This window comes from Pseudomonas sp. BO3-4, assembly GCF_034044115.1.
GTDB classification, from domain to species: Bacteria; Pseudomonadota; Gammaproteobacteria; order Pseudomonadales; family Pseudomonadaceae; genus Aquipseudomonas; species Aquipseudomonas alloputida.
This window is the reverse complement of sequence record NZ_CP139018.1, coordinates 5,005,678-5,118,591: the sequence shown is the minus strand read 5'-3', so window position 1 is coordinate 5,118,591 and position 112,914 is coordinate 5,005,678. Positions and strand designations below refer to the sequence as shown.

Below are 112,914 nucleotides of genomic sequence, written 5' to 3'. Positions count from 1 at the left end.
GCGAAGGCGTGGCGATTGCCGAAGCCGCCCACGCCCTCGGGCGCGAGCAGGTCCAGGCCTTCGTCGTCGAGTACGACGCCGAGCGTGCCCGCCACGCACGGCAACTGGTCGATCGCTGCATCCACGGTGACCTGATGGACACGCTGATCTCGCGCCAGTCCTTCGGGCTGCTGTGGCTGAACCCGCCGTATGGCGACCTGAGCAAGGACGTGAACGGCAACATCGGCTATCAGGGCCAGGGCCGTGCGCGGCTGGAAAAGCTTTTCTATCAGCGTGCGCTGCCGCTGATGCAGTACGGCGGCGTGTTGATCTTCATCGTGCCGTCCTACGTGCTCGACGCCGAGCTGGTCGGATGGCTGACGCGCCACTTCGCCGACCTGCGTATCTACCGTGCGGTGGAGACGCAGTTCAAGCAGGTGGTGATCTTCGGTCGCAGGATTCGTCAACGCGACCAGGCATCGGAGTCGGTCAAGGCCGTGCGCGGTCTGCTGCTGCAGATCGGACAGGGTGACGCCGAAGCCGAGGAACTGCCGCTCGAATGGCCGTTCCTGCCGTACACCGTCCCTGCCAGCCCGGCCGAGCCGGAGCACTTCTATCGCGTGACGATGGAGCCCGAGCAGTTCGCCGATGAAGTCGGCCGGCTACAAGGACCCTGGCCGGCGCTCGATATGCACCTGGGCGCCGCGCAGCAATCGCTGCGTCCGCCCGCGCGGGCCTTGTCGCACTGGCATCTCGCCCTGGCTTTGGCCGCAGGCGCGATCTCCGGCGTAGTGAAGTCCAAGAGCGGGCGCGTGCTCGTCGTCAAAGGTGATACCCACAAGGAGAAGACCCTCCAGACGGAATACACCGAACGCGACGATGGCTCCGTGGCCGAGACGCGCATCCTCACCGACAAGTTCGTGCCGGTCATTCGTGCATGGGACTTGACGCTGGGCTCGCCCACGTGGGGCGAAGTGCTGACCATCCGCTGATCCCTGTTCCCTGACGGTTCGCCGTCGCTTTCATCCACCCACCGGGGTCACGTTGCCCCGATGGGGTGCCGTGGCCCCTTCTTCCAGAAGGAGAAACCACCATGGCACTCGCAATCCTCAACCTCGCGTCACAAGCACGCTTTTCGCCCGGGCAGGTGGTCATGACGCCGGCGTCGACGAGCTGGTCCGACAGGGCCGGCTCAACCCCACGCCGTACCTGCGCCGCCATCTTCATGGCGACTGGGGCGACCTGAGCGACGACGATCGGCGATTGAACGACGCTGCGCTGCAATCCGGTGAGGATCGTCTGTTTTCGTCCTACCAGGTCACGCGCGACCTGAAGCTTTGGATCATCACCGAATGGGATCGCAGCGTCACCACGCTGCTGTTGCCCAGCGAATACTGATCCGCATCCAGCGGCACCTACACGTTTCTTTGCCGCATCTTTCTTCCCCCCCAGGGGCATGTCACCGCCCCGTGGGGGAGGTGCATGCCCCATCTCCTTGGAGCATCACCATGTCCCTCGATCTCGAAACCGTTCCCGAAACCGCTGCGCAGGGCGACCTGCTCGAAGCGGCCGCTTCACCCCTCACGCTCAGCCTGCAGGACTTCGTATCGGAGTTCGGCGACGAACTGCTCGATTCGCTCAACCGCGCCAATCCTCCGGTCTACACCGGCCAGGTGCGGGTGCATCGGCAACTGATCCTCGCCGCGCTGAAGCGCAAGCTGTTCCCGGCGCAAGCCGATGTGGTCCACGCCGTCACCGAGCTGTTGGTCGATCGCGGCGAACGTGCCGCGATCGTCAATGGCGAGATGGGCTGCGGCAAGACGACAGTGGGTATTGCCACTGCCGCCGTGCTCAACGCCGAAGGCTACCGCCGTACCCTGGTGCTCTCGCCACCCCACCTGGTCTACAAGTGGCGGCGCGAGATCCAGGAGACGGTGGCCGGTGCCAAGGTCTGGGTGCTCAACGGCCCGGACACGCTGGTCAAGCTGCTGAAACTGCGCGAGCAATTGGACGTGCCGGCGCAGGGCCAGGAGTTCTTCGTCCTGGGCCGAGTGCGGATGCGGATGGGGTTCCACTGGAAACCTGTCTTCGTTCGACGGCGCACGCCTCACGGCGACGTGGGGGCCTGCCCGGATTGCGGGCATGTCATCACCGATCTCGACGGCGAGCCGATCAACCCGGTCGAACTCGAAGCCGAAGAGTCCCGCCGCAAGTGCAGCCACTGCCGTGCACCGCTGTGGTCCTTGATCCGTCCCAGAGGCCTGTCCGCCAGCGACCAGTCCTCGACCGTGCTCAAGGCACTGAAGCGTATTCCAACCATCGGGGAAGTCACCGCGCAGAAGCTGATGCAGAAGTTCGGTGACGCCTTCCTCGCGTCGATGCTCGGGGACAACGTCCACGAGTTCATCAACCTGATGGACGACCGCGGCGAGTTGGTCTTCTCGGATCGGCAAGCCCACCGGATGGAACGCGCGATGGCCAACATGGAGTTCGGCTTCGGCGAGGGCGGCTACCAGCCGTCCGAGTTCATCAAGAGGCAGCTTCCCCAAGGCACGTTCGACCTGCTCATCGCCGACGAGGCGCACGAGTACAAGAACGGCGGCTCCGCTCAGGGCCAGGCAATGGGGGTGTTGGCGGCCAAGGCGCGCAAGACGCTGCTGCTCACCGGCACACTGATGGGCGGCTACGGCGACGACCTGTTCCACCTGCTGTTCCGAGCCCTGCCAGGGCGGATGATCGAAGACGGCTACCGGCCGACGAAGAACGGCAGCATGACCTCGGCCGCGATGGCGTTCATGCGCGATCACGGCGTGCTCAAGGATATCTATTCCGAGAGCACGGGCACGGCGCACAAGACGGCCAAGGGCACCAAGGTATCGGTGCGCACGGTCAAGGCGCCGGGCTTCGGTCCCAAGGGTGTGCTGCGTTGCGTCCTGCCGTTCACGGTCTTCCTCAAGTTGAAGGACATCGGTGGCAACGTGTTGCCGCCCTACGACGAGGAGTTCCGCGAAGTCGCGATGGACACGGCGCAAGCCGCGGCCTACCGCGATCTGGCGGATCGGCTGACCCAGGAGCTGAAGCAGGCCCTGGCGAAGCGCGACACGACGCTGCTCGGTGTGGTCCTCAACGTGCTGCTGGCCTGGCCGGACTGCTGCTTCCGGTCGGAAACGGTGGTGCATCCGCGCACGCGCAACACCTTGGCGTTCGTGCCGGCTCAGTTCAACGAGCTGGAGGTGATGCCCAAGGAACGCGAGCTGATCGAGATCTGCAAGCAGGAGAAGGCAGAAGGTCGCAAGACCCTGGTCTATTCGGTCTACACCGGCACGCGCGACACCGCATCGCGCCTGAAGGTGCTGCTGGAGCAGGAGGGCTTCAAGGTGGCGGTACTGCGCGCGAGCGTGGATGCCTCCCGCCGGGAAGACTGGATCGCCGAGCAGTTGGACCGTGGCATCGACGTGCTCATCACCAATCCCGAGCTGGTGAAAACCGGCCTGGACCTGCTGGAGTTCCCGACCATCGTGTTCCTCCAGTCCGGCTACAACGTGTATTCGTTGCAGCAGGCCGCCCGGCGCTCCTGGCGCATCGGCCAGAAGCAGCCGGTGCGCGTGATCTACCTCGGCTACGCCAACTCCTCGCAGATGACCTGCCTGGGGTTGATGGCCCGGAAGATCATGGTGTCGCAAAGCACGTCGGGAGACGTACCCGAGTCGGGCCTGGATGTTCTGAACCAGGATGGTGATTCCGTCGAGGTCGCACTGGCCCGGCAGCTTGTCACGGTCTGATCCATGCGCCCATGCCGGTGGCCCCTCGGGGTCGCCGGCTTCTTTCCACGGCCCTTCGGGGCCGTTTTTCTTGGTTCTTCGCAGACTCTGGGGGAAGAGCGAGTTGACAGTCAGGGAAGCAGGTAAATTGGCAGTCGCCAAACACACCCTTCACCTGTCCCTGCTGTCGCCGTGCATCCTATTGATCTTGCCGCTTTCTGGCCAGGCTATGACGCCGTTGCCTGCCGCCCATCCGCCAACAACTTCCTTCTGGATTGAACTCGAGCCTCAAGCCGGTTCAGTGCCCAAATGCGGGCGTTGTGGTCAGCTCAGCCCGTTGATTCACGAGCGCCGGATTCGTCTGGTGAGTGATCGTGATCTGTTCGATCAGCGCGTCCTGCTTCAACTTCCAGTGCGCCGAGTCGATTGCCTGAACTGTGGTCGGGTGACCGAGCGGATCGACTGGCTGGAGCCTGCATCTCGCCTAACCCAGCGGTTACGGGTCTGGCTCGAAAGCTTGCTGCGGCTGCTGCCGATCAGCCACGTCAGCCAGCTCACCGGCCTGCACTGGCACACCCTCAAGACGCTCGATAAACGACGCCTGCAAGCCGAGGTAGGCACCTTCGATTCACATGGTGTCCGCCGCCTGGTGATGGACGAGTTCGCCCTGCACAAGGGGCATCGCTATGCCACGGTCATCATGGATGCCGAGCGAACACGGGTGCTGTGGGTCGGCCACGGCAACAGCCGTGAATCGATCCGCCCGTTCTTTGAATTGCTCGGCGAGCATTGCCAACAGATCGGGGCGGTGGCTATGGACATGAACACGGCTTTTGACCTGGAGGTGAAAAAGCATTGCCCGCAGGCCGAAGTGGTGTACGACTCGTTTCACGTCGTCGCGCGCTACGGGCGGGATGTGATCGACCGTATCCGGGTCGACCAGGCCAACCTTCTGCGCGAAGACAAGCTGGCACGAAAGGCGGTCAAGCAGAGTCGTTGGCTGCTGCTGCGCAATCGCGACAACCTGAAGGCCGGACAGGCCGTGCAGTTACAGGAACTGCTCGCTGCCAACCAGCCGCTGGCTACGGTCTATGTGCTCAAGGATGCGCTGAAGGATGTCTGGTACGCCCCCAGCGTACGAGAGGGTTGGCGGCGCTGGCGAACCTGGCTGCGGCATGCTCGCGAGAGCGGCCTCGCGCCACTGCAACGCTTTGCTCGCAACCTGCGCAAATACGCCCGAGGCATCCTTGCCAGTGCCCACTTCCACATGCATACCAGCATACTTGAGGGGGTTAACAACCGCATCAAGGTGATCAAGCGCATGGCCTATGGTTTCCGGGACTCGGAATACTTCTTTCTGAAAATCAAGGCTGCCTTCCCCGGGAAAGCGCGATGAACCTTTTTCTTGGGCGTATGACAGTCCATGGCGCTGCCCAGCCATGTATTCGGGCGGGCGTCAGTGCGTTTTGTTTGCTGCCCACAGGCCAAGCGGCGGCGATGGTGAGCGCTCCGTGTTCCAGGGAAGCGCCCTCCATGCAACCATCCATCCGCGCTGTTCACCGCCTGGCCCTCGCCGCTGGCTTGCTGGCCGGCAGCCTGTTGGCCGCCGGCTGCGCCACGACCGCCGCGTCGTCTGCGCCAGCGGTGCCGGCCGCATCGCCAACCGCCGTCGCGCCGGAGCCGGGTTTCGTTCCGGTGGCCCGCTACGGCCGCTACACCCTGGTCGAGCTGGTGCCGGAACCTGCGCAGCGTGATCTCTTGCAGCAGGCGGTAGAGGTCTCGATTCCGCCCATGCTCGATGCCAGCGTGGGCGATGCCATGCGCCATGTGCTCCTGCGCTCGGGCTACCGGCTCTGCGATGCGGTCGAAGCCGCCACGCTCTACGCGCTGCCGCTGCCTGCCGCACACCTGCGCCTGGGCCCGCTGATGCTGCGCGATGCCTTGCTGACCCTTGCCGGCCCCGCCTGGGAGCTGTCGGTCGATGACTTGACCCGCCAGGTCTGCTTCAGCCAGCACGGTGCTTCCACCTTCCTTTCCGCCAACCCGCCCGGCACCGCCACGCCCGTGCCGGACGCCGACCGGCCCGAGGAGCTGCAGCCATGACCTTTCCCCAAGCGCCATCCGAGCGCAATTCCCGCACGCGCTGGCTCAAGGTCGCCGCGGCCTTCTGGCTGCTGCTCATCAGTGCCGTGGCACTCATCAACAGCGTCGGTCTGTCGCGGCTCGCCGAACAGACCCAGAGCAGCGCACAGGATGCGCAGGTCAACGCGCTGGGCCTGCGCGTGGCCGATCTCGAACGACAGGCCGATGCGGACAAGCGCCGGCCGGTGCCGATCAGCCAGGCAGAATTCGCCACCGCGCGGCAGGCGCTGGACGAGCGGATGGCGCGCCTCGAAGAGGCCGATGAGAGGAGGGCCCTGGCCGTCGACCTGCAGACGCTGCAGGCGCGCGTGAACGGAATCGAGACCCGCCTGGAGAGGTCCCGGCAGGTGGCATCCGCCGCTCGCCCGCGCGCTCCGGTTGCGACGAAGCCCAAGGTGCCGGAGCCGCCGTTCCGGGTGCTCGGCGTGGAGCTGCGTGGAGGCGAGCGCTTTCTGTCGATCACCTCCACCGCCGCGGTCTCGCTCGCGGGCGCCCGGCTGCTGCGCGAGGGCGATGCCGAGGGCGGCTGGCAACTGCAGTCCATCGAGGCGCAGGCGGGCGTGTTCCAGGTGAACGGCCAGACGCAGCGCGTCGCGGTGCCGTAGGAGGTCGCCATGATCTTGCGGCCGTTGCTCGCCGCCGTCGTCCTGTTCGCCGCTTTCGGCGCATCCGCCCAGCCGGCCCCGGTGACGAACTCCCGCATGGTGCCCGCCCAGGTGCAGCCGGGTGCGGATGCCGCGCTCGACGAGCGCCTGGCGCGCGATTGGGGATTGCAGCCCGAGGAATGGGCGCGTTACCGCCAATTGATGCAGGGGCCGCTGGGTGTGTATTCGCCCAACCTCGATCCGCTCACGGCCCTGGGCATCGAAGCGCGCACGGACGCGGAACGACGCCGCTACGCCGAGCTGCAGGTGCAGGCCGAGGCCCGGCGCGTCGGCAAGACGCTGGCCTACCAGCGGGCCTACGACGCGGCGTGGCAGCGCCTGTTTCCCGGCCAGCCGCGCGTGAGCCTGCCCGGCGCCGAGGCGCAGGGTGCCGGCAACAGCGGCTCCGGGCGCCTGGCGGTCTTCGTCAAGGCCGACTGCGCACCGTGCGCGCAGCGCGTGCAGCAGTTGCAGGCGGCCGGCACGGCCTTCGACATCTACATGGTCGGCAGCCGCCAGGACGACGCGCGCATCCGCCAGTGGGCCAGCCGGGCGGGCATCGAGCCGGCCAGGGTGCGCGCCCGCACCATCACGCTCAACCACGACGCGGGGCGCTGGCTGTCGCTCGGCCTGCCCGGCGATCTGCCGGCCGTGGTGCGCGAGGTGAACGGCCAATGGCAGCGGCAATAGGTACTCCGGGCGGGGGGCGTCGGCCGTCCCGCGTCGCCATCCGCTGCGCCAGCGCCGTGCTGCTGCTCGCCACCGGCGGCTGGCCGTTGGTCGCCCTGGCGCGGGAAGTGCCGCCGCCGGCCTATCGACTGGCGGCGCATCGCGCAGACGTGCCGGCGGCGGTGCTGTACGCGGTGGCCTTGCAGGAGAGCGGCGCCACGCTGCGCGGGCGCCTGATCCCCTGGCCCTGGACGCTCAACGTCGCCGGCACGCCGCAGCGCTACGCCACCCGCGCCGCGGCCTGCGCGGGGCTGCGCCGAGCGCTCGCCCGCACGCCGGCCAATCGCATCGACGCCGGCCTCGGCCAGGTCAATCTCGGCTACCACGCGCATCGCTACACGCAGCCCTGCGAGCTGCTGGACCCGTACCGCAACCTCGCCATCGCCGCGGAAATCCTGCGCGAACGGCACACGCCGGGCGAGGACTGGCTGCTCGCCATCGGCCGCTACCACCGGCCCGCCGGCGGGGCACCCGCGGCGCGCTACCGGCGCAGCGTGCATCGGCACCTGACCCGCGTGCTCGGCCCCGGCGTTCCCGTTACAACCTTCCGGGCCGCCACGCCATGAACCCCATCGCCCTCATCGCCGCCATCGGGCTGCTGTCCACGACCAGCGTCCTCGCCCAGACCGCCGCCGCGCCGCTGATCGTGGTCGAAGACCGTGGCGGCGCGTCCGCGCTGCCGTACTACCAGTCGTTGAATCCTCAGCCGGACCAGGCCACGCCGCCGGCCCCGATGCCAGCCCCGCGCGTGGGCAACGCGGCCGACGCCGAGGCCGCGATGCTGCCGGTGCGCTCGACGCAACTGTCGCCGGGCGACGTGCAGCGCCGCGTCATCCGGGCGCCGGGCCTGACGCCGCTGTTCCTGATCGGCGACGACGAGCGGTCGCGTGCCTGGCTGCGGCAGCGGCAGGCGGCGCTGCGCGAGCTGCAGGCCGTGGGCCTGGTGGTCAACGTGGAGTCGATGGCCGCGCTGACGGCGCTGCGCAGGCTTGCTCCCGGCCTGACCCTCTCGCCGGCCTCCGGCGACGACCTGGCCCAGCGCCTGGGCCTGCGCCACTACCCGGTGCTCATCACGTCCACCGGCATCGAGCAGTAGGTGCGCAAATGGCCCAACCGCATGCGGTCGAGGTGCTGCTGCGGCCAGCGGTGGAGCTTTACACCGTGGCGGTTTGCGCCGGCGCCGCGATTCTGTGCTTGGTGGCACCGTGGTCGCTCGCGCTGAACCCGCTGCTCGGCCTGGGCTCGGCGCTGGCCTTCCTGACCTTCGGCGCGATTCGCCTGCGCGATGCCTGGGCGATCCTGCGCCATCGCCGCAACATCCGCCGCCTGCCGCGCTACGTGATGACCAGCCGCGACGTGCCGGTGAGTCAGCAACGGCTGTTCGTCGGCCGGGGCTTTCGCTGGGAGCAGCGGCACACGCACCGGCTGATGCAGACCTACCGGCCGGAGTTCCGCCGCTACGTCGAGCCGATGGCGATCTACCGGGCCGCCCGGCGGCTGGAGGAGCGGCTTGAGTTCGCGCCGTTTCCACTCTCGAAGCTTGCGCGGGTCCTGGCTTGGGACAGTCCTTTCAATCCGGCACGGCCGCTGCCGCCGGTCGGCGGACTGCCGCGCCTGCATGGCATCGAGCCGCACGAGGTCGACGTCACCCTGCCGCTGGGCGAGCGCGTCGGCCACAGCCTGGTGCTGGGCACCACGCGCGTGGGCAAGACGCGGCTGGCCGAGTTGTTCATCACCCAGGACATCCGCCGCAAGGTCCGCGGCGAGCACGAGGTGGTGATCGTCTTCGACCCCAAGGGCGATGCGGACCTGTTGAAGCGCATGTACGTCGAGGCCAAGCGCGCCGGGCGCGAAGGCGAGTTCTACGTCTTTCATCTGGGCTGGCCGGACATCTCGGCGCGCTACAACGCCGTGGGCCGGTTCGGGCGGATCTCCGAGGTGGCCACGCGCATCGCCGGACAGCTCTCGGGCGAAGGCAACAGCGCCGCGTTCCGCGAATTCGCCTGGCGCTTCGTCAACATCATCGCGCGCGCCCTGGTCGAGCTGGGGCAGCGGCCGGACTATCTGCTGATCCAGCGCCACGTCATCAACATCGACGCGCTGTTCATCGAGTACGCCCAGCACTACTTCGCCAGGAACGAGCCGAAGGCCTGGGAGGTCATCGTCCAGCTCGAAGCGAAGCTGAACGACAAGAACATCCCGCGCAACATGATCGGGCGCGAGAAGCGCGTGGTGGCCCTCGAACAGTACCTGTCCCAGGTGCGCGTCTATGACCCCGTGCTCGACGGCCTGCGCAGCGCCGTGCGCTACGACCGGACGTACTTCGACAAGATCGTCGCCTCGCTGCTGCCGCTGCTGGAGAAGCTCACCACCGGCAAGATCGCGCAACTGCTGGCGCCGAACTATTCCGACCTGTCCGACCCGCGGCCGATCTTCGACTGGATGCAGGTCATCCGCAAACGCGCGGTGGTCTACGTGGGGCTGGACGCGCTGTCCGACGCCGAAGTCGCGGCGGCGGTGGGCAACTCGATGTTCAGCGACCTGGTCTCGGTCGCCGGCCATATCTACAAGTTCGGCATCGACGACGGGCTGCCCGGCGCCGCCGCGGGCGCCAGGATTCCGATCAACGTCCACGCCGACGAATTCAATGAACTCATGGGCGACGAGTTCATCCCGATGGTCAACAAGGGCGGCGGTGCCGGCGTGCAGGTGACGGCCTACACGCAGACCCTGAGCGACATCGAGGCGCGCATCGGCAACCGTGCCAAGGCCGGCCAGGTGGTCGGCAACTTCAACAATCTGTTCATGCTGCGCGTGCGCGAGACCGCCACCGCCGAGCTGCTGACGCGACAACTGCCCAAGGTCGAGGTGTACGCCACGGCACTGATGAGCGGCGCCACCGACAGCTCCGACCCGCGCGGCAATACCGCGTTCACGTCCAACACCCAGGACCGCATCAGCAGCAACAGCGTGCCGCTGATCGAGCCGGCGCATGTGGTGGCGCTGCCCAAGGGGCAGTGCTTCGCGCTGAGCGAGGGCGGCAACCTCTGGAAAGTCCGCATGCCGCTGCCCGCTCCCGACCCCGACGAAGCCATGCCGAAGGACCTGCAGGAGCTGGCCGGCTACATGCGTCAGCACTACGTCGAGGCGGGAGATTGGTGGGAGAACCAGGGCATCCCCGGCCTGCAGGACGAGGCGCTGCCCGACGACCTGCTGGACGACTTCAGGCAGATGGCCGCCGCTGAAGAGGAAGGAGCATGAGCGATCCGGCCGTCGCGGCCCAGCGCCAGCAGCAAAGACAGCAAGGCCTGATCGCCGGCCTGGTCACGCTGCCGTTCCGCTTCTTCGGCGTGCTGTGCGGCGCGCTGCTGCTGTGCATCCTGATCGAATGCGTCGGCATGCACTTCTTCTGGCCCGAGCAGGGCTGGCGCCACGCGCAGGGTATGCTGCACTACGAGCTCGATCAGCTCTCCACGCATTTCACGCGCAGCGCGCTGGTGCAGGAGCCGGGGCGCACCGCGCACCGGCTGGTGGAGCAGGGCTACGACTGGCTGTTCGTGAAGAGCGGCCTGCTGGACTGGATACGCGACGCCTCGGCGCAGGCCCGCGCCGGCAGCCATCGCCCGAGCAAGGATCTCCGCTACTACATCGGCTTGGTCTACGTGAACGTGGAGAGCTACCTGATCGCGGCGGCCTACACGACGCTGGTCTTCCTCGTGCGGCTGCTGGTGCTGTGCCTGACCCTGCCACTGTTCCTGATGGCCGCCTTCGTCGGGCTGGTGGACGGCCTGGTGCGCCGGGATGTGCGCCGCTTCGGCGCGGGACGCGAGTCGGGGTTCATCTATCACCGCGCCCGGGCCAGCCTGACCCCGCTGGCCGTGCTGCCGTGGGTGACTTACCTGGCACTGCCGGTCAGCGTAAACCCGCTGCTGATCCTGCTGCCCAGCGCGGCACTGCTCGGCGTGGCGGTGTGCATTGCGGCGGCGACGTTCAAGAAGTATCTGTAGGTGCGACACGTTAATTTTGGTCAGCAGTTCCTTAACGGGCTGCAGTGTCCGGTTTGATAGGGATAAGTCCAGTCTTGCAAGAGGCGGATACAGGAGTGCAAAAAATGGATATCTCTAGAAAGGCCTACCCCTTAGGCTTTATGCAACAGAAACAATAATAATGGAGGCATGACCATGACAATGCACCTGGGGCTCGACTATATAAATAGTCTCGTTGAAGAAGATGAGGATGAGGGCATCTACCGCTGCAAGCGCGAGATGTTCACCGACCCTCGGCTGTTCGATTTAGAGATGAAACACATCTTTGAGGGTAACTGGATTTATCTCGCCCACGAGAGCCAGATTCCCGAGAAGAACGACTATTACACCACGCAGATGGGCCGGCAGCCGATATTCATCACACGCAACAAAGATGGTGAGCTCAATGCCTTCATCAATGCCTGCAGTCACCGCGGCGCCACGCTCTGTCGCTTTAGGAGTGGAAACAAGGCCACCCACACCTGCTCGTTCCACGGCTGGACCTTCAGCAATTCGGGCAAGCTGCTCAAGGTCAAAGACCCCAAGGGCGCCGGCTATCCGGACAGCTTCGACTGTGACGGCTCGCACGACCTGAAGAAAGTTGCGCGCTTTGCTTCCTACCGCGGATTTCTATTCGGCAGCCTGCGCGAGGACGTCGCCCCGTTGGAAGAGTTCCTCGGCGAGTCGAGGAAGGTCATCGACATGGTCGTCGACCAGTCGCCCGAAGGTCTGGAAGTGCTGCGCGGTTCCAGTACCTATGTTTACGAAGGCAACTGGAAAGTGCAGGTCGAGAACGGTGCCGACGGCTACCACGTCAGTACTGTTCACTGGAACTACGCCGCCACCCAGCAGCAGCGCAAGCTAAGAGAAGCGGGCGATGATATTCGCGCCATGAGCGCCAGTAGCTGGGGCGGGGATGGCGGCGGTTTCTACTCCTTTGAAAACGGCCACCAGATGGTCTGGGCACGCTGGGGTGACCCGAAAAACCGCCCGCTGTTCGCCGAGCGAGATCGCTTAGCCAGCGAGTTTGGTGAAGCCCGTGCCGACTGGATGATCGGCGTCTCCCGCAACCTCTGCCTCTACCCGAACCTCTACCTGATGGACCAGTTCGGCTCGCAGTTGCGTATCACCCGTCCGCTGTCGGTGGATAGAACCGAAATCACCATCTACTGCATCGCGCCCAAAGGCGAAAGCGCCGAGGCGCGTGCCCGCCGTGTCCGTCAGTACGAGGACTTCTTCAATGTTAGCGGCATGGCCACCCCGGACGACCTGGAGGAATTCCGCGCCTGCCAGGAGGGCTTCGCCGGCGGGGGGATGAACGACATGTCCCGTGGCGCCAAACACTGGATCGAGGGGCCGGACGAGGGCGCGAAGGAGATCGATCTGCATCCGAAGCTGAGCGGTGTCCGCTCGGAAGACGAAGGCCTGTTCGTCATGCAGCACAAGTACTGGCAACAGCAGATGATCAAGGCCGTCAAGGCAGAACAGGATCGGCTGATCCATGCGGAGGGCGTGTAAATGACTATCTCCTACGAAGCCGTGCGCGATTTCCTTTACCGCGAAGCACGCTATCTCGACGACAAGCAGTGGGAAAGCTGGCTGGAAATGTACGCGCCGGACGCCACTTTCTGGATGCCGGCCTGGGACGACCGCGACCAATTGACCGAAGACCCGCAGAGCCAGATCTCGCTGATTTGGTACGGCAATCGCGGTGGCCTAGAGGATCGGGTGTTCCGCATCAAGACCGAGCGCTCCAGTGCCACCATTCCGGACACCCGAACCAGCCACAACATCAGCAATCTGGAGCTGCTCGAGCAGTCCGGCGGCTTCTGTAAGCTGCGCTACAACTGGCACACCATGAGTTATCGGTACAAGACGGTGGACCACTTCTTTGGCACCAACTTCTGCACCCTCGACACATGTGGCGAGACCCCGCTGATTAAGGCCAAGAAGGTCGTGCTGAAGAACGACTACATCCGCCAAGTTATCGATGTATACCACGTCTGAGGTGCCGCCATGACACACAAGGTTGCACTGAACTTCGAAGACGGCGTCACTCGTTTCATCGATGCTAATGCTGGCGAGACTGTTGCTGATGCAGCCTACCGCCAAGGCATCAATTTACCCCTGGACTGCCGAGACGGTGCATGCGGCGCCTGCAAATGCTTCGCCGAGAGCGGCCGCTACAGCCTCGGCGAGGAGTATATCGAGGATGCACTTAGCGAAGCCGAAGCCGAGCAGGGCTACGTGCTGACCTGCCAGATGCGCGCCGAAAGCGACTGCGTGATTCGCGTTCCGGCCGCATCGGACGTCTGCAAGACCCAGCAGGCCAGCTATCAGGCAGCGATCAGCAACGTGCGTCAGCTGTCCGAGAGCACCATCGCGCTGTCTATCAAAAGCGCATCGCTGAACCAGTTGGCGTTCCTGCCAGGCCAGTACGTCAATCTGCAAGTGCCGGGCAGCGACCAGACCCGCGCCTATTCCTTCAGCTCGCTGCAAAAGGATGGCGAGGTCGGCTTCCTGATCCGCAACGTGCCGGGCGGGCTGATGAGCAGTTTCCTGACCAGCCTCGCCAAGGTCGGCGATAGCGTCAGTCTGGCTGGACCGCTGGGCGCGTTCTATCTGCGCGAGATCAAGCGGCCGCTGCTGTTGCTGGCGGGTGGTACCGGCCTAGCGCCGTTCACCGCGATGCTGGAGAAGATCGCCGAGCAGGGCAGCGAGCACCCGCTCCATCTGATCTACGGCGTCACCCATGACCACGACCTGGTCGAAATGGACAAGCTAGAGGCATTCGCCGCGCGCATTCCCAACTTCAGCTACACCGCCTGCGTCGCCAGCCCGGACAGCGCCTATCCGCAAAAGGGCTATGTGACCCAGTACATCGAGCCCAAACACCTCAACGGCGGTGAGGTAGATGTCTACCTTTGCGGTCCGCCACCGATGGTCGAGGCGGTCAGTCAGTACATCCGGGCACAGGGCATCCAGCCGGCCAATTTCTATTATGAGAAGTTCGCCGCCAGCGCCTAGAGGCTCCTTTGGTCCGCTTACTAGGTGAGCGGGCCTGTTTTATTCGGGCAGTAGGGCCCAGGTTCTCTACGAACTTTCCCAAATTGCATCCGGGCTACACAACCGAGGTGGTTCATGAACAAACGTTTCCAGGGCAAGGTTGCCGTTATCACCGGCGCCGCCCAGGGCATCGGTCGCCGCGTGGCCGAACGGATGGCGGCCGAAGGCGGTCGACTGCTGCTGGTCGACCGTTCCGAGCTAATACATGAGCTGGCCGACGAACTGGTCGGAGTTGCTGAGGTGCTGACCCTGACCGCCGACCTTGAGCAGTTCGCCGAGTGCCAACGGGTGATGGCGGCGGCGCTCGAGCGCTTCGGTCGTCTGGATATTCTGATCAACAACGTTGGCGGCACCATTTGGGCTAAGCCATTCGAGCATTACCAGGAACGCGAGATCGAGGCCGAAGTGCGGCGTTCACTGTTTCCTACCCTATGGTGCTGCCACGCCGCGCTGGCGCCAATGATCGAGCAGGGCAGTGGCGCCATCGTAAATGTTTCCTCCGTTGCCACGCGCGGGATCCATCGCGTGCCTTACGGCGCGGCGAAGGGTGGCGTTAACGCCCTGACCGCCTGTCTGGCCTTTGAAACCGCCGAGCGCGGCATCCGCGTCAACGCCACCGCACCGGGTGGCACCGAGGCGCCGCCACGGCGGATTCCGCGCAATAGCGCCGAGCCGAGTGAGCAGGAGAAGGTCTGGTACCAGCAGATCGTCGACCAGTCCCTCGACAGCAGCCTTATGAAACGCTACGGAAGCATTGACGAGCAGGTCGAGGCAATTCTGTTCCTTGCTTCTGACGCCGCCTCCTACATCACCGGTATAACTCTTCCGGTGGCAGGGGGAGACCTCGGTTGACCCTTATGTCTGGTTAAGAAGAGAAATCGACATGCGAAGAAGCAACGTACATGAGGTCCCTGACGCTCATTTTCGGGGTTTTGCCGGCATCACCCAGAGCTGTTGGGGGATACTTCCGTCATGTTTAGTGTATCTGGGATGAATATGAACAGTGCCGGCTACGAGGTGTTCGAAGTGCTAAGCGGCCAGTCATTCCGCTGCGCGGAGGGCCAGTCGGTGCTGCGCGCCATGGAAGCCCAGGGCAAGCGCTGCATACCGGTGGGCTGTCGCGGTGGCGGTTGCGGCCTTTGTAGAGTGCGGGTGCTCAGCGGAGCCTACCGGAGCGGACGCATGAGCCGCGGTCACGTGCCGGCCAAGGCCGCCGCCGAAGGCCTGGCCCTGGCCTGTCAAGTGTTTCCGCAAACCGACTTGACCATCGAGTACTTTCGCCACGTTGGCGGAAACAAACCTGACAACAAGAACTATGAAGAGGTGACGTCATGAACAAAGGTGTAATGCGACCGGGCCATGTGCAGCTGCGTGTACTGGACATGAGCAAGGCCCTGGAACACTACGTCGAGTTGCTGGGCCTGATCGAGATGGACCGTGACGACCAGGGCCGTGTCTATCTGAAGGCTTGGACCGAAGTGGATAAGTTTTCCCTGGTGCTACGCGAGGCTGACGAGCCGGGCATGGATTTTATGGGTTTCAAGGTTGTGGATGAGGATGCTCTCCGGCAACTGGAGCGGGATCTGATGGCATATGGCTGTGCCGTTGAGCAGCTACCCGCAGGTGAACTGAACAGTTGTGGCCGGCGCGTGCGCTTCCAGGCCCCCTCCGGGCATCACTTCGAGTTGTATGCAGACAAGGAATATACTGGAAAGTGGGGTTTGAATGACGTCAATCCCGAGGCATGGCCGCGCGATCTGAAAGGTATGGCGGCTGTGCGTTTCGACCACGCCCTCATGTATGGCGACGAATTGCCGGCGACCTATGACCTGTTCACCAAGGTGCTCGGCTTCTATCTGGCCGAACAGGTGCTGGACGAAAATGGCACGCGCGTCGCCCAGTTTCTCAGTCTGTCGACCAAGGCCCACGACGTGGCCTTCATTCACCATCCGGAAAAAGGCCGCCTCCATCATGTGTCCTTCCACCTCGAAACCTGGGAAGACTTGCTTCGCGCCGCCGACCTGATCTCCATGACCGACACATCTATCGATATCGGCCCAACCCGCCACGGCCTCACTCACGGCAAGACCATCTACTTCTTCGACCCGTCCGGTAACCGCAACGAAGTGTTCTGCGGGGGAGATTACAACTACCCGGACCACAAACCGGTGACCTGGACCACCGACCAGCTGGGCAAGGCGATCTTTTACCACGACCGCATTCTCAACGAACGATTCATGACCGTGCTGACCTGATGGTCCGGTACGACTTATTGCAGAGATTGCGCAGATGAAAGAAATCAAGCATTTCATTAGCGGTGCCTTCGTCGGTTCGGCCAGCGGCAAGCTGTTCGACAATGTCAGCCCGGCCAACGGCCAGGTGATCGGCCGCGTCCACGAGGCCGGCCGCGCCGAGGTCGACGCCGCGGTCAGGGCGGCACGCGCTGCGCTGAAGGGACCCTGGGGGAAGATGACGGTGGCCGAGCGCGCTGAGATTCTGCATCGCGTGGCCGATGGCATCACGGCGCGCTTCGGCGAGTTTCTCGAGGCCGAATGCCTGGACACCGGCAAGCCGAAGTCGCTGGCCAGCCACATCGACATTCCGCGCGGCGCGGCCAATTTCAAGGTGTTCGCCGACCTGCTCAAGAATGTTGCCAATGAAGCCTTCGAGATGGCCACCCCGGACGGCGCCGGTGCACTCAACTACGGCGTGCGCCGGCCTAAGGGGGTGATCGGGGTGATCAGCCCGTGGAACCTGCCGCTGCTGCTGATGACCTGGAAAGTCGGCCCGGCCCTGGCCTGCGGCAACTGCGTGGTGGTCAAACCATCCGAGGAAACCCCGCTGACCGCCACCCTGCTCGGCGAGGTGATGCAGGCCGCCGGTGTGCCGGCCGGCGTGTACAACGTGGTGCACGGTTTCGGCGGCGATTCGGCCGGGGCCTTCCTCACCGAGCACCCGGACGTCGACGCCTACACCTTCACCGGCGAGACCGGCACCGGCGAAACCATCATGCGCGCCGCGGCCAAGGGCGTGCGCCAGGTGTCGCTGGAGCTGGGCGGCAAGAACGCCGGCATCGTCTTCGCCGACTGCGATATGGACAAGGCCATCGAGGGCACCCTGCGCTCGGCCTTCGCCAACTGCGGCCAGGTCTGCCTGGGCACCGAGCGGGTGTATGTCGAGCGGCCGATCTTCGACGCGTTCGTCGCCCGCCTGAAGGCCGGCGCCGAAGCGTTGAAGATCGGCGAACCGAACGATCCAGAGGCCAATTTCGGCCCGCTGATCAGCCATAAGCACCGTGAAAAAGTCCTCAGTTACTACCAGCAGGCAGTCGACGACGGCGCCACCGTTGTCACCGGCGGCGGCGTGCCGGAGATGCCGGCGCACCTGGCCGGCGGCGCCTGGGTGCAGCCGACTATCTGGACCGGCCTGGCCGACGATTCGGCGGTGGTCACCGAGGAAATCTTCGGCCCCTGCTGCCATATCCGCCCGTTCGACAGCGAGGAGGAAGCCATTGAACTGGCCAACAGCCTGCCTTACGGCCTGGCCTCGGCGATCTGGACCGAGAACGCTTCGCGCGCCCACCGCGTCGCCGGGCAGATTGAGGCCGGCATCGTCTGGGTCAACAGCTGGTTCCTGCGCGACCTGCGCACCGCCTTCGGCGGCAGCAAGCAGTCGGGCATCGGGCGCGAAGGGGGTGTGCACTCGCTGGAGTTCTACACCGAGCTGAAAAACATCTGTGTGAAACTTTGAGGACCTGGTCATGAACGCACCGCAGCAAAGCCCTGAAATCGGTCGCGAAATCCTCGCCGCCGGCTACCGCACCAACCTGCATGATCAGGGCGAAGGCTTCCCGGCTCTGCTGATCCACGGCTCCGGCCCCGGCGTCACCGCCTGGGCCAACTGGCGCGGGATCATTCCGCAGCTGGCGCAGACGCGCCGGGTGATCGCCCCGGACATGCTCGGCTTCGGCTACAGCGAACGTCCGGCCGATGGCAAGTACAGCCAGGCGCGCTGGGTCGAGCATGCCATCGGCGTGCTCGACGCCCTCGGCATCCAGCAGGCCGACATCGTCGGCAACTCGTTCGGCGGCGGGCTGGCACTGGCACTGGCCATCCGTCACCCCGAGCGTGTGCGCCGGCTGGTGCTGATGGGCAGCGTCGGTGTGTCTTTCCCCATCACCGCAGGACTGGAAACAGCCTGGGGCTACACGCCGTCGCTGGCCAACATGCGCAGGCTGCTCGATCTGTTCGCCCACGACCGCACCCTGGTCAACGACGAGCTGGCCGAGCTGCGCTACCAGGCCAGCATCCGCCCCGGCTTTCAGGAGTCGTTCGCCGCGATGTTCCCGCCGCCACGGCAGAACGGAGTCGACGATCTGGCCAGCAACGAGACCGATATCCGCGCCCTGCCCAACGAAACCCTGGTCATCCACGGCCGCGAGGATCGGATCATCCCGCTGCAGGCTTCGCTGACCCTCGCGCAGTGGATTCCCAACGCCCAGCTACACGTGTTCGGCCAGTGCGGCCACTGGACCCAGATCGAACACGCCGAGCGTTTCGCCCGCTTGGTCGAGAATTTCCTCGCCGAGGCCGACGCCCTCCATTCCTGAGAGAGACCGATATGGACAAGACATTGATCAACGAACTCGGCGACGAGCTCTACCAGGCGATGGTCCAGCGCGAGACCGTCACGCCGCTGACCAGCCGCGGCTTCGACATCAGCGTCGAGGACGCCTACCACATTTCCCTGCGCATGCTGGAACGCCGCCTGGCCGCCGGCGAGCGGGTGATCGGCAAGAAGATCGGCGTCACCAGCAAGGCCGTGCAGAACATGCTCGGCGTGCACCAGCCGGACTTCGGCTACCTCACCGATGCCATGGTCTACAACAGCGGCGAAGCCATGCCGATCAGCGAGAAGCTGATCCAGCCGCGCGCCGAGGGCGAGATCGCCTTCATCCTCAAGAAGGACCTGATGGGGCCGGGCGTGACCAACGCCGACGTGCTGGCTGCCACCGAATGCGTGATCCCCTGCTTCGAAGTGGTCGATTCGCGCATCCAGGACTGGAAGATCAAGATCCAGGACACCGTGGCGGACAACGCCTCCTGCGGGCTGTTCGTGCTCGGCGACCAGGCCGTCTCACCGCGCCAGGTCGATCTGGTCACCTGCGGCATGCTGGTCGAGAAGAACGGCCAGCTGCTCTCCACCGGCGCTGGAGCGGCTGCGCTCGGCTCGCCGGTCAATTGCGTCGCCTGGTTGGCCAACACCCTCGGCCACTTCGGCATCGGCCTGAAGGCCGGCGAAGTGATCCTGTCCGGCTCGCTGGTTCCGCTGGAACCGGTCAAGGCCGGTGATTTCATGCGCGTCGAGATCGGCGGCATCGGCAGCGCCTCCGTGCGCTTCATCTGATCGAGGACAGCCTGATGAACAAGAAACTGAAAGCCGCCATTATCGGCCCGGGCAACATCGGCACAGATCTGGTGATGAAGATGCTGCGTTCCGAGTGGATCGAGCCGGTCTGGATGGTCGGCATCGACCCCGAGTCCGATGGCCTCAAGCGCGCCCGCGAGTTCGGCCTGAAGACCACCGCCGAGGGCGTCGACGGCCTGCTGCCGCACGTGCTCGAGGACGATATCCGCATCGCCTTCGATGCCACCTCCGCCTATGTACACGCCGAGAACAGCCGCAAGCTCAACGAGCTGGGCGTGCTGATGGTCGACCTGACCCCGGCCGCCATCGGCCCGTACTGCGTGCCGCCGGTGAACCTCAAGCAGCATGTCGGCACGCTGGAAATGAACGTCAACATGGTCACCTGTGGTGGCCAGGCCACCATCCCGATGGTCGCCGCGGTATCGCGCGTGCAGCCGGTGGCCTACGGCGAGATCGTCGCCACCGTGTCCTCGCGCTCCATCGGCCCGGGCACCCGCAAGAACATCGACGAGTTCACCCGCACCACCGCCGGCGCCATCGAGCAGGTCGGCGGGGCCAAGGAAGGCAAGGCGATCATCGTCGTCAACCCGGCCGAGCCGCCGCTGATGATGCGCGACACCATCCACTGCCTGACCGAAACCGAACCGGACCAGGATGCGATCACCGCATCGGTCCACGCGATGATCGCCGAGGTGCAGAAGTACGTGCCCGGCTACCGGCTGAAGAACGGCCCGGTATTCGACGGCAACCGCGTCTCGATCTTCATGGAAGTCGAGGGCCTGGGCGACTACCTGCCCAAGTACGCCGGCAACCTCGACATCATGACCGCCGCCGCCCTGCGCACCGGCGAGATGTTCGCCGAGGAAATCGCCGCCGGCACCATTCAACTGCCACGTCGTGAAGCGGCACTGGCCTAAAGGAGTCGCACCATGAATCTGCAAGGCAAGAACGTCACCCTGCACGACATGAGCCTGCGCGACGGCATGCACGCCAAGCGCCACCAGATCAGCCTCGAGCAGATGATCGCGGTCGCCACCGGCCTCGACGCTGCCGGCATGCCACTGATCGAGATCACCCACGGCGACGGCCTCGGCGGTCGCTCGATCAACTACGGTTTCCCCGCGCACAGCGACGAGGAATACCTGCGTGCGGTGATCCCGCGCCTCAAGCAGGCCAAGGTATCCGCCCTGCTGCTGCCAGGCATCGGCACGGTCGACCACCTGAAGATGGCGCTCGACTGTGGCGTCTCCACCATTCGAGTGGCCACGCATTGCACCGAGGCCGATGTCTCCGAGCAGCACATCGGCATGTCACGCAAGCTGGGCGCCGATACCGTAGGCTTCCTGATGATGGCGCACATGATCAGCGCGGAAAAAGTGCTGGAGCAGGCGCGGCTGATGGAAAGCTACGGCGCCAACTGCATCTATTGCACCGACTCCGCCGGCTACATGCTGCCCGATGAAGTCAGCGAGAAGATCGGCCTGCTGCGCGCCGAGCTGAACCCGGCCACCGAGATCGGCTTCCACGGCCACCACAACATGGGCATGGCCATCGCCAATTCGCTGGCCGCCATCGAAGCCGGTGCCTCACGCATCGACGGCTCGGTCGCCGGTCTCGGCGCCGGTGCCGGCAACACCCCGCTGGAAGTCTTCGTCGCGGTGTGCAAGCGCATGGGCGTGGAAACCGGCATCGACCTCTACAAGATCATGGACGTCGCCGAGGACCTGGTGGTGCCGATGATGGATCAGCCGATCCGCGTCGACCGCGATGCGCTGACCCTGGGCTATGCCGGGGTGTACAGCTCGTTCCTGCTGTTTGCCCAGCGCGCCGAGAAGAAGTACGGCATACCGGCCCGCGACATTCTGGTCGAGCTGGGGCGCCGCGGCACCGTCGGTGGCCAGGAAGACATGATCGAGGACCTCGCCCTGGATATGTCCCGGGCCCGCCAGAACCAGAAGGTGAGCGCATGAACCGTACCCTCAGCCCCGAGCAGGTGCTGGCCCTGGCCGAGCACATCGAGAACGCCGAACTGCAGGCCCATGACATCCACAAGGTCACCAACGACTATCCCGAGATGACCTTCGCCGATGCCTACGACATCCAGTGGGAAATCCGCCGGCGCAAGGAGGAGCGCGGCAACAAGATCGTCGGCCTGAAGATGGGCCTGACCTCATGGGCGAAGATGGCACAGATGGGCGTGGAGACGCCGATCTACGGCTTTCTCGCCGACTACTTCAGCGTGCCCGACGGCGGCACGGTGGAGTGTTCCAAGCTGATCCACCCCAAGATCGAGGCGGAAATCGCGGTGGTCACCAAGGCACCGCTGGTGGGGCCTGGTTGCCATATCGGCGACGTGATCGCCGCGGTCGACTACGTGATCCCCACCGTCGAGGTGATCGACTCACGCTACGAGAACTTCAAGTTCGACCTGATCAGCGTGGTGGCCGACAACGCCTCCTCGACCCGCTATATCACCGGCGGTCGCATGGCCAGCCTGGAGGATGTCGACCTGCGCACTCTTGGCGTGGTGATGGAGAAGAACGGCGAGGTGGTGGAACTCGGTGCCGGTGCCGCGGTGCTCGGCCATCCGCTGTCCAGCGTGGCGATGCTCGCCAACCTGCTGGCCGAGCGCGGCGAGCACATACCGGCCGGCACCTTCATCATGACCGGCGGCATCACCGCCGCCGTCGCAGTAGCGCCGGGCGACAACATCACCGTGCGCTACCAGGGGCTTGGCAGCGTCTCCGCGCGCTTCGTCTGAGCCATCCGGCCGCCCTGCCCGGGCGGCCTCTTCTTCAGGAGGCACACCATGCCTATTGCCCAGATCCACATCCTTGAAGGCCGCAGCGACGAGCAGAAGGAAACCCTCATTCGGGAAGTCAGCGAGGCCATCTCGCGCTCCCTGGATGCGCCGCTGACCAGCGTACGAGTGATCATAACCGAGATGCCCAAAGGCCACTTCGGCATCGGCGGCGAACTGGCCAGCAAGGTCAGACGCTGAAAGTGGAGATGCGCAAAGGCATTTCGGGTCGAAAAACCCGACCTGGATTGGCAGGCGGCCACAAAGAGCGCGGGCAAACGCCGGCACAGCAGCGCTATGCAGCTATCGCCAGTGGAGTTTGAGAAACGCTATTTCAGAGCTTGGAGAGTGGGCGGCGGCAAAAACTGAGTGCAACACCTGACCTTTCCGGTAAGGTGCTGCCCCATGTCCTATTCCGAACTCAGCGTTGCAGAGCGCGCCACGATCCAAATCGGTCATGTCCAAGGCTTCAGTCAGAGAAGGATTGCCTGCCTGGTCAACCGATCCCCCTCGACCATCAGCCGGGAGCTGCGTCGTAATCGCCAGGCTTGCGGCACCTACTCGGCCCACGGAGCGCAGCAGCAGATGCAGCGCCGGCGCCAAGCCTGCCGGCCCAGGCGCAAGCTGTTGCCAGGCAGTGAACGCTTGGGTTCTACCCCGTCAGCACGGACACTTTCGAGTAAGCTCACACCGAGCTGAAGGAGTGTTCATGAAACGCAAGAAATACAGTCCCGAGTTCAAGCGGGAAGCCATCGAGTTGGTTCGTCGTTCAGGGGCGAGCTGTCGACAGGTGGCCATGGAGATTGGTGTTGCTCCCAACCTGCTCACACGCTGGGTGCGGGAGGCACAACCAGGTACTGAGAAAGCCTTTCCTGGAACGGGAAGCCCGCGGGATGAGGAGCTTGCCCGCCTCAAGCGCGAGTTGGCCCGAGTAACCAAGGAACGTGATTTTTTAAGAGACGCGGCAGCGTACTTTGCCAAGGAGTCATCGAGCGGTACACGGTGATCCAGCGCTGCCGCAACGAGTACCCGGTACGATTGATGTGCCGTTGCCTGAAGGTTTCTGCCAGCGGCTATTACGCCTGGCAGGATCGTGAACCAAGCGCGCGAGCTCAGGAGAATGCGCGCTTGGTGAAGCGCATTCGGGAGATTCACGAGGACAGCCGGGGTGTGATCGGAGCGCCACGAATGCACGAGGATTTGCTCGACGAGGGCGAAGCCGTCAGCCTGAACCGAGTTGCTCGCCTGATGGCGGCTGAGCGAATTCAAGGCTGGCCACGCCGGAAGCGGCGTGGCTTTGGAAGAGTCGCCAGCAGCCGCCCAGCAGGCGTGAAAAACCTGCTGGAGCGCGACTTCACCGCGCAGGAACCAGAGCGCAAGTGGGTCACGGACATCACGGAAATCGCCACCCAGGAAGGCAAACTCTTTCTATGCGTGGTGCTCGACTTGTACAGCAAGCTGGTGATCGGTTGGTCGATGCATCACCGCCAGGATCGGCAGATGGTGATTCGAGCGGTGGAGATGGCGATCTGGCAGCGCCAGGGTGACTGGTCAGTGATCCTGCATTCGGATCGCGGCAGCCAATTCACCAGCGCCGACTACCAGCGCTTTCTGAATCGCAACACGCTGGTGTGCAGTATGAGTGCCGTCGGGCATTGCGGCGACAACGCTGCCTGTGAAGGCTTCTTCGGTCAGCTCAAACGGGAGCGCGTTGTCCATCAGTCGTATCGAACTCGTGATGAGGCTCGGGCGGATCTATTCGACTACATCGAGCGGTTTCATAACCCACGAATGCGTCGTAGAGTCGCCCGGCAAGATCTGAAGTTTTCAGCCCTTTTCAAACCGTCCGTGGAAATGGGGTAGAACCCCTATGGTTTAGTACGCGATTTAGATCAGCCTATCCTCCTGCACCACGCGTGGAATCATATGGGAACAATTGTGCGCCCGCTGGGTTGCGAAATTACTAACCATATCAATCATCATATTGACGGCTATACACGGTTCTATGAGTTGCGTCCGGAAAAAGAAGCCCCGCAGATGCCTTCGCTCTTTGTGTGTTTCCTTCTAGGGCTTATTCCGCCTCTTTGGTTCGCTCTCATTGCAAAACCAAAGTTGAGAGACTGGGACCAGCGGTACGCAACTCCAGGTGAGCGCGAACTGGCTATGGCTGCAAATAAAAAAGCGGGATGGCCACTGTGGTGTGAAAGTGAACTGGGTCGGGTGGCTAGCATTTGATAATACAGGCAGTCTAAACCGTTTCGACTGAGACCGTAGATAAGCGAAGAGCGAACGAACTCTACGGTCTCTTTTTGAAAAAAACGTTCCAAATGGGACAAAGTTTCCGTTTTTTCTAATTAACGGGCGTCTAACTGAGCGATGGGTTTATGAATGAGTTTTTTTAAGAAAATCTCTGGTTTATTTGTGCCGCCTCCGGAATCTACCGTTTCAGTCAGAGGGCAGGGGTTTCAGTTTAAGGTGCCACGCGGGCAAACCATTCTGGAAAGCGCTCTGCATCAAGGAATTGCCTTTCCGCATGATTGCAAAGTGGGATCTTGTGGGACATGTAAATATAAACTGATATCTGGCAGGGTGAATGAGTTGACCTCTTCTGCTATGGGTCTGAGTGGCGATCTGTATCAGTCCGGCTATCGTTTGGGTTGTCAATGCATACCAAAAGAAGATCTCGAGATAGAGCTAGACACAGTGCTCGGGCAGGCGTTAGTTCCAATAGAAACGAGTGCCTTGATTAGTAAGCAGAAACGGCTGGCGCACGATATAATCGAGATGGAAGTAGTGCCCGATAAGCAGATAGCCTTCTACCCCGGCCAGTATGCAGATGTAGAATGTGCAGAATGCTCTGCTGTAAGGAGTTATTCCTTTTCCGCTCCGCCCCAACCTGACGGCTCCCTGAGCTTCCATGTTCGCCTTGTCCCAGGTGGAGTTTTCAGTGGTTGGCTATTTGGTGGCGATCGTACGGGAGCGACACTAACCCTGCGAGCGCCTTATGGACAGTTCGGGCTCCATGAGAGCAATGCCACGATGGTCTGCGTAGCCGGCGGAACGGGGCTTGCTCCAATTAAATGTGTTTTGCAGAGCATGACCCAGGCCCAGCGAGAGCGTGATGTGTTGTTGTTCTTTGGAGCTCGTCAACAACGTGACCTATATTGCCTCGACGAAATAGAAGCGCTGCAACTCGATTGGGCTGGGCGCTTCGAGCTTATTCCAGTTTTGTCCGAAGAGTCTTCTACGTCGTCATGGAAAGGGAAACGTGGCATGGTAACCGAGTATTTTAAGGAGTACCTCACGGGGCAGCCTTATGAAGGATACCTTTGCGGGCCGCCCCCTATGGTGGACGCTGCCGAGACCGAGCTCGTTCGACTTGGTGTTGCGCGGGAATTAGTGTTTGCGGACCGTTTTTATAATAGACCTCCTTGCTAGCAGTAGCAGAAGTTTACAAGTTTAACTGTGGTTCGATGCATAGTCGAGCTTACGGGTATTCGAGCTAATCGGTAAATTTATGATTGGAATCGTCTTTCGGCAAAAAATTGATGGCGGTGAGATAAATAGGTTGTTGTCCAAAAGTTGGTAAATATCGGTTTATAGCTTTAGTCTGGAATAAAGAAGGAGATGGAAATGGAAATCAAAGCGGCAATAGTTCGCCAAAAAAATGGCCCGTTCTTACTTGAGCATGTAGCTCTTAATGAGCCAGCTGAAGATCAGGTTCTCGTTAGATTGGTTGCAACCGGGCTGTGTCATACGGATCTGGTTTGTCGCGATCAGCATTATCCGGTTCCACTACCGATGGTATTTGGGCATGAAGGGGCTGGTGTGGTTGAGCGTGTTGGGTCCGCGGTCAAAAAGGTTAAGCCGGGCGATCATGTTGTTTTGACATTTTATACCTGCGGGAGCTGTGATGCTTGTCTTTCCGGAGACCCTACTAGTTGTGCAAACTCATTTGGCCCTAACTTTATGGGGCGCTCGGTAACCGGGGAGTGCACCATCCACGATCACCAAGGGGCAGAGGTGGGAGCAAGCTTTTTTGGGCAGTCCTCCTTTGCGACATATGCGCTATCTTATGAACGCAACACTGTGAAGGTTACAAAAGACGTACCGCTTGAGTTGCTTGGGCCTCTTGGTTGTGGCATTCAAACTGGCGCAGGGTCTGTTCTGAATGCGCTTAATCCGCCAGCGGGTTCTGCTATCGCAATTTTTGGTGCTGGGGCAGTTGGTCTTTCGGCCGTGATGGCTGCCGTTGTAGCAGGTTGTACCACCATCATCGCTGTCGACGTTAAGGAAAACCGGCTGGAACTAGCCAGTGAACTTGGGGCGACGCACATTATTAACCCGGCCGCTAACGATCCCATTGTGGCGATCAAAGAGATATTCGCTGACGGTGTTCCGTATGTATTGGAGACTAGCGGTTTGCCCGCCGTGCTTACGCAGGCGATCCACAGCTCTGCTATAGGCGGTGAGATCGGTATTGTAGGTGCGCCACCTATGGGGGCCACAGTTCCCGTTGACATTAACTTCCTGCTATTCAATCGTAAGCTTCGTGGAATCGTTGAGGGTCAGTCGATCTCGGATATTTTCATTCCCAGGCTGGTGGAGCTTTATCGTCAGGGGAAGTTTCCGTTTGACAAGCTGATTAAGTTTTATCCTTTTGATGAAATCAATCGAGCCGCCGAAGATTCGGAAAAAGGCGTGACGCTTAAGCCGGTACTCCGGATTGGTTGACGCGTGCTGGTAGAAATGCGCGGCCCGTGCGGAACTTTTCCAACGTTGCGTAGAGAATGTGTTGTTCGATGTTGTTTTCCCCATATAAAAACGTTAATAAACGGTGAAGCATATGAAAATAAAAAATTTACCCAATAAGGTAATTAGTGGTGTGATCTTGGGTATCGCATCAAGCCATGCGATAGCGACGGAAGGTTTGTTCTTGGAGGGCTTTGGAGCAATTTCTAGGAGCATGGGTGGAACGGCTGTTGCGCATTATGTCGGGCCCGCGTCGATGATGGTCAACCCAGCGACCATGGATTTATCTGATTCTGCCGGCGAACTGTTGCTCGGATTCGATCTTATCACTACAGACATTGGCGCCACTAACCCGGAGACCGGGGAGCATGTGTCGTCGAGTGACCATTCGAACAACAGAGGACCCTATGTTGCCCCCCAGTTTGCTTATATCCACAAGGTTTCCAACTGGACCTTCGGTGCGGGCGTGTTTGCACAAGCCGGTGTAGGGGTGGAATATGGGGATGACAGTTTTTTGTCGCGCGGTGATGTTGGTGGAAAGGGTTATGCTGCCGGGGCGGATACCGGTCTTGAAAATGCGAGCCGTTTGGTTATCCTTGATATACCTTTTGCTGCGAGCTTTAAAGTTAACGATCGCCTGACCATTGGCGGTTCACTTGATGCCAAGTGGACTGTCTTGAATCTTGATTATTTACTTGGAATGAACCAGCTAGGTAGTCTAGCGGGGGATGGGCGAGCGTCCGGCTCCTTAATGGGGGTGATTGGAACCTTGCCCGACCCACGGGGTGTCCATTTGAGCGTTAGCAAAAACAAAGAGTTTTCGAGTGGCGTTGATGGGTGGGGGTATTCGGGCAGATTAGGGTTATTGTACAAGGTGGCCCCCACAACGAATGTGGGTGTCTCCTACATGTTCAAAAGTCACATGAACGACTTGAAAGGGAAGGGGACTGTTACAGCGGTGGACGGTATTGCCGGTAATGTGCCTATCGAAGGCGAGGTTCGGTTTTTGGACTTCAATACGCCAGCCAAGCTTGATGTGGGTATCAGCCATCAGGTCACGGATAAATGGTTGATCGCTTTTGATGTTTCTCGCGTTTTCTGGAAGGATGCTTTGAAGGACATTAAATTGGGGTTCGCCAGTGGGATGGGCGATGTTGACTTAAAGCTGCCGCAGGATGCCAAGGATTCAACGATCATGGCGATTGGCACGTCGTATGCGGCAACCCCGCGTTTAACCCTGCGAGCAGGATACCGTCATACCACGCAGCCATTCAATGACGAAGGGCTGCTGGCGCTGATTCCAGCAGTGCTACAGGATCATGCCTCTTTAGGATTTAGTTATCAGTTATCCAAATCAGGCAGATTCGATGCTGCCTACTCGCACGCCTTCAAGGAAAGTATGACCAACCGGTCGGCTTACAACACCTCATCGCCCGTGAAATCGTCCATGGCGCAAGATAATTTCGTCCTGGCCTATAATTATTCATTCTGATTAAAACGCTTATCGTAAGCCTCTGAAGTTCGAACTGATCAATTTGAGCCGCTATCTTTGTTGGCTCAATCTTCGGGTTCAATAGCTATCTGGTTAACTAGCCTGGTAGGCATGAGTGGCTACTGAGATGTGCATTGCAGGTCAGGTTGGTGGCGATAAGTCTTGATACTGGCTTAAGATCATAATATTAGCAAGGAGGCGGACTGAAAGTTGCACTTGCGTATTCGTTAGCGATACTTCTTGACCGTCTTTGAGCGAGCAAGTAAGTCAATGTGCTATCGATGGAATGAGCTTACTGGAAGACCGCTGGTTTTCGTCGTTGCTATATTCTAGCAATGCCACATTATTGGGGGCGGCGAGTGGCGGCCGTCATTCTATAAAGACACCAAATTGAGGAGCAACTGATGGAACTTGTGAAGTGGATATTCTGGTGGATGGTAGCGGCTGCTTCGGGCGGGTTACTTTTAGCCCTGCTGACGGCTATAAAGGTGCGTTACCCTTCGTGGTTGAGGTTGGCGCACGGTGGGCTCGCCTTCGCGGGACTCGTGACGCTGGTCTATGCGTTGTTTAGCGGCGGGCCCGATGCTTCGATTCCGCAGGCCGCTTTCTGGGCGCTGGGCCTGCTGGTAGCAGCCTTTCTGGGAGGGGCGTTGTTTTTTGGGGTGCTGTTCCGTAACGCCAAGCCTTGGTGGGCGATCATCGGGCACGGCGGCTTGGCGTTGGCGGGCGTTGTCGTGCTATTTATGGCCGCCTATTAAGGCGCGAGGGTGCCTTGCACCTGCACCGTCTGTTTGGTGGCGCGGATTATAGCTGCACGACAGTTCCGATAGTGTGGACGTGGGCGCATCAGTTTTTTTGGGGGTATAAAGAGCCGACTCAGGTGGGGGACCAGTAAGCGCACCTCATGAATTAACCCGGCTTATTCATGAGGCCGACCTGAAAACGAAGATAGCGGATGGTATTCTCTCGGAAATTCAGTGTGTTCCGCCAAGAACATGAACCAAGAGAGCCATCCGCTATGGGTGAAAGCCTTCCGCCTGGACGCACTCCTGAAACGGCGCTGTTCGTGTCGAGCTGAGCGGCCAGCGCACCACCAGCGACAGCGGTGCTCTGTTGTTGCGTGAAACCCTCGAACAGCGGCGTGATCGAGGCGCTGGAGGACAATCTGATCGACCTCCGCAACCCGCTGCGCATCCGTCATTCGCTGGCCAGCCAGCTTCGCACTCTGGTGCTGCAGCGCGCGATGGGCTGGATCGATCTCAGCGATACCGGCACGCTGCGCCGTGACCCGCTCTGGCAGTTGGCCTGCAGCGGTGCGCGTGGCATGAAGCCCCTAGCTCAGGGTCGGCTGTCTCAAGCCACGCTGTCGCGGCTGCTGACCTGCATGGGGCGAAATGACAACATCGATGCTGTGCATGAAGACCTGCTGCTGTTGGTGGTCTGGCGTCTGACCTCGCTGAAGCATGGCCAACGCCCCGAGCAGCTGACGCTGGACATCGACGGCGTGCCGATCGATGTCCACGGCCACTAGGGTGGCTCGGCGTTTCATGGGCTTTACAGCGCACGGATTTACTCACCGCTGGTGGCTTCGCTGGCCGAAACGGGCGACATGGTGGGTGGCCTGCTGCGCAGCCACATCGGCCTGCAGAAGCTGGCGGCACCGCACCTGAAGCGGCCACCGGGCCGTCAACCCGAGCAGCCTCGGGAGTGGTGCCACGACCTTGAGTACCAGGCTGGTTCCTGGCCGACGCCACGGCGCGTGGTGCTGGTGGTGCTGGTGCTGGTGCTGGTGGTGCAGGAACGCCCCGATGACCTGTTGGTGCATGCCTTCTTCCTGGTCACCAACCTCGGCAAGTTCGACTGGCCATCGGAGAAGATCCTGGCGCTCTCCGCAAGCGAGGCAGCGCCGAGGCGTACATGGGCAAGGTCAAGTCGGCGCTCGACGCACACCTCTCATCGACTGATCGCGGCGCCTCCACTGTCTAGGACGCGATGGCCCGCAACGAGGTGAGCCTGCTGCTCAGCCTCTACGCCGGAGCTGTGGCGCCCACCAAGAGCGCTGCAGAAAAGTTTAAGTTGTGTATGCCATCGAGACGGCAGGAGGGGTCTGGCGAATAACACGGCGCAACTGGTGACACTATTCGCGCTGTCGAATCGGTGGATGGCACGCCCGCATTTACTGACGAACGCAGGAGAGGTGCACCTGTAGTGAGGGGAATGGCTACCGCGAGTTGCTCGCGGCGGCTGATTGATTTGCCGCTTTTAAAATCAGCGGAGGCTGAAGTCAGCCAGAAATGCATGGCTACTTCAGAGGATCCTTAGCACCGCTGCCTAGTAGCCTGTCGGACTTGAGTTCACGAGAGGGGCATCAGGAGCGAAGGCGAAGCCATTCGTCCGCTGCCGGCAGCGACGTGCCTACGAGATCCAGCGGTCGAGCAGGCTAGCGGCGTCATCCGGTGCGGGGCGTGCTTGATAGCGTTGGCGCAATGCCTCTTTCAGGCGCAAGGCACGCGCTGTCTTCAGGCCGCTGCGCTGCAGCCAATGCATGCTGTCGATCTGTTTGCGATACCAGTGCGCCGCGCGCTTGAGCAACGCCCAACGACTGCCTTTTAGCTCCGGCGCGAGCTTCACTTCCGCACGCCGAACCTGGTCGAGCGCCCGACTGGCCAGCGCCACCACATGAAATGGATCGAAGGCGAGGCGCGCCTGCGGATGCTGCTTGGCCGCGCCCGCCTGGAAGGCCCTGGGCAGTCGATACCAATGTCGGTGATCGCGTCGGGCTCGCCACCATACGCACGCAGATCGGCTGCGAACGTCGCAAAGGTCTGGGCATCCCGGCCCGGCGTGGCGAACAGCAAGCGCCGCGCATCGGTATTATGGAACAACGTCACGTAGAGCGCTGGCCGCGACGGGCGTTAGTCTCGTCCACACCCGGCCGCCGCGCCGCGCTGAAGTTCACTGCGTGCACCCCACCCACGGCGGTGGGCATCGATGAGACGCGAAACTGGAAGAAGTGCAGGTGCTGCCAACGGCGCTCGCCCCGGTCGTGGATTGGCTGCTCCGGCGCAGGGCACGCCGGACACGGCAAGCGCTAGCTTGGCACTCTACGAAGTAGATTACGTGAATCCGGTGCGCCGCCCGTGCCGATTGTTTGCGGCATGTTCCAGCCGACCACCGCAGCATCCCACCATCCAGACGACTGCGGAACGGCGTGATGATACCCCTTGGCAACCCGGTGACCCCTTGCCGCCGTGTGCCGGCCCTGGCCTTGGCGCTGATCACCGCGCTGGCCGGCGCATCGCCCGCATCGGCCGGCGATGCCAGCGCTGAACACGAGCAGCTCGCCGCGCTCGCGCGCCAGCTCGACCTGATCGACCGACTGGCCGAGCACGCCACCACCACCGCGCCGCAGGCGCGCGCCCGCTACCACTTCGACTACGCCCGGCTGCGCGCCGACCTGAAGCGCGTGCGCACCGGCGTGCAGGACTTCCTCGTGCCCCAGCGCGCCCAGCCGCGCGATCCCGTGCCGCTGGCCGGCGACTACCTGCGCCGCGACCGCACCGACGACGAGGAGCCATCGCCATGACGCCCTCTGCCGATCAGGTCGCCGCCTTCCAGGCCAACGGTGGCTTTGCGCCATCGGCTGTGTCCGTCGTGGTGCTTGGCTTCGTGTTCGCCGTGCTGCTGTTGTGGGGCGTGTGGGCCATGCGCACGGCCTACGTCGGCTGGGCCGAGCACCGCATCACTGAACGTCAGTTCCTCGCCGTCGTCGTGCGCTTCGTGGCGATGTACCTGGTGCTGACGTTCTTCCTCCTCTCCTGACCGTCACGAAGGGCCATACGCCATGAACACTCCAACGACATCCCATCGCATCCCGTCCCGCATCGCCGCACCGCTGCTGCCGCTGGCGCTCGCGGGCCTACCGCTGTCGGCCTTCGCGCAGGGCCTGCCGACCATGGAAGACCCATCGCGCGGCCAAGGCAGCGGCATCCTGCAGACCTTGCAGAACTACGGCTACGACATCGTGCTGCTGATCGCGCTGCTCGTGGTCGCCTCGATGTTCATCGGTGTCTGCTATCACGCCTACACACGCTACTCGGAGATCCACACCGGCCGCGCCACCTGGGGCCAGTTCGGCCTGACGGTCGCCGTGGGCGCGATCCTGCTGGTGGTCGGCATCTGGCTGCTCACCAAAGCCACCGGCGTGCTGTAAGGGCGGCAAGCGATGGCCGATCCTTCGGAGACCCCGCGCGACACGCTGGTGACCTTCCTGCCGCACCGGCTGAACCGCCAGCCGGTGGTCGTGCGCGGGCTGACCGCCGATGAGTTGTGGATCTGCGCCGGCCTGTCTGCCGCAGCCGGGTTCGCGCTCGGCCTGCCGCTGGCCTGGCTCACGCACAGCATCGCCATGGTGCCCACGCTGATCGTCGCCGGCATCGCGCTGGGCGTTTTCGTCGGCGGCGGCTTCCTGCGCGCGCAGAAGCGCGGTCGGCCCGACACCTGGCTGTACCGGCAGCTCCAGTGGCGGCTGGCCTTGCGGAATCCGGCGCTGGCAGCGCTCCTGGGCGGCCAGCGCCTCGTCACCCGCTCGGGCTACTGGACGACCCGGCGCAATGCCGATCGAGGTGCGCCATGAGTCGTTTCAAGAACGAGGTTGCGCATCTGCAGGCGCACGTGAAGACGCTGCGCTTGGGCGCCGGCGCGCTGTTCGCGGTGGCGCTGCTGCTCGGCTTCGGTTGGTGGAGTGCGCCGAAGAGTCTGACCATCCATGTGCCGCCGGACCTGCGCTCGGGCAGCACGCGCAAGTGGTGGGACGTGCCGCCCGAGAGCGTGTATGCCTTCTCGTTCTACATCTGGCAGCAGGTGCAGCGCTGGCCCACGAACGGCGAAGAAGACTATCCACGCAACCTGCGCGCGCTGTCGGCCTACCTGACACCGAGCTGCCGGGCCTTCCTGCAGCAGGACTACGAATACCGGCGCGCCAGTGGCGAGCTGCGTCGGCGCGTGCGCGGCATCTACGAGATTCCCGGCCGCGGCTACGGCGATGATCCGGCCACGCGCGTCAAGGTGGTTTCCGGCCGCGATTGGATCGTCACGCTGGACGTGAGCGCGGACGAATACTACGGCTCCGAGCAGGTCAAGCGCGCCCTGGTGCGCTACCCCATCAAGGTCGTCCGGCTGGACATCGATCCCGAGCGCAACCCCTTTGGCCTGGCGCTGGACTGCTACGCCGGCGCACCCCAGCGCATCGAACCGCCGCCGACGCCGACCCAGACGGGCGCGCCCGCCAACGCCTCCGGCAGCCTGCAGAGAGGCTCCCCATGAAGTCCGTTGCCTTGTCGGCCCTGGCCGGCGTCCTGCTGATCCTCGGTTTCATGCCGGCCAGCCAGGCCGTGGAAATCCTGCGCTGGGAGCGCCTGCCCCTGCCGGTGCCGCTGGTGGTCGGCCAGGAGCGCGTGGTCTTCATCGACCGCAATGTGCGCGTCGGCGTGCCGGCCGGCGTCGGCGACCAGCTGCGCGTGCAGAGTGCGGGCGGCGCGATCTACCTGCGGGCGAGCGAGCCGATTCCGCCCATACGGCTGCAACTGCAGGACGTGGAATCCGGCGCGCTGATCCTGCTCGACATCGCCGCCGAGCCGGCGCAGGACGGCCAGGCGCCGCTGGAGCCGGTGCGCATCGTGGCAGCAGAGGCCCCCCCCAAGCGCTACGGCGGCGGTGCGGCAGGCGGCGCGGACGAGCAGGCCGATGCGCCCGTAGACGAATCCGTTCCCCGGCGCGAAACGCCGCTACCGGTCGTGCTGACGCGCCATGCCGCACAGAACCTGTACGCGCCGCTGCGCACCGTCGAGCCGGTGTCCGGCATCGGGCGCGTGAACCTGCGCCGCGACCTCGCGCTGGATACCTTGCTGCCGACGCTGCCGGTGCACGCGCGGGCACTGGCCGCGTGGCGCCTGGAAGACCAGTGGGTGACGGCCGTGCGGCTCACCAACACCGCCGCGCGCTGGCTCGACCTCGACCCGCGCGCGCTGCAGGGGCACTTCGTGGCGGCGACCTTCCAGCATCCGAACCTGGGGCCGGCCGGCACCCCGTCCGACACCACGGTGCTCTACCTGGTAACGCGCGGCCACGGCCTGGCCGAGTCGCTGCTGCCGGCGCTGAGCCCGATCGACGCCACCGTGAACCTGCCGCCGGCCGCCGCGGCCGGCTCGACCGGAGGAGCGCGCGATTGAAGAGTAATCCGCTGCTCAAGTGGCTGCTGATCCCGATGGCGCTGCTGCTGGTGGTCGTCGGCATCAAACTGTTCTCCGGCGCCCCCGGCGGCCAGCCCGCCCCCAAGGGCGCGGCCGGTACGCTCACGCCCGAGGAGATGAAGGCCCTGGGCATCGCCGGCGACACGCCACGCGATACCGTCGCCACCCTGGTCGCGCAGGTAAAGCAGCTGCGCACCGAGCTGCAGAGCGCGCTCGGCGACAACAGGCAGCACAAGGCCGAGAACGAGCGCCTGCGGGCGCGGGAAGGCGCGATCGACCAGCGCATCCAGAGCGCGCTGGAAGGCGAACGCCACCGCCTGGAGCAGGAGCGCGCCCAGGTGGCCAGCGACCGGCAGCAGACCCAGGGTCTGCTGCAGGATCTGCAGCGGCAACTGGACGGCCTTGCCGGCGGTGGCCCGTCCGACCTGCCCGTCGGACTAGGGCTCGAAGAGGGTGACGGCCAGCGCTTCAACCGCGGCGTCGGTGGCACGCAGTGGGTCGAGCCCGACGACACCAAGGTCGACGCCAGGAACGGCAGCAAGGAGCCGAGCTTTCCCCTGAGCTTCGGGCCGGCCCAGAAAAGCCTGTCGGCCGCAGCGGAATCCGTCGCCGACGTCGGCAGCCGCGCGGTGGGCGCATCCACGAAGGCTGTCTACACCGTGCCGTCGAACTCGACGCTCATGGGGTCGATTGCCATGACGGCGCTGATCGGGCGCGTGCCGATCGATGGAACCGTCAACGATCCCTATCCGTTCAAGGTGCTGATCGGCCCGGACAACCTCACGGCCAACGGCATCGACATCCCCGACGTGGCCGGCGCTGTGGTCAGCGGCACGGCCTCGGGCGACTGGACGCTCTCGTGCGTGCGCGGGCAAATCCGCTCGGTCACGTTCGTGTTCCACGACGGCACCATCCGCACGGTGCCGGAGGACAGCAGCAAGGGCGGCAGCAGCGGCGGCAACTCGGGTCACAACGGCGCCAGCATCCAAGGGGGCCTGGGCTGGATCAGCGACCCCTACGGCATCCCCTGCGTCAGCGGCGAGCGGCGCAGCAACGCCCAGCAGTACCTGGGCAGCCAGGCGCTCATCACCGCGGCGGGCGCCGGCGCGGCCTCGCTCATCAAGTCCGACAACGGCAGCGTGGCCGTGGTCGCCAACAACAACGGCTCGCTGGGCACCGTCGGCATCAGCGGCAACGAAGCGATGGGCCGCATCCTCGCGGGCGGCGTGCGCGACATGGCCGATTGGGTCAACAAGCTCTACGGCCAGGCCTTCGCGGCCGTTTACGTGCAGCCCGGCGCCAAGGTGGCCGTGCATCTGGAGCAGCCGCTCGACATCGACTACGACGCCAAGGGGCGTCGGGTCCACCACCGCACCGGAGAAACCCATGCCTCGGATCTGGATTGAGGCGGCCGCCGTGCTGCTGGCGGCCACCCTGCTCGGCGGCTGCGCCACCAGCAAGGAGAAGCTCCTGCCCCACGGCCACAACACCATGCTCGACATCTGGCATCAGGAGACCGGCGGCAGCGCGGGCGGCGGCCAGGCCGCGCGGCAACTGCTCGATGCGCGCCAGGGCCTGCGCCGGCCGCTGACCGAGGCCGCTGTGCAGGCGGCGCCCGGCGTGCAGGCGCGCTACACCCGTACCGCGCAGAACGAGATTCACCGCCAGTTCCACCGCCTGCCGAACCCCGACCTGGTGATGTACGTGTTCCCGCACCTGGCGGGCACCGACCCGGTGCCGGTGCCCGGCTACAGCACGGTGTTCCCGCTCTACCAGCGCGTGCAGTACGCGATGCCGGGCGAGCGCGTGGAGGACTACTGATGGCCTGGTCGCTGCCGTGGTCACGCAAGCCCGACGCTTCGCCTGCTGACGCCGTGGATGCGGCCGATGATGCCTGGGCACGGCACGTAACGGCGCTGGCGGCACAGGGTGTCGCCGAGCCGGGCAGCGCGCTCGGCCGGGGCCGGCGCAGGCCGGCCACCCAGGCCGACCACGATGCGCTCTATGGCGTCGCGCCGTCGTTCGCGGACTTGCTGCCCTGGGTCGAGTACCTGCCCGGCAGCAAGTGCATGTTGCTGGAAGACGGCCAGTCGGTGGCGGCCTTCTTCGAGCTGGCGCCGGTCGGCACCGAGGGCCGCGAGATGGCCTGGCTATGGCAGGCGCGCGATGCGCTGGAGAGCGCCCTGCAGGACTCCTTCGACGAGCTGGACGACAACCCCTGGGTGGTGCAGCTCTACGCCCAGGACGAGGCCGACTGGAACAACTATCTGCGCTCCCTGGCGAACTATCTGCAGCCGCGTGCGCAGGGAAGCGCGTTCAGCGACTTCTACCTGCGCTTCTTCGCCCATCACCTGCAGGCCATCGCCAAGCCGGGCGGCTTGTTCGAGGACACCACGGTGACGCGCCTGCCGTGGCGCGGCCAGGTCCGGCGCGTGCGCATGGTGGTCTATCGCCGCACGTCCGCGGCCCCGACCCCACAGCGCGGCCAGTCGCCCGAGCAGGCGCTGACCACGACCTGCGACCGCCTGGTCGGCGTGCTGGCGAATGCCGGCGTGAAAGCCCGGCGTCTCGGCGCGACGGACATCCACGCCTGGCTGCTGCGCTGGTTCAACCCGCATCCGACCCTGCTCGGCCCGAGCGCCGAAGACCGCGAGCGCTTCTATGCGCTGACCCGCTACCCGGAAGAGCGGGAAGAGGGCGAGATCGAACTCGCCAGCGGCACCGACTTCGCGCAGCGCCTGTTCTTCGGCAAGCCACGCTCGGACGTGCCCAACGGCCTTTGGTTCTTCGACAGCATGCCGCATCGGGTGATCGTGATGGATCGCCTGCGCACGCCACCCGTGACGGGCCATCTGACGGGCGAGACGCGCAAAGGCGGCGACGCCATGAACGCGCTGCTCGACCAGATGCCCGAGGACACGGTGATGTGCCTGACGCTGGTCGCCACGCCCCAGGACGTGCTGGAGGCGCACCTGAACCACCTCGCCAGGAAGGCCGTTGGCGAGACCCTGGCCTCGGAGCAGACCCGGCAGGACGTGCAGCAGGCGCGCGGCCTGATCGGTAGCGCGCACAAGCTCTACCGCGGCGCACTGGCGTTCTACCTGCGCGGCCGCGACCTGGCCCAGCTCGACGCGCGCGGCCTGCAACTCGTCAACGTGATGCTCAACGCGGGCCTGCAGCCGGTGCGCGAGGAAGACGAGGTGGCGCCGCTGAACAGCTATCTGCGCTGGCTGCCGTGCGTGTTCGATCCGGCTGCCGACAAGCGCCAGTGGTACACCCAGCTCATGTTCGCGCAACATGCGGCGAACCTGGCGCCGGTCTGGGGCCGCAGCCAGGGCACGGGGCATCCGGGCATCACGTTCTTCAACCGCGGCGGCGGCCCGATCACCTTCGATCCCTTGAACCGCCTCGACCGGCAGATGAACGCGCATCTGTTCCTGTTCGGCCCGACGGGTTCGGGCAAGAGCGCGACGCTCAACAACATCCTGAACCAGCTGACGGCGATCTACCGGCCGCGCCTGTTCATCGTCGAGGCGGGCAACAGCTTCGGCCTGTTCGGCGACTTCGCGGCACGGCTGGGCCTCACCGTGCACCGGGTGAAGCTCGCGCCCGGCGGGGGCGTCAGTCTGGCGCCGTTCGCCGACGCCTGGCGGCTGGTCGATACGCCGAGCCAGGTGCAGACGCTGGACGCCGATGCGCTCGACGAAGACCAGACCGATGCCGGCATGGCCGTGGAAGGCGACGAGCAGCGCGACGTGCTCGGCGAGCTGGAGATCACTGCACGGCTGATGATCACCGGCGGCGAGGACAAGGAAGAAGCGCGCATGACGCGCGCCGACCGCAGCCTGATCCGCCAGTGCATTCTCGATGCGGCCCGGCATTGTATGGCGGACGGACGCACGGTGCTCACGCGCGACGTGCGCGACGCGCTGCGCGAGCGCGCCGGCGATGCCACGCTGCCGGAGATGCGGCGCGCACGGCTGCTGGAGATGGCCGACGCCATGGACATGTTCTGCCAGGGCGTGGACGGCGAGATGTTCGACCGGTCCGGCACGCCGTGGCCGGAAGTCGACATCACCATCGTGGACCTGGCCACCTTCGCGCGCGAGGGCTACAACGCCCAACTCTCGATTGCCTACATCTCGCTCATCAACACCGTCAACAACATCGCCGAGCGCGACCAGTTCCTGGGCCGCCCGATCATCAACGTGACGGACGAAGGCCACATCATCACGAAGAACCCGCTGCTCGCGCCCTATGTGGTCAAGATCACCAAGATGTGGCGCAAGCTCGGCGCCTGGTTCTGGCTCGCCACGCAGAACCTGGACGACCTGCCGAAAGCGGCCGAGCCCATGCTCAACATGATCGAGTGGTGGATCTGCCTGTCGATGCCGCCCGATGAAGTCGAGAAGGTCGCGCGCTTCCGAGAACTCAACGCTTCGCAGAAGGCGCTGATGCTCTCGGCCCGCAAGGAAGCCGGCAAGTTCTCCGAAGGCGTGATCCTGTCCAAGTCGATGGAAGTTCTGTTCCGCGCCGTGCCGCCCAGCCTCTACCTGGCGATGGCGATGACCGAACCCGAGGAGAAGGCCGAACGCTTCCAGTTGATGCAGCAGCACGGCATCAGCGAGCTGGATGCCGCCTTCCGCGTGGCCGAGAAGGTCGACCGTGCGCGGGGCATCGAGCCGCTGGCGCTGGATGCATTGGCCTGAAGGAGGAACAGCATGCGCGTGCCTTCGTTCACTCGACGCCATACCCTGATCGCGCTGCTGGTCGCGGCGGTGGGCGCCGCCGGGTGGTTGCTCCTGCGCACGCCCGACGCGGCCCCGGAGTTCATGCATCCGATCACGACCGTGCCCGAGCCACCGAAGCCGGCTGGCCCGCCCTGGCTGTATGGCCGTGCCGATGCGCGCTTCACGGTGGTCGGGTACGCCGACCTGGAGTGCCCGTACTGTCGGGCCTACTTCCCCACGCTCAAGCGCTGGATAGACGCCCATCCCGAGGTGAACTGGCGGTGGCACACCACCTGCCGCTGTCCATGCACGAGCCGGCCGCGACTGCCGGGGCACGCCTGGCCGAGTGCGCGGGCGAGATCGGCGGACATGCCACGTTCTGGCAGGCGGTGGCCTGGCTCTACGCGAACACCCGCGGCGACGGCCAGGGCCTGCCGGAGGGCCTGCGCTATCCCGACCTCACGCCAGCCATGCAGGCTTGTCTCGACAGCGAGCGCCCCGATGCCGTAATCCATGCCCAGGCGGCGGAAGCCGCACAGCGGGGCATCGCGGCCACGCCGGCCCTGCAACTGCGCGACCGCGAGTCCGGCAAGACCCTCCTGCTGCACGGTCCCGTCGAAGGCGATGCCTTGCTGTCTGCCATCGACCTGCTCGCCGCCGGCAGCACGACCGCAGCCGAACCCGCCCATTCCCCAGACATGCCCACCGGCGTCGCCGGTGACATGCCCAGGTAGCCATCGATCTTCGAGGCTACGGCGCGGCTCGTGCGCGTTGATCGAAACCCGTTCGCATCGCATCCCTTGACGCGAACAGCCACTGCATCCGCGGTGGTGGATGCCCGCTCGTCACCTGTTCCATCCCCATCGCCCCCAGGAGGGTTTGCCCTCCAGGGGCAGGCGCCCTCCGATCTCATCCATTGGAGGTTCGCCATGTCTCTTGTCATCGCCGACTCCCGCCCGGAGTCGCTCACCCTGCTCGCCGCCCAGCACGAAGACTGGATCATCCGGCAGGCCATCACCCTGCTGGAGAACCGCGTGTTCAAGGCCGGTCCGGCGCTGGGCAGTCCCGCCGCCGTGCGCGACTACCTGCGCCTGAAAGTGGTCGCGGAGCCGAACGAAATCTTCGCCATCGTGTTTCTCGACAACCAGCACCAGGTGCTCGCCTTTGAGCCGCTGTTCAAGGGCACGGTCGACCAGACTTCGGTGTATCCGAGGGGGGTTGTCCAGCGTGCGCTGGCGCTCAACGCTTCGGCGCTGATCCTGGCGCATCAGCACCCCTCGGGGACCACCGAGCCCTCGGCCGCTGATCGTGCGATCACCGAGCGGCTGAAGAGCGCCCTGGCCACCGTCGATGTCCGAGTGCTGGACCACTTCATCGTCGGCAAGGGCAGCCCGTACTCGTTCGCCGAAGCCGGCTTGTTGTAGCACCACCACCCCACGCGCATTCCTTTCATCACCGCGGGAGCCCTTGGCTCCCGTTTCTTTTCGCCGGCCCGCAGAGAATCGGGACTGACCGGTTTCGGTTTCTTTGTCGTCCCCTGATCTGCGTTGCGCTCGACTACGAGTCTGCATCGACTCCGCGGAGGCGCGACATGCCGGCTCATTCCCTCAACCTTCCTGCCGCCTCGCGGCGCCCCCTGGCCGCCCGGCTGGCCGCTGGACTGTGCGCCGCGCTGCTCGGTCCCATCGCAGCGGCCGCCGATGTGCTCGTCGTCACCGACAGCCGTCATCCGGTGCAGGCCCCGGCCGGCGTGCGGATCATCGAGCTGGACCAGGCCACGCGCATCGAGGTCGAACTCGCCGCGCACCTGCAGGCCGACCCGCAACAGGCCGCAGCCGTGGTGCGCCAGCGACTGCGCGATGGCGGCGATGCGCTACAACGCCGCATCGGCCATGCCTACCAAGGTGTCGCAGATGCCTGGGGGCTGGTCATCGCCAAGATTCCCGCCGTGGTGGTCGATCGACGCTACGTGGTCTACGGCGAGCCCGACGTGCCCCGCGCCGTCGCGCGCATCAACGCCTACCGGAGCACGCAGCCATGAGCCTCCTGCTGGCATCCCGACGCCTGCGCACCACCGCCGCCTCGTTGCTGCTGAGCGCGGCCACGTCGACGTTCGCCCTGGACACCGCCACAATCGTCTCCTCGGCCCTGTCCCCCGACTGCCTCGAATACCGGGTGGTCGGAATCTGCTACTGGCTGTACTGCACGCCCTTCGGCTGCTCGGTGCGCACCTCCGTCAAGGTGCGCCACTATGTCCCCGATGCGGTGGTGTCGAGCTACTCGAACACCGGCGAAAACCCGTGGCTGGAAGTCAGGGCGATGAGCATGCGCAACCCGACCGCCAAGGCTGGCGGTGACGGCACGACCAATCACGACAACGAGAACAACCTCGCCAAGTTCAAGAACGCCGATGTCATCGGCCATCCGGCCGGGATGGTGTTCAGCCAGTTCGCCAGCGCCTCCGGCTACACCTGCGAAGGCGCTGGCACGGCCTTCATGCCGTATCTGCTGAGTACGCTCGACACGATCGCCTGGCGCTACAACATCCCGGAAGCGTTCTACCCCGAAGCGCTCATCCCCGGCCGGCGCGAAATCGGTACGCGCACCGGCCTGAACCTCTGGGGCAACGTGTATCCGCGCGGTGGCTTCCTGCACCAGACCGACGACTACAAGAGCGGCGCCGTGGTCGCGCAGCGCGCGGGCGACATCGTCACCCGCCGCAACCAGATTCATGTGTACCAGCCGCTGCTGGCCAACGCCCGCGACGGCTACTGGCCGGCCGGCGCGCTGATGGAGACCGACGCCTCGACGGGCAAGTGGCAGGAGCTGACGCCCACGCGCTCGAACAGTTGCGTGGTCTTCCCGCACAGCCGCACCCGCGTGCAGGCCCAGCAAGGCGACTACGCCTGGGCCTTGTGGCGGCCGTACTCCTGCTGCCAGCGCCGTGGCCAGGTCTTCCTCGGCAGCGTCGATTTCATGTGAGGAACCCACGATGAACGCCTCCCTCCCTGACTTCCTGCGCCGCGCGAAGCCGCATCTGCGGGCCACGCTGCTCGTGGCGGTCATCACGCTGGCCGTCGGCGTCGCCTGGGCGCAGACGCGCATCGATCCCAATGGCGTGAACGTCGGCGGCAGCGTGATCGGCGACGACGTGCTCTACAGCATCGGCGGCGGCCGGGCCGTGTCGATGGGGGGTGCCGGCAACATGCAGAGCATCGGCGTGGGGGTCGGCTGGAACAGCAACCTGATCTGCGGCGACATGAGCATCACCACGACCCTGCAGAACCAGCTCAACGGCATCAGCAACGGCTTCCAGACGATCATGAGCAACGTTATCCAGAACGCCACCAGCGCCGTGGCCTCGCTGCCGGCGCTGATCATCCAGCGCGCCGATCCCGGGCTCTACAACCTGCTCACCAACGGCATCCTGCAGGCGCGCCTGGATTTCGACCGCTCGAAGATGACCTGCCGGGCCATCGCCAATCGCATGGCGGACATGGCCGGCGGCCAGGCCGGCTGGGACCAGCTCGCCGAGGGGATGGCGCTGCGGGATGCGGTCAGCAGCACCGATGCCGTCTCCGCCATCGAGCAGGCCGAGTCCAACAAAGGGAACAACGGCGTGCCCTGGGTCGGTGGCAGCAACGCGGGCGGCTCCAGCCAGAGTTCGATCAAGGTGGTCGGCGACGTGACGCGAGCGGGCTACAACCTGCTCAACGGGCGCAGCGCCACCGATACCTCATTGATCGCGCGCAACGCCTGCGGCAACCGCCTGACCTGCCAGACCTGGTCGTCGCCCCAAGCGGCCGCGGCCTTTGCGAACCGCGTGCTGGGCGAGCGTGAGCAGCGCACCTGCGAGAGCTGCACGAAGACCCAGACCACGCCTGGCGTCGGGCTGACACCAATGATCCAGGAAGAGTACGAGACCAAGCTGCAAGTGCTGCAGGAGCTGGTGACGGGCGCCCGGCCGACGACACTGGCCAATCTCGACGCAGCCGGCAGCAGCTCGCTGCCGATCACCCGCGGCGTGATCGAGGCCCTGCGTGACGAACCCGACCATGACCTGCTGGGCAAGCGCCTGGCGTCGGAGGCGGCGCTGTCCAGCGTGCTGGAGAAGGCCCTGCTGCTGCAACGCACGTTGCTGACCGGCAAGAAGGAGCCGAACGTCGCCGCCAACGAGCTGGCCGTGCGGGCGGTCGACCAGGAGAACAGCGCGCTGGAGCAGGAGATCAACAACCTCAAGACTGAGCTGGAGCTGCGCCGCACGCTGGCCGGCAACTCGGCGATGGCGATCATCCAGCGCCACAGCATCCGCGCCGTCGGCTCACGCGGTGTCTTCGAGGGCGACACCACGCGCGATCGGCTGCGGGAAGTCCAGAAACCGCGGAGCGGCACGCCATGAGCCGGCCGACCTGGTTGCGGCTACCGTGGCTGTTCAAACGTCGTATCGGGATCGCGCTGCTGTGGACCTTGCTGGTGGTCGCCGCCGCGGCGGCAGTGAACATCGCTGGCATCCACGTGGTCGGCGGCATCGAGGGCTGGCAGCACTGGCTGCAGGCGCACGCCGGCCACTTCTTCGTGTGGCGGCTGTGCCTCTATGGGGCGACGGCCTATGGCTGGTGGTGGCTGCGTCGGCGCCTGCTGCGGCGGGAGCCGTCCCGCGAGACGCATCAGCGCCTGCTGCGCACGGAGATCGCGGCCGTGATCGCCGTGGTAGCTCTGGAAGCCAGCCAACCGTTGCGGCACGGCTGAGACCGGGAGGCGGGCATGACGCTCTACACCACGGACTACCTGGAGTATTACCTGACCCTGGTGGCCTGGGTGGTCAACAACGGCATCTGGAGCATTCTCGTGGCCAGCGGCGTGTTCGGGCTGCCGTTCGTGGCCATCGTGATCCAGGAATGGCTCAAGGCCCGCAGCGAAGGTGCGGACGAAGGCAACAAGGGCGTGCTGTCGTCGATTCGCATCGAGAGCCGGGTGTGGGTGGCGATCGTGGTCATCCTGTTCGCCGGCATCCCGTTCATCCCAGTGGATCTTGCCACGATCAAGTTCGACACCACGCGCTCCGCGCAATGCCAGGTCAACGTCCCGCTGCCCAACGACACGGGCTGGGCCAACGTCTACACGGCGCTCAACGACCAGAGCGCGCTGGTGCCGGTGTGGTGGTTCTTCATGCATGCCATCTCGAAGGCGGTCACCGGGGCCGCGGTGGCGGCGATTCCCTGCGGCACGGACCTGCGTCAGATCCGCATGGATGTGGATGCCACGCGCATCGACGATCCGGTGCTGGCACAGGAGGTCGCCGACTTCACGCACGACTGCTACGGGCCGTCGCGCGCCAAGCTGTTCATGAACCGGCCGACGCTCTCCGACGAGCAGATGAACGACGTCACCTGGATCGGGTCGAGTTATTTCCTCGACACGCCCGGCTTCTATGACACCTATCGCGCCAAGACCCCACGCACGGCCTGGCCCTACGACGCGACCCGCGATGCGGGTCTGGCACAGGTGGACAGCGGCGGCGGCTATCCATCCTGCCGGCAGTGGTGGGCCGATGGCGGCCAGGGACTGCGCAGCCGGCTGCTGGCACAGGTCGACCCGGACCTGCTGACTCGCATCGGGCGCTGGGTGGGCTTCCTGTCGCAGAGCGAGGTCAATGACTCGGTGATTCGCGCCGTGGTCTCACCGCGGCAGCAGAAGATGAACCAGGGCGCCGTCTACACCGATTACGGCGGTCAGATCGACAGGACGCTGCCGAACATCGTCACGCGCGGCGCGAGCGACCTGGGGCTGACCGTGGGCTCGCTGGGCTTCTTCCCCGCGATGGACGTGGTGCGCCAGGCGCTGCCGATGGTGCTGACCATGCTCAAGATGGCGCTCGTCATCTGCATCCCGCTGGTGCTGCTGATCGGCACCTACGACCTGAAGACGGTGGTGACGGTGAGCTGCGTCCAGTTCGCGCTGTTCTTCGTGGACTTCTGGTTCCAGCTCGCGCGCTGGATCGACAGCACGATCCTGGACGCGCTCTACGGCTGGCATTCGCCGCACAGCAACTTCAACCCGCTGATGGGGTTGAATAACACTTTCGGCGATATGCTGTTGAATTTCGTGATGGCGATGATGTTCATCGTGTTACCGACGTTCTGGGTGATGGCACTCGGATGGGCGGGAGTTCGCGCTGGAAATTTCCTGGGCGGTCTCATCACTGGCACGTCCGATGCAAAGTCGGCTGGAGGTAGCGGCTCTCGTCTTGCGATGACGGCCGTATCGAAAGGTGCAGCGAAGTAAGGAGCACTCTCTCGCTGATGCGGCGGCTACGGCTCGTCGGGATCGCCCATGTCGATCCGCCAGTCATCTTTGTCGTACAGGCCGACGCCCGAGTGTCCGTCTCTAAGTTCCGGCTGCTTCTCGTCATCCGCATCGGCATTTCGCGCGAACCATGTGGCGACCACCGCAAAGGCCAGCAGCAGGACGAGCCAGGATACGGTGTAGAGCAGCATGCCAAGCACGGCCAGCTTGACGATCCAGAGCACCACCGTCGTCGCGCCTGCGGGCACCCCGCGCGTCACCAGCCGGCCGGCGACACGCTGCTCGCGGCGCAGATATCCACGCCAGGCACGGCCAGCCCCCCGGCCCAGCCGGTGGCTCCAGCGCCCGTTGTGCGTGTTGGTGGTCATGTTCATGTGCCTCGGCTTCAGTGGTGCCTCACCTCATGGAGCGGCCGGTTGGGGCTTGCCCTCCAGCATAGACCGCGACCAGGAGGGCGGGTTGCGGCTGGCAGAGCCGGGTCGGCCTGAGTCGCAGGTCGATTAGATTCTGCAATATAAATCAAACCTCGTGCTACTTTCCATGCACGTTCTTGCGATAGATCTAGGAGCTGATTGGATTCCGTGCTATTTTTATAGCATGGATGGAAATTCTCGGCACCAGGTAATCAAGCGACTGCAGGCGGGACTCCCCCGCGGGGCGCCGTTCGACCTTGCCACCCTGAGCCAGTTCGGGGTGTCGTCCCAGCTCGCCGCCCACTATGCCGACGGCGGGTGGCTCGTGCGCTTGGCCCATGGCGTCTATGCCTTCCCGAACGATGAATTCGGGGTCTACGGTGCGCTGAAGTTCCTGCAACAGCGCGTGCCCGGCCTGCACGTCGGCGGCAAGAGCGCCCTGGCCCTGCAGGGTGTGCGGCACAACCTGGGCAGCCGGGAGGCGCTGGTGCTGTGGGGCGACGGTCGCTTTGCGTTGCCGGTCTGGTTCACTTCGCGCTTTCCGGCCCGCTACGTCCACGCCCGCCTGTTCGACTGGCCGGACACGGCGCTGGCCGGCAAGACCCTGACCACGCCGCCTGGCCTGCCCGAGGATCTGCGGGTGGCAGCCCCCGAACGTGCCGTGCTGGAGCTGCTGTACGAAGCCGGCGTCAAGCAGAGCCTCGAAGAGGCCCGCAACCTCTTCGATGGACTGCGTTCCCCCCGCAAGGACTTGCTCGGGCAACTGCTGTCCTGCTGCGCCAGCGTGAAGGCCGTGCGCCTGTTCCTGACCTGGGCGCGCGAGACCAGCCTCGTGGATGTCGATGCCCTGCTGGAGCAGTACCCGGTTCGCACCGGCAGCAACACGCGCTGGATGAGCCGGCTCGATGACGGCACCTTGCTGAGCCTGAGACCTCATGGATAAGACCTACGCGGACACCGTTCGCCTGCTGCTGGCCGTCGCGCCCGACGTGTTCGCCAACGACATCTTCGCCATGAAAGGCGGCACGGCCATCAACCTCTTCGTGCGGGACATGCCGCGCCTTTCGGTGGACATCGACGTGGTGTACCTTCCGTGGCAGACGCCGCGCGACGAAGCGCTGCAAGCCATCAACCAGGAGCTGGCCGCCATCGCCGCGCGCCTTGCACCGCTGGGCGTGCAAACACGCCTGGTTCGCGCCAAGGACCTGGGGGACACCAAGCTGATCGTCGAGAACGATGCCAGCCAGGTGAAGATCGAGGTCAACGTCGTGTTCCGAGGCAGCGTGCTGCCCGTCGAGCGGCGGCCGCTGAGCGCCAAGACCAGCGATCTGTTCGGCATCGAGTTGGACGTGCCGATCCTGGCACCGGACGAGCTGTACGCCGGCAAGCTGGTGGCCGCGCTGGACCGGCAGCATCCGCGCGACCTGTTCGACGTGTGGCAGCTCTTTGAGTCGGGCGACATCAGCGATGGCATGGTCGAGTGCTTCGTGATCTATCTGGCGGGCCACAACCGGCCGCCCCACGAAGTGTTGTTCGGCAACGACAAGGACATCGCCGGCGAGTACGAACGGGCCTTTGTCGGTATGGCCGAAGTGGACTGCCCCTTGGACACGCTGCTGGAGGCTCGCGCGCAGTTGCGACGCGAGTTGCAGCAACGGCTGACGAAGGCGCACAGGCGGTTCCTGAGCGGCCTGGTACGCGCAGAACCGGACTGGTCGCTGGTGCAATGCCAGCACGCCGCGCAACTGCCGGCACTGCGCTGGAAGCTCAACAACCTGGAGACCTTTCGCAAGAAGCGCCCCAAGGACTTCGCCGCGCAAGCCGCTGCGCTCGATGCCGGCCTGGGCCAGATCTGACGCGGCGACAGAAGTATTCCCCGCTTGTCGGGCCTGCCCCATGCCGCATTCATCGTGGCATCCGCGAAGCAGCGGCCCTATACCCAAAGGCTTCCGACAAAGGCCAAAGGGCTGGGAAGGGGCAAGGGAACGGGGCCAAGGGGAAAGGCCCTACCCGAAAAGGCCAAAGGCGCCCCAGATCAGCCCGTCATCCGGGGGGGGGCGTCATGCTCTCGCTGTTCCAGCGCAAACGGGTGCCACCCACCGCCGGCACACCGCCCACATCCGCCATCGAAACTCCGAAAGGGTCGATGCGGCCCGAGTCGGCCGCATCGCTGCTGGCGACGCCGCGTCGGCAGAAACTGCTGGAACACATCTGGCAGCGCACATCGCTCTCGCGCCGACAGTTCGCCACGCTCTACCTCGCCCCACTGGAGCGCTACGCCGAGCTGGTCCAGCAGTTTCCGGCCTCCGAGAGCCACCACCACGCCTATCCGGGCGGCATGCTGGACCACGGCCTGGAGATCGTCGCCTATGCGCTGAAATTGCGGCAGTCATACCTGCTGCCTGCGGGCGTCACGCCGGAGGCACAGGCGGCCCAGGCCGAAGCCTGGACCGCAGGCACGGCCTACGCGGCCCTGCTGCACGACATCGGCAAGATCGCGGTCGATCTGCACGTCGAGCATGCCGACGGCAGTGCCTGGCATCCCTGGCACGGCCCACTGCGAAAGCCCTATCGCTTCCGTTACCGAAAGGAGCGTGAGTACCGCCTGCACAGCGCCGCCACCGGGCTGCTCTACGCGCGCCTTCTCGATCGAGACATCTTCGACTGGCTCAGCGGCTATTCCGACCTCTGGGCCGCGCTGCTGTACGTACTGGCCGGCCAGTACGAGCACGCCGGCACGCTCGGCGAGCTGGTCGTGCAGGCCGACCAGGCATCGGTCGCCCAAGAACTCGGCGGCGATCCCAGCAAGGCGCTGGCGGCGCCCAAGCATGCGCTGCAACGCAAATTGCTCGACGGCTTGCGCTACCTGCTCAAGGAGGAGTTCAAGTTGAACCAGGCCGGCCCGGCGGACGGTTGGCTGACCCAAGACGCCTTGTGGCTGGTGAGCAAGACCGTCTCCGACAAGCTGCGCGCATATCTGCTGTCGCAGGGCATCGACGGCATCCCGGCGAGCAATACGGCGGTGTTCAACGTGCTGCAGGATCACGGCGTCGTGCAACCGACGCCGGATGGCAAGGCGATCTGGAAGGCTACCGTCACCAGCGACGCCGGCTGGTCGCACGCCTTCACCTTCCTGAAACTCTCGCCGGCGATGATCTGGGATGCCGCCGACCGGCCGGCGCCGTTCGCAGGCCGTGTGCAGGTCGAAGAGGAACAGGCGGAGCCGCAGGCGCCGGGGGTGGCCGATGGGCCGCGCGTGGAAGGCACCGAAGCTGCACCCGCGAGCGCGGCGCCGATCCCATCCGCAGCCATGGACACCGGCGTGGCCGCGCTGCTCGACCTGCTGGGCGACGCCGCTCCACCCACGGAACCGGAGATCCCGAGCTCCACTGTTGCCGAGCCCGAGCCGGCCCCTTCGACCGTGCCCCCGCCGCAGATGAGCCTCGCGCCTTCCAAGGATCGCACGGAGCCCTCCGGGGCGCACTTCATGGCTTGGCTGCGTCAGAGCATCCAGACGCGCAAGCTCATCATCAACGACGCCAGGGCCCTGGTGCATACCGTCGCCGGTACGAGCTACCTCGTCAGCCCCGGCGTGTTCCAGCGCTACGCGCAGGAGTACCTTCAAGTCGTCGCGCTGGCCAAGCAGGAGAAGCTGGAGGGGTGGCAGTGGGTACAGAAGCGCTTCGAGAAGCTGGGACAGCACCGCAAGCAGCCGAGCGGGCTGAACATCTGGACCTGCGAAGTCACGGGGCCGCGCAAGTCGCGCCGGCTGCACGGCTACCTGCTCGTCAGCCCGGATGCGCTGTTCCAGGAGACGCCGCCAGACAACCCATACCTGCGGCTCCTGCATGAGGACTTCTTACCAAGCGCGAACCCTCTGTAAAACCTGCCCCCTATCCAAGCCGGGAATTAGCAATCTAGGTTGAGCAGGTCGTGAGCTGCATTAAGCGCATGCTGAGCGGCATCGCCCCCATTCAGCAACCGGTCACGGTTAAGCCCGCCTCCACGAACCCATGCTGTGGGTAGGTGCCCGTTTTTGGCTTGTCTTATGAAAAAAGGTGAGCGTCCAGCCGTCCCATCGTTACTCAGGTTGAGACGCCGAGGAGCAACAGCTCCTCGATCCGGCTGGTGGGCAGATTGGCAGTTTTTCCCGGGGTGTCCTTGAGCCAGGCGCCGGACTCGAGCCCGTTCAGTCTGGTGGTGGCCAGCAAGGCTCTGGATGGCGGCGGCGCGGTAGCTGCAGCCGGTCGTGTAGGGCCTGCAGTTTGGGCAGGGATTTCTGTTCACGCAGTAGCTGCCGGACGGCCGCGTCGAGTGCGCGGGCGCGCCAATCGAGGGCATAGAGATCGGCGATGCGCCGCAAGGCCTCGGCTGTCACTGGGCTCCAGGTCGTTGCTGCGGTAGGCCCAGAGTAGGCCCAGAGATAGGGGCGTTTGGTTTTCCCCTCGCCGGGATCGAGTTGCTGCAGAGGGTGTTTCATCGGCATGCAGCACCTGGCGTTGGAGCAATAAGGCGCGCAGCCGATCCACCAGGGGCTGCAAGGCCACGCCACTGCCGGCGGAACCGGCGCGGCGCTGATGCTTTCGCACGGGCGGCAGGCTTATTGCGGGCGACTGTGCCGGTGGACGAAGGACCTGGCCAGGATCAGGTCGAGCTGCTCGCTGATGTCTTCGCCGATCTTGACCAGCGCGGCGCTGCATTCGGCGGCATGGAACTAGCGAAAACGGCCTTGATGCAGACGGCGCTGACCCAACCACACACCGGTGCCGTCCTACTGCAACAGCTTGAGCCGCGAGCCGTGCCGATTGCGAAAGGCATAGGTCGTGCCATCGCAGGGTGGTCGCCCGAGGGCCTGCTGAAGGTGCACCAAAGCCCGTCGATCCCCAAGCGCATGTTGATCGGTCGGCCACCAGCCAAACCTGGGCCGGCATTCGCGTCAGGCCATCCCCCGCAGCAATCCGGCCAACCAGCTTGCATCGACGTCCGCCGGCAACGCCAACCGCCAGCCACTGGCATGCCTGCAGCAGCCACACCCCTGCCGCTGCCACGGGCACCAGGGTAAGCGGCGTGGCCGCCCGCTTGCTGCGCCTGATCCAGTAGGCCAGTGCCTCGGGTTTGAGCGCATGCTACTGGCAATAAGCAACTGCGTCAGCCCGCTGTCCTGCCAGGCCTGAACATGCCGAGCCCAGGACTCGCGGCGCGCGTGCATCGTTTCCATATAAATCCCCTACTGGAAAAGCACAGGATGCAGGGCGGGGTGTTCGAGCAAAAGGGGGGGGGGGCGCTTACTGTCGATACGCGGCGGCAGCCGCAAGACCGTCGCCGCGAGCAGCCTGTCCAGCACGCTCGAATACATGGATGAAAAGCGCATGCAGGCTGATACCGGTAGTTTGCGAAACGGCGCGGAGGATCAGCGTGGAGCTGGGCAGCAGCCAGGGTAGTTGGCTGCATGCCGAGAAGATCGGTGGCTTTTGCTGCCTGGTGGGTTCCGCGCGTTCGAGATTCGGGTTAATGAGATGGTCATCCCCACCCTCCGAGGGCACACTTTCGCAGGGTGTTTTATTTCGGAGGCCATCATCACGAGCGCAGTTGCACTGGTAGGGATTGATCCGGGCAAGCAAAGCTTTCATCTACACGGAAAAGACGGTTCTGGCCGGAAGATCTTTCGCACGAAAGCGACACGCCAGCAAATGATGCGATTGCTTGGCATCCTGCCGGCTTGCACGGTGGTGATGGAAGCCTGCGCCGGAGCGCACTTTATGGCGCGCCAACTGACGGCGCTCGGGCATCAAGTGAAATTGATCTCGCCGCAGTTCGTGCGTCCTTTCGTCAAGGGCAACAAGGGGAGCCCGCAGAATTCGGAAAAAATCGTACGCTAAGGTTTTCCAGGCAACCGTAGCGGCCTGAACTTCCCGTCTTCCAGCCTGCGGCTCTGCCGCCAGCCGTAATCGCAGGTCAGGTTGATGTGCTCCCAGCCCAGCGGCGACAGGTATTGCAGCAGCTCGCCGTCCACCGGCTTGCCGGCTTCGACCAGTCCCTGGGTGGCGCGCTCCAGGTACACCGTGTTCCACAGCACGATGGCGGCCGTCACCAGGTTGAGGCCGCTGGCCCGGTAGCGCTGCTGCTCGAAGCTCCGATCCCTGATTTCCCCAAGGCGGTTGAAGAACACCGCCCTAGCCAGCAAGTTGCGAGCCTCACCTTTGTTCAGGCCGGCATGCACGCGGCGGCGCAGCTCAACACTTTGCAACCAGTCCAGGGTGAACAGCGTGCGTTCGATCCGGCCCAGTTCGCGCAGGGCGACGGCCAGGCCATTCTGGCGCGGATAGCTGCCGAGCTTGCGCAGCATCAGCGAGGCGGTGACGGTGCCCTGCTTGATCGAGCTGGCCAGGCGCAGGATGTCATCCCAATGGGCACGGACGTGCTTGATGTTCAGGGTGCCTCCTATCAGCGGGCGCCGCGCCGGGTAGGCATGCACGCCCTGCGGCACATACAGTTTGGTTTCGCCGAGGTCGCGGATGCGTGGTGCGAAGCGGAAGCCCAGCAGGTGCATTAGGGCGAAGACGTGATGGGTGAAGCCGGCCGTGTCGGTGTAGTGCTCCTCGATCCGCAAGTCGGACTCGTGGTACAGCAGGCCATCGAGCACGTAGGTGGAATCGCGCACGCCGACATTCACCACGCGGGTGCTGAATGGCGCGTACTGGTCGGAGATGTGGGTGTAGAACAGCCGGCCCGGCTCGCTGCCGTACTTCGGGTTGACGTGCCGGGTGCTTTCGCCCCGGCCGCCCGCCCGGAAGCGCTGGCCATCGGACGAAGAGGTCGTGCCGTCGCCCCAGTGAGCGGCGAAGGTATGACGGAACTGGTGGTTGACCAGCTCGGCCAGGGCCGCCCAGTAGGTTTCGTCTCGGATGTGCCAGGCTTGCAGCCAGGACAGCTTGGCGTAGGTCAGGCCGGGGCTCGACTCGGCCATCTTGGTCAGCCCGAGGTTGATTGCATCACCGAGGATCGCGGACAGCAGCAACGTCCGGTCTTTGGCCTCGGCCCCGTCCTTCAAGTGGGTAAAGTGGCGGCTGAAGCCCGTCCAGTCGTCAACGTCCATCAGCAGTTCGGTGATCTTGATGCGCGGCAGTAACTGGCTGGTCTGGTCGATCAGCGCCTGCGCACGATCTGGCACCGCTGAATCCAGCGGGGTGATCTTCAGCCCGGACTCGGTGAGGATGGCCTCGGGCATCTCGTTGTCCTTGGCCAGGCGGATGACGGTGGCCAACTGCTCGTCCAGCAGCTGCAATCGCTCTTCCAGATACTGGTCGCTGTTGGGATTGATCGTCAGGGGCAGGGCCTGTTCCCGCTTGAGCGTGGCGAACTTCTCTGCCGGCAGCAGGAAGTCGTCGAAGTCACGGAACTGCCGCGAGCCCTTGACCCAGATGTCGCCGGAGCGCAGGGCGTTCTTCAGCTCGGAAAGCGCGCAGATTTCATAGAAGCGCCGGTCGTTGCCTTCCAGGGTGATCACCAGCGGCTTCCAGCGGGGCTTGATGAAGGCCGTTGGTGCATCGGCCGCCACCTTGCGCAGGCTGTCGGCGTTCATCTCGCGCAGGGTCTGCACGGCTGCCAGCACGCCTTGCGCAGCCGGCGCAGCGCGCAGTTCCAGCACCTCCAGCAAGGCCGGCGTGTAACGGCGCAGAGTGGCGAAGTTCTCGCCGACCAGGTGCAGATGGTCAAAGCCTTCCGGCCGGGCAAGCAGCTCGGCCTCGCTGACGCTCTCGGTGAACTCGTCCCAAGGTATCACCGCTTCGATGGCTGCATAGGGGTCGCTGCCGCTTTCCTTGGCCTCCAGCAGCGCCTGGCCGATCTTCGAATACAGGCGCACCTTGTCGTTGATCGCCTTGCCCTGTTTCTGGAACTGCTGCTGATGCTTGTGCTTCGCGCTGCTGAACAGCTTGACCAGGATACGGTCGTGCAGATCGACCAACTCATCAATCACAGTCGCGGTGCTCTCCAGCACCACCGCGGCCAGGGTCGCGTAGCGTCGCTGAGGCTCGAACTTGCCGAGGTCCTTGGGTGTCATCTGCCCACCCTCGCGGGCCAGCTTGAGCAGGCGGTTCTGATGGATGTGCCGGCCCAGGCCTTCGGGCAAGTCCACCAGCTGAAATGTCTTCAGCCGCTCGATGTGTTCAAGCATGTGCCGGGAGTTGGGTTTCAGCGGTGCCTGTCGCAGCCAGGTCAACCAGGTGATGCTGCTGCCGGCCTTGAGCGTCAACAGCTCGTCCAGCTTGGCCCGATGCGAGTCCGTAAGTGGATCGACCAGGGCGCGGTAGACCCGCCGATTGGCCCGCGCAATGGCCTCCGAGCAAGCCCGGTCGATCACGCTCAACGCCGGCAGGATGCGTCGCCTCTGCCGCAGGCTCTCCAGCGCCTGACCGGCCAGCAGCAAGCCCTTGTCGGTCTGCTGGGCCAGTTCGGTCAGCTCGCGCACCAGGGCGCGGAAGTCGGACAGGCCGAACGGGGCCAGTTGCAGGTAGGTGCGCAGTTCCTGGGCGTGCTCGCGACGGGTCACGTCGCGCTCGCCGTACTTCTCCCAACTCGCCGGATCGGTCTGGACTTGCTTGGCCACCCACAGGATCACCGGCTCGGGCCGCTCGCTGTCGGTGCCCAACGCATAGCCGGGGAAGCGCAGCAGGCAGAGTTGCACCGCAAAGCCCAGACGGTTGGCGTCGCCGCGCCGCTGGCGGATCAGCGACAGGTCGGAATCGTAGAAGGTGTAGTAGCGGATCAGGTCATCCTGGCTTTCCGGCAGCGCGAGCAGGGTGTCCCGCTCCGTGGCCGAGAGGATCAAGCGACGCGGCATGTATCAGTCGTCCGTGCGGAGGTACTGGTAGAGGGTTTCCCGGCTGATGTTGAATTCACGGGCGAGCTGCGCCTTGGGCTCGCCGGCCGTCGCTCGCTGCCGCAGGGTAGCAGCCTGCTCATCGGACAGGGCTTTCTTGCGGCCTCGGTACGCGCCGCGCTGCTTGGCCAAGGCGATGCCCTCGCGCTGCCGCTCACGGATCAAGGCGCGCTCGAACTCAGCGAAGGCCCCCATCACAGATAGCATCAGGTTGGCCATCGGGGAGTCCTCGCCCGTGAACACCAAGCCCTCCTTCAGGAACTCGATGCGCACGCCGCGCTGGGTCAGCTTCTGCACCAGGCGGCGCAGGTCATCGAGGTTGCGCGCCAGACGATCCATGCTATGCACCACCACGGTGTCGCCCTCACGGACGAAGCTCAGCAACGCCTCCAGTTGCGGGCGCTGAGTATCCTTGCCCGAGGCCTTGTCGGTGAACAGCTTGCTCACCTGGGTCTGTTCCAGTTGGCGTTCCGGGTTCTGGTCGTAACTGCTGAATTTGTCAGGCTGAAATCTATGACTTTGGCAAGCAGAGGTCAAAAAATTAATGATGGACTCTATCTGACGGCGTAGCGCTGGGCTGCCTGACATCCGGTTAGGGTATAGCCCAACCTGACGGCCTTTAGGGATGGTCTGAAAAAGACTTCCCGAATCTGGTGAAATACGCCGATCCCGTTGCCCGAGTTTCCCGATGAAGCAAATGACCTTCGCCGACGCCGAGTACGCCGGCAAGCGCAAGCAGACCCGCAAAGAGTTGTTCCTGATCGAGATGGATCAGGTGGTGCCGTGGAAGGGTTTGATTGCCCTGATCGAGCCGCACTACCCCAAGGGTGAAGGTGGTCGTCCGGCGTATCAGCTGATGGCGATGCTGCGCGTACATTTGATGCAGAACTGGTTCGGCTACAGCGATCCGGCGATGGAGGAGGCGCTGTACGAGACCACAATCTTGCGCCAGTTTGCCGGGCTGAACCTAGAGCGTATTCCCGACGAAACCACCATCCTCAATTTCCGTCGCCTGCTGGAGAAGCACGAGTTGGCGGCCGGGATTCTGGCGGTGATCAATGGTTACCTGGGCGATCGGGGCCTGTCGCTGCGCCAGGGCACCATCGTCGATGCCACGCTGATCCATGCGCCGAGTTCGACCAAGAACAAGGACGGTAAGCGTGACCCGCAAATGCACCAGACCAAGAAGGGCAATCAGTATTACTTCGGGATGAAGGCCCACATCGGCGCGGATGCTGAGTCTGGCCTGGTGCACAGCGTGGTGGGGACGGCAGCCAACGTTGCTGACGTTACCCAGGTCGACAAACTGCTGCATGGAAAGGAAAACATGGTCGGCGCCGACGCGGGTTACACCGGCGTAGAGAAACGCCCGGAACATGAAGGCCGGGAGGTGATCTGGCAGATTGCGGCCCGCCGCAGTACGTACAAGAAGCTGAGTAAGCGCAGTGCGCTGTACAAAGCCAAGCGCAAGATCGAGAAATCCAAGGCCCAGGTGCGCGCCAAAGTCGAGCACCCGTTCCGGGTGATCAAGCGCCAATTCGGCTACGTGAAGACACGCTTCCGTGGCCTGGCGAAGAACACCGCGCAGTTGGTGACACTGTTCGCGCTGTCGAACCTGTGGATGGCGCGCCGACATTTGCTGACGAATGCAGGAGAGGTGCGTCTGTAATGCGGGAAATGGCCGGCGCGAGGTGCTCGCGCCGGCTATAAATCCGGAAAGAGGGGATGATTTGATCGTTTTTTAGCCGAATCACCGTTTTGAAATCGGCAAGGGCTGGAGTCAGCCAGAAATACCTGACTACTTCAGATCATCCTTAGGTCTTGTATTTGATTTGAGTACTAATATTTCCCCCGGCCATATGGCGAGAAGCCTTGAGGGGGAGCCTGACTCAAGATTTCAAATGAACCAGCCGATACAATGAAGGCACATTGAAATATCTAATAATGAGGTGACACGATGAGTGGTTGGCTAGCCCGTTTCTCAATAAAAACCCGTCTCATCGGCTTGCTCGTGCTTCTAGCATCTATGGCTGTCGGCTTGCCAATGGCTGGTCTTAATGGAATGCGCACCAGCAATGCAGTGATTGATCGGCTGTACAACAACATGTTGCTACCGATCGACAAGCTTGGCGACATCAATAACCACATGCACAACGCGCGTGCTCAGCTTTTGCTTGCCCTTCAGCATGAGCCCGGAAGTGCCTTCGAGAAGGCGCATGATCATCCATCGAGTATGCATTTCGATAGAGTGGATAAAAGCGTAAGCATCATCCGTGAGCGCCTTTCTGACTACCAGCGTATACCAATGAGCAAAGAACAGCAGCGCCTTAGCACTGAGCTGCAGAACAAATTGTCTGATTACTTGGATAATGGTGTTCTGCCGACGCTCAATGCGATGCGCCAAGGCGACTATGCGGGAGGGAACCAAATCCTGCTAACCCGCCTTGATCCTGCTTTTATGACTACCTATGCCAGCTTGCGCACTCTTATTGAGTCGGAGGCGTCGGCAGCTGAATTAAGCTTTCAAAACGCGGATAAGCAATTCGAGCGTCTTGTGGCGATGATAGGACTGGCGCTGGTAGTGGCTCTGTCTCTGGTCACAGTCACGGCTCTGGCCACTGTGCCAAGTATCACCAAAGGCGTTCGGGAGCTTCAAGTCGGCGGTCAGCAGCTCGCTGATGGCAATTTGGGCTATCGAGTTACCTATCAGGGGCGTGATGAGCTGGGCGAAATATCTAGCGCATTCAATGAAATGGCTTCGCGTTTTCACCACACCTTTCAAGAGTTGGCAGGTGCCGTGGAGCAACTGGCAGCTGCAGCTGAGCAGACGGCCCAGGCAAGTAGTCAAACCAGTGACGGTATCCGCCGCCAGCAACTGGAGACAGACCTGATAGCTACTGCGATGAACGAAATGTCCGCTACTGTTCAGGACGTAGCGGGGAACGCTGCCAGTGCGGCACGGGCGGCACAGGAGGCCGATCAGCAGTCTGAAAGCGGCATGCGCGTGGTTCATCAAACAATCGCTTCTATTGACAGCCTCGCCAGTGAAGTTGAACACGCTGCCACTGTGATTCATGAGCTTGAGGCAGACAGTGCTGGTATTAGCTCTGTAGTGGATGTCATTCGAAGCATTACCGAACAAACCAACCTGCTTGCCCTTAACGCGGCTATTGAAGCTGCACATGCTGGTGAGCACGGACGAGGCTTTGCTGTTGTCGCGGATGAGGTGCGCTCGCTTGCTTCGCGCACGCAACAGTCAGCCAACGAAATTCAGGCCATGATTGAAAAGCTGCAGAGCGGCGCAAATCGTGCTGTTGCTGTCATGGAAAGCAGTTGCAGCAAAGCACAAGCTGGTAAGCAGCAGGTTGCCAGTGCAGGCCATATGCTGGAGCAAATCAGTAATGCTGTGGCGACCATTAATGACATGAATGCCATGATTGCTTCTGCAGCTGAGGAGCAAAGCTCTGTCGCGGAGGAGATCAGCCGTAACGTTACCAACGTAAGCCAGATTGCCGAAAAAACTAGCGAAGCCTCACGTCAGAATGTTGCCACCAGTACGCAATTGGCTTCTCTGGCAAGCCAACTTCAGCGTCTGATGCACATGTTCCGTCTTTAGGGAAACTCTGAAAAGCCCCAGCTTCGCGGAATTGATGCGCTGTAACCCGCTCGGCTGCTGGGCTCTTTTTCCCGAGAAAGGACTTCCTCAGGCCATCCTGAGGAGGGTGTTTTTAACTTTGTGTAAACGGTCATTTGGCAGGAGACTGCCAGCCTCAAGGAGTACCCATGACCGTAGTAAAACGCACCAAGCGAGCGAAGCCCGACCCTGAACTCGTTAAGCTCGCCGACAGCCTGCTGGTCAATTACAAGAAACCGGAAGATTTGATTGGCGAAAACGGCCTGCTCAAGCCAGCTCACCAAGATGCTGGTCGAGCGTGCGCTGGAAGCCGAGATGACCGAGCACCTGGGCATGGCAAGAGTGGATCGATCTTCAACGCCGGCGGTAATGCCCGTAACGGTCACAGCGACAAAACCCTCAAGGGCGATTTCGGCGAACTGCCGCTGGCCATCCCTCGTGACCGCCAGGCGCTGTTCGAGCCGCAGCTGGTGGCCAAGCAGCAAACCCGCTGGACGGGCTTCGACGACAAGATCATCTCGCTGTACGCCCGCGGCCTGAGCGTACGAGAGATCCAGGGGCACCTGGAGGAGATGTACGGCACCGAGGTCTCCCCAACCCTCATCTCGACCGTCACGGACGCGGTAAGCGACGAGGTGAAGCTCTGGCAGGGCCGTCCACTCGATCCGCTGTACCCGATCCTTTATCTGGACTGCATCCACGTCAAAGTGCGCGATGCCGGCGCGGTGCGGACCAAGGCGGTGTACCTGGCTATCGGGGTCAATATGGACGGGCACAAGGAAGTGCTGGGGCTGTGGATCGCCCAAACCGAGGGTGCCAAGTTCTGGTTGCAGGTAGTCACCGAGCTGAAGAACCGTGGCGTGCAGGACATTTTTATCGCCTGCGTGGACGGCCTCAAGGGCTTCCCCGAGGCGATCGAAACGGTCTATCCGAAAGCCTGCGTGCAGTTGTGTATCGTGCACATGGTGCGCAACAGCCTGAACTTCGTGTCCTGGAAAGCGCGCAAGGAAGTGGCCGCCGATCTGAAGCTGGTCTACACCTCGGCGACGGTCGAACTGGCCGAGCAACGGCTGACGGAGTTTGAAGAAAAGTGGGGTGGTCAGTACCAGTCAATCGGCCTGTCCTGGCGGCGTAACTGGGCACGGGTTATCCCGTTCTTCGACCATCCGGCCGAGATCCGCAAGGTGATCTACACCACCAACGCCATCGAATCGATCAACATGAGTTTGCGCAAGGTGATCAAGACCCGGGCCTCGTTCCCAACTGACGAGGCCGTGAGCAAGCTGTTTTATCTGGCGCTGAACAACATCAGCAAGAAGTGGACGATGCCGATACGGGACTGGAAAGCGGCTCTGAATCGCTTCAGTATCCAGTTCGAAGATCGATTGATGCAGGATTAATAGAAATCCCGTTTACACATAATCCGGGACACCCTCATCCTTAGCGTACGTTATTTTCCGGATTCTGCGGGCTCCCCAACAAGAACGACTTCATTGATGCCGAAGCGATCTGCGAAGCCGCATCGCGGCCCAGCATGCGCTTCGTCTCGCCCAAGATCGAGGCCCGGCAAACGCTCTCGGTATTGCACCGGATGCGTGATTCGCTGGTGCGTGATCGTACCAAGACGGCCAACCAGGCCCACGGTTTCCTGCTGGAGTTCGGCATCAGCCTGCCCAAGGGACTATCGCTGGTCAGACGACTGCCGAGCACGTTGGATGAGCATGAGCTGCCGCCTCGGCTGGTCGTACTCCTAACGCGCCTGCATCAGCATTCACGCTGTCTGGACGGACAGATCAAGGCACCGGACAAGGAAATGACCACCCAGCTTGAGGAAGATGACCTGGGGAGCCGCTTGCTGACGATTCCCTGTGTCGGCCCGATCACAGCCAGCCTGTTATCGGCCGAAATGGGCGATGGCAAGCAGTATGGCGGCAGCCGTGATTTCGCGGCATCGGTGGGGCTGGTACCCCGCCAGCACAGCACCGGCGGTCGAGCCAATTTGCTGGGTATCAGCAAACGAGGGAGACAAGTATCTGCGGCGGCTTTTAGTGCAGTGCGCCCGGGTCTACCTGCAGCGCCTGGAGCATCAGCAGGGTGCCTTGGCCCACTGGGTCCGCTCGCTACGGCAGCGACGCCATGCGAACATGGTGGTGCGCGCCCTGGCCAACAAGTTCTCCCGAGTCGCCTGGGCGTTCGCCGCCAACCACTCGGAATTCGAAGCAGGGCCAGTCGTCTACGCCGCCTGACCCGGCCATTCAGCTGTACCACGGAACACCCTTCCAGGTTTTGCGATGCTGAACAACCGATGACGTGAACGGCCACCGACCTGGTGAACAACCTGACATAAAAATCGGCTTTCGAAGCCGCCGGCTTTTCAGGATCACCGGGCGCGACTCTCATCGTGGCGCGGGGCATGCCCCAACGAGACGCTGGATAGATTTAGGCAAGCCATACAATCATCGCTGGTCAGTATTGCAGAAACGGGATGACCATAAATTTTTTCTTCAAAAAATCTCTTGCAGCACCCATCAGGCGGCGACAGCCGCCACCACCCTCACTCAAGACGCCAGAATCTTCCCCGGATTCATGATCCCGTGCGGATCGATCGCGCGCTTCACCGTCGCGATCAAGGACAGCTCCGCCGGATTGCGGCTGTAGTGCAACCACGGCCGCTTGTGCAGCCCAATGCCGTGCTCGGCCGAGACCGATCCCGACAGGCTGCGCACGATAGCGTAGAATGCAGCCTCGATGCGCTGTTCGGTCTTGCGGTCGTCAGTCGGCAGCGAACCCACCATGATATGCACGTTGCCGTCGCCGACGTGGCCGAAGTAGATCGCCCGAACGCCGGGGAAATCGCGCGCCAGCGCCTCGCGCATCCGGGCCACGCATTCCTCGATGCCCGAGATGGGCGCGGACACGTCGAAGTTGATGGTGGGCGCGAAGGTGCGCAGCATCTCGGAGATGGCATCGCGCAGTTCCCAGAAGGCTTGGGTCTGCGTGTGAGATTGGGCCACGGCGGCGTCGGCGATCCAGCCTTCGGCCAGCGCGTGTTCCAACATCGCCTCGAAGCGCGCCGCATCCTCTTCGGGTGCGGCCGCCTGCAGGTCCAGCAGCACGTATAGCGGATACGTGGCCGGCAGCGGCGCGGCGATGCCGCCGGCGGTTGTGGCCGCGGCATAGTAGTCCTGCCACATCATCTCGAATGCGCTGACCCGGCCGCCCAGGAGGTGCTGCGCATGGCGCAGCAGCTTGATGGCCGAGCCGAAATCGGGCGCGGCTACCAACGCGGTATTGGCACCCGAGACGCCCGGATGCAGGCGGAGCACGGCCTGCGTGATGATGCCCAGCGTGCCCTCGGTGCCGATGAACAGATGCTTCAGATCGGGGCCGGCATTGTTCTTGACCATCTTGTTCATCATGGACAGCACGGTTCCGTCGGGCAGCACGGCTTCCAGTCCCAGCACCAGGTCGCGCGCCATGCCGTAGCGGATCACGCGGTTGCCGCCCGCATTGGTGGCGATGTTGCCGCCGATCTGGCAGGAGCCGCGCGCGCCCAGGTCCAGCGCGAACAGAAAGCCCGCCGCCTGCGCGGCTTCCTGAACGACCTGCAGCGGCGTGCCGGCCAGGACGGTCATGGTGGCTGAGGCAGGGTCCAGTTCGACCACGCCGGACATGCGCTCCAGTGAAACGAGCACGCAGCCTTCTATCGGCGTGGCACCGCCGGCCAGGCCGGTCAGCCCGCCCTGCGGCACCACCGGGCAGCGTCCTGCATGGCATAATGACAGCACGCGCGCAATTTCGGCGGTGTCGTGCGGGCGCACCAAGGCCAGCGGCCTGCCGCCTTCCTCGCCGCTCCAGTCGTTCAGGTACCGGGCCTCGATGTCGGCGCCCGCCAGCACTTCGCCGATGCTGGCGTCGGCGCGCAGCGCGGCCAGAATTCGTTTAGGGTTCCAGGGCCCGGACGCCGGTTCCGATGCAGTGATGTTCATGAAGAGACTCCTCTTCCAGTTTATGGAACGGCCAGCGTGTCCAGCCTTTATGATGGGCGGCCGCGGATTCTGGGGAAAGAGCGAGTTATTAACCCGAAATTTTGTATCCGGACAGTCAAAAAGTTTTCCGATAAATATCCGTGAAACCCATAACACGCTGATGCTTTTGTGTTTTTATGATGTCAGACAATACCCCGAAATATCATTGCGATGTTCGAATACTTTCAAAATCGGCAGGAGCTGAGGTCGGACCGGAAATACAGGGGTATCCAGACCATCCCTTACCGGCCCGTTGTTTGACTACACGACCCCGACCCGCAGCGGGGTCCATTCGCTTTCCTTCACCGCTGTGCTCACGGCCATGACGCGCTTGTCGAGATTGCTGGCAGTCACGCCCTCTAGTGCCGAATGTCCCTGCAGCACCGAGTGCGGTTGCAGCAGTGCATGGTAGATCTGCCAAGGGTCCGCACCCCTGGTCAGCTTCAGGACAGACTGGATCAGCTCGTGCTTGAGCGGGTCGAGGTGCCAGTCCGGCACGCGCTGGCCGCGGTTGCCCACGTTCAACGCCAGCAAGTTGCCCGCCTGGATCTCATAGCTGATCCACCTGCGGGATTTGCCCGCCATCTTGGCAAACGCCGCGACGGGAAGGTTGTGCGGCGCTTCGAAGACATCGAACAGCTCCATCCTCTCGCGCTGAATGTCCGAAGGCACCAGCGGCGCGGCCGATCGCTGGGGCGGCACTGCCGGCAGCCGATGTGCGGCGGCAGAAACCAACGGCATGGCGTCACCCGGCTTCGTCACGAGCAGGCTTGGCGAAGCGGCAACCGGCGTAGAGGGCGCGCTTGCGGTTTGCTCACTGGGGAATGCGGGCACGCCTTCCAGATGCACGGTGAGCGGCATGCTGGCCGCCTCGACCTGGTTCTGCTCGAACAGGTCGAGCCGATCGGCCCAGTCCTGCATCATGCGTCGACGCTGCTCCACGTACGCGGCATGGTTGTAGGTCGCGCTGACCTTGTTGGGATCGACATGCGAGAGCTGTGCATCCACCCAGACCTTCGGGTAGCCGATCTCGTTGAGCGCAGTGGACATCGTGCCACGGATACCGTGTCCGGTCAGGCGTTCCTGATAGCCCATGCGTTTGAGCGCACCATTGAGCGTGTTCTCGCTGATACGCTTCTTCAAGTCGCTGTCGTGCCGGAACAGGTAGCGCTGGGCCGGCTTGAACTCATCGAGCAGGTGCCGGACGATCTCCATGGCCTGAATCGACAGCGGCACGATGTAGGGCGGGATGTCCTTCGGCTGCTGCCGCTTCTTGCGCATATCCACCTGGAGTTGCTTCACGACGTCGGGCGGAATGATCCACAGCCCCCGGTCCAGATCGAATTGATCCGGCATCGCCTGTCGCAGCTCGCCGGTTCGCACGCCGGTCAGCAGCAATAGCCGCAGCCCGAGCTGGGTCTGCCGCCGGCCGCGATAGCTGCGTAGCCGCTGCAACAGCTTCGGCAGTTCGGCCATGCGCAGGAACGGGTTGTGGTTGACGGGGGGCAGCGGCAGCGCCACCACATCGAGATCGGAGGCGGGGTTCTGTTCCAGGCCCGGCACGATCACCAGCGCGTAGCGGAACAGTTGGTTGAACCACGTCCTGACTTTCTCGGCGACGGAGAGCGCCCTGCGCTTCTCGATCTTGGCGATCACCTCCAAGAGGTCGGGACGCTTGATCTCATAGATCGACCGCTTGCCCAAGGCGGGTAGCACATCCTTGTCGAAGATGCGCGGAAGTATCGAGAGGGTCGTCTGCCGGCCTTCCTTGAGGCTGAGCCCGCGATGCTTGAGCCACTTGCGATACACCGCATCGAAGGCGTTTTCGTCGGCGAGCCGGACAGCGGTGCGCTTCTGCTTGCGGTGAACGCGAGGATTGGTGCCTTTGGCCAGCAGGGCGCGCGCTTCGTCGCGCAGGCTGCGGGCCTCGCGAAGCGTCACCTCCGGGTAGGTGCCGAGCGACATCCGCTTCTGCTTGCCCGCCCAGTAGTAGCGGAAGTGCCAAGTCCTGCCACCGGCAGCGGTGACGGCCAGGGAGAGGCCATCCAGGTCAGGGAGGGTGTATGCCTTGCCAGTTGCCTTGGCCTGTCGAACGGCCAGGTCTGAGAGTGCCATGCTCTTGCTCCTGAACATGAGTCAGGAACCAGATGCTGGTCACGTCGACCTCGCCCCTCCATCAACAATCCGGAATCAGCCGCGCCCGCAAAAATGGACTTGTTTGTGGACTTAAAAGTCCCGGCTGTAGGCGGATCGCAGTGGACCACAGCAGAACGTCAAAGAGAGAAAAAGTCTTTGTGTGGCAACGACTTGCAGACTCTCTTGGACTTCTGCGGAAGTCCGCAGAATGATGCAGTGGAGCGGGTAGAGGGAATCGAACCCTCAACTAAAGCTTGGGAAGCTTTCGTTTTGCCACTAAACTATACCCGCATCTGAGCTCGACTTTTTACCAGAACCTTCAGCGAATTAGAAGCCCAAGTTATAAAAAAGCTTGTCGGCGCCCCGTGGCCTGCGGGTATTGGCTACAAGGCGCCGAGCCGCTCAGATGGCAAATGCATGCTGCCCCTGTTGCACGGGTTGGTAACGTTGGCGGGATTCACGCACGGTTGGCTTGAGGAACCCCAGCATGACACTGCGGGTGTTCTCGCAGGCGGTCTTGTTCTCCATGTCCAGGAAGTGGCCCGCATCGCGGATCACGCTGAACTGGCTTCTGCCCACATGCTTGCTGAACTGCCGCGCATCTTCCACTGTGGTGTACTCGTCGCGTTCGCCGTTGATGAACAGCACCGGGATGTTGATATTGCGCGCGCCTTGCAGCGCACGTTCCAGGTCGTGCTCCAGCACCTGGTTGATGTGGAAGTGCATCTGTGCGTACTCGTGGCTGTCCAGGCTGCTCACATGGCGGTAGTTGAAGCGTTTGAACAGCGACGGCAAGTGCTTGCCGATGGTGTCATTGACCAGGTTGCCGACCTGATAACGGTCGCAGGCGGCCAGGTACTGGCAGCCACGGTCCAGATAGTCGCGCATCGGCTCGTTGATCACTGGCGAGAACGAACTCACCACTGCCTTCTTCACGTACCGCGGCTGGTGCGCCAGCGCCAGCAGCGTGCTTGCGCCACCCCACGAAAAAGACATCACGTGGTCTGCCTGGAAGTGCTCGATCAGCTCAAGGAGGATATGCGCCTCGGTCTCCTTGCTGATCAGCCGTTCCTGACGGTTGTGGGGCTTGGACTTGCCTGAATACGGCTGGTCGAACAGAACCACGTTGAACTGTGGGTGCAGGTTACGTACCGTCTGGGCGAACGAGGCCGTGGTGGCCAGCGAGCCGTTGATCAGGATGATCGTGTTTTCGGCCGCATCCGCGCGATAGAACTCCGTGTAAACCCGATACTGACCTTGGATATCAAGTACAGCGATTTCTGGCCTCATGTCATCGACTCCTGGCGCAAAAAGGGTATTCGCGTCACCTAGGGTGCACGTTCTTTATGACAGGTAGGCATTTGCCTGAAGATAATCCGGGGGCCCTGTGTCGATCCTTGGCACTTGCGTCGACGGTATTGTTTTTGGCGGGCAATTTGCCGTGCCCCAAGGCATCTAGGCTTTGGGTGGCCGGCAAAAAGTGTCATTGGCTGCAGGTGTGACTTGGTAGTCACATGCAGACTGACGATTTGGATTCAAGCAGTGGGTTGGGGATCGCGCAAGTGCCGTTCGGTAAGTAATGTGACTTTTGTCGCTGAGCGGTCGTGTGACGACACGGGCTGTCTGTCACGCCTGGACAGTGGCTATCTCATTGGCCGTCAGTTCACGATACTCCCCCGGCGCCAACCCCGGATCCAGCCGGATCGCTCCCATGCTCTCCCGATGCAGCCCCACCACCTTGTTGTTGAAGTGCCCGAACATGCGTTTGACCTGGTGGTACCGCCCCTCGACGATCGCCAACCGGGCTCGGTGCGGGCCGAGGATCTCCAGCTGGGCTGGTTGGGTGGTGAGGTCTTCGAAGGCAAAATAGAAACCCTCGCGAAACTTGGCCACATAGTGCTCGCCAATCTCGTCCTCGGTGTCCACCAGATAATGCTTGGGCAGCTTTGTGGCAGGCTGGGTCAGGCGCCGTGACCACTGGCCATCGTTGGTCAGGATCATCAGGCCGGTGGTGTTGAAATCCAGGCGCCCGGCTATGTGCAGGTCATCTCGCAACGCCGTGGGCAGCAGGTCGAGAACGGTACGGTGTTGCGGATCGTGGGTGGCGCTTACGCAGCCAGTGGGCTTGTACAGCATCAGGTAGCGGGCGGGCCGGCCGGCCTGCAGCAGTTGCTCGTCCAGCTCTACGCGGCTGAATTCACGCACGTCGGTCAGCGGGTCACTGGCGACCTTGCCGTCCACCCGCACGCGGCGTTGCGCCAGCATCAGACGAACTTGCTGGCGGTTGTAGCTGGGCAGGTTGGCGAGGAAACGGTCAAGGCGCATGGCAACGATCAGTGGGCAGCGGATGGACGGAGCTGTTCTTCAACGGCGGCGCAGCGCGGGCACAGACAGGCCTTGTTACGCAGTTCATCGGGCAGGGCCTGGAGCACGGCCGGGTCGATGGTCACGCTGTAGCACCAACACGCCTGGGTGGCACGGCGTGGGTCGGCCAGGCTGCACTGGTTGAGGGCACCGCAAGCGGGGCAGTGTTGCTTGTCATTCATGGCGGGTTTCACTGCAGACGCGGTTGCGGCCAGCCTGCTTGGCACGATAAAGCGCGCGGTCGGCGCGGGTCAGCAGGGCGTGCAGGGTATCCCCCGGTTGCAGGCTGCTCAGGCCGATGCTGGTGGTCAGTCGCAGCGGCTGGTTGTCGTAACTGAAGGTCAGCTGTTCGGTGCGTCGCCGGATCTTTTCCGCCACCTCGACGGCCTGGCTGCCTTCAGCTTCGCGCAGCAGCACTATGAATTCCTCACCGCCCCAGCGGCACAGTATATCTGACTGACGCAGGCTGCCTTGCAGCACATTGGCGAATTGGCGTAGCACTTCGTCACCTGCCAGGTGGCCGTGGTTGTCGTTCAGTGCCTTGAAGTGGTCCAGATCAATCAGCAAGGCCACCAGAGGGCTATTGTCGCGCCGGGCTTCTCGCAGCGCCTGGGCGGCGAGCAGGTCGAAGCTGCGCCGGTTGTGCAAGCCGGTGAGGCTGTCGAGCGTGGCCAAGGCTTCGGTGCTGGCCTGGTGGCGGCGGACCATGGCATGCACCAGTGCCAGCACCACCAGGGTGATCATCGTACAGATCGCCAGGTTCAGGTACAGCGCCTGGCGAATGCGGTCGAGGACGCCGGTTTCGCGTTTGTCCACCAACAGGCACCAGTCCAGTTCGGGAAGGTGGCGAACGTTGAGAAAGTGGCTGTGGTTTTCGCTGTCATGGTACTCGTGGCTGCCTTCGCCCGGCACCCTCTGCTCGGCCAGCATGGCTTTCAGATCAGGGTTGTCGCTGAGTGACTGGCCAACTTGCAAACCATGCGGGCCACCCTCGGAGCCGGTCAACAGCACCTTGCCTTTGGCATCCGTGAATAGCACCGCGCGCTGGTAGCGGCGTTGGTACTGATCGATCAGCTTGACCACCGACGATACGCTCAGCCCTACGCCTGCCGCGCCGATGAAGCGCTGCTGGTAGTCGTGCACCTGGTAGTTGATGAACACGGTCAGGCTGTCCTGGTTGGCCATGTCCAGGTCGACGTTGATCTCATAAGGGGCCTTGAGTTCACGCAGACGGAAATACCAGGCATCACGCCAGGTGCCCGGTTCGACGTGCTTGAGCACGCCTTTGGCCTGGTAGTAGGTCCGCGTGCGATCGGACACGAAAAAGGACGTGAAGATGTCCTGCTTGCCCATGACCTCGCTCAGGTAGCGGGTCATGCGTTCGGTATCCTGCTCGCCGGACAGCACCCAGTCGCGCAGGAAGGTGTCCTGGGCCATCATCGAGGCGATCAGCACCGGGCGGATCAGGTCTTTCTGGATTTCCGAGTAGACAGTGTCGGAGGTCAGCGGCAATTCGGTATTGATGATGCCGTCGCGGATGGCGCTGCGAGAGGAGAAGTAGCTGAGCAGCGAGGTGGCCAGGAAGCCGCAGGCCAGTAACACGAGCAGGGTAACGATCAGCGAGCGTTGCGAGAACAGAGCGGAACGTAAGGGCATGATCTTCCCGTGATGTGTGCCGAGCCGCTTATTCTAGTGAGATGGCCAGCAAATGACTGCAAGTTTTTCAGGGTTATTTCAGCTGTATCAAGTTATTGCAGAAATGGCACTGCACCTGCGCGCAGCTGTCTTAGTCAATGTCGATTGACGCATCTCGTATCGACGCTCGCCAGCGCCGCTGTTCGGGCACTCCAGCGGTCCAGGAGGCCGCCATGTCCTATCGAATCCTGTTGATCGCCCTGCTGGGGCTGATGACTTCGGCCTGCGCCCCGTACTATGAACGCGGGGGCTACTACCGTTCGGACTACTACTCCACCGACCGCTATGTGGCGCCGGGGTATTACCGCTATGACCGGTACTATGTAGCGCCTGCGCCGCGCTACTACTATCAGCCTGCTCCCCGTTACTACAATCGGTCGGCCCCTGTGCCCCATTACCGGCCCTATCCGCAGCCGAGGATGAACCAGTGGCATGGCAACCCGCGCTATGACTACGGCAATCGCCAGCGGCAAGACTACCGGCAGGACCGGGATCGCCATGACTATCGCAATGACAGCCAGCGTTACCGGCAGGGCGACCGGCACTCCAATCGGCAGGTTGACGACCGCGGGCGCTGGGACGGGCGGGGCGGGCAGGGGCGAGGAGGAAACTGGCAGCGCTAGCTGAGCGGAGGCGGGGGCTGAAAAGCAGCCCCCGCATCAGCAGGCTAACCCACATCCGCCAATGGGTGCCGTCCTTCCCATGCCTTGGCAAAATGCGCCTCGACTACCGCCGCCGGCACTTGCGCCACATCAGGCCAGTGCCAGCGCGGCTGGTTGTCTTTGTCCAGCAGGCGAGCGCGCACGCCTTCACTGAATTCAGGGTGACGGCAACAGTTCAGGCTCATGCTGTATTCCATCTGGAACACTTGCGCCAACGAGAGGTACCGCGCCCGGCGGATTTGCTCCCAGACCAGATGCGCCGTCAGCGGGCAACCCTCATGCAGGCGTTGGCCGGCATCTGCCAGCAATGGGTCGTCATGCTGCTTGAGCCTTTCCAGCGCGCGCCAGGCTGAAGCGGCATCAGCCACGTCGAGTAACTGATCGATCACATGCCGTCGTGGCAGCCACTGGGCATCAGGCAGCTCGGCGCAAGCACGATGCTGCTCGGCCTTGAGCAAGCTGTTCAGTTGTACGGCGGTCTGCTCCTGCCAGTTGAGTTGCAGCAACTCCTCGATCAAGGCCTCTTGCTGGTGCTCGCCCAGAAAACGGTCAGCCAGGCCCAGGTCAAGGGCATCGCGGGCGTTGATCGGCGCGCCGGTCAGGCCGAAGAACAAACCCAGCTTGCCCGGCAGCCGGGCCAGGAACCAACTGGCGCCTACGTCAGGGTACAGGCCGATGCTGATTTCCGGCATGGCCAGCCGGCTGCTGGGTGTGACGATACGTACATTGGCGCCTTGCAGCAGCCCCATGCCGCCACCCAGCACATGCCCATGGCCCCAGCAGAGTAACGGTTTGGGGTAGGTGTGCAGGGCAAAGTCCAGGCGGTATTCGGCGGCGAAGAAAGAGGCCGCCAGCGGCGGGACACTGCCGGGGTGGTCGCGGCAGGCTTGCACCAGCGCACGGACATCGCCGCCTGCGCAAAAGGCTTTTGCCCCGTTGCCGCGCAGCAGCACGCAGACGATACCCGGGTCGCGGGCCCAGGCATGCAGTTGTTCGCCCAGCACTTCGATCATCGGCAGGGTCAGGGCATTGAGCGCCTTGGGCGCATCCAGGGTGGCGATGCCGATGCGGGCGCCATCGACGCCGGTGAGTACCTCGCAGTGAATGGTCATGGACTACCTCTCGCAAGTCATCGCTCAAGTATGGCTTGCCTGGCCAATCATGCCGGTCGTCGGTCGGATCGTTTGACAAGCGCGAAGGGCTTACCTAGTGTCGCGCCATTGTTTATGGAAGGCCCCATGACTGACGACGATCGCATCAAACTCGAACCCAGCTGGAAGGCCGCATTGCGCGGTGAATTCGACCAGCCTTACATGCACCAGCTGCGCGAGTTCCTGCGTGGCGAGTACGCTGCCGGCAAGGAGATCTACCCGCCAGGGCCGCTGATCTTCAATGCGCTCAATTCGACACCGCTGGACCAGGTGAAGGTGGTCATCCTCGGTCAGGACCCGTATCACGGGCCGGGGCAGGCCCATGGCTTGTGCTTCTCGGTGCAACCGGGCGTGGCCACGCCGCCGTCGCTGGTCAATATCTACAAGGAGCTGCAGCGCGACCTGAACATCCCGATCCCCAGCCACGGCTACCTCCAGAGCTGGGCAGAACAAGGCGTTCTGTTGCTCAACACGACCATGACCGTCGAGCGCGCCAATGCCGCGTCGCATGCCAAGAAAGGCTGGGAATTGTTTACCGACCGGATCATTCAAGTGGTCAGTGAGCAATGCCCGAACGTGGTATTCCTGCTATGGGGGGCGCATGCACAGAGCAAGCAGAAGCTGATCGACGGTACAAAGCACCTGGTACTGAAGTCGGTCCATCCTTCGCCGCTGTCGGCGTATCGCGGGTTCATCGGTTGCGGGCATTTCAGCCGTACCAACAGCTTCCTCGAGCAGCGGGGGCTCGGGCCCATCGACTGGGCACTGCCCCCGCTGTGAGAAACCGGGGTGGGGTACGCAATCGCTCAGGGCGTCATGCTGATGCGCGGCTCGCTGCGCTGGCCAATTGCAATACCCCGCTCATGGTTCTGGCGTACATACGCCACCAAGGCTTCCAGGTCGGAGATGCCGGTGTCCTGGCGTCGCCTTCCTTCTTTGAAAGTGGCCAAGCCACCGCCACCATCGGCCAGGAACAGGTTGCTGACGACGCGATAATGGGTCAACGGCTCAACGGGTTTGCCGTGAAGACGCACACTGCCCTCGACGACACGGCTGCCGACAGGCCGTGAACCATCCCACTCATAATGAAAACCCTTCGATACTTGCAGCGGATTGAAACTGCCCCTGTTCCATTGAAGGTTGAGCAGTTCGGTAATCTGCTTGCCTGTCAGTTCCTGAACCACCAGTGGGTTATTGAACGGTTGTACGGCAAATAATTGTTCGTAGGTCAGGTCGCTATCGGCAGGCTGTATCAGGTCACTTCGCAGCCCACCCAGATTGAGAAAGGCAATCTGGGTATTAAACGCTTGGGTCATGGCCAATTGGGCATCCGTGACCAGGTTCCCCAAGGTTGTTTCACCGGCGGCATTTTCTTTGCGGTCAAGTTCTGCCGTCGAGATGCGTCCTATGGGTTCGAGCAATTTTTCCCCGGACCGCTGACGCACTTCCTCCAGCAAACTCGTCAACTTGGCATTCGGCAGGTAGTTCTGTGGGTCAGCAGGAATATTGCGGGCGGTGATGTTCGTGACGTGATGGGTGCCTGGCGTTACCTGCAACTTCAACTGAGTCAGGAAGTGGCCGTATTTGCCAGCCTGAGTGATGCTCAGGTCACCCACCTTGCATTGATAGCTGGCATGCGAGTGACCGCTGATGACAGCATCTACCGCAGGATCCAGCCGCTTCGCCACGTCGACGACCGCGCCACTCAGCTGGCTGCAATCCTGCGTGTCGAACGGCTCGACGGTATCCCCTCCCTGGTGCATGACCGCGATGATTGCATTGACGCCTTTGGCCTTGAGCTCCGGAATCACGTCATTGATGGCTTGCGCTTCATCTGTGGCTTTGAGCCCTGCGAATGCGCTGGCCGAGACCACTTTTTCCATGTTGCGTGGCACGGCACCGACGAACGCTATCTTGACCCCTTTCACCTCTTGAATGTGATAGGCCGGTAGCAAGCGCTCGCCCGTGGTGGTATCGATCAGGTTGGACGCTATGTAAGGGAAGCCACTTCCTGGATAATCGCCGCGAAACGTGCAGGCCTTTTCAGGGCGCGTTGACTCGCATCCTCCGTGGATCTGACGAAGAAACTCGGCCTTGCCTGCATCCAGTTCGTGGTTCCCGGATGCGCTGACAATCATGCCCATCGCGTTCAAGGCCTCAAGCACAGGCTCGTCAGCCCACAGCGCAGAAATGGCAGGGCTGCCCCCTATCAAGTCGCCAGCCCCGATGAACAGCAGATCGGGGTCCTGCGTTCGCAGTTCATCGAGCATGGCGCCGAGTGTGGCGATACCGCCGTAGGTCAGGCGGGTAGCGCCTTGCGCGCCGGCGTAGTCCTGGGGGTTGGGTTCCAGGTAGCCGTGAAGATCATTGATAGCCACGACGTTGATCTGGACGGGGGCAGGTGGCTGTGCGGCAAGGCTGCCTGCGCTGATGGCAAGGCATGCCCAGGCAATAGCCGAGCGATAGTTGCAAGAAAGACGGACTTTCATCATTACCTCTTGAATGCCGGGAAGTGTGGGTTTGCTGGCGATCAGGGCAGCAATCCGACTCTATTCATCCGGGCATTGGGCAAGTGGTAACTATCTATCTTCAGGGGGCTTGCCGCTTGAAAACCTGTTGTCCCACCACCGGAAAAGCGGTTCTGCAAGAAACAACACCAGGATCAGGCGCATCACCTGCAGCGCGGTTACCAGCGGCACTGACAATTGCAACGTTTCGGCCGTGAGGCTCATTTCGGCGATCCCGCCAGGCATCATCCCCAGTGTCAGCGAACGCAAGTCCAGTGCAGTCATCATGCTCAGCACCCACGCGGCACTGGCGGCAATCGCCATGCACAACGCCGTGGCCATCAAGGTGCGCCCCAGGAACGACGGTGCGCGGCGGAAGAACGCGCGGTTGAAGTGGCAGGCCAGGCCGCTGCCGATGAGCCACTGGCCGATCTGGCTGGCGCCGTTGGGCAGGGCGATCTGCAGGTTGCCGGCCAGGCTGACCATAGCCGCGACCAGCAATGGCCCGAACAGCCAGGGGTTGGGCTGGCGCAAGCGCTGCCAGAGCAAGGCAACGGCAACGCCCAAGGGCGCAATCAACGCCAGCCAGCCCCAGCTCACGCTACCGGTGTGGTTCAGTGGTACCCCGTCACCCAGCAGAAACTTGAACAGCGCCGGCACGCACAGCACCACTGCCAGCACACGCAAGCTCTGCGCTGCGGCCACCTGGCTGAGCACTGCGCCATTGCGCGCCCCAAGGTTGACCATCTCGCCCGAACCGCCTGGCATGCTGGCAAAGAACGCGGTGGCGCGGTCTTCGCCGGTTCGCCGCAGCAGCCATACGCTGATCACGCTGGACAGGGTGGTGAACAACGCACCGAAGAAGATCAGCGCAAAATGACTGGCCACCTGCTCGATCACTGCAGGGGTGAAGTGCAGGCCAATACCGATGCCGATGATCCACTGCCCACACTTGCGGCCGTTGGGGATTTCCGACAGCTGCCAACGCGTCAGGCAGCGCACCAGGATGATCGCCAGCAATGAACCGACCATCCATGGCAAAGGCCAGCCGACCTTGCTGGCGGCAAAACCGCCAGCAAGGCCGACCAGCCCGGTCGCGACGAACAATGGCAACGACCGATCAGGCATCGGCCAGGGCCCGGCGCTGCAGGCTGCGTTTGCGCCAGATGCGCAGCAGCGGCAGGGCGAGCATCAGCACTACCAGCGCCCAGACGCCCATGCTGATCGGGCTGGACCAGAGGATGCCCAGTTCACCGTTGGAGATCGACAGCGCCCGACGCAGGTTTTGCTCCATCAGCCCGCCGAGGATGAAGCCCAGCAGAATCGGCGACAGAGGGAAGTCCAGCTTGCGCAGGATGTAGCCCATGATGCCGATACCGACCATGAGGAACAGGTCGAAGGTGGTGGCATGCACGGCGTACACACCGATCGCGGTGATGATGGCGATCACCGGCACCAGCGCCCAGTTTGGCACGGCGAGGATGCGGGTGAAGATGCGGATCATCGGGATGTTGAGGATCACCAGCATGATGTTGGCGACGAACAGCGAGGCGATCAGGCCCCAGACAATATCTGGCTGCTGTTCGAACAGCAGTGGGCCAGGGGTGATGTTGTACAGGGTCAGGGCGCCGATCATCACAGCTGTGGTGCCAGAGCCCGGTACGCCCAGGGTCAGCATCGGGACCAGGGCGCCACAGCAGGACGCACCAATGGCCGTTTCCGGCGCTGCCAGGCCACGGGCATCGCCTTTGCCGAACTTGCCGCTTTCCCCGGCCATGCGTTTCTCGGTCATGTAGGCCACGGCGCTGGCCAGCGTTGCGCCGGCGCCGGGTAGAACACCCATGATGAAACCGAGCAGGCCGCAACGGATGTTGACCAGGAACACCGAGGCCGCTTCCTTGAAGTTGAACAGCATACGGCCGGTAGCCTTGACCGCCTGGTGGCCATGGTGGGTCTTTTCCAGCAGCAGGAGGATTTCGCTGATGGAGAACAGGCCCAGCACGAGCACCACGAACTGAATACCGTCGGCCAGGTGCACGCTGTCACCGGTGAAGCGGTAAACGCCGCTGTTGGCGTCGATGCCGACCGCCGACAGGAACAGGCCGATGAGAGCGGCAATGAAGGTTTTCAGTGGTTTGTCACCGGCCATGCCACCCAGCGCGACGATGGCGAACACCATCAGCACAAAGTACTCCGCCGGGCCGAAGGCGATGGCCCATTTCGCCAGCAGCGGGGCGAACAGCACCATGCCGCAGGTGGCAATGAAGGCGCCGATGAACGAGCTCCAGGCCGACAGCGACAGCGCGACGCCTGCCAGTCCTTGGCGAGCCATCGGGTAGCCGTCCAGGGTTGTCATCACGGTCGAGGCTTCGCCCGGGATGTTCAGCAGGATCGAGCTGATACGCCCGCCATATTCGCAGCCCAGGTACACCGCCGCCAGCAGGATCAGCGCCGATTCCGGCGGCAGGCCGAGGGCAAAGGCGATGGGGATCAGCAGGGCCACGCCATTGATCGGGCCCAGGCCCGGCAGCAGGCCGACCACGGTGCCGATCAAGGTGCCGGAGAGGGCGGTGACCAGGTTGTAAGGGGACAGGGCAATGCCGAAGCCCTGGCCCAGGTAGCTCAAGGTATCCATGTCAGTTCTCCAGTACGCTCAGCAGGCCAAGGGGCAGTGGCACGTCCATCACACGGTCGAACAGCCAGTAGAGGAAAATGCTCATGCCGGCCACCACAATGGCGCTTTGCAGCCAGCGGCCACCGTACAGCCGAGCCATGGGCAGGCCGACCAGGATGGCGCTGAGGATGAAGCCGAGCGCTTCAAAAGTGGCGGCGAAGACGATCAGCAGGCCGACACAGGCGGTGATCTTGATCAGGGTCTCGCGGTCCAGTTCCGGTTCGTCATCCTTGCGCACGATGGGCGTTGGGCGGAACAACAGGTACAGCAGGCCCAGCCCCATCAGGCCTAGCACTAACAACGGGTAAGCGCGCGGGCCCACCGGTTCATAGGAAAATGCAGCCTGATAGGGCCAGGCCATCACGGCCAGGGCGGCACACACCACTAGCAGAGCCAGGGCGAAAATGCGTTGAAGGATCATTGGGGAATCCTCGTTGGGATTGCTCAAGTGAGATGCACATCCTGTGGGAGCGGCCTTGTGTCGCGATCGGGCGCGAAGCGGCCGCTAAACCTGCCGATGCGATCTGTCCGAAGCATCGTATCGGCTGTGCCAGGGGCCGCTTCGCGCCCGATCGCGACACAAGGCCGCTCCCACAGGGGTGGTGGTGAGTTCGACAGGCTTACTGGATCAGGCCGAATTCCTTGGCCAGTGCCTTGTAGTCAGCCACTTGCTTCTTCACATAGCCGTCCAGCTCTTCGCCGGTCATGGCGAACGGGAACAGCTCGCGCTGGTCTCGCAGCTTGGCGAAGTCCTCGGAGGCCAGCATCTTGTCGAACGAGGCCTTCCACCAGGCGTAGTCCTCGTCGCTCACTTTTGGCCCCAGGTAGAAACCGCGCACCACCGGCCAGACGATGTCGTAGCCCTGCTCCTTGGCAGTAGGGATGTCTTTCATTTCCGGCTCGTCCAGGCGGTTTTCAGAGAACACCGCGAGGATGCGCATGTTGCCGCTCTGGATGTGCGGCATGGAGTCGGAAATGTCGGTAGAACCGACCTGGATATGGCCGCCCAGCAATGCCGTGGCGATTTCGCCGCCGCCCTCCAGGGCCACGTAGCGCAGGTCGCGCGGGTTTATGCCTGCGGCCTTGGCGATCAACGCGGTCTGCATCCAGTCCTGGCTGCCGACGGTACCGCCGGAACCGATCACGACCTTGCTCGGGTCTTTCTTCAGCGCTGCGACCAGGTCATCAAGTGTCTTGTAGGGCGAGTCGCTCTTCACCGCGATGGCACCGTAGCTGGTGCCGACGGCAGCCAGCCATTTCACTGCGTTTTCGTCAAAACGGCCGAACTTGCCCTGGGCCAGGTTAAGCAGCGAGCCGCTGGACCAGGCCACCAGCGTGCCGGCGTCTGCCGGGCGCTGGGCGACCACGGCGTTGTACGCGACCGCGCCGACACCGCCGGGCATGTAGGTGACGCGCATCGGCTTGCTGAGGATTTTTTCTTGTACCAGTGCGCTTTGCACCAGCTTGCAGGTCAGGTCGAAGCCACCGCCAGGGGAGGCGGGTGCGATGCATTCGGGGCGTTTCGGTTCTGCAGCGAGGGCGTTGCCGGCCAACAGCAGGCAGCCGGTAGCGAGGACGAGGCGGCGCAGTGAAAAGGTCATCGTCGATCTCCGTGAGCGTTGTTGTTATTGGATTACCGCTATGGGGTTACCACAGCGCCACGCTGTAGCTGACCAACAGCCTCACTTCATCCGCGTCACGGGCGAAGTTGGAGCGGAAGGTGGCGTTGCGCAGGCGCACGGCGACGTTCTTCAACGGGCCGCTTTGTACCACGTACTTCAGTTCGGTGTTGCGTTCCCACTCTTTGCCTTCGCCGCCGGCAGCACGGCTGACGTTGTCACCGCTGATGTAACGGGTCATGAAGGTCAGGCCCGGTACGCCGAGCGCGGCGAAGTTGTAGTCGTAGCGCGCCTGCCAGGAGCGTTCGTCGGCACCGGCGAAGTCGTTGATCTGGACGAAGTTGACCAGGTACGGGTCGGCGCCATCCACATACGGGAAGGCACTTTCGCCAGACAGCTGCTGCCAGGCGGCGCTGACCTTGTGCCCGCCCAGGGCATAGCTGAGCATGCCGTTGACGGTGGTGTTGTCGATGTTGCCGGCCTTGGCTGCACCGGCGTCGTCGCTGATGGCAAGGCGCAGGTCGGCACCCAAGGTGCCCGGGCCCCATGGCTGGGTGGCGACCATGCCGATGAAGTGCTGGCGGTAAATATCGTCGAGCTGGGCGAAGTGGTAGCTGCCGGTGATGCGGTCGGTGAACTGGTAGTCGAGCCCGCCCAGGGCCAGGTTGTCAGCGCTGAAGCTGCCACCGAAGCGGCCGTTCTTGTTGTTCAGCGCCAGGTCTTCCCAGTTGGTGTCGTTGCGGTCCTTGGCCTTGTCCAGGCGGCCACCGGTGAAGGTCAGGCCCTTGATCTCTTTGGAGGTAAGCAGGCCGCCCTCGAAGGTTTGCGGCAGGATACGCCCGTCGTTGGGCTGCAGGGTCGGCAGTTCGGGGATCAGGGTGCCGATCTTGAGTTCAGTCTGGGAGATCTTCACCTTGCCGGTCAGGCCCAGCTTGGAGTATTCGTCGGCAGCCTTGCCGTCATCGTGGGTCGGCAGCAGGCCGCTGTCGGTACGGTCGGGGCTGGAGTCGAGCTTGATGCCGAGCATGCCCAATGCGTCCAGGCCAAAGCCCACGGTGCCATCGGTGTAGCCAGACTCGAAATTGAGGATGAAGCCCTGGGCCCATTCATCGCGCTTGGATTGCTGCGCGCTGGTGCCGTCGCGGAAGTCGCGGTTGAAGTACATGTTGCGGGTTTCGAAGGTGGCCGTGCTGTCTTCGAAGAAGGCGGCCTGGCTCATCGGGGCGACACCGGCAAGCGCGAGGGCGCTGGCGATGGCTGAGGGGCGTGCGGCAAAGGAACGGGTAGGCGCGAACGCCTGCGGCTGCAATGACAGCATCGTCGATGACTCCGTTTATTGTTCTTATTCGTTGCACCTTGCTGGTGCTTTTTTCGGCGCGAAGGGCGACCGTGGTGCGATGCTAGGCAACGAACCTTTCGCTAACCTTTCAGCGTGAAAGGTTTGTCACGAGGGGCTTCACAGGCGTGGTGACAGCGGTACACTCCGCGCCACCGCCCCACCCGAGCCGGGAGAATCCGATGCGTGTGCTACTGGTCGAAGACCACCTGCAACTGGCCGAAAGCGTGGCCCTGGCCTTGAAAAGCCATGGCCTGACCGTAGATGTGCTGCATGACGGCGTGGCTGCCGACTTGGCGCTGGCCAGTGAGGAATACGCCGTGGCCGTGCTGGATGTCGGCCTGCCGCGCATGGACGGCTTTGAGGTACTGGCGCGCTTGCGAGGCCGTGGCAAAACCTTGCCAGTGCTTATGCTGACTGCGCGCAGCGACGTCAAGGACCGGGTCCATGGCCTGAACCTGGGCGCCGACGATTATCTGGCCAAGCCGTTTGAGCTGACCGAGCTGGAAGCGCGGGTCAAGGCCTTGCTGCGCCGCAGTGTGCTCGGTGGCGAGCGACAGCAACGCTGTGGGCCGTTGGTGTATGACCTGGACACCCGGCGCTTCACCCTCGGTGATGACAACCTGACGCTGACCTCACGCGAGCAGAGTGTGCTGCAAGCGCTGATCGCTCGCCCGGGCCGGGTGATGAGCAAGGAGCAGCTGGCTGCCCAGGTGTTTGGCCTGGACGAAGAAGCCAGCCCTGACGCCATCGAAATCTACATTCACCGCCTGCGCAAGAAGCTCGACGGGCACCCCGTAGCCATCGTCACGTTCCGTGGTCTGGGTTATTTGCTTGAGCACCGCGATGCGTGACAACGGCAGCCTGCGCGGGCGCTTGCTGGGTAATTTGGCGCTGTTGCTGGTGGTGCTGATGCTGGCCAGCGGCCTTAGCGCCTACTGGAATGGCCGCGAGGCCGCCGACACCGCCTACGACCGCACCCTGCTGGCTTCGGCGAGAACCATCGCCGCGGGCCTGTCGCAGCGCGATGGTTCGTTGAGCGCGGATGTGCCTTACGTGGCGCTGGACACGTTCGCCTATGACAGTGCGGGGCGCATTTACTATCAGGTGCTGGATATCCAGCAAAGGCTGATTTCTGGCTACGAGAACCTGCCGCCACCGCCGCCTGGCACGCCGCGCACCGACGACTATCCGGCATTGGCACGGTTCTACAACGCCACTTACCTGGGCCAGGACGTTCGTGTGGTCAGCCTGCTGAAGCCGGTCAGCGAGCCGAACATGAACGGCATGGCAGAAATCCGCGTAGCCGAAACCGAGGAAGCGCGGGTGCGTATGGCCCGAGGGTTGATGGCCGATACCCTGCTGCGCCTGGGCATGCTGGCACTGGGGGCGTTGGTGATGGTGTGGTTTGCCGTGAGTGCCGCGTTGCGGCCGTTGGAGCGCCTGCGCACAGCGGTGGAGGAACGTCAGCCGGACGACTTGCGAGCGTTGCCGGTGGTACAGGTACAGCGCGAGCTGGGCCCGCTGGTGCGCGCCTTGAACCACTTTACCGAGCGCTTGCGCGGCCAGTTCGAGCGCCAGGCGCAGTTCATTGCCGACGCGGCCCACGAACTGCGAACGCCGCTGGCGGCGTTGAAGGCACGTGTCGAGCTGGGCTTGCGCTCGGCCGAGCCACAGGAGTGGCGGCAGACCTTGGAGTCTGCAGCCCAGGGCACCGACAGGCTGACCCACCTGGCCAACCAGCTACTGTCGTTGGCGCGGGTCGAGAATGGCGCACGGGCCATTGCCGAGGGCGGTGCGCAGCGTCTGGATTTGAGCCAGCTGGCCCGTGAACTGGGCATGGCCATGGCGCCATTGGCGCACAAGCGCGGGGTGTCGCTGGCGCTGGAGGCCGAGGCGCCGGTATGGCTGAAGGGGGAGCCGACGTTGCTCAATGAGTTGTTGAGCAACCTGGTGGACAATGCCTTGGCGCATACACCAGCGGGTGGCAATGTGATTTTGCGGGTAATGGCGCCGGCGGTGCTGGAAGTGGAAGACGATGGGCCAGGTATTCCCGAGGCCGAGCGCGAACGGGTGTTCGAGCGGTTCTACCGGCGAAGTGCGCAGGGCAGTGGATTAGGGCTGGCGATCGTTGGCGAGATCTGTCGGGCGCACCTGGCGCAGGTGAGCCTGCATGATGGCGAGAAGGGCGGGTTGCGGGTGCGGGTGAGTTTTATTGCGGATTGATGGTTTGCCTGTGTCGGCCCTTTCGCGGGCTCACCTGCGAAAGGGCCCTGGCAGGCTGTTACAGCTCAGCGCAACATGCTCCGGGCCTCTAGCAGTTCATCGACCTCCAGCTCGGTGCCAAACGGCAGCCCCAGATGGCGGTAAGCCGGCAGCGCAGCCAATGGCCGGTGGCGCCCGCGCTGACTGATGCAGCGGGCGATCTGCACAATGTCGATGTAATCAATCTTGTCAGTCTGGCGGTCCAGGTCATGAACCTGGCTCGGCAGGTTGACCAACTGCTCCGGAAACTCCCAGGCCTTGAGGATCTTGTCCCCCAGCACCGGCTGGAGTTGCTCGATCACGTAATGCAGGCAAACCGGGTCGGACAGCAGTTCGTTGTGCTCTTCGGCATAGATGAGTACCGGCAGCGCGCCAATCTGGTTGACCAGCCCACCCAAGGTGGCCTGGTCAGGCTTCAGAGGTGTAAAGCGACGGCAGATTTCGTAGCTGATGCCTGCCACTTCCAGGCTACTGGCCCAGATATCGCGCAGTTTCTGCTCGACTGCCGGCGAGCGGGCATGGAAAATCTGCTCGATCACCAGGCCGATGGCCAGGTTGCAGCTGTAGTTGATGCCTAGCCGCGTGATGGCGGTATGCAGGTCGGTCACCTCGATCGCAGCACGCAGCAGTGGGCTGTTGACGACCTTGATCAGGCGCGCTGACAGGGCCGCGTCGCGGCCGATCACCTTGCTCAGGGCCGCTACGCTGATCTCGCTGTCTTCCGCTGCTTCGCGGATGCTCAAGGCAACCTCGGGCAGGGTTGGCAAGACCAGGTCATCCTTTTCGATGGCGTCGAGCAATTGTGCTTGAACCAACTCGGCCAGCTTGTTCATGGGCATGTCTACCGCAGTGGTGGTGCGGCCCCGCCACAGGGGTGGGGCAGGCTGGTCAGCGCTGGATTTCCCGGTCGCGGTCCAGTTCGTAAGGCAGGGTCAGCACCTGCAGGCGCGGGCCTTCGAGGCTGCCCAGGTGCAGGTTGCCGTCTTCCACCGCCTCGGCGCTGAGCACCGCGAGCAGTTCGCAGCCCGTGCCGTTGCCGGCAGCAATGACCACTTCACCGACCGACGACCCATGAGTGGGCGAGAAAATCTCGGCGCCCGGGGCCGGAATGGCCTGCTGGTCCAGGGCCAGGCGGTACTGGCGGCGCTTGAGTTTGCCCAGGTACTGCATGCGGGCGACGATTTCCTGGCCGGTGTAGCAGCCTTTCTTGAAACTGACGCCGTCGACGGCCTGCAGGTTGATCATCTGCGGGATGAACAGTTCACGGGTCGGGCCCATGACCTGGCCGATACCTGCGCGAATCTGGCCCAGCAGCCAGTCGTTGAGCGTGCCTTCGGGCAGCGCTGCGGCGAGGGCCTGGCGTACAGGCTCGGCGTCAGCCGCCGGCACCCACAGCTCAACCCGGCCGGCGGACACGGCGATCGCGATCAGCCCGTCATGGCGCACGGTGCTACCGGCGGCTGCGGGCACGACAAGCCCCAGCGCCTGCAGCGCGGTGTCGCCATCTTGCAGGCCGAAGCGTGCCCATGCGGTGCTTTCGTCGGTCAGCGTGGCCTTGGAGAATACGGCGTACTTTTTCAGGTCGGCCAGTTGCGCGTCGAGCAGTTCGCTGGCCATGGCCAGCAAGTAGCCGTTGCCCTCGGGCACTATGCGGAAGCTCGACTGCATGCGCCCCTTGACCATGCAGCGGGCGCCGAGGCTGGCGTGTTCCTGGCTGAGGTAGTTGATGTTGCAGGTCAGCTGGCCTTGCAGGAACTTGCCTGCATCGGAGCCGCGGACGGCGAGGATGCCCTCGTGGGACAGGGGGCAGAAGAAAGCGGAATCGGCCATGGGTCATCGCGGTGGCTAAAGACTGGCGGCCATCATAGAACGCCGGTAACAAAATAGGTAGGTGACTAGACCAACGCCCGGTGTCGCTTCGCGCGCCGGGCTGTATACTGGCGGCCCATTCGAGGAGGGCCCCATGGTCGAACAAACTGAACTCAACCGGCTTTTCTGGCACAGCCGCCGCGGCATGCTGGAACTGGACGTACTGCTGGTGCCTTTCACCCAGGAAGTCTACCCCACCCTCAATGAGACCGACCGTGAACTGTACGTGCGTCTCTTGAGCTGCGAGGATCAGGACATGTTCGGCTGGTTCATGGAGCGCACCGAGTCCGAAGACCCGGAACTGCAGCGTATGGTCCGCATCATTCTGGACCGTGTCCAGCCCAAGTGAGTGTTTCGAGTGCCGTTGGCAAGGCTCGCGCCTGCTGCTGACGGCCTACCTGGCTTGTCAGGTACTGGCGTGGCTTGCCGTGTGGGCGAGCCCGCTGCCCGGGTGGCTGGCCTTTTCTGTTGTCGCCGCCTGTACGGCCCACGCTGGCTGGGCCATTCCCCGACGTATTCTGTTGACCCATGAGCATGCGGTTGTCGGCCTGCGCCGTGATGTGCGGGGCTGGCAGGTGTTCAGCCGTGCTTGTGGGTGGCAGTCAGTGCGCTTGTGTCGGGATAGTGTGGCTTTGCCTGGGCTGGTGGTGTTGCGCTTTGAGCGGGCGGGGCGGTGGTTGGGGCAGAGCCAGTGCGTACCGGGGGATGCGCTGGGGCCGGATGAGCATCGGCGATTGCGCGTGCGATTGAAGTTCAGCCGGCGGCGCTGGGCCGCGGTGAGCCGGGCATAGATCAGCACCGGGTCAGTTTCTTCGCAGGCTCGCCCGCTCTCACAGGTACTGCGCAAAACTGCAAGGCAGTTAAACCCCTGTGGGAGCGGTCGAGCCCGCGAAGGCCGCGACGCCGCTATCAGAGCGGGCTAAGGATGGTGTCCTTGGCCTCGTCCAGCATCCCTGGATAATCCAGTGTGTAATGCAACCCACGGCTTTCCTTGCGCTGCATGGCGGACAGGATCATCAGCTCGGCCACTTGCGCCAGGTTGCGCAGCTCGATCAGGTCTCGGCTGACCTTGTAGTTGCTGTAGAACTCGTCGATTTCATCCAGCAGCAGGCGAATGCGGTGCTGGGCCCGCTGCAGGCGCTTGCTGGTGCGCACGATGCCGACGTAGTCCCACATGAAGCGCCGCAGTTCGTCCCAGTTGTGCGCAATGATCACGTCCTCGTCCGAGTCGGTCACCTGGCTGGCGTCCCAGCCGGGCAGGGCCTTGGGCATGGCCACTTGCCCCAGGTGCGCCTGGATGTCGGCAGCGGCGGCGCGACCGTATACGAAACATTCCAGCAGCGAGTTGCTGGCCATGCGGTTGGCGCCGTGCAGGCCGGTGAAACTGGTTTCGCCGATGGCATACAAGCCAGGCACATCGGTGTGGCCGCAGTCGTCGACCATCACCCCGCCGCAGGTGTAATGCGCCGCAGGCACCACCGGGATCGGCTGACGGGTGATATCGATGCCAAAGGCCAGGCAGCGCTCGTACACGGTGGGGAAGTGGCTCTTGATGAAATCTGCTGGCTTGTGAGTGATGTCCAGGTATACGCAGTCCACGCCCAGGCGCTTCATCTCGTGGTCGATGGCGCGGGCCACGATGTCCCGTGGGGCCAGCTCTTCGCGTGGGTCGAAGCGTGGCATGAAACGTTCGCCGTTGGGCAGGCGCAGCAGGGCGCCCTCGCCGCGCAGGGCTTCGGTGATCAGGAAGCTCTTGGCCTGCGGGTGATACAGGCAGGTCGGGTGGAACTGGTTGAATTCCAGGTTCGCCACTCGGCAGCCGGCCCGCCAAGCCATGGCGATACCGTCGCCGCAGGCACCATCGGGGTTGCTGGTATAGAGGTAGACCTTGGCCGCACCGCCCGTGGCCAGCACGGTGAAGCGCGCGCCGAAAGTGTCCACCTCGCCGGTGTTGCGGTCGAGCACGTAGGCGCCCAGGCAGCGTTCGCCGGGCAGGCCCAGGCGGCGTTCAGTGATCAGGTCGACCGCCACTCGCTGCTCCAGCAGCTGGATGTTCGGGCGCTGGCGAGCCTGTTCCAGCAGCGTGGTGAAAATTGCCGCGCCGGTAGCGTCGGCGGCATGGATGATGCGCCGGTGGCTGTGGCCCCCCTCACGGGTGAGGTGGAACTCGAATCCGCCATCGTCGACGCTGTAGTGCTCATCGCGGGTGAAGGGCACGCCTTGTTCGATCAGCCACTGGATCGCTTCGCGGCTGTGCTCGACGGTAAAGCGCACGGCGTCTTCATGGCACAGCCCGCCGCCGGCATTGAGGGTGTCCTCGACATGCGACTGCACAGTATCGGTATTGTCCAGCACTGCAGCGACGCCGCCCTGGGCCCAGAAGGTCGAGCCGTTGGACAGGTCGCCCTTGCTCAATACGGCAACGCGAAGGTGGCTGGGGAGGTTAAGTGCCAGGCTGAGACCGGCGGCACCGCTGCCGATCACCAGGACATCATGTTGGAATTGTTGGCTCATGTCGGGACACTAGTAATCTTTGGGAGGGGCACGGCACAATGGTCACGCGCGGATGGCATTGTGAAACTATCGTTAAACGTGTCGGGATGCCTTTATAGCAGCCCCGGGTGGCCAATTTCCATGCTACCTGCCAGGTTGCGACGACCTTTGTGGGAACTTTCCGACATGGCCGGAAATCCTATGAAGGCTGCCCGTACGCCACAATTTGCCGCGGCGACGCAGGGCGGCAGGCCTTTCCGGGCTTTACCCCTGCGTATTTGAAACCTGATTATCGACGTAGCCGGCCGTGACCGCGCCGCGTCTTCCGTGCAAGCCGACCAAGGGCTGCAGGAAACTTGCTTGGAGGGGAGAACTTTTGCGCAAAGCCCGAGTCTATGTTTGCAAGCCTGAGCGATGGCTGATGCAACGCTCCTTCGAGTTCACTGAGGAGTGTTCATGCTAACCCAGGAAGAGGATCAGCAGCTTGTCGAGCGCGTTCAGCGCGGCGACAGGCGAGCTTTCGATCTGTTGGTGCTGAAGTATCAGCACAAGATTCTCGGGTTGATCGTGCGGTTTGTCCACGATACCCACGAGGCCCAGGATGTAGCACAGGAAGCCTTCATCAAGGCCTACCGTGCGCTTGGCAACTTCCGCGGCGACAGTGCGTTTTATACGTGGCTGTACCGCATCGCCATCAACACGGCGAAGAATTACCTGGTGTCCCGTGGAAGACGGCCGCCAGACAGTGATGTGAGCTCCGAGGATGCGGAGTTTTACGACGGCGATCATGGTCTCAAGGATCTCGAGTCCCCAGAGCGCTCGTTGTTGCGGGATGAAATCGAAGGCACTGTCCATCGCACCATCCAGCAACTGCCCGAAGACCTGCGTACGGCATTGACGCTACGCGAGTTCGACGGGCTGAGTTACGAAGACATTGCCAGTGTCATGCAATGTCCGGTGGGTACCGTGCGCTCTCGAATCTTCCGCGCTCGGGAGGCCATAGATAAAGCCCTGCAGCCGTTGTTGCAGGAAACCTGAGACAGCGGCGACAGCGCCAAGAGAGGAACCGCCATGAGTCGTGAAGCTTTGCAGGAATCGCTGTCCGCGGTGATGGATAACGAAGCGGATGAATTGGAACTGCGTCGGGTGTTGAACGCCGTCGACGACGCCGAAACCCGTGCCACCTGGTCGCGTTACCAGGTTGCCCGAGCAGCCATGCACAAGGAGCTGCTGCTGCCTAACCTGGATATCGCCTCGGCGGTGTCCGCTGCGCTGGCCGACGAAGCCGTGCCAGCCAAGGTCAAGAAAGGCCCTTGGCGCAGCATTGGCCGCCTGGCGGTTGCCGCCTCGGTTACCGTGGCAGTGCTGGCGGGTGTGCGTATGTACAACCAGGACGAGATCACGGGTGCAGAGCTTGCTGCCCAGCAGCCTGTCCAGCAGGGCCTGAGTGTGCCACAAGCGCAAGGCCCGGCCGTTTTGGCAGGCTATAGTGAGAGCAGTGAGCAACCGACCGGGCCGATGGCCAATGGCGTGCTGCAGAACCAGGCCGGCTGGGATCAGCGTCTGCCAGGCTACCTGCGCCAGCATGCCCAGGAATCTGCGCTCAAGGGCACTGAAACCGCATTGCCGTATGCCCGCGCCGCCAGCCTGGAAAACCGTTAAGTAAGGAGGATCATGCGCGCGCTACCTCTCCTGTCGCTGCTGATTGGCAGCTGCATGACGGTGCCAGCATTGGCGGCCAATTCTTCGCCTGAGGCGAGTGAATGGCTGAACAAGCTGGCACAGGCCGAGCAAAAACAGAGCTATCAAGGGTCGTTCGTCTACGAACGCAACGGCAGTTTCTCCTCCCACGACATCTGGCACAGGGTCGACGACGGCAAGGTCAGCGAGCGGCTGTTGCAGCTTGATGGCGCCGCCCAGGAGATCGTGCGCGTGGATGGCAAGGTGCAGTGCGTCAGCGGGGCCTTGGCCAGCGGTGTCACGGCGCCGCCGGATACCGCGCCGCGTGTGCTTGATCCGCTGAAACTGATGGGCTGGTACGATTTGAGTGTTGCAGGCAAGTCACGGGTCGCCGGGCGCGATGCCGTGATCATTGCGCTCTCGCCACGCGACCAGCATCGCTATGCATTCGAATTGCATCTGGACCGTCACTCGGGTTTGCCGCTGCGTTCGTTGATGCTCAACGACAAGGGGCAGTTGCTGGAACGCTTCCAGATGACCCGTCTCGATACCGATGATGTCCCCAGCGACGCTGACCTGCGCCCAGGTGCTGGCTGCAAGCCGGTGCAACATGTGGCCGCCGGCAGCAATGATACCGTCGCGGGTTGGCGTTCGGACTGGCTGCCACCCGGTTTCGAGCTGGTCAACAGCTCGGTACGCCGTGATCCCAAGCGCAACAGTTCGGTCAGCAGCTTGATGTATGACGACGGCCTGGCGCGTTTTTCGGTGTTCATCGAGCAAGTGAGCGATGATGGCGGCACCGACATGCGCACCCAGTTAGGCCCGACCTCAGCAGTCTCGCGTCGCCTGAATACACCCAAGGGCAAGGTGATGGTGACCGTGGTTGGCGAAATTCCGCTGGGTACGGCAGAGCGCGTTGCCCTGTCGATGCGCCCCCAGGATGCCCAGGCGCGCCAGTAATGGCGCGCTTTTGCGTGCCGAGCCAAGGTGGGCGGGTATACGGCTGAAATGAAATTAAAGCATTGTCATTTGCAATCCATCGGCAAATTTTCTATAGGTCAGGCTTTGAAGAGCCTGGCCTTTCTGCGTTGTGCAGGGGTCTTTCCAAACTACCGCTCGTTGTGACGGGAGTCGTATGTCAATACCACGCTTGAAATCCTACCTAATGATGTTCGCTGCTGTGCTGATGCTCGGCCAAGTCCTCACCGCCCAAGCCGAGGAAGCCCTGCCGGACTTCACCACCCTGGTGGAGCAGGCTTCGCCGGCGGTGGTCAACATCAGTACCAAGCAGAAGCTGCCTGACCGCCGAATCGCCGCAGGCCAGATGCCGGACCTGGAAGGCCTGCCGCCGATGTTCCGCGAGTTCTTCGAGCGCAACATGCCCCAGCAGCCGCGCTCGCCGCGCGGCGACCGCCAGCGCGAGGCGCAGTCGCTGGGCTCGGGTTTCATCATCTCCAGTGATGGCTACGTGCTCACCAATAACCATGTGGTGGCCGATGCCGACGAGATCATCGTCCGCCTGTCGGACCGTAGCGAGCTCCAGGCCAAGCTGGTGGGTACCGACCCGCGTACTGACGTGGCGCTGCTGAAGGTCGATGGCAAGAATTTGCCAACGGTGAAATTGGGTGACTCCGAGAAGCTCAAGGTGGGCGAGTGGGTACTGGCCATCGGTTCGCCGTTCGGCTTCGACCATTCGGTGACCAAAGGTATCGTCAGCGCCAAGGGCCGGACCCTGCCCAATGACACCTACGTACCGTTCATCCAGACCGACGTGGCCATCAACCCGGGTAACTCCGGCGGCCCCCTGTTCAACATGAAAGGCGAAGTGGTGGGGATCAACTCGCAGATCTTCACCCGTTCTGGCGGTTTCATGGGGCTGTCGTTCGCCATCCCGATTGACGTGGCGATTGATGTCTCCAACCAGCTGAAGAAAGACGGCAAGGTCAGCCGCGGCTGGCTGGGCGTAGTGATTCAGGAGGTCAACAAGGACCTGGCTGAATCGTTTGGCCTGGACAAGCCGGCGGGCGCGCTGGTGGCCCAGGTGCTGGAAAACGGCCCGGCAGCCAAAGGCGGCCTGCAGGTGGGCGACGTGATCCTCAGCATGAACGGCCAGCCAATCGTCATGTCGGCCGATCTGCCGCACCTGGTTGGCGGCCTCAAGGATGGCGAGAAGGCCAAGCTGGAAATCATCCGCAATGGCAAGCGCCAGAACCTGGACATCAGCGTCGGCGCGCTGCCGGATGACGACGTTGAGATTGGCGCTGGCACCGAAGGCGGCGCCGAGCGCAGCAGCAACCGCCTGGGTGTATCGGTCGCCGACCTGACCGCCGAGCAGAAAAAGTCCCTGGAGCTCAAAGGTGGCGTGGTCATCAAGGAAGTGCAGGATGGCCCGGCAGCCATGATCGGCTTGCGCCCGGGTGATGTCATCAGCCATCTGAACAACCAGGCTATCGGTTCGGCGAAGGAATTCACCGAAATCGCCAAGGAACTGCCGAAGAACCGATCTGTGTCGATGCGCGTGCTGCGTCAGGGCCGCGCCAGCTTCATCACCTTCAAGCTTGCTGAATAAGCGGTTTCGCAAGGCGAAAGGGCAGCTTCGGCTGCCCTTTTTCATGAATCTTCACAATTGCCGGAATGATTGCTGTGTACAGTCGGACAGAGGAATCTCCCATAACCCAGCAGCTTAAGGTACAATTCCCGGCTATTTTTCGGCGGGCGTCCGGCTCGCAGCCTTTTCGAGTGTTGACCCGTGAGTGATTTGAGTCATATCCGCAATTTCTCCATCATCGCCCACATCGACCATGGCAAGTCGACGCTGGCTGACCGTTTCATCCAGATGTGCGGTGGCCTGTCGGCGCGCGAGATGGAAGCCCAGGTGCTCGATTCCATGGACCTGGAGCGTGAGCGCGGTATCACCATCAAGGCCCACAGCGTCACCCTTCACTACAAGGCGCAGGACGGCAAGACCTACCAGCTGAACTTCATCGATACCCCCGGCCACGTCGACTTCACCTACGAAGTTTCGCGTTCGCTGGCGGCCTGTGAAGGGGCACTGCTGGTGGTTGACGCCGGTCAGGGCGTGGAAGCCCAGTCTGTAGCCAACTGCTACACCGCCATCGAGCAGGGCCTGGAGGTCATGCCGGTCCTGAACAAGATGGACCTGCCCCAGGCCGACCCGGACCGCGTCAAGGACGAGATCGAGAAGATCATCGGTATCGATGCCACCGACGCCGTGGCCTGCAGCGCCAAGAGCGGTATGGGCGTTGACGAGGTGCTCGAGCGCCTGGTGCACACCATCCCCGCGCCAGAAGGTGAGATCGATGCACCGCTGCAAGCGCTGATCATCGACTCCTGGTTCGACAATTACCTGGGTGTGGTCTCGCTGGTGCGTGTGCGCCAGGGCCGCGTCAAGAAAGGCGACAAGATCCTGGTCAAGTCCACCGGCAAGGTGCACCTGGTCGACAGCGTCGGTGTCTTCACCCCGAAGCACACCCAGACCGCTGATCTGAAAGCCGGCGAAGTAGGCTTCATCATCGCCAGCATCAAGGACATCCACGGTGCCCCGGTTGGCGACACCCTGACCCTGTCCTCGACCCCTGAGGTCGAGGTGTTGCCAGGCTTCAAGAAGATTCAGCCGCAGGTCTACGCTGGCCTGTTCCCGGTCAGCTCCGACGACTTCGAGGATTTCCGCGACGCTCTGCAGAAGCTGACCCTGAACGACTCCTCGCTGCAGTACATGCCGGAAAGCTCCGACGCGCTGGGCTTTGGCTTCCGTTGCGGTTTCCTGGGCATGTTGCACATGGAGATCATCCAGGAGCGCCTGGAGCGCGAATACGACCTGGACCTGATCACCACAGCACCCAGCGTGATCTATGAGCTGGAGTTGAAAACCGGCGAAACCATCGTCGTCGACAACCCGTCCAAGCTGCCGGACGTCTCGGCTGTAGCCGACTTCCGCGAGCCGATCGTCACCGCGACCATCCTGGTTCCGCAGGAGCACCTGGGCAACGTCATCACCCTGTGCATCGAGAAGCGTGGCGTACAGCGCGACATGCAGTTCCTCGGCAGCCAGGTGCAGGTGCGTTACGACATGCCGATGAACGAAGTGGTGCTCGATTTCTTCGACCGCCTCAAATCCACCAGCCGCGGCTATGCTTCGCTGGATTATCATTTCGATCGCTACCAGTCGGCCAACCTGGTCAAGCTGGACGTACTGATCAATGGCGACAAGGTCGATGCCCTGGCATTGATCGTGCACCGCGACAACGCGGCCTACAAAGGCCGTGCGTTGACCGAGAAGATGAAGGAACTGATCCCTCGGCAGATGTTCGACGTAGCGATCCAGGCAGCCATTGGCGGCCAGATCATTGCGCGGACAACCGTCAAGGCGCTCAGAAAGAACGTACTGGCCAAGTGCTACGGCGGTGACGTCAGCCGTAAGAAGAAGCTGCTGGAGAAGCAGAAGGCCGGTAAGAAACGCATGAAACAGGTGGGCAATGTGGAAATTCCACAAGAAGCCTTCCTCGCCGTGCTCAGGTTGGATAGCTAGGTCCTATGTCGCTAAATTTCCCGCTGTTGCTAGTCATCGCCGTCTTCATCTGCGGTCTGCTGGGCTTGATCGACCTGCTGTTCCTGGCCCCGCGCCGGCGTGCGGCAATCGCCAACTATCAGGGCAGCGTCAGCCAGCCTGAGATGGCGGTGGTCGAACGGCTGAACAAGGAGCCGTTGCTGGTCGAGTACGGCAAGTCGTTCTTCCCGGTGCTGTTTATCGTGCTGGTGCTGCGTTCGTTCCTGGTCGAGCCGTTCCAGATTCCTTCGGGATCGATGAAACCGACCCTGGAAGTGGGCGACTTCATCCTGGTGAACAAATTCTCGTACGGCATTCGCCTGCCGGTGATCGACAAGAAGGTCATCGAGGTCGGTGACCCGCAACGCGGGGATGTGATGGTGTTCCGCTACCCGAGCGACCCGAATGTCAACTACATTAAGCGTGTGGTTGGCCTGCCGGGCGACGTAGTCCGTTACACCAACGACAAGCGGCTGTTCGTCAACGGCCAGCCCGTTGCCGAACAACTGGTGGGCAGCGAGCCGGGTACCCTGGGCAGTGCTCAGCTGTACAAGGAAAAGCTCGGCGCGGCCGAACACCTGATCCGCAAGGAAATGAGCCGTTATCGCATGCCGCCGGACCAGCAGTGGACCGTGCCTGTGGGCCATTACTTCATGATGGGCGACAACCGCGACAACTCCAACGATAGCCGTTTCTGGGATGACCCGAACATTCCCAAGGAACTGCACGGCATGGTTCCGGACCGGAACATTGTCGGCAAGGCCTTCGCGGTGTGGATGAGCTGGCCAGAGCCCAAACTCAGCCACTTGCCCAACCTGTCGCGGGTTGGCCTGATCCATTGATACCCATCGGCGCTGTCCAGCAGACAGCGCCGAATGCATTTCTGACATAGGCTGTGTTCTCAGGGATCGGGAGATTCGCCACACATCAATCGGCGGACCACAGCCAAACAGTCTTTCAGGATGTTGATTTGAACAACGCGTTGAACAACGATCGGGTGGCCGCATGAGTGCTTCCCTTGCCGGTCTGGAGCGAAAGCTCGGTTACACCTTCAAGAACCAGGACCAGATGCTCCTGGCACTGACCCATCGCAGTTACGCCGGGCGCAACAATGAGCGCCTGGAGTTCCTCGGTGACGCCATTCTCAACTTCGTTGCCGGCGAAGCGCTGTTCGAGCGTTTTCCGCAGGCTCGCGAAGGCCAGTTGTCGCGGCTGCGTGCGCGGTTGGTCAAGGGGGAGACCCTGGCCCGTCTGGCCCGTGGTTTTGATCTGGGCGATTACCTGCGCCTGGGTTCCGGAGAACTCAAGAGCGGCGGCTTTCGCCGCGAGTCGATCCTGGCCGACGCCCTGGAGGCACTGATTGGTGCCATCTACCTGGACGCTGACATGGACACCGCCCGGGAGCGCATTCTGGCCTGGCTGGCCGATGAGTTTGAAGGCCTGACACTGGTCGACACCAATAAAGATCCGAAAACCCGCCTGCAAGAGTTCCTGCAGTCGCGCAGCTGTGAGCTGCCGCGTTACGAAGTCGTGGATATCCAGGGTGAACCACACTGCCGGACCTTCTTCGTCGAATGCGAAGTGGTACTGCTGAACAACAAGAGCCGTGGTCAAGGCGTTAGCCGGCGTATTGCCGAGCAAGTCGCCGCCGCGTCTGCACTGATCGCCCTGGGCGTGGAGAATGGCAATGACTGATAGCAACCCGACCCGCTGCGGCTACGTAGCCATTGTTGGCCGTCCCAACGTCGGCAAGTCGACCCTGCTCAACCACATCCTGGGCCAGAAGCTGGCGATTACTTCGCGAAAGCCGCAGACCACCCGCCACAACATGCTCGGCATCAAGACCGAAGGTGATGTGCAGGCCATCTACGTCGATACCCCCGGTATGCACAAGGCCAACGACAAGGCCCTGAACCGTTACATGAACCGCAATGCCTCGGCGGCCCTCAAGGACGTCGACGTGGTGATCTTCGTGGTCGACCGTACCAAGTGGACCGACGAGGACCAACTGGTGCTGGAGCGCGTGCAATATGTGACCGGCCCGCTGATCATCGCGGTCAACAAGACCGACCGTATGGAAGAGAAAGCCGAGCTGATCCCGCACCTGCAGTGGCTGCAAGAGCAGCTGCCGAACGCCGAGGTGATGCCGATTTCCGCACAGCAGGGGCACAATCTCGAGGCGCTGGAAGCACAGATCGCCAAGCACCTGCCCGAGAACGATCATTTCTTCCCCGAAGACCAGATCACCGACCGTAGCAGCCGCTTCCTGGCCGCCGAACTGGTGCGCGAGAAGATCATGCGCCAGTTGGGTGCGGAGTTGCCGTACCAGATCACCGTGGAGATCGAAGAGTTCAAGCAGCAGGGCCATGTGCTGCACATTCACGCGTTGATCCTGGTTGAACGCGATGGCCAGAAAAAAATCATCATTGGTGACAAGGGTGAGCGCATCAAGCGCATCGGTTCCGAGGCGCGCAAGGACATGGAAGTGCTGTTCGATTCCAAGGTCATGCTCAACCTGTGGGTCAAGGTAAAGGGCGGCTGGTCCGACGACGAGCGCGCCCTGCGTTCGCTGGGCTACGGCGACCTGTAAGCCGCGCGCTGGTCCCTGTAGGGGCGGCCTTGTGTCGCGATAGGGCCGTGCAGCAGCCCCGGCGATTTATGCTGCGAAGCTAAAAATCGGGGGCCGCTTTGCGGCCCTTTTCGCGACACAAGGCCGCTCCCACAAGGGCCAGTGCAACCCTCGGCGCGAGTGATTAATGGAACAACCTGTCGGCCAGCCAGCCTACGTGCTGCACAGCCGTGCCTATAAGGAAACCAGCGCGCTGGTGGACTTTTTCACCCCGCAGGGCCGTATGCGCGCCGTGCTGCGTCGTGCGCGGGGGAAGGGCGGTAGCCTGGTGCGGCCGTTCGTCCTCCTGGAGCTAGAGCTGCGGGGGCGCGGCGAGCTGAAGAATGTCGGCCGCATGGACAGCAACGGCATCGCCGCCTGGCTGCATGGCGATGCGCTGTTCAGCGGGTTGTACCTGAATGAGTTGCTGATGCGGCTGCTGCCCGCCGAAGCACCGTTTCCGGCCATTTTCGAGCACTACACCCTGACCTTGCAGGCCCTGGCTGAAGGCCGCCCGCTGGAACCTCTGCTGCGTTCGTTCGAATGGCGGCTGCTTGATGAGCTCGGGTATGCGTTTTCATTGAACCAAGACGTCAACGACCAGCCGATTGCCGCCGACGGCCTGTATCGCCTGCGCGTGGATGCCGGCCTGGAGCGGGTCGAGCTGTTGCAGCCCGGCCTGTTTCGTGGGATCGAGTTGCTGGCCCTGGCTGAAGCCGACTGGGACGCACCTGGCGCCTTGCTCGCTGCAAAGCGGCTGATGCGCCAGGCACTGGCAGTTCACCTGGGGGCAAAACCGCTGGTCAGCCGGGAACTGTTTCGCAAGCGCTGATCAGGACGTATGCTGTTGGGCTCAATCTTCAGGAGAGCCTTTCGTGACTCACAGCAACCGCATGCTTCTTGGCGTCAACATCGACCACGTGGCGACCCTGCGCCAGGCCCGTGGCACGCGCTACCCTGACCCGGTCAAGGCTGCCCTGGATGCCGAGGAAGCAGGCGCCGATGGCATCACCGTGCACCTGCGTGAAGACCGCCGGCACATCCAGGAGCGTGACGTTGTGCTGCTCAAGGATGTGCTGCAGACCCGCATGAACTTCGAGATGGGCGTCACCGAAGAGATGATGGCCTTTGCCGAGAAGATTCGCCCGGCGCACATCTGCCTGGTACCCGAAACCCGTCAGGAGCTGACCACCGAAGGTGGCCTGGATGTGGCAGGCCAGGAAGCGCGGATCAAGGCTGCAGTCGAACGGCTGGCGCGTACCGGTGCCGAGGTGTCGCTGTTCATCGACGCCGACGAACGGCAGATCGAGGCCTCGCGTCGGGTTGGCGCACCGGCCATCGAGCTTCACACCGGCCGTTATGCCGATGCCGAAACCCCCACCGAAGTGGCTGAAGAGCTCAAGCGGATCGTCGAGGGTGTGGCGTTTGGCGTGGGGCATGGGCTGATCGTCAATGCCGGTCACGGGCTGCACTACCACAACGTCGAGGCGGTGGCGGCGATCAAGGGTATCAATGAGCTGAACATTGGCCATGCGCTGGTGGCGCATGCCTTGTTTGTCGGCTTCAAGGCTGCTGTGGCCGAGATGAAGGCGCTGATCGTGGCGGCTTCGCGCTGATTGTTGGTCGCCTGTACCGGCCTTTTCGCGGGCAAGCCCGCGAAGAGGCCAGCACAGGCGGCCGATCACTCGGCAGGAAACACCAGGGTAAACCGGGTAGGCCCCAGGGGGCAGCTGCTGACCTCGACCCGCCCGCCATGCAACTGCATGATCGACTTCACGATCGCCAACCCCAACCCGGTCCCGCCCTCCAGCCGCGAACGCCCCGAACCTACCCGGTAAAACCGCTCGAACAAGCGCGACTGGTGCTCTGCAGGCACACCCGGACCCTGGTTCTCCACGGATAGCCTGACTTCGCTGCCCGAGCGTTCGATGCGCAGAGCCACGGGTTTACCCTCGGGACTGTGCCGTATGGCGTTGCTCAACAGGTTCGACAGTGCCCGCTGAAACATCAGCCGGTCTCCCAGCGCTGTCCCCCAGCCCTGAACACGTAGCTCAATTTCTTTCAGCTCGGCACTGTAGGCAAACAGCTCGACAACCCGCGCTGCCTCGTCGGACAGCGCCAAGGGTTTCAACGCAACCTGCGTATGCGGCTGGCTGACCTGGGCAAGAAACAGCATGTCGTTGATGATGCGGTTGAGCCGGGTCAGTTCTTCGATGCTGTCTTCAAGCACTTCCCGATAGTTGGCGTTGTCCCGCTCACGGGCCAGTGTCACCTGCGCCTTGCCCATCAGGTTGCTCAACGGTGTGCGCAGTTCATGGGCCAGGTCGTCAGAGAACTGCGACAGCTGCCTGACACCTTGGTCGAGTCGATCGAGCATCACGTTGATACTGCCGGCCAGGTCTGCCAGTTCCTGCGGCAGGGCGGTAGCGGGCAGGCGATGCTGCAGGTCCTGGGCCGACACCTGCCCGGCAATGCGCCGGAAGTGCCGCAATGGTTTCAGGCCGCGCTGCATCAGCCACCATGCCCCCGCACCAATCAAAACCAGTAGCAGTGGCAAGGCGAGCAACGTCGAGTGCAGGTAGGCTTGCAGCAGGGCGTTGTCGTCGGCGCGGTTGAGCGACATCATCACCTTGACAGGGGTGTTGTCGCGCAGGCGCATCAGCCGGGTAACGGTGAGGATCTGGTTACCGCCGCTGTCACGCCAGGCGTGAAAGGCCAGACGCGCATCGGTGTGCAGTTCACCGACCCGCGATTCCAGGGCCGGGCCGAGGCTGAGCAGGTGGGGGTGGCGGCCGTCGAGAGCCAGCACACTGAGGCTTAGGTTGTCATGCCCCATCACCAGGTCCAGCAGTGGATGGGCGCGGCTGCCCAGGTCCTCGCTGCGCAGGTCGACACGCAGGTTGTGCTCGACCTGAAGCATCTTGCGCGCCAAATCCTTGCGCGCGCGGCTGTCCAGTTCGTGATCCAGGGCAAACACGGCCAGGCAGGCCAGCAGCAGCACCAGTGCGGCGCCCATCAATGTCACGCTCAGGCCCAGGCGTAACGACAGGCTGGCATTTTTCAAAGGCGAGCCTCAAGTACGTAGCCCACACCACGCAGGGTATGGATCAGCTTGTTGTCGAACGGGTCGTCGATCTTCGCCCGCAGGCGCCGGATCGAGACCTCGACCACGTTGGTGTCGCAGTCGAAGTTCATGTCCCACACCAGCGAGATGATCTGCGTGCGCGACAACACTTCGCCAGTCTGGCGCATTAGCAGGTGCAGCAGGGCGAACTCCTTGGCGGTCAGGTCGATGCGCTGCCCGGCGCGGTAGGCGCGGTGGCGGCCGGGGTCCAGTTCCAGGTCAGCGACGCGCAGGGTGCTGGGCTGCAGTTGCTGGTCGTTGCGGCGTAGCAGGCTGCGGATGCGCGCCAGTAGCTCAGGGAACTCAAAGGGCTTGAGCAGGTAGTCATCCGCGCCCAGGTCCAGGCCTTTTACCCGGTCGGCCAAGCGACCGTGGGCGGTCAGCATCATGATGCGCGTGGCCGATTCGGCACGTAGCCGCTGCAGCACGGTCCAGCCATCGATTTCGGGCAGGTTGACGTCGAGGATGACCAGGTCATAGGCCTGTTGGCGTGCCAGGTGCAGGCCGTCGGTGCCTGTGTGGGCGCAGTCGACCACGTAACCGTTCTCGCGAAGGCCCTGTTGCAGGTAGTCGGCGGTACGCAGCTCGTCCTCGATGATCAGTAGGCGCATGGGGGGCTCGGTGTATTGAAAGGGGGGCGATTCTTGACCCTGTAGTGACATCAGGGTCAAGCGCTCCAATGTTACGGCATGAAAAAAGGCCTGCGGTGCAGATAACGGATTTGTAATTCTGCTGTTATCTGGCTGTCTGTTCGGGCCTCTTCGCGGGTAAACCCGCGCCTGTAGGAACGGGTTTAACCGCGAAGAGGTCCGAACAGTCCACACAAGGCCACATTGCAGGACTGTAATCCCCGCCTCACCTTGCCGTTAGCCAGCCCTCGCTAGGATGGCCGTGTCTGATCGGTTATTACGAGGCAAACACGATGAACCTGACCAAATACCTGCTGTTGGCCACCCTTGCCCTGGGCAGCGCCAGTGTTTATGCCGAGGGCGGTGCGGAGCGCTCGAAGCAGTTCTGGCAAGCCTTCCGCGAAGACCAGCAGCGTCTGCATGGCGACAAGCAACAGGCTGTTGCCGAGCGCGAGCGCAAGGCGCAAGAGAAGGCGCGTGAGGTGGCCAAGGATTGAGGTAACGACACCTGCGCCGCGACGGCTCCTCGCCGCAGGTGTATTCAGGCGCCCCTGCGGGCGCCTTTTTTATTTGCGCGCCAGCAGGGTGGCGCGGCGTGGGGCAGGCAGGCCTTCGACGGTCTTGCTATGGTCGTTCGGGTCGAGGAAGTCGCTCAGCGACTGGTAGCGCATCCAATCGGTGCTGCGCTGCTCCTCGACGCTGGTCACGCTCACGTCGACGCAGCGCACATCGCTGAAGCCGGCACGGCGCAACCAGCGGGCCAACGCCGGTACCGACGGCAGGTACCAGACGTTGCGCATCTGCGCGTAGCGGTCCTCAGGCACCAGCACCTGGTTTTCGTCGCCCTCGATAACCAGCGTTTCCAGCACCAGCTCGCCACCTTTGACCAGGCAGTCCTTGAGCGCCAACAGGTGCTCGATGGGCGAGCGGCGGTGATAGAACACGCCCATGGAAAACACGGTATCGAAACCTTCAAGGTTGGCGGGCAGGTCTTCCAGGGCGAACGGCAGGTGCCAGGCCGGTAACTCCGGCAGGTATTGCTGCACGGCCTGGAACTGGCAGAAGAACAGCCAGTTGGGGTCGACCCCAACCACCATGTCTGCGCCGGCGCCGAGCATGCGCCATTGGTAGTAGCCATTGCCACAGCCTACGTCGAGTACGCGTTTGCCTTTGAGGTCCAGGTGCGGGCCGACCCGCGACCACTTCCAGTCCGAACGCCATTCGGTGTCAACGTGCACGCCAAACAGGTCGAATGGCCCCTTGCGCCAGGGCGACAGGCCCATCAGTGCCTGGCGCATCTGCGCGCGGGTGGCGTCGTCGCAGTCGCAATCCAGACGCAACCCGTTGACCAAGTCGACTTCACTGGGTTGCAGGGCGGGCAGGGCTTCCAGCGCCCCGCGCCAGCGGTCGAGGTCACCGTGACCCTTTTCCAGCTTGGCGTCCAGTTGCGCTTGCAGGCCTTGCGACCAGGAAGCCAGGGGCGTGCCCGCCAGGCGGCGGACGAGGGGAGACAGATCGATCATGGCAGGGCTATCAACGAGGCGAAGTTAAGGCATTGGAACCAAGGCACCACTTTCGAGAAGCCGGCTGCGCGCAGGCGTTCCTGGTGGGTTTCGAGTGTATCGGGCTTCATCACGTTTTCGATGGCACTGCGCTTCTGGGCGATCTCCAGTTCGCTGTAGCCATTGGCCCGTTTGAAATCCAGGTGCAGTTCATTGAGCAGGTCCTGCGCTTGCTCATCGGCGAAGCGCAGCTTCTCCGACAGAATCAGCGCGCCGCCGGGCAGCAGCGCCTGGCGGATTCGCCCGAGCAGTTCAAGGCGCTGGTCAGGGGCAATGAACTGCAGGGTGAAGTTCATCGCCACTACCGAGGCCGGCTCGAAGGGCAGGGCAAGGATATCGGCCTCCAGCACGTGCACCGGCAGTAACTCCTGGAACATCGAATCTTGTGCAGTGAGGTACTGCCGGCAGCGCTCGACCATGGCAGCGGAGTTATCCACCGCGATTACCCTGCAGCCGTCGCTGCGCACATGGCGACGCAGCGACTGGGTAACGGCGCCCAGCGATGCGCCCAGATCGTACAGTGCGGTGCCTGGCTGGGCGAACCGGGCGGCCAGAACCCCGAGGTTCTCGACAATGGTTGGGTAACCGGGCACCGAGCGCTTGATCATGTCCGGGAACACACGTACGACGTCTTCGTTGAAGACGAAGTCGGGCACCTGCTCCAGGGGTTGGGAGAAAAGGCGGTCGGGTTGTTTGCTCACGGCGAATCCAGGCGGCTGGTGATAGGCAGGGGGCGCATTCTAGCCAAACCGCAGCCGGGATGCATGGTTGGCTGACCAGCGCTGTGCGTTCAATTGACCCGAATGGCGCAATCGAAGGTCTGCACCGGGCGCACTTCCGGGGCCCAGGGTTGCTGGTAGACCAATACCAGGTTCCCTTCGCCGGCAGCGCGGGCCTGGAAGCGCCAGGTCGACATGCCCGAGCTGCCGACGATACCGGTGTCTTCAGGCGCGCTGTAAACCTCGGGGCCAAGGCTTTGCAATACGTTGGGCGCCGGGTTCTGTAACAGCCAGCGGTAGCCGGTGGTGGGGTTGCTGGGCAGGGTAAGCGTGAGGACCTGACCGACCTGCAGGCGCTTTGGGCATTCGCTTTCGGCGTCCAGGTCAACAGGCTGCGAGGGTTGTTGAGCGCAGGCAGAAAGCAGGGCGAAGCTCAGGGGAACGAGCAGACGAGGAGAGGTCATGGTGGCTCCGAAGGCTGGCGATGGCCTGAGGATAACCGATGATCGAGGACATTTGTGTTGCCTGTGCCGGCCCTTTCGCGAGTAAGCCCGCGCCTGCAGGGATAGCGTACCCGTGCAGGCGCGGGCTTGCCCGCGAAGAGGCCGGTACAGGCTAGAACAGCACTTTCGCCACGTCGGCAAAGCGCTTGGCGAAGTGCACTGTCAGGCCTTCGCGCAGGTAGTCCGGCAGTTCTTCGAAGTCACCGCGGTTGGGCTCCGGCAGGATCAGTTCGAAAATCTTCTGCCGCCGCGCCGCAATCACCTTCTCGCGCACGCCGCCAATCGGCAGTACCTGGCCGGTGAGGGTCAGCTCGCCCGTCATGGCGACACCCTTTTTGGCAGGCTGGTCGCGGGCCAGTGAAAGCAACGCGCTGGCCATTGTGATGCCGGCACTGGGGCCGTCTTTGGGCGTGGCGCCTTCGGGTACGTGCAGGTGGATGAACGCTTCGTTGAAGAAACCTGGATCCCCGCCAAATTGCTTGAGGTTGGAGCTGATGTAGCTGTAGGCAATTTCGGCAGACTCCTTCATCACGTCACCCAGTTTGCCGGTCAGCTTGAAGCCGCGGTTGTGGGTGTGGATGCGGGTCGCCTCGATCGGCAGTGTGGCACCGCCCATGCTGGTCCAGGCCAGGCCGGTGATCACGCCTTTGCCAGCCAGTACCTGCTCGCTGCGGAACACCGGTATGCCGAGTGCGGTCTCCAGGTCCTTGGTGCCGATCTTAAGTTTGGCGTCGGGGTTTTCCAGCAGCTTGACCACGGCCTTGCGCACCAGTTTGCCCAGTTGCTTCTCCAGCTGGCGCACACCGGCCTCGCGGGCATAACCGTCGATCACCAGGCGCAGTGCGCTGTCGCTGATGCTGAGGCTGGTCTTGGAAACGCCGGCCTTTTCCAGCTGCTTGGGCCACAGGTGGCGCTTGGCGATGGTCAGTTTTTCTTCGGTGATATAGCCGGACAGGCGGATCACTTCCATGCGGTCGAGCAACGGCCCGGGTATCGAATCGAGGGTGTTGGCAGTGCACACGAACAGCACCTTGGACAAGTCCAGGCGCAGGTCGAGGTAGTGGTCGAGGAAGTCGACGTTCTGCTCGGGGTCGAGGGTTTCCAGCAACGCTGATGCCGGGTCACCCTGATAGCTCTGGCCCATCTTGTCGATTTCGTCGAGCATGATCACCGGGTTCATCACTTCGACGTCTTTCAGGGCCTGCACCAGCTTGCCGGGCTGGGCACCGATGTAGGTGCGGCGGTGGCCCTTGATCTCGGCTTCGTCACGCATGCCGCCGACGCTGAAGCGATAGAATGGCCGGCCGAGCGATTCGGCGATGGACTTGCCGATGCTGGTCTTGCCCACCCCGGGCGGGCCCACCAACAGCACGATCGAGCCGCTGATCTCGCCTTTCCAGGCGCCCACGGCGAGGAACTCGAGGATGCGCTCCTTGATGTCGTCGAGGCCAGCGTGGTACTGGTCGAGGACTTTGCGCGCATGTTTGAGGTCGAGCTTGTCTTTGCCGTACACGCCCCACGGCAGGGCGGTGGCCCATTCCAGATAGTTGCGGGTGACGGCGTATTCGGGCGAGCCGGTTTCCAGGATGGCCAGTTTGCCCATCTCTTCATCGATGCGCTTGCGTGCCTGGGGCGGCAGGGTCTTGCCTTCCAGGCGCTGTTCGAACTGTTCGAGGTCGGCGCTGCGGTCGTCCTTGGTCAGCCCCAGCTCCTGCTGGATGACCTTGAGTTGTTCCTTGAGGAAGAACTCGCGCTGGTGCTCGCCGATCTGCCGGTTGACCTCGGCCGAAATTTCGTTCTGCAAGCGTGCGACTTCCACCTCTTTGCGCAGCATTGGCAGTACCTTTTCCATGCGTTTGAGCATGGGCACGCAGTCGAGCACTTCCTGCAACTGGTTGCCGGTGGCCGAGGTGAGCGCGGCGGCGAAGTCGGTGAGCGGCGAGGGGTCGTTGGGGCTGAAGCGGTTGAGGTAGTTCTTCAGCTCTTCGCTGTACAGCGGGTTGAGCGGCAGCAGCTCCTTGATCGCGTTGATCAGTGCCATACCGTAGGCTTTGACCTCGTCGGTCGGCTCAGCGGGCTGGCGCGGGTATTCGACTTCGACCAGGTAGGGCGGGCGGTGGTGCTTGAGCCAGTTGCGGATGCGCACCCGGGACAGGCCCTGGGCGACAAACTGCAATTTGCCGTTTTCGCGGCTGGCATGGTGCACCTTGACCAGCGTGCCGTACTGCGGCAGTGCCGAGGTGTCGAAGTGGCGGTGGTCTTCTGGCGGGGTGTCCATGAAGAACAGCGCCAGGCAGTGGTCCGGTGACTTGGCCACCAGATCGAGCGTTTCGGCCCAGGGTTCTTCATTGACGATGACCGGAAGTACCTGTGCCGGGAAGAACGGGCGGTTGTGGATCGGGATGACGTAGACCTTGTCCGGCAGCTGCTGGCCGGGCAGGGCGAGGGCGTGGCCGGTTTCGGCCTGGAGGGTGTGTTCGACTTCGCTGTGTTCGTCCGGGTGTTCCGGGAAATCCTGCTGGTCGCTCATGGGGCACCTGCGTGAATGACTATGGTGCTTAGATGGGGCGGGAGGGGATGGGTTTCAATGGTATGGGAGTGGCCTTGTGTCGCGATTGGGCTGCGCAGCAGCCCCAGCATCCATCCAGCATTCTAGAGCGTTGGGGCCGCTGCGCGAGCCAATCGCGACACAAGGCTCCACAAGGACTGCGCCAGGCTTTAGATGTGTACGGCGACTTTCAGGGCTTCCAGCGCCGGCTCGACCTTGATGCCCAGCGCTGCACCCAGCTCCATTACCCAGGGTTGATGGGCGGGTTTGCGGTGATGATGTTTCTCGACACTGCGCTGGGCTGAGGCTGAACACCGGCCTGTGGGAGCGGCCTTGTGTCGCGAAAGGGCCGCGAAGCGGCCCCGGCATTATTTGCATCGACGCTGAAACCCCGGGGCTGCTGTGCAGCCCTTTCGCGACGCAAGGCCGCTCCCACACGGATCGCGCCAGCTTTCAGAAATTGAGCAAGACAGTTGCTCCCACAGGGTTGAGCCTGCGGGAGCGGTGTCGCTTACTCAGCTAATTTGTAAGCGATGATGTAATCGCCCATCTTGGTGCCCAGCGAGCCATGGCCGCCGGCAGTCACCAGCACGTACTGCTTGCCGTCCTTGCCGGTGTAGCTCATCGGCGTAGCCTGGCCACCCGCTGGCAGGCGTGCCTTCCACAATTCCTTGCCGTTGTTCACGTCATAGGCGCGCAGGTACTGGTCGAGCGTGCCGCTGAGGAAACCGACGCCACCGGCGGTGACGATCGAGCCACCCATGCTTGGCACGCCAACCGGCAGGCCGATCGGCACCGGAGTGCTGTCCCGGGTGGTGCCGTTCTTGTGTTTCCACACCACCTTGTTGGTGAACAGGTCGATGGCGGCGACGTAGCCCCAGGCGGGTGCCTGGCACGGTACGCCGAGCGGCGACATGAACGGGTGCATGGTCACTGCATACGGTGCACCGGTGTTCGGCTGCACGCCGCTGGTCTCACTTTCGCGCTTGCTGCCTTCGGCAACCTGCTCACGCGGGACCATCTTCGACACGAACGCCATGTAGTTGGGCGAAGTGAACAGCAACTGGCGCACCGGGTCGACCGACACGCTGCCCCAGTTGAATACACCTACGTTGCCGGGGTAGACCAACGAACCTTGTTCGGATGGCGGGGTGTACTGGCCTTCGTAGCGCAGTTCGCGGAACTGGATGCGGCACAGCATCTGGTCGAAAGGCGTGGCGCCCCACATGGCCTGTTCGGTCAGCTCTGGGCCGAGCAGGTTGAGGTCGGAACGAGCCTGGGTTGGCGAGGTGTGGTCGCCTTCCACTGCGCCTTGTGGGGTGGGGATCTCGCGGATCGGCACGATTGGCGTACCGTCGCGGCGGTCGAGCACGTACAGGCTGCCTTGCTTGGTCGGTACGATGATCGCCGGTTTCACGCCATCGTCGGTTTTCAGGTGTACCAGGGTCGGCTGGCTGCCGACGTCCATGTCCCACAGGTCGTGATGGGTGAACTGATAGTTCCAGCGTGCCTTGCCGGTGGCCAGGTCAAGGGCGACCACGCCGGCACTGTACTTCTCGGCGCCTGGGGTGCGGTCGGCGCCCCACTGGTCCGGGGTCTGGTTGCCCAGCGGCAGGTAGATCATGCCAAGGTCTTCGTCGACGCTGGCGATTGACCACATGTTGGCCGAGTTGCGGCTATACATTTTGCCGGCAGCCAATGGCTTGGTGTCGTCCGGGTTGTTGCTGTCCCAGTTCCACACCAGGTGGCCGTCGTGCACGTCGTAGGCGCGGATCACCCCGGACGGCTCATTGGTCGACTCGTTGTCGGTGACGTGGCCACCGATGATCACCAGGTTACGGGTAATGGCAGCAGGCGAGGTGGAGTAATAGCCGCCGGCGGTGAACGGGCCAATGCCGGTGGTGAGGTCGATCACGCCCTGGTTGGCGAAACCTTCGCAGACCTTGCCGTTGTCGGCGTTGATGGCGATCAGGCGGGCATCTGCAGTCGGCAGGTAGAGACGACGCGGGCAGGCTTGGGCCACCGCCTGGCCTGCGTCGGTAATTTTCGGCGCCGGGCTGCCGTCGCGGCTGACGTAGCGGTTTTCGTCATAGTACGAGACGCCACGGCACGTCATGTGGGCAAAGCCTTTGAAGGTGCCGGTCGGGCTCTTGACCTGCGGGTCGTAGCGCCAGATTTCCGCGCCAGTGTCCGGGTCCAGCGCCAGCAGGCGGCTGTGCGCGGTGCAGGCGTACAGCATGCCGTTGACCTTCAGCGGGGTGTTCTGGTTGGTCAGCTCCACCGGGTCGTTTTCGGTCGGCAGATCACCGGTGCGAATGCGCCAGGCTTCTTCCAGGCGGTAGGCGTTCTGCGGGGTGATCTGGTGCAGCGGCGAGTAGCGGTCGCCATGCTCGGTACGGCCGTAGGCCTGCCATTCGCCGTCGGGCATGGCCGGTGCGGCACTGGCCATTTCGCTGCTGTCGCGGCCCAGTTCGCCGAACACTTCACCGGGATGGGTGAACTGGCTGCCCAGCGCGCAAGCGCCCGAAGCGACCACTGCCAGGCCGAGCAGTGCAGTATTGGCTTTGCTGGCCGGGCCGATCAGCGGGCGACGTGCCCACGGAAGCAGCAGCACCACGCCGATGGCGAACCAGATGGCCAGACGGGGCACCAGTTGCCACCAGTCCAGGCCCACTTCGAGCAGGGCCCAAACGGTGCTGCCCAGCAGCACCAGGCCATACAGGCCCAGGGCGATCTGGCGTTGGGCCAGCAGCAGGATGCCCGAAAGGGCAAAGCCGATACCGGCGATCAGGTAGTACAGCGATCCGCCCAGCTGGCTCAGCTTGATACCGCCGGCCAGCAGGGCCAGGCCCATCAGCAACAGCAGCGCGCCAATCAGGCGCGGTAGCCAGCGGCTTCCTTGGTTCGCACCTTCAGTGCTCATCGTAGGTTCTCCGTCAGGTCAAAAAAGGGGTTAGAAACTGCTCTGGATCTTCAGGCCGCCGATCAGGGCGCCATCCACCTGCGACACCCCGCCCGGGTGGCGGATGTACTGCAGGTTGGGGCGTACCGTGAGCCAGTCGGCCAAATGGATGCCGTAGTACAGCTCGGCGCTGTACTCGGTGTCCTGCACGGGCAGGAAGCCTGGGTTGTCGTAGTCGTAGAGGCCGGCGGCCTGGTTGGCCAGGCGGGCGTTCTTGCGATAGGCAGGGTTGACGTGCACGCGGGCCAGGGCGAAACCGATGTCGTCCTTGGCGCGGGCATCGAAGGGCCCTTTGAATACCAGTCCTGCCTGCACATAGTTGTCGATGGCATTGGTCTTCTTGTCATGCACGGTGGCGTTGGCGAACACGCTCAAGCCGCGTGACTGGTCGGACGCCAGCGAGGTGACCTGCTGCTGGGCGCCAATCCACAAGCCGTGCTTGCTCGAGCTGCTGCGGTAGGCGGCGCCGCTGATGGCGGCCGGCTGACCGTTGCTGTCCTTGAGAACATCTTGTGCCTTGGCATTACTGTAGTAGTAGCCGGCACGATATTCCCCTTTCAAGCCTTGGATACGTGGGGTCCATACCAGTTCGAACGGCATTACCGCACCTTGGGTGCCGCTGCCGCTGAGCTTGAAACCATTGCCAGATTCAAGGTTGGAAGGGTTCTGCTCGAAGACGCCGACCTGGGCGTACAGCTCAGGGGTAAGGTTGTAGCGCACGCGCAGGGCCCACTGGCTGACTGGCCAGTTGTACCAGATGCCACCCACCCAGTTGCCCACCTGCGAGCCGCAGAAGGCCAGGTTCTGGAAGTCGCAAGGGAAGCTGTTGAAGTCCTCGCCTTCACCGAAGCGGCCGAATTTCACATCCAGCGCACCGTCGAAGTACTTCTGCTTGATCCACATTTGCGTCAGCCGCCAGGTTTCGCCGCGGCCCCAGACTTCCTGGGCGGAGGTGAAGCCGCCGACACGCGGGTCGTTGATGCGATCGTTGCTGATGTTGTCGCCGTGACGCTCGGTGACGGTCAGCTGGAGTTCGGTGTCGTGCCAGCCGAGGATCTTGTCCAGGTCCAGGTGGCTGCCAAAGGTGAACTGGTCGCTGTAGCGCGCGGTGCGGTCGTGGTCGTAGCCGCCGTGCAGGTTGCTGCCCATCTCGCCGGTGTAGCCAAGGGTAAAGTCGTAGCCCTTTTCCAGCAGTTCGCTGCGGGTTCCACCCCAGTCGCCGAGCATCCACGGGGAATCGCTGGCGAACATTTCGCTGGCGCTGGCGGGGGTTGCCAAGGCACTGAGGGCGAGGCCGATGTAACAGGTTTTAGGCAGTTGGAACATGAGATAGCGCTATCTTTTGATTATTGAAAAAACGGCAAGCGCATCGAAGGGCGAGCCCCTCAATGGATATGGCGACAAGGTTGTTCGATGAAGCGTTTCAGCTTGCGGCGGGGAGGATATAGGGGAAGTTGTAAGAAAAAAAGACAAATTGTCGCAGAGGATTGTTGTTGAACGGGCAACAGTCGTCATTAATCGAGGCCGGTGTAGGAGCGGGTTCACCCGCGAATGCGCCGGTTGACCTACCATCGTCTTCGCGGGTGAACCCGTTCCTACACCGATCTTCGTCGCTTGTGGTTCAGAAGGTGGTACGCAACCCGACTTCCACACTGCGCCCCGGCGCCGGTGCGATATCGCGCAGGATCGAACTGGCGTAGCGCACGGTCTGGTCGGTGAGGTTTTCGCCGCGTACAAACGCCAGCCACTGGCTCTGGCCAATGTCGAAGCGGTAGCCAACGCTCGCCCCCAAGGTGGTGTAGCCATCGGTGCCGGTTTCGTTGGCGGGTTTGCGGTGCTGCGACGCAGCGTGCTGCACGTCTACTCGCGCCTGCCAGCGGTCCAGTTCCCAGACCAGACCGCTGTTCAGGCGCAGCGGGGCGATGCGGGGCAGTGGCTCGCCGCTGTCCAGGTTTTTGGCCCGGGTGTAGTCACCGGACAACTCCAGCGCAAAGCTGCCGTAACGGTTCTCGGCCAACTGCCAGCGGTCCTGGGCCTCGATGCCGTAGAAGCGCGCCCGCACGCCTTGGTACTGGTATTCCGGGAAGCCGTCGTCATGATCGTGGTCGTGGTCATCCTCGTCATGGTCGTGATCATGCCCGCCCTCACGCAGGTTGCCGGTGCCAATCAGGCCGATGTAGTTGCGAAAGTGGCTGTAGAACACCCCAACACTGCCTTTGTGGGTGCCGTTGTCGAAGCGCAGCGCCAGGTCGGCGGAAATCGCCTTTTCCTTGTTCAGGCTGGCGTCACCAACTTCAAACGCGCCGGTGGCTACGTGCGCGCCATTGGCGTACAGCTCGTAAAAGGTAGGGGCGCGCTCGGTGTAGCCGAGGTTGGCGGCCAGCGACCAGATGGGGTCGAGTTGGTACACGGCCCCCGACGACAGGCTGAAGGCGTTGAAGCTGCTGGCGCTGTCGGCGTCGACGAAGTTCTCGTTGCCTTTGGCGTCTGGGTCTACGCGGGTGTGCTCCATGCGCGCGCCCAGGCTCAGGTTCAGGCGTTCGGTGGCTTGCCACTGCTCCAGCATGAACAGCGCCAGGCTGTCGGTATCGGTGTGCGGGACGAAGGCTTCCTCGCCCAGGGCGGAGAATTCGTTGCGGCTGACCTGGGCACCGATCATCCCTTCCACCGGTCCGAGCGGCTGGTGACGGGCTTCGATGCGGGCTTCGTAGCCCTTGTTCTTGAAGGTGGTATGGACCTCGCCTTCCTCGATTTCGCTGTGTTCGTAGTCGGTGTAGCCGGCATCTACCTTGACCGAGCTGAACGGGCCGTCGAGGTCGCGCAGTTCGGAGGCGAAGGCGTAGTGATCCTGTTTCATGTCCAGGCGCACGCCGGACTCGGCCACCGAGCCGTAGTTGCTGTCGTAGCGGCTGTACGACAGGCCGGCGTAGCCGTGGTCCCAGTGGTAGGCACCACCGATTGCGCCGCCGTCCTGGCGACCGTCGCTGTTTTCCAGGCGGTGTTTGCTGCCGGGCTCGTCGGCATCGCGCACCTTGGCGCTGCGTGCGTAGCCCGGGATGCGCAGGTCGTTGAACTGGCGGCTGTTGGCGTCCAGGTGCAGGGCGAAGGCGCCGTCGCCGGCCTCCAGCTTGCCGGCGCTGCTGCGGGTGGTGTCCGCGCCGCCGTAACGCAGTTCACCGGCACCGTGGATGCCCTCGATCGGCGAGTCCGGGATGCGGCTGTCGAAGGTGTTGACCACGCCGCCGATGGCGTTACCGCCATACAGCAAGGCGGCCGGGCCGCGGACGATTTCGACGCGGTCGACCGTCACCGGGTCCAGGGGCACGGCGTGGTCATAGGACAGCGACGAGGCATCCAGGGCGCCGACGCCGTTGCGCAGAATGCGGATGCGGTCGCCGTCCAGGCCGCGAATGACCGGTCGGCTGGCGCCAGGGCCGAACCAGGTAGAGGCGACACCGGGCTGCTTGTTCAGGGTTTCACCGAGGCTGCCGTGCTGCTGTTGCAGCAGGTTGTCGCCTTCGAGCACGGTGCTGGGAGCCGCCAGTTGGCGGTTGCCCAGCGGGTTGGCGGTGATGACCTGTGGCTCAAGTTCTACGGCCTGGCTGGGGGATGCAGCCAGCCAGAGTGCGATGGCAAGGGGGGAGAGGCGAAGCGGTGTGTACAGCATGGGGATGGGGCGTTCCTTGGCAGAGGCTTTTATAGTGTTACAACATAACATAACTATTCCATCACAGAGGTTTTGCCTCTGACCAGCGATTTTTCTGTCGACTTGACGGATCCCACCCGCCACTACACTCGTGTAAGGTGCGCATCTTTCCTACGGAGCACAGCATGAGCACGGCCCAACACAACGCGCTGCACGGCAAGACCCTTGAACAGATCCTCACCGAGCTGGTGGCGCACTACCAATGGCAGGGCCTGGCCGAGCGCATAGACGTGCGCTGTTTCAAGAGCAACCCGACCATCAAGTCGAGCCTGACTTTTCTGCGCAAAACGCCATGGGCGCGGGAAAAGGTCGAGCAGCTGTACGTGAAGCTGCAGCGTCAGGCCTGACATGTCGCGTCGCCCTTGGCTGACCGGCATGGCTGTGCTTGGCTGGTTCGGCCTGGCCGTGCAGGTGAACCTGGTACTGCTGGCGCGTTGGCAGGAACAGGCCAGCCTGATTGGCGGCCTGATCAATGTGTTTGGCTATTTCACCGTGCTGACCAATACCCTGGTGGCAACGGTGCTGAGCTATGCCGCATTCGGCCGGGAAGGCCGTGGCAAACGCTTTTTCCTGTCGCCCTCGGTAAGCTCTGCAGTGGCCGCCAGTATCGTGCTGGTGGCGCTGGCCTACAGCGTGCTGCTGCGTCATTTGTGGCAACCACAGGGTTGGCAATGGCTGGCGGACGAGTTGCTGCACGACGTGATGCCGGTGCTGTATGCCCTGTACTGGTGGTGCGAGGTACCCAAGGGCAGGTTGCGGCTATGGCATTTGCTGGTGTGGGCGGTGTACCCGGCGGTCTACTTTGGTTATGCGTTGTGGCGGGGGAGCGAGATTGGCGTGTATGCCTATCCGTTCATTGATGTGGCCAGTCTGGGGTATGGGCAGGTGATGCTCAACGCCCTTGGGGTGCTGGCGGGTTTCTGGGGGATAGGGCTGGTGTTGCTTGGGCTGGATCGGTGGCGGGGGCTGCACAGGTTGGCTTGACCTGTAACGGCCTCTTCGCGGGCAAGCCCGCTCCCACAGAGCAATCACACGCCCAGGGGGCTGTGGTATTCGCTGTGGAAGCGGGGGACACGCGGTGCCTGGGTATCAGCAGCAGGTCACACGATTTCTGATGCCCCCAAATTGCCAGGGCCGCGATTGCGTCTTAGTGCTTCTTCCCTTGCATGCTCGAAGCCCATTGCTCGCTGCGACTATGCCCACTGGTTCTCAACACACCCAGGTCCAGCGCATTTTCCCCATCCGCCGCCATTTTGCTTTTGGCTATCTCGGCGATTGCCGTGCCCAGATCCACCGGTGAGTTGGACGCATCGAGCGACAGGTCTCGGCGATAGTCATTGCCGCTTAGCGTTTCCTGGGTGACCGAGTTGGCGTCGAGCCTCACGTCGCCTTTGGCCGACTGCAAGCGTGCCCCTACCAGATGAGCGTTGCCACCGACCTGCAGGTCGATGCCGTCGCTGCTTTTAAGCGTGGTCTGACGCGCCACGTTGTCGCGCTGTGCATGCGACACGTCGAGGCTGACGGTCGGCGAGAACCCTGGGTCTGCCTTGCTCAGGGCAGAACCGGCCGTTTTCTCGACCTTGCCTCCCAGCGGGCCAGCCACCGATTTGGCCGCGTTGACATAGCCCTGCGGGTTTTTCTCCTGGCTCAGCCTGACATCACCCTTCACGCTCAGGGTGTTGACGTTGTCCTTGAGGCTGGCGATGCGCAGGTCACCGTCGATTGTGCCGCCAATGTGCTTTGCATCCAGGGTGGCACTCTCGATACGGGTATCGCCGCGGCTTTGCAGGTCGATGCGCTCGGCGCGCAGGTCACTGGTATTCCAGGTGAGGTTGTCGCGCTTGTCGAGCTCTACCTTGAGCCGGCCATGCAGGCCGCGGGTGTCCAACGCGCCCTTGGCCATGTTGAAACCGGCGCCGGCCGAGATGTCGAGGTTGTCGCGTCGCTCCTGGCTGGAAGAGGCTTCAACCAGCATGCCGCCATTCGAGGCGTCGAGGGTGATCTGTTCGGCCGAGGCCTGCAGGCCTTGCAGGTGCAGGGCGATGTCCTCGCGGGCGCTGCTGGTCAGGGTCAGTGTGCCGTTGCTGGCAAACTGGGCATCGACCGCCTGACGTGCATGTTCGTCCTGCTTGCCGTGGCTGAAGTGGCCGCCTATGGCTCCCCCCTGGGTCTGGCCAGCCTTGGCCGCCAGCTCCATGCCGCCACCCAGGTTGGCGCCTGTGGCCTGCTGGGTGTTGCTGGCCGCCTTGACCTGCAACTGGCCGCCGCTTTGCACCCGTATGTCGCCGGCCTTGGCCTCGCGGTTGCCAATGCGGGTGCCTTCGAGCAACAGGTCGCCTGTGCTGGTCAGTTGAACTTCGCCCTTGGCGTCGATTTGTGCCACTTGTGCCTTGCTCTGCGTGCTCAGCTTCTGGCCATGGTCCAGATAGCCCCGGCCATCGACACCGGTGCTGCCCGGGCGGTTGCCGACTTTGG

99 protein-coding genes, 1 tRNA gene and 12 pseudogenes (2 of these 112 cut by a window edge) are annotated in these 112,914 nt (G+C 63.1%); 79 read left to right on the top strand and 33 right to left on the bottom strand.

All coding sequences use genetic code 11. The annotated features are described in order from the left end of the window. The 33 genes and pseudogenes from REH59_RS23540 to REH59_RS23380 all read left to right on the top strand — a co-directional run. On the top strand, nt 1–971 hold the 3' portion of the coding sequence (locus tag REH59_RS23540) for a DUF6094 domain-containing protein (RefSeq protein ID WP_320450360.1). 139 nt of this gene lie to the left of the window's left edge; 971 of the gene's 1,110 nt are visible here — the last part of the coding sequence; its start codon lies beyond the left edge, outside the window; its stop codon occupies nt 969–971. A 101-nt stretch (nt 972–1,072) separates the two neighbouring features. After that, a pseudogene (locus REH59_RS23535) lies at nt 1,073–1,377 on the top strand (hypothetical protein). Between the two features lie 110 nt (nt 1,378–1,487). Further along, on the top strand, nt 1,488–3,761 hold the full coding sequence (locus REH59_RS23530; protein WP_064481757.1) for a helicase-related protein: 2,274 nt from the start codon (nt 1,488–1,490) through the stop codon (nt 3,759–3,761). A 171-nt stretch (nt 3,762–3,932) separates the two neighbouring features. Beyond that, nucleotides 3,933–5,136 (top strand): annotated as a pseudogene (locus tag REH59_RS23525) (ISL3 family transposase). 137 nt (nt 5,137–5,273) lie between these two features. Beyond that, nucleotides 5,274–5,843, top strand: coding sequence for a PilL N-terminal domain-containing protein (locus tag REH59_RS23520; RefSeq protein ID WP_064481758.1), 570 nt, complete (start codon nt 5,274–5,276; stop codon nt 5,841–5,843). After that, nucleotides 5,840–6,487 carry a hypothetical protein gene (locus tag REH59_RS23515; RefSeq protein ID WP_064481759.1) on the top strand — a complete coding sequence of 216 codons (648 nt, stop codon included), beginning with the start codon at nt 5,840–5,842 and terminating at the stop codon, nt 6,485–6,487. The genes REH59_RS23520 and REH59_RS23515 overlap by 4 nt, the downstream gene beginning before the upstream one ends. Before the next feature lie 9 nt (nt 6,488–6,496). Continuing rightward, nucleotides 6,497–7,216, top strand: a complete 720-nt coding sequence (locus REH59_RS23510; protein ID WP_064481760.1) for a TIGR03759 family integrating conjugative element protein — start codon at nt 6,497–6,499, stop codon at nt 7,214–7,216. Further along, nucleotides 7,201–7,821: a transglycosylase SLT domain-containing protein gene (locus REH59_RS23505; RefSeq protein WP_064481761.1), complete on the top strand. Its 621-nt coding sequence runs from the start codon at nt 7,201–7,203 to the stop codon at nt 7,819–7,821. The genes REH59_RS23510 and REH59_RS23505 overlap by 16 nt, the downstream gene beginning before the upstream one ends. Further along, a complete protein-coding gene (locus tag REH59_RS23500) occupies nt 7,818–8,351 on the top strand; it encodes an integrating conjugative element protein (protein WP_064481762.1) in 534 nt (177 codons plus the stop codon). Before REH59_RS23505 ends, REH59_RS23500 begins: the two co-directional genes overlap by 4 nt. 8 nt (nt 8,352–8,359) lie before the next feature. Continuing rightward, on the top strand, nt 8,360–10,516 hold the full coding sequence (gene traD / locus REH59_RS23495) for a type IV conjugative transfer system coupling protein TraD (RefSeq protein WP_064481763.1): 2,157 nt from the start codon (nt 8,360–8,362) through the stop codon (nt 10,514–10,516). Continuing rightward, nucleotides 10,513–11,262, top strand: coding sequence for a TIGR03747 family integrating conjugative element membrane protein (locus tag REH59_RS23490; protein WP_064481764.1), 750 nt, complete (start codon nt 10,513–10,515; stop codon nt 11,260–11,262). Before traD ends, REH59_RS23490 begins: the two co-directional genes overlap by 4 nt. A 180-nt stretch (nt 11,263–11,442) precedes the next feature. Further along, nucleotides 11,443–12,798 (top strand): benzoate 1,2-dioxygenase large subunit, encoded by a 1,356-nt coding sequence (gene benA / locus REH59_RS23485; RefSeq protein ID WP_045633694.1) that lies wholly within the window; start codon nt 11,443–11,445, stop codon nt 12,796–12,798. Then, on the top strand, nt 12,799–13,287 hold the full coding sequence (gene benB, locus REH59_RS23480; RefSeq protein WP_045633695.1) for a benzoate 1,2-dioxygenase small subunit: 489 nt from the start codon (nt 12,799–12,801) through the stop codon (nt 13,285–13,287). A gap of 9 nt (nt 13,288–13,296) precedes the next feature. Next, nucleotides 13,297–14,307, top strand: a complete 1,011-nt coding sequence (gene benC, locus REH59_RS23475; protein WP_064481765.1) for a benzoate 1,2-dioxygenase electron transfer component BenC — start codon at nt 13,297–13,299, stop codon at nt 14,305–14,307. Nucleotides 14,308–14,421: 114 nt separating this feature from the next. Further along, the gene (locus REH59_RS23470) at nt 14,422–15,198 is read left to right on the top strand and encodes a 1,6-dihydroxycyclohexa-2,4-diene-1-carboxylate dehydrogenase (RefSeq protein ID WP_045633697.1); all 777 of its coding nucleotides are present in this window, start codon (nt 14,422–14,424) and stop codon (nt 15,196–15,198) included. Nucleotides 15,199–15,342: 144 nt separating this feature from the next. Further along, nucleotides 15,343–15,681 carry a 2Fe-2S iron-sulfur cluster binding domain-containing protein gene (locus tag REH59_RS23465; protein WP_045633698.1) on the top strand — a complete coding sequence of 113 codons (339 nt, stop codon included), beginning with the start codon at nt 15,343–15,345 and terminating at the stop codon, nt 15,679–15,681. Continuing rightward, nucleotides 15,678–16,601 carry a catechol 2,3-dioxygenase gene (locus tag REH59_RS23460; RefSeq protein ID WP_011005909.1) on the top strand — a complete coding sequence of 308 codons (924 nt, stop codon included), beginning with the start codon at nt 15,678–15,680 and terminating at the stop codon, nt 16,599–16,601. The genes REH59_RS23465 and REH59_RS23460 overlap by 4 nt, the downstream gene beginning before the upstream one ends. 34 nt (nt 16,602–16,635) lie before the next feature. After that, complete coding sequence (locus REH59_RS23455; protein WP_064481766.1) at nt 16,636–18,096, top strand: 2-hydroxymuconic semialdehyde dehydrogenase; 1,461 nt, start codon at nt 16,636–16,638, stop codon at nt 18,094–18,096. A 10-nt stretch (nt 18,097–18,106) separates the two neighbouring features. Then, nucleotides 18,107–18,955: an alpha/beta fold hydrolase gene (locus tag REH59_RS23450; RefSeq protein WP_045633701.1), complete on the top strand. Its 849-nt coding sequence runs from the start codon at nt 18,107–18,109 to the stop codon at nt 18,953–18,955. Nucleotides 18,956–18,966: 11 nt separating this feature from the next. After that, nucleotides 18,967–19,752 carry a 2-oxopent-4-enoate hydratase gene (dmpE, locus tag REH59_RS23445; RefSeq protein WP_045633702.1) on the top strand — a complete coding sequence of 262 codons (786 nt, stop codon included), beginning with the start codon at nt 18,967–18,969 and terminating at the stop codon, nt 19,750–19,752. Between the two features lie 14 nt (nt 19,753–19,766). Continuing rightward, nucleotides 19,767–20,690 carry an acetaldehyde dehydrogenase (acetylating) gene (locus REH59_RS23440; RefSeq protein ID WP_064481767.1) on the top strand — a complete coding sequence of 308 codons (924 nt, stop codon included), beginning with the start codon at nt 19,767–19,769 and terminating at the stop codon, nt 20,688–20,690. 12 nt (nt 20,691–20,702) lie between these two features. After that, on the top strand, nt 20,703–21,743 hold the full coding sequence (gene dmpG / locus REH59_RS23435) for a 4-hydroxy-2-oxovalerate aldolase (protein ID WP_045633704.1): 1,041 nt from the start codon (nt 20,703–20,705) through the stop codon (nt 21,741–21,743). Then, nucleotides 21,740–22,534 (top strand): 2-oxo-3-hexenedioate decarboxylase, encoded by a 795-nt coding sequence (dmpH, locus tag REH59_RS23430; RefSeq protein ID WP_064481768.1) that lies wholly within the window; start codon nt 21,740–21,742, stop codon nt 22,532–22,534. The genes dmpG and dmpH overlap by 4 nt, the downstream gene beginning before the upstream one ends. Nucleotides 22,535–22,582: 48 nt before the next feature. Further along, entirely contained in the window at nt 22,583–22,774 is a 192-nt protein-coding gene (locus REH59_RS23425) for a 2-hydroxymuconate tautomerase (protein WP_004575912.1), read from the top strand. Between the two features lie 204 nt (nt 22,775–22,978). Continuing rightward, nucleotides 22,979–23,218 (top strand): annotated as a pseudogene (locus REH59_RS23420) (helix-turn-helix domain-containing protein); the annotation flags it as partial. Nucleotides 23,219–23,282: 64 nt separating this feature from the next. After that, nucleotides 23,283–24,436 (top strand): IS3 family transposase gene (locus REH59_RS23415; protein ID WP_103455382.1). Its coding sequence is split into 2 segments (ribosomal slippage): nt 23,283–23,529 and nt 23,529–24,436, totalling 1,155 coding nucleotides; the frame shifts between segments, so codons are not numbered across the junction. Between the two features lie 6 nt (nt 24,437–24,442). Beyond that, nucleotides 24,443–24,808 (top strand): annotated as a pseudogene (xylM, locus tag REH59_RS23410) (xylene monooxygenase subunit XylM); the annotation flags it as partial. Between the two features lie 153 nt (nt 24,809–24,961). Continuing rightward, a complete protein-coding gene (locus REH59_RS23405) occupies nt 24,962–26,011 on the top strand; it encodes a 2Fe-2S iron-sulfur cluster-binding protein (protein ID WP_134637439.1) in 1,050 nt (349 codons plus the stop codon). A gap of 195 nt (nt 26,012–26,206) precedes the next feature. Next, nucleotides 26,207–27,307 (top strand): NAD(P)-dependent alcohol dehydrogenase, encoded by a 1,101-nt coding sequence (locus tag REH59_RS23400; protein WP_045633711.1) that lies wholly within the window; start codon nt 26,207–26,209, stop codon nt 27,305–27,307. Nucleotides 27,308–27,419: 112 nt separating this feature from the next. Then, the gene (locus REH59_RS23395) at nt 27,420–28,817 is read left to right on the top strand and encodes an OmpP1/FadL family transporter (protein WP_320450359.1); all 1,398 of its coding nucleotides are present in this window, start codon (nt 27,420–27,422) and stop codon (nt 28,815–28,817) included. Nucleotides 28,818–29,221: 404 nt separating this feature from the next. Beyond that, nucleotides 29,222–29,575, top strand: coding sequence for a hypothetical protein (locus REH59_RS23390; protein ID WP_011005926.1), 354 nt, complete (start codon nt 29,222–29,224; stop codon nt 29,573–29,575). A 221-nt stretch (nt 29,576–29,796) separates the two neighbouring features. After that, nucleotides 29,797–30,800, top strand: a pseudogene (locus REH59_RS23385) (transposase); the annotation flags it as partial. 118 nt (nt 30,801–30,918) lie between these two features. Continuing rightward, nucleotides 30,919–31,026, top strand: a pseudogene (locus tag REH59_RS23380) (IS5/IS1182 family transposase); the annotation flags it as partial. Nucleotides 31,027–31,232: 206 nt separating this feature from the next. Here REH59_RS23380 and REH59_RS23375 read toward each other — a convergent pair. Then, nucleotides 31,233–31,568, bottom strand: a complete 336-nt coding sequence (locus tag REH59_RS23375) for a transposase (protein ID WP_081262894.1) — start codon at nt 31,566–31,568, stop codon at nt 31,233–31,235. Nucleotides 31,569–32,031: 463 nt separating this feature from the next. Here REH59_RS23375 and REH59_RS23370 point away from each other — a divergent pair, with 463 nt between their 5' ends. The 16 genes and pseudogenes from REH59_RS23370 to REH59_RS23295 all read left to right on the top strand — a co-directional run bounded on the left by REH59_RS23370 (nt 32,032) and on the right by REH59_RS23295 (nt 46,083). Further along, entirely contained in the window at nt 32,032–32,403 is a 372-nt protein-coding gene (locus REH59_RS23370; RefSeq protein ID WP_020193684.1) for an RAQPRD family integrative conjugative element protein, read from the top strand. After that, nucleotides 32,400–32,639 (top strand): TIGR03758 family integrating conjugative element protein, encoded by a 240-nt coding sequence (locus REH59_RS23365; RefSeq protein ID WP_320450358.1) that lies wholly within the window; start codon nt 32,400–32,402, stop codon nt 32,637–32,639. Before REH59_RS23370 ends, REH59_RS23365 begins: the two co-directional genes overlap by 4 nt. Nucleotides 32,640–32,661: 22 nt before the next feature. After that, nucleotides 32,662–33,030 carry a TIGR03745 family integrating conjugative element membrane protein gene (locus REH59_RS23360; protein ID WP_045633951.1) on the top strand — a complete coding sequence of 123 codons (369 nt, stop codon included), beginning with the start codon at nt 32,662–32,664 and terminating at the stop codon, nt 33,028–33,030. 12 nt (nt 33,031–33,042) lie between these two features. Beyond that, the gene (locus tag REH59_RS23355) at nt 33,043–33,453 is read left to right on the top strand and encodes a TIGR03750 family conjugal transfer protein (protein ID WP_045633950.1); all 411 of its coding nucleotides are present in this window, start codon (nt 33,043–33,045) and stop codon (nt 33,451–33,453) included. Further along, nucleotides 33,450–34,142, top strand: coding sequence for a PFL_4703 family integrating conjugative element protein (locus REH59_RS23350; protein ID WP_064481778.1), 693 nt, complete (start codon nt 33,450–33,452; stop codon nt 34,140–34,142). The genes REH59_RS23355 and REH59_RS23350 overlap by 4 nt, the downstream gene beginning before the upstream one ends. Continuing rightward, complete coding sequence (locus REH59_RS23345) at nt 34,139–35,047, top strand: TIGR03749 family integrating conjugative element protein (RefSeq protein ID WP_064481779.1); 909 nt, start codon at nt 34,139–34,141, stop codon at nt 35,045–35,047. The genes REH59_RS23350 and REH59_RS23345 overlap by 4 nt, the downstream gene beginning before the upstream one ends. Continuing rightward, nucleotides 35,044–36,474, top strand: a complete 1,431-nt coding sequence (locus REH59_RS23340; protein WP_103455385.1) for a TIGR03752 family integrating conjugative element protein — start codon at nt 35,044–35,046, stop codon at nt 36,472–36,474. The genes REH59_RS23345 and REH59_RS23340 overlap by 4 nt, the downstream gene beginning before the upstream one ends. Beyond that, nucleotides 36,455–36,889 carry a TIGR03751 family conjugal transfer lipoprotein gene (locus REH59_RS23335; protein ID WP_103455386.1) on the top strand — a complete coding sequence of 145 codons (435 nt, stop codon included), beginning with the start codon at nt 36,455–36,457 and terminating at the stop codon, nt 36,887–36,889. The genes REH59_RS23340 and REH59_RS23335 overlap by 20 nt, the downstream gene beginning before the upstream one ends. After that, on the top strand, nt 36,889–39,777 hold the full coding sequence (locus REH59_RS23330; protein ID WP_064481781.1) for a conjugative transfer ATPase: 2,889 nt from the start codon (nt 36,889–36,891) through the stop codon (nt 39,775–39,777). Before REH59_RS23335 ends, REH59_RS23330 begins: the two co-directional genes overlap by 1 nt. A gap of 12 nt (nt 39,778–39,789) precedes the next feature. Beyond that, nucleotides 39,790–40,532, top strand: a pseudogene (locus REH59_RS23325) (DsbA family protein). 195 nt (nt 40,533–40,727) lie between these two features. Continuing rightward, nucleotides 40,728–41,222, top strand: a complete 495-nt coding sequence (gene radC, locus REH59_RS23320; protein ID WP_064481782.1) for a RadC family protein — start codon at nt 40,728–40,730, stop codon at nt 41,220–41,222. 167 nt (nt 41,223–41,389) lie between these two features. Then, nucleotides 41,390–41,839, top strand: coding sequence for a TIGR03757 family integrating conjugative element protein (locus tag REH59_RS23315; RefSeq protein WP_064481783.1), 450 nt, complete (start codon nt 41,390–41,392; stop codon nt 41,837–41,839). Beyond that, nucleotides 41,836–42,780: a TIGR03756 family integrating conjugative element protein gene (locus REH59_RS23310; RefSeq protein WP_064481784.1), complete on the top strand. Its 945-nt coding sequence runs from the start codon at nt 41,836–41,838 to the stop codon at nt 42,778–42,780. The genes REH59_RS23315 and REH59_RS23310 overlap by 4 nt, the downstream gene beginning before the upstream one ends. 10 nt (nt 42,781–42,790) lie before the next feature. Then, the gene (locus REH59_RS23305; protein ID WP_064481785.1) at nt 42,791–44,197 is read left to right on the top strand and encodes an integrating conjugative element protein; all 1,407 of its coding nucleotides are present in this window, start codon (nt 42,791–42,793) and stop codon (nt 44,195–44,197) included. Beyond that, nucleotides 44,194–44,547 carry a hypothetical protein gene (locus REH59_RS23300; protein ID WP_064481786.1) on the top strand — a complete coding sequence of 118 codons (354 nt, stop codon included), beginning with the start codon at nt 44,194–44,196 and terminating at the stop codon, nt 44,545–44,547. Before REH59_RS23305 ends, REH59_RS23300 begins: the two co-directional genes overlap by 4 nt. Nucleotides 44,548–44,562: 15 nt before the next feature. Next, entirely contained in the window at nt 44,563–46,083 is a 1,521-nt protein-coding gene (locus tag REH59_RS23295) for a conjugal transfer protein TraG N-terminal domain-containing protein (RefSeq protein ID WP_064481787.1), read from the top strand. 26 nt (nt 46,084–46,109) lie between these two features. Here REH59_RS23295 and REH59_RS23290 read toward each other — a convergent pair whose 3' ends face one another. Further along, nucleotides 46,110–46,478 carry a DUF3742 family protein gene (locus REH59_RS23290; protein ID WP_064481788.1) on the bottom strand — a complete coding sequence of 123 codons (369 nt, stop codon included), beginning with the start codon at nt 46,476–46,478 and terminating at the stop codon, nt 46,110–46,112. Nucleotides 46,479–46,701: 223 nt separating this feature from the next. Between REH59_RS23290 and REH59_RS23285 the strand changes: the two genes are divergently transcribed. The 3 genes from REH59_RS23285 to mobH all read left to right on the top strand — a co-directional run bounded on the left by REH59_RS23285 (nt 46,702) and on the right by mobH (nt 50,400). Beyond that, on the top strand, nt 46,702–47,460 hold the full coding sequence (locus tag REH59_RS23285; RefSeq protein WP_064481789.1) for a type IV toxin-antitoxin system AbiEi family antitoxin domain-containing protein: 759 nt from the start codon (nt 46,702–46,704) through the stop codon (nt 47,458–47,460). Continuing rightward, nucleotides 47,453–48,373 (top strand): nucleotidyl transferase AbiEii/AbiGii toxin family protein, encoded by a 921-nt coding sequence (locus REH59_RS23280; protein WP_014819614.1) that lies wholly within the window; start codon nt 47,453–47,455, stop codon nt 48,371–48,373. Before REH59_RS23285 ends, REH59_RS23280 begins: the two co-directional genes overlap by 8 nt. A 206-nt stretch (nt 48,374–48,579) precedes the next feature. Next, nucleotides 48,580–50,400 carry a MobH family relaxase gene (mobH, locus tag REH59_RS23275; RefSeq protein ID WP_064481790.1) on the top strand — a complete coding sequence of 607 codons (1,821 nt, stop codon included), beginning with the start codon at nt 48,580–48,582 and terminating at the stop codon, nt 50,398–50,400. 400 nt (nt 50,401–50,800) lie between these two features. Here the strand turns inward: mobH and REH59_RS28890 are convergent, their stop codons facing one another. Next, nucleotides 50,801–51,010 (bottom strand): hypothetical protein, encoded by a 210-nt coding sequence (locus REH59_RS28890; protein WP_412990826.1) that lies wholly within the window; start codon nt 51,008–51,010, stop codon nt 50,801–50,803. Between the two features lie 110 nt (nt 51,011–51,120). Next, a pseudogene (locus REH59_RS28885) lies at nt 51,121–51,198 on the bottom strand (hypothetical protein); the annotation flags it as partial. On the opposite strand from REH59_RS28885, the gene REH59_RS23265 reads away from it, so the two are divergent. Beyond that, a complete protein-coding gene (locus REH59_RS23265; protein WP_260990095.1) occupies nt 51,172–51,579 on the top strand; it encodes a hypothetical protein in 408 nt (135 codons plus the stop codon). The pseudogene REH59_RS28885 and the gene REH59_RS23265 sit on opposite strands and share 27 nt — an antisense overlap. Nucleotides 51,580–52,093: 514 nt before the next feature. Then, nucleotides 52,094–52,387, top strand: a pseudogene (locus tag REH59_RS23260) (IS110 family transposase); the annotation flags it as partial. A 5-nt stretch (nt 52,388–52,392) separates the two neighbouring features. Here the strand turns inward: REH59_RS23260 and REH59_RS23255 are convergent. Further along, nucleotides 52,393–55,359, bottom strand: coding sequence for a Tn3 family transposase (locus tag REH59_RS23255; RefSeq protein ID WP_064481791.1), 2,967 nt, complete (start codon nt 55,357–55,359; stop codon nt 52,393–52,395). A gap of 3 nt (nt 55,360–55,362) precedes the next feature. Further along, on the bottom strand, nt 55,363–55,935 hold the full coding sequence (locus REH59_RS23250; protein ID WP_051497089.1) for a recombinase family protein: 573 nt from the start codon (nt 55,933–55,935) through the stop codon (nt 55,363–55,365). 151 nt (nt 55,936–56,086) lie between these two features. On the opposite strand from REH59_RS23250, the gene REH59_RS23245 reads away from it, so the two are divergent. The 5 genes and pseudogenes from REH59_RS23245 to REH59_RS23230 form a co-directional block, all read left to right on the top strand. Then, entirely contained in the window at nt 56,087–57,067 is a 981-nt protein-coding gene (locus tag REH59_RS23245) for an IS5-like element ISPst5 family transposase (protein WP_014851864.1), read from the top strand. A 288-nt stretch (nt 57,068–57,355) separates the two neighbouring features. Then, nucleotides 57,356–58,105 (top strand): annotated as a pseudogene (locus REH59_RS28880) (Tar ligand binding domain-containing protein); the annotation flags it as partial. Nucleotides 58,106–58,150: 45 nt separating this feature from the next. Further along, entirely contained in the window at nt 58,151–59,014 is an 864-nt protein-coding gene (locus tag REH59_RS28875; RefSeq protein ID WP_370737524.1) for a methyl-accepting chemotaxis protein, read from the top strand. A gap of 167 nt (nt 59,015–59,181) precedes the next feature. Then, nucleotides 59,182–60,432: pseudogene (locus REH59_RS23235) on the top strand (IS256 family transposase). 77 nt (nt 60,433–60,509) lie between these two features. Then, nucleotides 60,510–61,278, top strand: a pseudogene (locus REH59_RS23230) (IS110 family transposase); the annotation flags it as partial. A gap of 312 nt (nt 61,279–61,590) precedes the next feature. Here the strand turns inward: REH59_RS23230 and REH59_RS23225 are convergent. The 7 genes from REH59_RS23225 to REH59_RS23195 all read right to left on the bottom strand — a co-directional run bounded on the left by REH59_RS23225 (nt 61,591) and on the right by REH59_RS23195 (nt 69,216). Next, nucleotides 61,591–63,021: an FAD-binding oxidoreductase gene (locus tag REH59_RS23225; RefSeq protein WP_009397186.1), complete on the bottom strand. Its 1,431-nt coding sequence runs from the start codon at nt 63,019–63,021 to the stop codon at nt 61,591–61,593. A gap of 300 nt (nt 63,022–63,321) precedes the next feature. Beyond that, nucleotides 63,322–65,175 carry a tyrosine-type recombinase/integrase gene (locus tag REH59_RS23220; protein WP_064481792.1) on the bottom strand — a complete coding sequence of 618 codons (1,854 nt, stop codon included), beginning with the start codon at nt 65,173–65,175 and terminating at the stop codon, nt 63,322–63,324. Between the two features lie 238 nt (nt 65,176–65,413). Continuing rightward, nucleotides 65,414–65,487, bottom strand: a tRNA-Gly gene (locus tag REH59_RS23215). Between the two features lie 111 nt (nt 65,488–65,598). After that, nucleotides 65,599–66,486: a (R)-3-hydroxydecanoyl-ACP:CoA transacylase gene (gene phaG, locus REH59_RS23210; protein ID WP_014859151.1), complete on the bottom strand. Its 888-nt coding sequence runs from the start codon at nt 66,484–66,486 to the stop codon at nt 65,599–65,601. Nucleotides 66,487–66,822: 336 nt separating this feature from the next. Beyond that, nucleotides 66,823–67,521, bottom strand: coding sequence for a pseudouridine synthase (locus REH59_RS23205; RefSeq protein ID WP_014859152.1), 699 nt, complete (start codon nt 67,519–67,521; stop codon nt 66,823–66,825). A gap of 8 nt (nt 67,522–67,529) precedes the next feature. After that, nucleotides 67,530–67,742 (bottom strand): cysteine-rich CWC family protein, encoded by a 213-nt coding sequence (locus tag REH59_RS23200; RefSeq protein WP_003252007.1) that lies wholly within the window; start codon nt 67,740–67,742, stop codon nt 67,530–67,532. Beyond that, nucleotides 67,735–69,216: a sensor domain-containing diguanylate cyclase gene (locus REH59_RS23195; RefSeq protein WP_014859153.1), complete on the bottom strand. Its 1,482-nt coding sequence runs from the start codon at nt 69,214–69,216 to the stop codon at nt 67,735–67,737. Before REH59_RS23195 ends, REH59_RS23200 begins: the two co-directional genes overlap by 8 nt. A gap of 212 nt (nt 69,217–69,428) precedes the next feature. Here REH59_RS23195 and REH59_RS23190 point away from each other — a divergent pair, with 212 nt between their 5' ends. Continuing rightward, nucleotides 69,429–69,878, top strand: coding sequence for a hypothetical protein (locus tag REH59_RS23190; RefSeq protein ID WP_014859154.1), 450 nt, complete (start codon nt 69,429–69,431; stop codon nt 69,876–69,878). 44 nt (nt 69,879–69,922) lie between these two features. Here the strand turns inward: REH59_RS23190 and REH59_RS23185 are convergent, their stop codons facing one another. After that, nucleotides 69,923–71,029 carry an enoyl-CoA hydratase/isomerase family protein gene (locus REH59_RS23185; protein WP_003252013.1) on the bottom strand — a complete coding sequence of 369 codons (1,107 nt, stop codon included), beginning with the start codon at nt 71,027–71,029 and terminating at the stop codon, nt 69,923–69,925. A 126-nt stretch (nt 71,030–71,155) separates the two neighbouring features. Between REH59_RS23185 and ung the strand changes: the two genes are divergently transcribed. Further along, complete coding sequence (gene ung / locus REH59_RS23180) at nt 71,156–71,848, top strand: uracil-DNA glycosylase (RefSeq protein WP_003252014.1); 693 nt, start codon at nt 71,156–71,158, stop codon at nt 71,846–71,848. 26 nt (nt 71,849–71,874) lie between these two features. Here ung and REH59_RS23175 read toward each other — a convergent pair whose 3' ends face one another. The 6 genes from REH59_RS23175 to REH59_RS23150 form a co-directional block, all read right to left on the bottom strand. Continuing rightward, a complete protein-coding gene (locus REH59_RS23175; protein ID WP_014859155.1) occupies nt 71,875–73,557 on the bottom strand; it encodes a bifunctional metallophosphatase/5'-nucleotidase in 1,683 nt (560 codons plus the stop codon). Between the two features lie 90 nt (nt 73,558–73,647). After that, nucleotides 73,648–74,703: an AbrB family transcriptional regulator gene (locus REH59_RS23170; RefSeq protein ID WP_128573555.1), complete on the bottom strand. Its 1,056-nt coding sequence runs from the start codon at nt 74,701–74,703 to the stop codon at nt 73,648–73,650. Then, nucleotides 74,696–76,210 carry a tripartite tricarboxylate transporter permease gene (locus REH59_RS23165; protein WP_003252019.1) on the bottom strand — a complete coding sequence of 505 codons (1,515 nt, stop codon included), beginning with the start codon at nt 76,208–76,210 and terminating at the stop codon, nt 74,696–74,698. Before REH59_RS23165 ends, REH59_RS23170 begins: the two co-directional genes overlap by 8 nt. Before the next feature lies 1 nt (nt 76,211). Further along, nucleotides 76,212–76,670: a tripartite tricarboxylate transporter TctB family protein gene (locus REH59_RS23160; RefSeq protein WP_014859157.1), complete on the bottom strand. Its 459-nt coding sequence runs from the start codon at nt 76,668–76,670 to the stop codon at nt 76,212–76,214. A 199-nt stretch (nt 76,671–76,869) separates the two neighbouring features. Further along, on the bottom strand, nt 76,870–77,850 hold the full coding sequence (locus tag REH59_RS23155; RefSeq protein ID WP_003252023.1) for a Bug family tripartite tricarboxylate transporter substrate binding protein: 981 nt from the start codon (nt 77,848–77,850) through the stop codon (nt 76,870–76,872). Nucleotides 77,851–77,896: 46 nt separating this feature from the next. Continuing rightward, on the bottom strand, nt 77,897–79,186 hold the full coding sequence (locus REH59_RS23150; RefSeq protein WP_003252026.1) for an OprD family porin: 1,290 nt from the start codon (nt 79,184–79,186) through the stop codon (nt 77,897–77,899). 200 nt (nt 79,187–79,386) lie between these two features. Here REH59_RS23150 and REH59_RS23145 point away from each other — a divergent pair, with 200 nt between their 5' ends. Continuing rightward, on the top strand, nt 79,387–80,058 hold the full coding sequence (locus tag REH59_RS23145; RefSeq protein ID WP_003252029.1) for a response regulator: 672 nt from the start codon (nt 79,387–79,389) through the stop codon (nt 80,056–80,058). Further along, nucleotides 80,051–81,430 (top strand): sensor histidine kinase, encoded by a 1,380-nt coding sequence (locus REH59_RS23140; protein ID WP_003252031.1) that lies wholly within the window; start codon nt 80,051–80,053, stop codon nt 81,428–81,430. The genes REH59_RS23145 and REH59_RS23140 overlap by 8 nt, the downstream gene beginning before the upstream one ends. Before the next feature lie 65 nt (nt 81,431–81,495). Here REH59_RS23140 and REH59_RS23135 read toward each other — a convergent pair whose 3' ends face one another. After that, nucleotides 81,496–82,302 (bottom strand): HDOD domain-containing protein, encoded by an 807-nt coding sequence (locus tag REH59_RS23135; protein WP_014859158.1) that lies wholly within the window; start codon nt 82,300–82,302, stop codon nt 81,496–81,498. Between the two features lie 55 nt (nt 82,303–82,357). Next, entirely contained in the window at nt 82,358–83,299 is a 942-nt protein-coding gene (locus REH59_RS23130; protein ID WP_014859159.1) for a YgfZ/GcvT domain-containing protein, read from the bottom strand. Between the two features lie 133 nt (nt 83,300–83,432). Between REH59_RS23130 and REH59_RS23125 the strand changes: the two genes are divergently transcribed. Continuing rightward, complete coding sequence (locus REH59_RS23125; protein ID WP_003252043.1) at nt 83,433–83,687, top strand: succinate dehydrogenase assembly factor 2; 255 nt, start codon at nt 83,433–83,435, stop codon at nt 83,685–83,687. After that, nucleotides 83,671–84,129 carry a protein YgfX gene (locus REH59_RS23120; RefSeq protein ID WP_014859160.1) on the top strand — a complete coding sequence of 153 codons (459 nt, stop codon included), beginning with the start codon at nt 83,671–83,673 and terminating at the stop codon, nt 84,127–84,129. Before REH59_RS23125 ends, REH59_RS23120 begins: the two co-directional genes overlap by 17 nt. A gap of 118 nt (nt 84,130–84,247) precedes the next feature. On the opposite strand, the gene nadB is transcribed toward REH59_RS23120, so the two are convergent. Next, nucleotides 84,248–85,852 carry an L-aspartate oxidase gene (gene nadB / locus REH59_RS23115; RefSeq protein ID WP_004575167.1) on the bottom strand — a complete coding sequence of 535 codons (1,605 nt, stop codon included), beginning with the start codon at nt 85,850–85,852 and terminating at the stop codon, nt 84,248–84,250. Nucleotides 85,853–86,287: 435 nt separating this feature from the next. Between nadB and rpoE the strand changes: the two genes are divergently transcribed. From rpoE to pdxJ, 10 genes are all read left to right on the top strand, one after another. After that, entirely contained in the window at nt 86,288–86,869 is a 582-nt protein-coding gene (gene rpoE, locus REH59_RS23110) for an RNA polymerase sigma factor RpoE (RefSeq protein WP_003252049.1), read from the top strand. 33 nt (nt 86,870–86,902) lie between these two features. Next, on the top strand, nt 86,903–87,493 hold the full coding sequence (locus REH59_RS23105; RefSeq protein ID WP_003252050.1) for a sigma-E factor negative regulatory protein: 591 nt from the start codon (nt 86,903–86,905) through the stop codon (nt 87,491–87,493). 12 nt (nt 87,494–87,505) lie between these two features. Further along, complete coding sequence (locus REH59_RS23100; protein ID WP_019752454.1) at nt 87,506–88,471, top strand: MucB/RseB C-terminal domain-containing protein; 966 nt, start codon at nt 87,506–87,508, stop codon at nt 88,469–88,471. Nucleotides 88,472–88,676: 205 nt separating this feature from the next. Further along, nucleotides 88,677–90,080, top strand: a complete 1,404-nt coding sequence (locus REH59_RS23095) for a DegQ family serine endoprotease (protein WP_014859165.1) — start codon at nt 88,677–88,679, stop codon at nt 90,078–90,080. A gap of 180 nt (nt 90,081–90,260) precedes the next feature. Further along, entirely contained in the window at nt 90,261–92,060 is a 1,800-nt protein-coding gene (gene lepA, locus REH59_RS23090; protein ID WP_010952535.1) for a translation elongation factor 4, read from the top strand. A gap of 5 nt (nt 92,061–92,065) precedes the next feature. Continuing rightward, nucleotides 92,066–92,920 (top strand): signal peptidase I, encoded by an 855-nt coding sequence (lepB, locus tag REH59_RS23085; RefSeq protein ID WP_014859167.1) that lies wholly within the window; start codon nt 92,066–92,068, stop codon nt 92,918–92,920. A gap of 163 nt (nt 92,921–93,083) precedes the next feature. Next, nucleotides 93,084–93,773 (top strand): ribonuclease III, encoded by a 690-nt coding sequence (rnc, locus tag REH59_RS23080; protein ID WP_003252059.1) that lies wholly within the window; start codon nt 93,084–93,086, stop codon nt 93,771–93,773. After that, on the top strand, nt 93,766–94,668 hold the full coding sequence (gene era, locus REH59_RS23075; RefSeq protein ID WP_003252061.1) for a GTPase Era: 903 nt from the start codon (nt 93,766–93,768) through the stop codon (nt 94,666–94,668). Before rnc ends, era begins: the two co-directional genes overlap by 8 nt. 166 nt (nt 94,669–94,834) lie before the next feature. Continuing rightward, nucleotides 94,835–95,518, top strand: coding sequence for a DNA repair protein RecO (gene recO / locus REH59_RS23070; RefSeq protein ID WP_014859168.1), 684 nt, complete (start codon nt 94,835–94,837; stop codon nt 95,516–95,518). Between the two features lie 61 nt (nt 95,519–95,579). Next, nucleotides 95,580–96,302 (top strand): pyridoxine 5'-phosphate synthase, encoded by a 723-nt coding sequence (pdxJ, locus tag REH59_RS23065; RefSeq protein ID WP_246745495.1) that lies wholly within the window; start codon nt 95,580–95,582, stop codon nt 96,300–96,302. Between the two features lie 65 nt (nt 96,303–96,367). On the opposite strand, the gene REH59_RS23060 is transcribed toward pdxJ, so the two are convergent. Then, complete coding sequence (locus REH59_RS23060; protein ID WP_014859169.1) at nt 96,368–97,750, bottom strand: heavy metal sensor histidine kinase; 1,383 nt, start codon at nt 97,748–97,750, stop codon at nt 96,368–96,370. Next, entirely contained in the window at nt 97,747–98,421 is a 675-nt protein-coding gene (locus REH59_RS23055; RefSeq protein WP_003252070.1) for a heavy metal response regulator transcription factor, read from the bottom strand. The genes REH59_RS23060 and REH59_RS23055 overlap by 4 nt, the downstream gene beginning before the upstream one ends. A 311-nt stretch (nt 98,422–98,732) precedes the next feature. On the opposite strand from REH59_RS23055, the gene REH59_RS23050 reads away from it, so the two are divergent. Continuing rightward, nucleotides 98,733–98,936: a hypothetical protein gene (locus tag REH59_RS23050; protein WP_003252072.1), complete on the top strand. Its 204-nt coding sequence runs from the start codon at nt 98,733–98,735 to the stop codon at nt 98,934–98,936. Nucleotides 98,937–99,005: 69 nt separating this feature from the next. Here REH59_RS23050 and cmoB read toward each other — a convergent pair whose 3' ends face one another. The 4 genes from cmoB to lon all read right to left on the bottom strand — a co-directional run bounded on the left by cmoB (nt 99,006) and on the right by lon (nt 103,753). After that, the gene (gene cmoB, locus REH59_RS23045) at nt 99,006–99,962 is read right to left on the bottom strand and encodes a tRNA 5-methoxyuridine(34)/uridine 5-oxyacetic acid(34) synthase CmoB (protein ID WP_004575433.1); all 957 of its coding nucleotides are present in this window, start codon (nt 99,960–99,962) and stop codon (nt 99,006–99,008) included. Beyond that, nucleotides 99,959–100,702 (bottom strand): carboxy-S-adenosyl-L-methionine synthase CmoA, encoded by a 744-nt coding sequence (gene cmoA / locus REH59_RS23040; protein ID WP_004575434.1) that lies wholly within the window; start codon nt 100,700–100,702, stop codon nt 99,959–99,961. The genes cmoB and cmoA overlap by 4 nt, the downstream gene beginning before the upstream one ends. 89 nt (nt 100,703–100,791) lie before the next feature. Continuing rightward, the gene (locus REH59_RS23035; RefSeq protein WP_003252079.1) at nt 100,792–101,184 is read right to left on the bottom strand and encodes a protease inhibitor I42 family protein; all 393 of its coding nucleotides are present in this window, start codon (nt 101,182–101,184) and stop codon (nt 100,792–100,794) included. A gap of 151 nt (nt 101,185–101,335) precedes the next feature. Beyond that, entirely contained in the window at nt 101,336–103,753 is a 2,418-nt protein-coding gene (gene lon, locus REH59_RS23030; RefSeq protein WP_014861074.1) for an endopeptidase La, read from the bottom strand. Nucleotides 103,754–103,947: 194 nt separating this feature from the next. Between lon and REH59_RS23025 the strand changes: the two genes are divergently transcribed. Further along, nucleotides 103,948–104,076, top strand: a complete 129-nt coding sequence (locus REH59_RS23025) for a hypothetical protein (protein WP_014754328.1) — start codon at nt 103,948–103,950, stop codon at nt 104,074–104,076. Between the two features lie 206 nt (nt 104,077–104,282). On the opposite strand, the gene REH59_RS23020 is transcribed toward REH59_RS23025, so the two are convergent. The 3 genes from REH59_RS23020 to REH59_RS23010 all read right to left on the bottom strand — a co-directional run bounded on the left by REH59_RS23020 (nt 104,283) and on the right by REH59_RS23010 (nt 110,400). Next, on the bottom strand, nt 104,283–106,694 hold the full coding sequence (locus REH59_RS23020) for a glucose/quinate/shikimate family membrane-bound PQQ-dependent dehydrogenase (RefSeq protein WP_014860519.1): 2,412 nt from the start codon (nt 106,692–106,694) through the stop codon (nt 104,283–104,285). A 30-nt stretch (nt 106,695–106,724) separates the two neighbouring features. Then, nucleotides 106,725–108,059: a carbohydrate porin gene (locus tag REH59_RS23015; protein WP_014860520.1), complete on the bottom strand. Its 1,335-nt coding sequence runs from the start codon at nt 108,057–108,059 to the stop codon at nt 106,725–106,727. 295 nt (nt 108,060–108,354) lie between these two features. Further along, nucleotides 108,355–110,400 (bottom strand): TonB-dependent receptor, encoded by a 2,046-nt coding sequence (locus REH59_RS23010; RefSeq protein WP_014860521.1) that lies wholly within the window; start codon nt 110,398–110,400, stop codon nt 108,355–108,357. A gap of 164 nt (nt 110,401–110,564) precedes the next feature. On the opposite strand from REH59_RS23010, the gene REH59_RS23005 reads away from it, so the two are divergent. Together REH59_RS23005 and REH59_RS23000 are read left to right on the top strand one after the other, a co-directional pair. Continuing rightward, on the top strand, nt 110,565–110,786 hold the full coding sequence (locus REH59_RS23005; RefSeq protein WP_003252112.1) for a VF530 family DNA-binding protein: 222 nt from the start codon (nt 110,565–110,567) through the stop codon (nt 110,784–110,786). A gap of 1 nt (nt 110,787) precedes the next feature. After that, nucleotides 110,788–111,423, top strand: coding sequence for a Pr6Pr family membrane protein (locus REH59_RS23000; protein ID WP_004575440.1), 636 nt, complete (start codon nt 110,788–110,790; stop codon nt 111,421–111,423). Between the two features lie 163 nt (nt 111,424–111,586). On the opposite strand, the gene REH59_RS22995 is transcribed toward REH59_RS23000, so the two are convergent. After that, on the bottom strand, nt 111,587–112,914 hold the 3' portion of the coding sequence (locus REH59_RS22995) for a hemagglutinin repeat-containing protein (RefSeq protein WP_014860522.1). The gene runs 3,199 nt beyond the window's last position; 1,328 of the gene's 4,527 nt are visible here — the last part of the coding sequence; the start codon falls outside the window, past its right edge — the gene reads right to left on this strand; it ends in the stop codon at nt 111,587–111,589.

Excerpts from the sequence above, each read along its gene's own strand:
- REH59_RS23530 (WP_064481757.1), top strand. The coding sequence starts at position 1,488 with ATGTCCCTCGATCTCGAAACCGTTCCCGAAACCGCTGCGCAGGGCGAC.
- REH59_RS23520 (WP_064481758.1), top strand. The coding sequence starts at position 5,274 with ATGCAACCATCCATCCGCGCTGTTCACCGCCTGGCCCTCGCCGCTGGC.
- REH59_RS23515 (WP_064481759.1), top strand. The coding sequence starts at position 5,840 with ATGACCTTTCCCCAAGCGCCATCCGAGCGCAATTCCCGCACGCGCTGG.
- REH59_RS23510 (WP_064481760.1), top strand. The coding sequence starts at position 6,497 with ATGATCTTGCGGCCGTTGCTCGCCGCCGTCGTCCTGTTCGCCGCTTTC.
- REH59_RS23505 (WP_064481761.1), top strand. The coding sequence starts at position 7,201 with ATGGCAGCGGCAATAGGTACTCCGGGCGGGGGGCGTCGGCCGTCCCGC.
- REH59_RS23500 (WP_064481762.1), top strand. The coding sequence starts at position 7,818 with ATGAACCCCATCGCCCTCATCGCCGCCATCGGGCTGCTGTCCACGACC.
- traD (WP_064481763.1), top strand. The coding sequence starts at position 8,360 with ATGGCCCAACCGCATGCGGTCGAGGTGCTGCTGCGGCCAGCGGTGGAG.
- REH59_RS23490 (WP_064481764.1), top strand. The coding sequence starts at position 10,513 with ATGAGCGATCCGGCCGTCGCGGCCCAGCGCCAGCAGCAAAGACAGCAA.
- benA (WP_045633694.1), top strand. The coding sequence starts at position 11,443 with ATGCACCTGGGGCTCGACTATATAAATAGTCTCGTTGAAGAAGATGAG.
- benB (WP_045633695.1), top strand. The coding sequence starts at position 12,799 with ATGACTATCTCCTACGAAGCCGTGCGCGATTTCCTTTACCGCGAAGCA.
- benC (WP_064481765.1), top strand. The coding sequence starts at position 13,297 with ATGACACACAAGGTTGCACTGAACTTCGAAGACGGCGTCACTCGTTTC.
- REH59_RS23470 (WP_045633697.1), top strand. The coding sequence starts at position 14,422 with ATGAACAAACGTTTCCAGGGCAAGGTTGCCGTTATCACCGGCGCCGCC.
- REH59_RS23465 (WP_045633698.1), top strand. The coding sequence starts at position 15,343 with ATGAACAGTGCCGGCTACGAGGTGTTCGAAGTGCTAAGCGGCCAGTCA.
- REH59_RS23460 (WP_011005909.1), top strand. The coding sequence starts at position 15,678 with ATGAACAAAGGTGTAATGCGACCGGGCCATGTGCAGCTGCGTGTACTG.
- REH59_RS23455 (WP_064481766.1), top strand. The coding sequence starts at position 16,636 with ATGAAAGAAATCAAGCATTTCATTAGCGGTGCCTTCGTCGGTTCGGCC.
- REH59_RS23450 (WP_045633701.1), top strand. The coding sequence starts at position 18,107 with ATGAACGCACCGCAGCAAAGCCCTGAAATCGGTCGCGAAATCCTCGCC.
- dmpE (WP_045633702.1), top strand. The coding sequence starts at position 18,967 with ATGGACAAGACATTGATCAACGAACTCGGCGACGAGCTCTACCAGGCG.
- REH59_RS23440 (WP_064481767.1), top strand. The coding sequence starts at position 19,767 with ATGAACAAGAAACTGAAAGCCGCCATTATCGGCCCGGGCAACATCGGC.
- dmpG (WP_045633704.1), top strand. The coding sequence starts at position 20,703 with ATGAATCTGCAAGGCAAGAACGTCACCCTGCACGACATGAGCCTGCGC.
- dmpH (WP_064481768.1), top strand. The coding sequence starts at position 21,740 with ATGAACCGTACCCTCAGCCCCGAGCAGGTGCTGGCCCTGGCCGAGCAC.
- REH59_RS23425 (WP_004575912.1), top strand. The coding sequence starts at position 22,583 with ATGCCTATTGCCCAGATCCACATCCTTGAAGGCCGCAGCGACGAGCAG.
- REH59_RS23405 (WP_134637439.1), top strand. The coding sequence starts at position 24,962 with ATGAGTTTTTTTAAGAAAATCTCTGGTTTATTTGTGCCGCCTCCGGAA.
- REH59_RS23400 (WP_045633711.1), top strand. The coding sequence starts at position 26,207 with ATGGAAATCAAAGCGGCAATAGTTCGCCAAAAAAATGGCCCGTTCTTA.
- REH59_RS23395 (WP_320450359.1), top strand. The coding sequence starts at position 27,420 with ATGAAAATAAAAAATTTACCCAATAAGGTAATTAGTGGTGTGATCTTG.
- REH59_RS23390 (WP_011005926.1), top strand. The coding sequence starts at position 29,222 with ATGGAACTTGTGAAGTGGATATTCTGGTGGATGGTAGCGGCTGCTTCG.
- REH59_RS23370 (WP_020193684.1), top strand. The coding sequence starts at position 32,032 with ATGATACCCCTTGGCAACCCGGTGACCCCTTGCCGCCGTGTGCCGGCC.
- REH59_RS23365 (WP_320450358.1), top strand. The coding sequence starts at position 32,400 with ATGACGCCCTCTGCCGATCAGGTCGCCGCCTTCCAGGCCAACGGTGGC.
- REH59_RS23360 (WP_045633951.1), top strand. The coding sequence starts at position 32,662 with ATGAACACTCCAACGACATCCCATCGCATCCCGTCCCGCATCGCCGCA.
- REH59_RS23355 (WP_045633950.1), top strand. The coding sequence starts at position 33,043 with ATGGCCGATCCTTCGGAGACCCCGCGCGACACGCTGGTGACCTTCCTG.
- REH59_RS23350 (WP_064481778.1), top strand. The coding sequence starts at position 33,450 with ATGAGTCGTTTCAAGAACGAGGTTGCGCATCTGCAGGCGCACGTGAAG.
- REH59_RS23345 (WP_064481779.1), top strand. The coding sequence starts at position 34,139 with ATGAAGTCCGTTGCCTTGTCGGCCCTGGCCGGCGTCCTGCTGATCCTC.
- REH59_RS23335 (WP_103455386.1), top strand. The coding sequence starts at position 36,455 with ATGCCTCGGATCTGGATTGAGGCGGCCGCCGTGCTGCTGGCGGCCACC.
- REH59_RS23330 (WP_064481781.1), top strand. The coding sequence starts at position 36,889 with ATGGCCTGGTCGCTGCCGTGGTCACGCAAGCCCGACGCTTCGCCTGCT.
- radC (WP_064481782.1), top strand. The coding sequence starts at position 40,728 with ATGTCTCTTGTCATCGCCGACTCCCGCCCGGAGTCGCTCACCCTGCTC.
- REH59_RS23315 (WP_064481783.1), top strand. The coding sequence starts at position 41,390 with ATGCCGGCTCATTCCCTCAACCTTCCTGCCGCCTCGCGGCGCCCCCTG.
- REH59_RS23310 (WP_064481784.1), top strand. The coding sequence starts at position 41,836 with ATGAGCCTCCTGCTGGCATCCCGACGCCTGCGCACCACCGCCGCCTCG.
- REH59_RS23305 (WP_064481785.1), top strand. The coding sequence starts at position 42,791 with ATGAACGCCTCCCTCCCTGACTTCCTGCGCCGCGCGAAGCCGCATCTG.
- REH59_RS23300 (WP_064481786.1), top strand. The coding sequence starts at position 44,194 with ATGAGCCGGCCGACCTGGTTGCGGCTACCGTGGCTGTTCAAACGTCGT.
- REH59_RS23295 (WP_064481787.1), top strand. The coding sequence starts at position 44,563 with ATGACGCTCTACACCACGGACTACCTGGAGTATTACCTGACCCTGGTG.
- REH59_RS23290 (WP_064481788.1), bottom strand. The coding sequence starts at position 46,478 with ATGAACATGACCACCAACACGCACAACGGGCGCTGGAGCCACCGGCTG.
- REH59_RS23285 (WP_064481789.1), top strand. The coding sequence starts at position 46,702 with ATGGATGGAAATTCTCGGCACCAGGTAATCAAGCGACTGCAGGCGGGA.
- REH59_RS23280 (WP_014819614.1), top strand. The coding sequence starts at position 47,453 with ATGGATAAGACCTACGCGGACACCGTTCGCCTGCTGCTGGCCGTCGCG.
- mobH (WP_064481790.1), top strand. The coding sequence starts at position 48,580 with ATGCTCTCGCTGTTCCAGCGCAAACGGGTGCCACCCACCGCCGGCACA.
- REH59_RS23255 (WP_064481791.1), bottom strand. The coding sequence starts at position 55,359 with ATGCCGCGTCGCTTGATCCTCTCGGCCACGGAGCGGGACACCCTGCTC.
- REH59_RS23245 (WP_014851864.1), top strand. The coding sequence starts at position 56,087 with ATGAAGCAAATGACCTTCGCCGACGCCGAGTACGCCGGCAAGCGCAAG.
- REH59_RS28875 (WP_370737524.1), top strand. The coding sequence starts at position 58,151 with ATGGCTTCGCGTTTTCACCACACCTTTCAAGAGTTGGCAGGTGCCGTG.
- REH59_RS23225 (WP_009397186.1), bottom strand. The coding sequence starts at position 63,021 with ATGAACATCACTGCATCGGAACCGGCGTCCGGGCCCTGGAACCCTAAA.
- REH59_RS23220 (WP_064481792.1), bottom strand. The coding sequence starts at position 65,175 with ATGGCACTCTCAGACCTGGCCGTTCGACAGGCCAAGGCAACTGGCAAG.
- phaG (WP_014859151.1), bottom strand. The coding sequence starts at position 66,486 with ATGAGGCCAGAAATCGCTGTACTTGATATCCAAGGTCAGTATCGGGTT.
- REH59_RS23205 (WP_014859152.1), bottom strand. The coding sequence starts at position 67,521 with ATGCGCCTTGACCGTTTCCTCGCCAACCTGCCCAGCTACAACCGCCAG.
- REH59_RS23200 (WP_003252007.1), bottom strand. The coding sequence starts at position 67,742 with ATGAATGACAAGCAACACTGCCCCGCTTGCGGTGCCCTCAACCAGTGC.
- REH59_RS23195 (WP_014859153.1), bottom strand. The coding sequence starts at position 69,216 with ATGCCCTTACGTTCCGCTCTGTTCTCGCAACGCTCGCTGATCGTTACC.
- REH59_RS23190 (WP_014859154.1), top strand. The coding sequence starts at position 69,429 with ATGTCCTATCGAATCCTGTTGATCGCCCTGCTGGGGCTGATGACTTCG.
- REH59_RS23185 (WP_003252013.1), bottom strand. The coding sequence starts at position 71,029 with ATGACCATTCACTGCGAGGTACTCACCGGCGTCGATGGCGCCCGCATC.
- ung (WP_003252014.1), top strand. The coding sequence starts at position 71,156 with ATGACTGACGACGATCGCATCAAACTCGAACCCAGCTGGAAGGCCGCA.
- REH59_RS23175 (WP_014859155.1), bottom strand. The coding sequence starts at position 73,557 with ATGAAAGTCCGTCTTTCTTGCAACTATCGCTCGGCTATTGCCTGGGCA.
- REH59_RS23170 (WP_128573555.1), bottom strand. The coding sequence starts at position 74,703 with ATGCCTGATCGGTCGTTGCCATTGTTCGTCGCGACCGGGCTGGTCGGC.
- REH59_RS23165 (WP_003252019.1), bottom strand. The coding sequence starts at position 76,210 with ATGGATACCTTGAGCTACCTGGGCCAGGGCTTCGGCATTGCCCTGTCC.
- REH59_RS23160 (WP_014859157.1), bottom strand. The coding sequence starts at position 76,670 with ATGATCCTTCAACGCATTTTCGCCCTGGCTCTGCTAGTGGTGTGTGCC.
- REH59_RS23155 (WP_003252023.1), bottom strand. The coding sequence starts at position 77,850 with ATGACCTTTTCACTGCGCCGCCTCGTCCTCGCTACCGGCTGCCTGCTG.
- REH59_RS23150 (WP_003252026.1), bottom strand. The coding sequence starts at position 79,186 with ATGCTGTCATTGCAGCCGCAGGCGTTCGCGCCTACCCGTTCCTTTGCC.
- REH59_RS23145 (WP_003252029.1), top strand. The coding sequence starts at position 79,387 with ATGCGTGTGCTACTGGTCGAAGACCACCTGCAACTGGCCGAAAGCGTG.
- REH59_RS23140 (WP_003252031.1), top strand. The coding sequence starts at position 80,051 with ATGCGTGACAACGGCAGCCTGCGCGGGCGCTTGCTGGGTAATTTGGCG.
- REH59_RS23135 (WP_014859158.1), bottom strand. The coding sequence starts at position 82,302 with ATGAACAAGCTGGCCGAGTTGGTTCAAGCACAATTGCTCGACGCCATC.
- REH59_RS23130 (WP_014859159.1), bottom strand. The coding sequence starts at position 83,299 with ATGGCCGATTCCGCTTTCTTCTGCCCCCTGTCCCACGAGGGCATCCTC.
- REH59_RS23125 (WP_003252043.1), top strand. The coding sequence starts at position 83,433 with ATGGTCGAACAAACTGAACTCAACCGGCTTTTCTGGCACAGCCGCCGC.
- nadB (WP_004575167.1), bottom strand. The coding sequence starts at position 85,852 with ATGAGCCAACAATTCCAACATGATGTCCTGGTGATCGGCAGCGGTGCC.
- rpoE (WP_003252049.1), top strand. The coding sequence starts at position 86,288 with ATGCTAACCCAGGAAGAGGATCAGCAGCTTGTCGAGCGCGTTCAGCGC.
- REH59_RS23105 (WP_003252050.1), top strand. The coding sequence starts at position 86,903 with ATGAGTCGTGAAGCTTTGCAGGAATCGCTGTCCGCGGTGATGGATAAC.
- REH59_RS23100 (WP_019752454.1), top strand. The coding sequence starts at position 87,506 with ATGCGCGCGCTACCTCTCCTGTCGCTGCTGATTGGCAGCTGCATGACG.
- REH59_RS23095 (WP_014859165.1), top strand. The coding sequence starts at position 88,677 with ATGATGTTCGCTGCTGTGCTGATGCTCGGCCAAGTCCTCACCGCCCAA.
- lepB (WP_014859167.1), top strand. The coding sequence starts at position 92,066 with ATGTCGCTAAATTTCCCGCTGTTGCTAGTCATCGCCGTCTTCATCTGC.
- rnc (WP_003252059.1), top strand. The coding sequence starts at position 93,084 with ATGAGTGCTTCCCTTGCCGGTCTGGAGCGAAAGCTCGGTTACACCTTC.
- era (WP_003252061.1), top strand. The coding sequence starts at position 93,766 with ATGACTGATAGCAACCCGACCCGCTGCGGCTACGTAGCCATTGTTGGC.
- recO (WP_014859168.1), top strand. The coding sequence starts at position 94,835 with ATGGAACAACCTGTCGGCCAGCCAGCCTACGTGCTGCACAGCCGTGCC.
- pdxJ (WP_246745495.1), top strand. The coding sequence starts at position 95,580 with ATGCTTCTTGGCGTCAACATCGACCACGTGGCGACCCTGCGCCAGGCC.
- REH59_RS23055 (WP_003252070.1), bottom strand. The coding sequence starts at position 98,421 with ATGCGCCTACTGATCATCGAGGACGAGCTGCGTACCGCCGACTACCTG.
- REH59_RS23050 (WP_003252072.1), top strand. The coding sequence starts at position 98,733 with ATGAACCTGACCAAATACCTGCTGTTGGCCACCCTTGCCCTGGGCAGC.
- cmoB (WP_004575433.1), bottom strand. The coding sequence starts at position 99,962 with ATGATCGATCTGTCTCCCCTCGTCCGCCGCCTGGCGGGCACGCCCCTG.
- REH59_RS23035 (WP_003252079.1), bottom strand. The coding sequence starts at position 101,184 with ATGACCTCTCCTCGTCTGCTCGTTCCCCTGAGCTTCGCCCTGCTTTCT.
- lon (WP_014861074.1), bottom strand. The coding sequence starts at position 103,753 with ATGAGCGACCAGCAGGATTTCCCGGAACACCCGGACGAACACAGCGAA.
- REH59_RS23020 (WP_014860519.1), bottom strand. The coding sequence starts at position 106,694 with ATGAGCACTGAAGGTGCGAACCAAGGAAGCCGCTGGCTACCGCGCCTG.
- REH59_RS23015 (WP_014860520.1), bottom strand. The coding sequence starts at position 108,059 with ATGTTCCAACTGCCTAAAACCTGTTACATCGGCCTCGCCCTCAGTGCC.
- REH59_RS23010 (WP_014860521.1), bottom strand. The coding sequence starts at position 110,400 with ATGCTGTACACACCGCTTCGCCTCTCCCCCCTTGCCATCGCACTCTGG.
- REH59_RS23005 (WP_003252112.1), top strand. The coding sequence starts at position 110,565 with ATGAGCACGGCCCAACACAACGCGCTGCACGGCAAGACCCTTGAACAG.
- REH59_RS23000 (WP_004575440.1), top strand. The coding sequence starts at position 110,788 with ATGTCGCGTCGCCCTTGGCTGACCGGCATGGCTGTGCTTGGCTGGTTC.